The sequence below is a fragment of the Acinetobacter sp. ANC 4805 genome (assembly GCF_022549495.1).
Lineage (GTDB): Bacteria > Pseudomonadota > Gammaproteobacteria > Pseudomonadales > Moraxellaceae > Acinetobacter.
On sequence record NZ_JAKZGD010000001.1, the window covers coordinates 346,029 to 461,371 of the forward strand.

Below are 115,343 nucleotides of genomic sequence, written 5' to 3' on the forward strand. Positions count from 1 at the left end.
AAGCGTTCAGCAGCAATTGCACCAATCACGCCATAAAATGAAGTAATTAAACCAATAATCAGTAAGGTATTTTTTAAAATACTTTGTGCGAGCGCATCATCAAAGACCGTGCCATTGACCCGTAAAATGGCGTAGATTCCCATTTTGGTCATAATAGTAAAAATAGCTGCAACAGGGGTGCTTGCAACGGCATAAGTTTTGGGTAGCCAAAAGCCAACAGGTAACATCGCTGCTTTGATGCCAAATACCACAAAAAGTAATAATCCACCTGCAATTGCAAGTTTATGTTGATCGCTGTCTAAGGTTGGGATAAGGCGAGCTACATCAGCCATATTTAAACTACCGACGCTACCATAAATCATGCCCAAACCAATGAGGAACAGAGCTGATGCCACTAAGTTAATGGTGACGTAATGTACACCAAGTTGGAAGCGGGGGCGACCTTGACCATGTAATAGCAGTACATAAGATGCCATTAACAATATTTCGAAGAACACGAATAAGTTAAATAAATCGCCTGTGAGAAATGCACCTGTTAATCCCATCAGCAGAAAATGGAACATGGTATGGAAGTAGCGTCCGCGTGTATCCCAGTTATCACTGGCATACCAAATGACAGGTACGGCAAGTGCATACGTTAGCACCAACATGAATGCAGATAAACGATCGAGGACTAAGACAATTCCAAAAGGCGCAGACCATTCACCGAGTTGGTAAACGGTGACTTGACCTGTATTGGCGATCATCAAATAACTGACGGCTGTGATTAAGCCTAGAATTGCAGAACCTAGACTAATGCCACGTCGCCACGGTTGTCGCCAATCTTGTTTTAAAGAACCAGAACCTGGATTCCCCAACAAAACCAATAAAAAACTGGTAAATGCTGGAATGAGAATACTTAAAATAGGAGTATGAGCATGCCAAAAATTATTGAAATCAAACATTATGGCTCATCCTCGCGTGGGTCATAAGTCAAGGTCGGTTCTTCTTTTGAGTCAACATGATCTGTCCCAGACTCGTAACGACTACGCAGTGCAAGCTGTACGATAAAAGCCGTAGTTGCAAAACCGATAACAATCGCAGTCAGTACCAATGCCTGTGGTAATGGGTCAGTTACTTTGGTTGTTTCGGTAATGATTGCAGGTGCATTAATTTGAGTACGCCCCATTGCAAACAAAAATAAGTTTACGGCATAGCCAATCATGGCTAAACCAAGCACAACAGGAAATGTTCTAGCGCGTAGAATTAAATAGATGCCTGTTGCACTCAGTAGACCAATTCCTGAAGCGAGTAGAAATTCAATACTAACCATTTTATTTATCTCCACTTGGAACAGGTCCAGACATACTTGAGTGACGTGAATCACCTAAGACCGAAATTAACAGCATCGTCGCACCAACAACGGTCATGTAAACTCCGAGATCAAATGAGACAGCCGAAGCTAGATGCATTTTTCCGAATAAAGGTGGTTCTACATAGATATGTGCTGTTGTTAAGAATGGGCGTGCCCAAAACCAAGCAGCGATGCCTGTGAGACCTGCAATCGCTAAGCCTGAGCCGATCCATATTTCATAGAGGCGGCCAGATCTAGCTTTAATCAATTGTTCGGTTTTATCTTGACCTAAAACAATGTATTGAATAATCAGCGCCATTGCGGTGATTAAACCTGCAATAAAGCCACCACCAGGGTAATTATGACCACGCATGAAGATATAGATGCTCACGACTAAAGCGAGAGGAAGTACCCATGACGCAGAAATTCGTAACATCAATGGCGAAGGGTTAAAACGATAAGATAAGCCTTGTGTCATGGTCGTTCCATGCGCACGCATACCATCCATCAGACAAAGCGCACCAATTGCAGCGATACCGAGTACGGCAATTTCACCAAAGGTATCAAAACCACGGAAGTCAACGAGAATGACGTTGACAACATTTGAGCCACCACCTAATGGTATTGATTGTTGTAAGAAGAACCATGAAATGGAGTTATGTTCACGGGTTAAGATCAGCCATGTAATCCAACCAATTCCGATACCACCTGCAATCGCCAAGCTCGCATCTCGCCAACGGCGTGGGCGGCTCGATTCATAAGGGGTTAATTGTGGTAATAATGATAAGCTCATCAACAATAAGACGGTGGTGACGACATCAACGGTGATTTGAGTGAGCGCCAAGTCTGGTGCAGATAGCGTTACGAATACCATGGTGACGACCAGTCCGACTGCACCACTAATCAAAACGGCTTTGATCCGCTCATGGTGAAACCAGAGCATCATCCAGCATCCGCAGAATAGCGTCAGCCATAATACGATCGCCATCAACGGTGCATGGGTGAGTTCTCGTGTGCCTGTGGTCAGACCTTGGTTGAATAATGGTAGCCCGACCATGATGATGCTAAATAAAACAATCCAAAGTAGATAACTTTGTAGTGACCCTGTTTCTGTTGCTTTTTTAATTTTTCGGCTAGCCAGTAACAGATGTTTAAGGAACAACTCAAATAAGATTTTGCCTTGAAATTTTCCTAAATAAGGATCAAGGTCGATCTTACGTAGTCGTCCATTTTTAGCGAGTGTAAAGTAAAACAGTCCACCACCAATCAAGGCGATGAGGCTCATCATTAGAGGGGCATTAATGCCATGCCAAATTGCTAAATGAATACCTTCAAATTCGGGTTGTGCCAAACTTGCGCGCGTTACACTATTGACCATTGTTCCTGCCAGTAAGGCAGGGAAAATACCAACTAAAATACATAAGCTTGCCAAAATAATTGCTGGCAAGCGCATACCTAAAGCGGGTTCATGTGCTTCTTTGTTTGGAACCTGTTGACCAACGCCGCCATCAAAGAACACACCATGCACTAAACGGATGGAATAACTGACCGCGAAAATACCTGATAGAGTTGCGACAATTGCTGAAATCACCATTACTGGGCCAGACAAATTTGCCAGTAACTCAGTAAAGAACATTTCTTTGGAAAGAAAACCATTGGTGAGCGGCACGCCTGCCATCGAGGCAGCCGTAATCATGGTTAATGTCCCTGTAAAGGGGAGCAATTGCCAAATTCCACTGAGCTTACGTAAATCACGTGTACCTGTTTCATGATCAATAATTCCTGCAATCATGAACAAGGCTGCTTTAAATGTTGCATGGTTAATGATGTGGAAAATTGCGGCTGCAACAGCAAGTGGTGAACCAATACCAAGCAAACAAACAATTAAACCTAAATGACTGATGGTCGAATATGCCAACAGACCTTTGAGATCTTCTTTGAAAATGGCGAAACCTGCTGCCATACACAAGGTAAATAGACCAACAAAGGTCACAATGTTGTGATACAGCGCAGTGCCAATAAATAGAGGGGCTAAACGTGCTAATAAGAAAATGCCTGCTTTCACCATCGTTGCTGAATGTAGATAGGCTGAAACAGGGGTGGGAGCTGCCATTGCATTTGGCAACCAAAAGTGAAAAGGAAATTGCGCACTTTTGGTAAATGCACCTAATAAAATTAAAAGTAGCGTTGGAATAAATAACTGATGTTGTTGAATGGAGTCTTTCATTAACACCAATTGATCAATCTGATAAGTCCCTGTGATCTGCCCTAGGAGTACAAAGCCCCCTAACATTGCTAAACCACCCATTCCTGTGATGGTGAGTGCCATACGTGCGCCACGTTGAGCGGCATCATATTGACTCCAATAACCGACAAGCAGGAATGAGGAAATACTGGTGAGTTCCCAAAATACCAAGAGAATAATTAAATTATTTGAGAGAGAAATTCCAAGCATGGCTGCCATAAACAGCATGAGCAATTGGTAGAGTTTAGCAAGAGAGTTTTTAGGGCTGAGATAATAATAGGCATAAATATAAATCAGTGTGCCGATACCGCTGATCAGTAAACTAAACAATAAGCCTAAGGCATCTAGGCGAAAACTCAGATTAATGCCGAGTTGTGGAATCCAATTCCAGCTTTGTTGAATAGCATGACCTTGTAGCACAGTTTCTGCTTGGCTAAGCAGTAAAATAAAACAACTTAGGCTGATGCCAATTGCCCCAAGTGCCATCACGCCCCGTGAAATACGTTGCAATTGTGAGACAAGGGTCGTGCCAAGTATAAGTGGTAATAAAATAATAATCGGTAGCACACTGGTATCCATGTCAATGATTTAGGTCGAGAGAGACCTAAAGGTGGATTTTCTTTCAGGACTTAAGGCGTTCAAAGAGAATGCCAAGGTTTAAAGTCGCGAAACCCAATCAAGTTAACGAAAAGATTAAGTTGTATTGCACAACTCTAAATTAAAAAATGAAATTTATTTTACTATAAAATATTCATTAGAATTTCATGTTATTACATGAAACTAACAACATCTTTTGGCTGGAAATGCTGAAAAAGATTCTTTGATTAAAGTTGCTTATGTCACTTTTTACCCCGATTTCACTGCTCATCATTACTGATTGATTTCATACTGTTTTGTTATCTTTGGTGCGAAGGAGCGAATCGTATAGGGTTAATCAAGATAGAGCGTTGCCGTATGATTTGACCATCATATGGCTGTTTTATGTGGTTAAAAATAGAACTTTATGTTGAACATATGAATGTTCAACGATGCTGTAATAGCAAATGAATACGCGATAGACTTCATTGATTTTTAGGGGTTAATGTGGAAAACAATCTTGATCTAACTTTTTCATCCGATCAAATAAAAAATGGTTCACCTCTTCCAGTGAAGGTAAACGTTCCAAAAACAATTTATTTAATTGCATTTTTTCTATTCTTTATGATGGGCGGATATATAAGGGCTATTCAGCATCATCTTATTGCAGAGTTTGCTTCACAAGCATTTGCAGAAGCTGTGGTTTTATTCATCATTATGCTTTCTATTGTGCTGCCTATAGCGATTGCTTTTTTTAATCGTACAGCACTGATTATTGGTGCCATCATTATGGGGCTTATGTCGTTATTTTTGGTATCTGGGCTGGTTTACGCTATTTATATAGGGATAACCAACATGTCTATGATAATTGGTTCATTCATTATGATTGCTTTATTTAGCTATTGTGCTTGGTACTGTGGTCGTAAAAGAACACTCGATTTAGCAAACATGCATGCCGCATATAAGAAGCATCATGCAATGGTAAAGCAAGTTCAGAAAAGTCTTCATCAAAGGTGAGGGGAACTAGTTTCTCAGGTTGATGCCTCGACTGGAATTGAATGAACTCTACTTTTTCAAAATGATGTCTCTTGAGGCGTATCATCAATCTTCAGCAGATGAAGCAAATTACTTTTTTCCTGCTCATCTAAGTCTTGGATTTGATGAAAAAGCTGATCTACTTTACTGCTAAAAGTGTCTGATTCGAGTAAGTTTTGATTTTGCGAAGAACTGTCATCATCTGCTCGACTCAGTTCATTATAAAGTTGTGACAGTTGTTGTTGAGATTTTTCAATATTCATCTCGTGAATTTCTTTATCACTTAACTGTAAGCATTGATATTCTAAGGCATGCTCTAGCAATTCATCACGATTACCTGAAGCAATGATTTGTAGTCGTGGAAATGCTTGATGCAAACGCTCTAAAATTTCAGCACTCATATTTTGATCTAATTGGTGATCAATCTGATCAATCAATAATATGCCTTCACCTTCTAAACATGGATCGAAACAATGTGGGTTAAGCAAACATAAACGACGTGTAATATCTCCGACCAATGCAATCCATGTTTTAAGAGAGGCTGATAGCTGTTGAAAAGGAATGGTCTGATCGCGGTAGCGCACCATTAATTGAAGCTTAGGGATATATTGAATATAGATATCATTCAATTCTGGAAAAATCGTATGTAAGCTTTTTTTCAGCGCATATAAATTAGGTGCTGAAAATTGTTTTGGGTGATTGATCAGCTCTTGTTGTAGTTGCTGCAAAATCTCAGATTGGTTCTGTTGGCTAAAATCATTGCCCATTAACCGCCGAACGATATGAGCAGAGTGAGCATTTTCAACATCGCTGATTTCTCTGAGCCACTCAAAAAAACGGGCAAAGGTGGTGTATGGAAGTGCGGTGAGGTCATAGGCTGAAATGTCTTGTAATGTTCCTGGTGCATTCTTACTTTGTAAATTGACTTCTTGCACAAAACGTTCAGCAGGATAGTAGGCAATTAACGGTAAACCAAATAACGGGTCTTGAAGACTGGTTTTTTGATACAACGACACCATTTGATCCAGTTGTTGAGTTTCAACTTGGCTAATGCCCACGCCTTGACTGTTAAATGTTTTAAATAATTTCCAACTACAGCTTTGAGTATCGGTTTGCTGCGCAGAGCTACTTTCTGGCAGGCTACTATTCAGTTCGCTGCTTATGCGGACTTGAAGCTGTACTTTGGCTTGTAATCGCGTCAACATAATATCTTGATCCGCAATTACGACACCCGCAGTCCGAATATCTTTATAGCGGGCGGAAAACCAAGTCAGGGCTTGATAGATATTTCGTAAAACGGTGGTTTTGCCTGTGGCTTGCTCACCTAAAATAAGTGTGATGGGATGTTCTGCAGGTTGAAATTCAATGGTTAAATCTCGAAACATCCCAACATGTTTAAATAGCACCGATTCAAGTTGCATAAGCTCCCCCTGAACATAAGCGCTTAACCTACGGACTGACGAAGACTTGAGGGAGCGCCCCGTTTTAATTGTTGTATGAGATCGTAAAGATGATGGATATTTAAACTTACTTTAGCACGAGTACAGGCAACATAAAGTAATCTTAATTCCTCATCTGTAATTTTGTGCTCTAGTCCATTGATTTTAAATTGATAATCATCTTCGATATGCACACGATTCCATTCCAAGCCTTTGGCTTTATGTGCGGTGGAAATCACATAATCTGCTTGTTCAATGGGCGTGATTTTAGCAAGCGCTTTCTTGAGTGGCTCAGTACCGTGATCATCAACCAGTTTAACTAAGGGCTTAATATCACTGCCATCATTGGTTTCACAATATTCATGCACATCATGCCAAGAGTTGAACCAAGCCAATTCGGGTACATCGGTAATGCGTTTGCCTTGTTTGAGTAAACTGGCTGCATCTACAAAACGACTGAGTTTTTGGTGATCGGCTTGCAAACCGACTTTGTCACCATGTACTAAACCTGAGAGTAATAGTTCCATTGCTCTCGCATTGGTACGGCATAGAATTGCATCACGCATTTTGGTATGCGGTTTATTCACGACACTCGATTTAACATTCGGATTGCCAAGTAGCGGAACAGTTTCGTTTAATGCACCAAGCAGACTATTGGCAACATCAGCAATTGCATCGCCAAAACGGAAAGAGGTGGTTAAGCGACTTTCATGTAATGGCATTTGTTGCATGGCATTGACCGCACCACGCCACGCATAGATTTGTTGATGTGCATCACCGACATAAATCACTTGTGTGCTTTTTTGACGGAGTAAAATACCCAACATGAGTGGGTCAGCATCTTGTGCTTCATCAAATAGAACATAATCCGTCGGGATATTGGGTTCTGATAATGCCCAAAGTTTGAGGTAAATATCGTGACCAATGCCTGCTTGATGATTTTGATCAATCGACTCTAACCAACGGCGTTCAACTGCTGGATATAAGTGTTGTTGTAACGATTCAATATCATCTTGATGCAACCAGCTTGGCGCTTGAATATGGCGAGGGGCAGGATATTGTGAGCTGGTCGAGCAGAAATAGCTGACAGCATTAGCAACCAAACTCGCAAGACGACTTGGCATCAATACATATTTTTCGTAACGTCCACCCATTAAACGACGGAGCGTAATAGGCTCTAAACGATATTCTTTAGCAATAAAACTTGGGCTTAAACGCGGTAGTCGTAATTTATCAGTCACGCCACGTGGTACGCTACGAAAGGCAAGAGAGTGAAAGGTACGACAATTTACATTGCCATGAAATTTACTCTGTGCTTCAGATGCAATGGCTTTGTTAAAAGCCAAATACATACCACGCCGTTCGGGCATGGCATCACTGATCATTTGTAAAGTCGTGGTTTTACCTGTGCCAGCATACGCAATCACTTTAAAGGACTGACCTAAACGTGCATTGTCTATCGCAATCGCTTGCTCATAGGTGGCTTTGGGTTTCTCGATATTCGACACAGGCAGGGGTTACGCTTCTTGGCTACGGTTGGCTTTTTCAACCAAACCAGAAAGACCTTGGCGACGAGCAAGTTCATCAAGGACTTCTTGTGGATCAAGGTCGAAGTAGCCGAGCATGACAATAGTGTGGAACCATAAATCTGCAACTTCATAAATCAGATCATGCTTATTTTCTAAAGAGGCATGTGCTGCATAATCTTTGGCTGCAATAATGCTTTCGATGCTTTCTTCGCCAACTTTTTCTAAAATTTTATTAATGCCTTTTTTGTATAGGCTCGCAACATAAGAACTATCCGCTTCAGCTTTTTTACGCTCTTGCATCAAACGTCCTAAGTGACTAAGTACGTCAACTTGTTCAGCGTGACCATGATCGTGTGCTTCGACTTTCGCAGATGCACCGTAAATTGCAGTTGGATCTTTCAGTTGAGCATCAACAATTTCCCAACCTTGTGGCGTGAGTTTACGATAAAAACAAGACTCACGACCTGTATGACAAGCAATTCCGCCGTGCTGTTCAATTTGTAGAATAATGACATCGGCGTCGCAATCTAAACGAATTTCATGCACTGTTTGAAAGTGCCCTGATTCTTCACCTTTGTGCCACAGTTTTTGACGTGAACGTGAGTAATACACGGCTTGATTTTTCTCAGCAGTGAGTTGTAATGCTTCACGATTCATCCATGCAACCATTAACACACGACCAGTTTGATGATGTTGTGCAATGGCAGGAACAAGACCATTGGAATCAAATTTAACTTCATCTAACCAGTTTGACATGAGTGAAAAATCCATTGAGCGGAAAGCCGTTAGTGTAGCGGTTGTGACTAGGGTTGGCTATGCTTGTTGGGTAAAAAATGCTTTAGGTGCTGGGTTGGATATATGATCCCATTAATTCATTATTTTTTGTACGTAGGAATATTAGTGCACATATAATCATAGATGCGGATGAATTTGCATAGTCTGCGAGAAACCAATGGTTAACTAGATAATAGATACTTGATAAGCAAGCCCAAATGATCAACATTCTAATTAAATATCTTTGATGGATAAAGAATAGTAGAAAGAGTGGAATCAGGTTAAATAGGATCATCCACCAAAAACCTGAGCTTTCAATCATACGCCCAATAGTCGATTGGGGGTGGGGATGCCAAAAAGGAAATGCGTACTTCTTAGCAAAGAAGCTGATTATATTGAATAAGCTGGGTAGCAAAAACAGTGCAATATAAATAATCACATTAGATTTCTTCTGCCGATACAATGCCCATAGAAAACTATTTTTCATGTTCAACCTTGTTTTTATTGATGAGTTACATCAATCTCAACTTTTATAAAATAATATTTCCATATTTTCTTAAATCCCTCCTTGCACTGCTACAACCGCAGCTCACCCTTTGAAAAAGGGAGGAGTCCCACAAAATTAATAACTTAAATCATTTGGTGGAAAGTCCCCCTTTTAAAAGGGGGATTTAGGGGGATTATTTGAGTTTAGACCAATTTTAAGTTGAGATTGGCGTATGAGTTTTAATTTTTTAAGTATTTAGATAGTTCGATATTTCAATCAAGTTCTGATCTGGATCACGTAAATAGATTGATAAAATTTTTCCTATTGCTCCAGTTCTTTCGATAGGACCTTCAAGGATTTCAATGTTTAATGCGTGAAGATGTGCAATCACATCCTTTAAAGGCGTCTCGGCAATAAAACATAAATCCGCAGAACCTGATGTTGGACGAAGTGCTTTAGGTTCAAACTCTTTTCCGACTTGATGTAAATTGATTTTCTGCGAACCAAATTGCAGTGCCTTACGATTTTCACCAAAAGTAATCACCTCAAAATTTAGGGCAGACTGATAAAACTGACAACTGATTTCAATATCAGCGACTGTCAAAACCAAATGATCTAAATGACTAATTTTCATATTTAATTCAACTCTTGTTTTTGATCTTAGTCATATTCAGGCAATGATTGATTGTTTTGAATCAAGACATTTTGATTGTGTTGGTATTCAGCAATCTGTTGATAGCTCATATGTTGGAACATACCTGTTTTTAAACCTGAAATGGTAATCGCCATTTCTTTACGAAAATAGGGGGTTTGATACATCCAAGGAAAAGTAAGATCACGTATGCCACCCGCCCACCAATGATCAGATTGATAAAGTGGAGTCAGTAAACGACTAAGGAATTGATAGAACTGAGTCGAGGGGCGCCGCTGTTGATGATAATGTTGCCATAACATTGACCAGTCAATTTGCTGGTTTTTCTGAGCAGCGTGTAATGATTGGGAAAAAGCCCACGCATCTAAAAGTGCCATATTCGCACCTTGTCCGAGTTGTGGACTCATGGCATGTGCAGCATCACCAATCACACCAATTCGACCTTGTCCGTATCGAGACATCACCACATCACGATATTGAGCAGACAACCATTGCGGTTGATTGTGTTCATCCAATAAAAGTTGTTCTAGCCATTTAGCGACATCAGACCAACGATCTGACACTTGCTTTAACCAATCTTGTTTTGATTGTTCAGTTTTTAAGAATGATTGCAGTTGTGATGTTGGTAAACTCCAAAACACACTGGAAAGTCGTTGTTGCGGTGCGGAGGGTATTGCACCTGTAGGCAGAACACCCATCATGATTTTAGAACGATCATAGAATTGATGCAGAATTTCAGGATTTAAATTTAAGCATTCAGGCACGATGCTCCAAGCTGCACCCCACGGATAAGCTTGATCAACTTTGACCCATGCTTTAGGACGAAGTTGGCTGCGCGCGCCATTGGCAATCAGTACCGCATCGAAACAGTCATCAAAGTTGTGTTGTTGATCCGTACCAAATAATCGAATTTCATTCGGCTGTTCTTCAATGCGTTCAATATGATGATTCATTCGCCAAGTGACATGACTTGAATATTCAGCGAGTTTTTGAGTGAGGATATGGCACAACGTGGAACGATGGATGCCGAGACCATAAAGGTTGTTGCCTGCCTGATGATAGTGGCTATTCACCAATAGACGTTTATTTGCAAGTTGTCCTTCTAAACCTGTGACTTTTGCACCGAGTTTTAACGCCTGATCGAGCACACCGAGATGTTCAAAAACAGCCAAACCCGCAGGTTGTAGCAACAAGCCTGCGCCAACAGGCGATAGTTCTTCAACCTGTTCAAAAATCGTAACGTGATGACCTTCTCGTGCGAGCAAAATCGCAGTCGTCAGTCCCGCTGTACCTGCACCAATAATGGCGAAATTTAATTTTTTCATGGGTTTATGATCTAGTCGTCATCCTTGTTGCTTTGAATCCATTCATAACGTGTATCATTACCTGTATTTAGTTGTTGAATGGTACTTTCAAGTAACTGTTCCAAAGAATCAAAAAAGACAATACGAGACCAAGCTTCATTTTGTAATTCAACGATTTGTCCAATTTTTCCTGTTTCATTGGGATCAAGATCAATGACTAAATAATCTCCATTACGTCCTTCGGCAAATGGTATCCAAGAGGGATTGCTATAGCCAATCGCTTTGACTTTTACATCATAATCTTCTAAGCAAGAGCTGTATTCTTCTGAGTCAAATTCCTCATGAAGATCTATAATATTTTCCCATATCTCATAGAGTCTTGAGAATGGAAGTAGATCGTAGCCCCAACCATTGACGTGGAACTGAAAAACAGAAGTGACAGCATCCCAATAAACATTATGTACTTTATAAAAATTGATGAGACTTGTAGGTAATTTGCCTTCAAATAAGCTTTGTTGCCCATCTATGTCGTGTTGTTGAATACCATCAGTTAGGTTGTAAAATCGATTATAGCTTGGTACATAGGATTGAATCGCATAAAGCCAGTTTCCCCAAAGTGTTGAATAATATTCAAAGCCTGTATCAAGTTTTAAGGGGAGAGGGATTTCTGGTGCTTGGTAGGATTTAAAACAGATAAAAGAATAAGGATCTTTAAGATAAAGTGAAACAGAAATGTTTTGGGCAATTAAAGAATGCTTATCATCACCTACATATAATGCAACTCGTTGTTCAGGATGTGCTTTGTAATAATCAATCAAGGTGTGTTTATAAAAAGAAACTTGACCAGAAAATGCAGATTTGGGTTGATGGTCATATTTCTCAGGATTCAAAAGCAGGGTTATGTCTTCGATAAAATCATCATTTTTGCTATAAGCAACCACACCCTCATCATCCCACAGATAATTATGCTGATATGCTGTTTTAACTTTACGAAATGTTCCCAATGAAGAACAAAATGCTTGGATGGGAATTGGGAAATTCCAAATTTGACCATTGATTGAAAGACCTTGATCATTTAAGTCAATATTAAGCATATTTAAATCCTTATTTTATAAAGATGATTTTGATTTATTTTTAATTGCAAAAAATACAGTAAAAAAACTAAATATTATGAAAATGTTTATAGAGTTTAGGCTACATGATAGGTAAATGAATTACTTAATGGGAATCATTGAATCAACACTTAATTCCCATGTTCAAGCATTATTTTATAATTCGCCAAAGTGCGATCAACGCACTCAATCCAATCAAGACTACTGAGACAAACCAAGGGCTGATGATGGCAATGGTCAGTAAAATCAACATGGTACTGCCAAACATCCAACTACGGCGTTGTTGCTGTTGCATTTGCAAACGCATTTGCTGAATTTCGCGGAGTTGTTTGTCTTGCCATGCGGATTGGTTTTTTAAACCATTTAAACTGTCGATCAGTAGGGTAGGTAAGTCTTGAGCGCCTAATAACAAGTCTGGGATTTGTTGCCCGAGTTCTTTGATATTTTTAACTGGGTTCATATTGGCTTTGACCCATTCGGTCAAAATCGGTTTTGCCAGTTTCCAAATATCAAGTTGTGGGTAAAGATCTGTGCCTAAGCCTTCAACATGTACCAAGGTTTTGAGTAACAACATCAATTGCGGTGGAATTTCTAAATGGAAACGACGCGCAATATCCATGACTTGAATTAAAATTCCTGCGAAATCGAGTTGATCCATTGGTTTTGAAACCATCGGCCCAACTGTGCGACGCATTTCACGCGACAAGGCATCTTGGTCAGTCCCCGGCGGAATCCAACCTGCTTGATGTACAATCTGAATCAATTGCATAAAGTTGCTGTTCATCACCGCAAGCAACATCCGTGCAATCGTCATTTGGTCATGCTTAGACAACTCACCCATGATGGCACAGTCCAACGCAATAAAGCGTGGGTTGCTTGGGTTAATGGTTTCAACAAACACATTCCCCGGATGCATGTCGGCATGGAAAAAATTGTCACGAAACACTTGGGTAAAGAAGATGGTTAAACCTTTTTCAGCCAAATCCGCACGATCCATACCCAAACGATCAAAGGTTGCGATATCTGAAATAGGCACACCTGTGATGCGTTCGGCTACCATGACATCTTTACTGTCCATATAGACTTCGGGCACATACATCATGCTTGAGCCCGTAAAGTAATGACGCATACGGCGGGTATTATCCGCTTCTAGACTCAGATCAAGCTCATTCAAGATAATTTGACGATAGTCTTGAATGATTTCAGATAAATGCAGCGCACGTGCTGCTTCTAAACGATTTTCAAGCCAGTCACCGAGCCATGCCAAGATTTCAAAGTCTTGCAGAATTTGATTGCGAATATCAGGGCGAGTGACTTTAACCACCACTTCACGACCATCGTGTAAGGCAGCAGTATGAACTTGTGCAATTGATGCCGCAGCAAGGGGTTGCTCATCAAAGCGAGAGAATAATGTGGATACATCTGCTTTGAGCGATTCTTGGATACGTTGTTTTGCCAATTGGGTGTCATAGGGTTTGACATGGTCTTGTAACAACACCAATTGTGATAATACTTCTGGTGGAATCAAATCACGACGAGTAGAAAGTAATTGCCCCAGTTTAATCGCTAAGGGGCCCATATCCTCTAAAGCTTCTTTGAGCTTGAGCGGATTCTTTTTCTCACGGCTTGACCATGCCGCAGGATGGGTCTTGATAATGTTTAGGGCATGGCGTGCTTTAACTGGTAATTCTTCCGCAGGGAACAAGGTGTCAAGGCGGTAGTGTGCAGCAATACGCCAGAGTTCGAGTAACCGTGTAACATGCGGAATCATATAAAACCTTACCTAGTCTTGTGAGGGTTGTTTTTGTGGATTGAGTGAAGCGTGTAACTGCTGAAATTTCGCTTCTAAACGATCTAATTCTTGATTGAGTTGACGTGTCTCACGATTGAGATCGTCCATTTGCCAACGTGGAGCAAATAAACCACTATCTTCTTTTAAAGTATCTTCAACAAAGAATAAATGGCTTTGTAATGAGCGTTTGAGTTGAGTTGGTGCAAATTGAATCTTACCCAATTCATGTGCCAGTTGTGGGCCAATCCAAGGGGAAAGATGTGCAGCAAGATCAGGCTCAGCCTGTTGCATAATTCTTTGAATATCTTGTAATAGATGATAATCGCCCTGTAAGGGAATATTACCAATCTTATCTAGATCACTCAGCAATAACTTAACCAACTCAACAACATTTTCAACCTGTAATGTTGCAGTTGCATCAGTCAACTTAGATTGAGAATCAAACGGACGTTGTTCAAAAATAGAAGGCGTTTGACTTTGTCCTGTTACGGTGGGTTCAAGGCGAACTTTATTTTCATCAAAGAAAACATCAACTGAGAGTTGTGGGCTATTGATCACAACACGCAATAATTGACCTTGCAATTGATTGAGCTGAATGCGTGTAATCGCATCCAAGTCAATCACATGATGAATGATACGTTCGACTGCACCGAGTGCTAAAATCGACCACATATCTTAAACCTTAAAGTTTGAATCCACGGTGAACTGCAACAATACCACCCGTGAGGTTGTGATAGTCACAGCTTTGGAAGCCAGCATGTTCCATCATGCTTTTTAACGTACGTTGGTCTGGATGCATACGAATCGATTCAGCAAGATATTTATAGCTTTCAGAATCGTTTGCGACCAACTTACCCATGATCGGCAGTGCTGTAAATGAGTAAAAATCGTAGAGTTTTGAAAATGGTTCAAAGACTGGTTTTGAAAATTCGAGTACCAGTAAGCGACCACCTGGCTTGAGTACACGATACATGGCTTGTAATGCTGCATCTTTATCGGTCACGTTACGTAAACCAAAACTGATGGTGAGTAAATCAAAACTGTTGTCTGCAAATGGTTCTAAGGTTTCAGCATTGGCAAGTACGAAATCAACATTGGTACAGCCTGCATCAAGCAGACGATCACGACCTACATTTAACATAGATTCGTTAATATCTGACAGTACCACATGACCTTGTGGCCCGACTTCGCGACTAAATACTTTAGCCAAGTCGCCTGTACCCCCAGCGATGTCAAGGACATGTTGTCCACGGCGAACGCCTGACATATTGATTGCAAATCGTTTCCAAAGGCGGTGAATACCAAATGACATTAGGTCATTCATAATGTCGTATTTACTTGCAACTGAATGGAAAACTTCGGCAACTTTTTGGGCTTTATCATCACTATTTACAGTTTGATAACCAAAGTGTGTGGTTTGACCGACATTGCCTGTGTTTGCCCCACGCGGTAAATTATATTTCGGCACTGAACCAGTAGGTGTCGATGCCAAGCCTTGTTGTAAAGATTGTTGCTGACCTTGAGGCGCTCCTTGAGGGAGTGGCGAGCTTAGGAAGGGACTGACTTTGTCTGAACTTGGGTTTTGCTCAACTTCTGGGGTGGGCTGTTGGTTTTCGTTAGACATTGTTTTCTCCTAAACTTTCGCTCTAGCGGCACGAATCAGCATGCATCATGACAGATTTTGTATTTTTTTACAGGGTTTAGCATATCATTGTTATGAATAATATACAGAAAGTCACTTGCTCAAAAGTATTTTAATTTTTGTTATGGGCTTAAAAAATCCCCCTTTAATCAAAGAGGGATGGTCGATCAAACTTAGCCACGAAAGGGGTTAGGATGACCTGCATGAACTTTCTCAATGATTTCACGTTCTTTCTCGGTAAACGTTTTGATAAAAGCTGCTGCAGATTTCATCGGTTTCATTGCTGCAAAACCTTCTTGAATGAATTCATACATTTGTTCAAATTGATATTTGCTGGCAATGCCTTTACACATTTTAAATGCAGCGTACATCATGGTTGAACGCATGTATTTATCTAATGCGAGACCAAGTTCATCAAGGAGTTGTAATTGTTCATAACGTGCATCACCTTGATCGAGTTTGACTAAGGTCTGGCGCATGATTTCATCAGTTAAAGGTGTTTCTAAAGGATAATCTTCGAGCAGTTGTTCTGCGACTTGTTCATCGAGTCGTGTTGCAAGTACGGCGAGACTGACCGATTTAGTTCCTGTTTTTATCGCATTTTCAGGTAGTAATTTTTCTGCTTTATGGGCGTACTTTAAGAGGCGTTCGATTTGTTGTGCAATTGCATCAAAGTCTGGGCCACCATATAAACGATTGAGAAAATATTGTGCCATCAGTTGATTTTCAGGCAGGGCAAAAAATTCTTGGTGTGTTCCTGCAATTCGTGTTTTCATCCACGCTTGTACTTCATGCAGACGTTGCTTAAGTGCTGGATTTTGGTGGTAATTCAAAGTTTGGTATTGTAATAAAAGATGATCAAATGCTGCGAGTTTTGACATGTTCGAACTCAAAGAAAATAAAACCAGAAAATCATAGGCTGCATCATAACGAAGAACCATGACAGCTTAAACCCTAAATGTCTAACAATCGGTCAGTATGTTTATACACTGATTCTACTCTACAGAAACTGTACAAGGGTTTTGCATGCAGTGAAATAGATTTAACTATACTTATTCTTAATAATGAGCCATTTAGAGCCGAATATGAGTGTACAACAACCAAAATTTGAATTGCGTGATGAAGATGCGTTGTCTTTAGATTTGATTGAAGCTCAATATGCCTTAAAAGATAGTCAAGATAAGAAAAATGCAAAAAGTGTTCTGATTTTGGTGAGTGGGATTGAACTGGCAGGTAAAGGGGAAGCGGTTAAACAATTACGAGAATGGTTAGACCCACGCTATTTAAGAGTTAAAGCCGATGCACCACGGTTATTAACGACCTATCAAACCTTTTGGCAGTCTTATACGCGCTTTATTCCTGCCGAAGGTCAGATCGTGGTGATGTTTGGGAACTGGTACAGTGATTTGCTTTCAACTGCCATGCATGTGTCAAAACCATTAGGTGAAACATTGTTTGATGCTTATATCGAACAGATGCGTTCTTTTGAACATGATTTACAACATAATAATGTGCATGTGGTCAAAGTTTGGTTTGATTTATCGTGGAAGTCTTTACAAAAACGCTTAGACCAAATTGATGCTTCGGAACAGCATTGGCATAAATTGCATGGCTTAGATTGGCGCAATAAAAAACAGTACGATACGTTACAAGGTTTAAGCCAAAGATTTACCGATGATTGGTTTGTGATTGACGGTGAAGACGAAGCCTTACGTGATCAATGCTTTGCCCAGTATGTATTGCAAACCTTACAAGAGTTGCCTGACCATCAAACTAAAGTCACTGAAAAATGGCAGCAAGCACAGATTCCAACTGCATTGTTAGAACCCCCAAAGCAAAGCCTAGACAAAGATGACTATAAAGAGGAATTGAATAAATTAACCAAAAAAGTGGCGGATGCTCTACGTTACGACGAACGGAAAGTGATTGTTGCTTTTGAAGGGATGGATGCAGCAGGTAAAGGTGGGGCAATAAAAAGAATTGTCAAAAAATTAGATCCACGTGAGTATGAAATTCATAGTATTGCTGCGCCTGAGCGTTATGAATTACGTCGTCCTTATCTATGGCGTTTCTGGAATAAACTCAATGACGGCGGGAAAATTACCATTTTTGATCGTACATGGTACGGACGTGTTCTGGTTGAACGTATAGAGGGATTTGCCTCAGTTGTTGAATGGCAACGTGCTTATAACGAAATCAACCGTTTCGAGGAAAACTTGGTAGATAGCCAAACTGTGATTGTGAAAATTTGGCTTGCAATCAGTAAAGATGAACAAGAAATTCGATTTAAAGATCGTGAACAAACCCCGCATAAGCGTTTCAAGATTACTGAAGAAGATTGGCGTAATCGTGATAAATGGGATGACTATTTAAATGCTGCGGCGGATATGTTTGAACGAACCCATACTGATTATGCGCCGTGGTATGTGATTTCTACTGATGATAAAAACACAGCACGAATTGAAGTTCTAAAAGCGATTTTAAAGCAACTTAAGGCGGGTTAACCCGCCTTATCATGACAAGAGTTGCTGATTAAGCCACGATAGTGCTTCGGCTCTTTTGTTGAATACGCTTGGCAAGATTATAACAGTCTTGAATATGTGCTTCAGTGATCTTACGCATCATAAAATAACCGAGGCTTGCAGCAACAAGTTGTCCGCCTAAAGGAATAAACTTGGTCACTTGCTTGGTTGCGATTTTAGTAAAAAAACCATTAAAGGATTTTTTCATTGCAGTTCGAGCGACGACGAAACCTGAAAATTCGAAACCACGTTTGCGTAGTTCATCCCAATGTACTTTTTTAGTTTCAGGGTCGTAAACACTGATATGTTCAGGTGCTAAACCAAAGCGAGCATTAATATAGGGAATAATTTGTGTCAGCATGCCCAAATCAACCACCACATCAAAAAATGGGATGGGTACAATCGCTGCACCTGCTGACCAATATGCGCGATTTTTTGTGAGTGCTAAGCATTCTTCACGAATTTGTTCCAAGTTTAAGCTTGGGTCAATGGCATCAGGAATTTTTTCAATTTTCATAAAGTTATACCTAGAGTCTATCCCTTGATCGTACATTTAATCGTATGGAATGGTAGATTTCAAAACAATTTTTTATTTCCTTGTGTGTTTAACGTGACATAGTTATATGAAGTTGTATAGTGATAAATATGTACGTTTTCGTGCAATAAAATAATCGTTTTTTGATGAGGTTATAGTCATACATGGGTATTCATGTTATTCAAAGTCAACGTCTCGATGTGTTATTACAAGGCGTGATGGCATCAATTACCCAACCGAGTAATTCCGTATTTCAGGTGTTTAAAACCCAGCATTTTATTGTCCCTAGCCCCGCACAAGAACAATGGTTGACCCAGAAAATTGCTGAACAACAGGGTATGACTGCCAATTATCAATTTCATCAAAAAATTCGCGGTTTTCAATGGTATGCCTATCAACAAGTACTTGAAAACAAAGAACAGGTTCGTAAAGCCAATATTCCACGATTAATTTTAAAATGGCGTATCCATCAAGCCTTACAACCTTCGATTCAGCCTGAACAAAATACCCTTGCACAAGATCATCCTTTATATTCGATTGTGCAACGGATTTATGACAGTGCAGATCAGTTGAAACACAGCACAGAAAAACAGCTTAAAAAGCAAAGTATGTTGTATTGGGTCGCAGAACAAGTCTCACAATTATTTAACAACTACATGATTTATCGTGGTTATTGTCAACGTCGATGCCAAGGTCAGTGTACTTGTTCAGGTAACTGGCTATCGGCTTGGGGGCAAAATAAAGCCCTGAATATTGAACATTTAATGTCGCAAACGGATCAACAAACTTCCGCCTTTACATTACAACAAACTGAACAGCTAGAAGCTTGGCAGCGTTGGTTATGGCAAAACTATTTCCATGCCGATTTTGTTGAAATGCAAGGTATTGATGCTGACTTTTGGGAAATTTTAGATAACCAACAGACTCGATCACAGGCATTATCACAGTTACCGCATCAGGTGATTGTATTTACAATCTTGGATTTGCCACCGAGCCAGCTACAGTTTTTACGCCGTTTGGGGCAATATCTGAATGTGGTGATTTTGCACTATAACCCATCGCAAGAATATTGGGCAGACAGTGTCGATCCGTTATGGAAACAGCGATACGATTTGGGTGTTAAAGAGCGTTTTATTGCTAAAAACCCTAAGGCAACTGATGCAGAAATCTCGGCATTTTTTGAAAGCTTTAGTTTAGGTTTTAATGCGTTAAACCGTGAATCTCGTCATCCCTTGCTGACACGGTTAGGTAAACAGGCACGAGATAACTTCTCCTTATTGTCTCAACTTTCAGCAGGGGAAGAAGGCAATTGGGTTGATGCCTTTGTTGACCATTTTCCTGAGAACTTACTTGGTAAAATTCAGTCAGATATTTTCTATTTGGCTGAACCGATCGCAGCGCAATATGAATTAGCTGCGGATGATGAATCAGTTCAGATTCATGTGTGCCATTCCAGTATCAGACAACTGGAAGTGTTAAAAGAGCAGTTGGTGCATTGGTTGTCGCAAGCCGATGTAATACCTCGCCGTCCAAGTGATGTATTGATTTTGACCCCAAATCTCACTGAACTTGAGCCACTCATTCGGAGTATTTTCCCTTCGGCACCCAATGATCATGAAGTCTTTTTACCTGTTAAAATTGCAGGTGTAGCACAGTTAGATGCCTTAAATGCATGGCGAGCCGTACTCGGACGTTTACAATTGACGCAAGGGCGTTTAACGCAAGATGACTTTGCGGATTGGTTGAATTTATCAGCAACTCAGCAACGATATGGCTTCGATTATAGCCAAGCCCAACGCATCTTGGCGTTGCTCAATGATGCTGGTTTCAAACGTGGTTTGGACGAGCAACATCTCAAACAAAGTTTAAGCGCAGATGATCAAGACTATCGTTATAGCCTTAAATTTGCGTTGGATCGCTTAGCTTTAGGAATTGCAGTGCCTGCGCATGTGATGGTGAAACAAACGCTCAGTTATGCATTGGTACAGCCAAGTGACTTTGAATTGATTGGGATTTTGATTCAGATTTATCATGATTTATCAGCGCGTAGAAATTGGTTGGTGGCACATGAACAAGGGCAACGTTTGCCTGTAGAAACATGGTTAAACCATATCAAAGCAGATGTCCAAGAGTTTGAACAAGCGGATATCGTGGCATTAAAAGCCGTTCGTGAGATTATCCAAAAGCAAGAACGTATGTTGACCTTGGCAAGTTATTATGACGATGCGGAAAACCAGTTACGGCAAATCTCTCTGCCATTGCCTTATATTATCGAAGAAATCCAACGCAGCTTAGAAAGTCAGTCGGCACAAGTTGAACCGACGGGGCAAATTACTTTTAGCCAAATTGGACAAATTCGCCCGATTCCTTATCGTTTGATTGTGTTATTGAATTTGGATACAGGTAAGTTTCCAAATCGGGACAGCCATGTTCCTTTTGATTTAATGGATGCATTACGTCAACAATTGGGTGATCGTTCTCGCTTAGAAGATGACCAAGGGGCTTTCTTGGATGCGGTATTGTTGGCGCAAGAGCAAATTTGGTTATTTTATAATGGCTTTGATTTTGGCGATGGTGAAGTGCGAGAGCCGTCCAGTGTGCTGCAAGGTTTCCGAGATCATTTGGCTTTGATCGTGAAGCCTTCGCTCTCTAAGTCTTTACCTGTGGGAGAGACTTCCCACACCTTTTCTGAAAGAGGGGTTAAGGGGGATTCTTTGGGGGAAGACTATGAAGCTTTACAAATCCCTTCACAGCTCTATCCACTTTACCATCTGCATCGCTTACAGCCTTTTGATCCACTGGGCTTTATTGCTGATCGTCCTGTGCGTTATCAAGACCACTGGTTTAAAGTGGCATCGCAAATTCAGCAAGTCAAAGGTGAACGACAAGCTTGGGTCAATACAGCTTATCCAATTGAACAGAATGAAATGCTTATTTTGAATAGTCAGCAATGGATTCAGGATGTGTGTTTCCCTGCACGATTGTATTTAAAAACCTTGGGTGTGGAAAATTTAAGTAGTGCGGAAGTGCTGGATCAAAGTGAGCCTTTATTGTTAGATGGTTTAGGCAAATATGCGATTCGCCATTTTTTACAGCAGCGTGATGAAACGCTTTCATTGGACATGTTGCAAGATCAATTACCTGTTGGCAAGGTTCAGCAAAGTGCTTGGCAGCAAAGTTGTTTAGAGCAACAACGCTTATTAGAGCGTTTACAACAATATGCGGCTGTACCAACGGAAACGACACAGCGTGTTTGGCGGATATCGAAACAATTACAAATGAGTTGTCTGACCCCTAAACAATTGACACAAGACTGGGTGAGTTTGGATGCTTCTAGCGCACGTGCCAAACGGCTGACCAAAGTCTGGTTGGAATATTTGTTGTGGCTCACGTTCTTAAATAGCGATTCAGTAACTAAGAAACGCCGTATTGTGGTGTTTAGCGATCAAACCGTGATTTGTGAAGGGCTCGATACTGAGCAAGCACAGTCTTATTTAAATGATTGGTTGCGATTATGGCAGGATGCACAGCAACAACCTGTGGTTTTACCCGCAGCATTATTGTTAAAACCGTTGGAAAAAGGCAAACAGCATGAATGGATTGAGCTAGAGTCAAAGCAAATTTTAGCTGAAGATAGTCAAAAACAAGTGTTGAAAGACTGGAATGATACAGGGGATTTCTCTGGTTTGGATATGACCCAAAACGAAGCCTGTAAATTGCATCGTGACTGGAAATTTATTTTACAGGAACAGGATGCAACCGCGTTATTACACGATGCCTGTGATCATTATGCTTATGCACTGTACCAACCAATTTTTGAATTTCTACGTGTGGAGTAAGACATGAGTTCACAATATCCAGTGTCTTATCAACCCATTCGTGATATTCAATTTGAAGGTTTACATCTGATTGAAGCCTCCGCTGGTACAGGTAAAACCTATACCTTATCGAGTTTGATGGTACGGATTTTTCTAGAAAAATATTTACCTAATCAGGTGATTGCTACGACTTTTACGCGTGCTGCTGCTGCCGAGCTAAAAAGCCGTATTCGTTTACGTTTGGTCGAGATCCAAGAATATTTAGAGCCATTACGTAGCGTATTAGAAACGGATATTCATAAACTTGTAGAACATGAGTCAGACCCACTGAAGCAACACCTTTTGCAAAGCTTTGCACCTCGTATGGCATATGCTTGTGAACGGCTAAAATTGGTGATTGATCAATTAGATGAGTTGTTTGTTGGAACACTAGATAGCTTCAGTCAAAAGCTATTGCGAGAATTTGCCTTTGAAAGTGGCAAAATTGAACGCGCTCAGATCACCGAAGATGCAAAAGCATATACGCGTCAACTGATTCATGATGTATTAAGAGAATGGATTCAATTACAGCCACAGCAAGTGATTGATACACTTTATACGGTGGGTGGGCTCAAAAGTGTTGATCATTTTGTGGGGATGGTCGAAAGCTCGCTGAATTTTAGTTCAGCCCAATTTAAATTACCCGAAATGCCTGAAATTGAGCTAGCTCAACGACAACAATGGCAACAGCAAGCACAGCAGATTGAATTGAGTGGCTTAGCTGAATATTACAATTTGGATGGGGCTTATTATAGCTATATTAATGGCACATCTTTCCGTAACAATGCATTCAATAAATTGTTTAGTGAATCATTGCCACTTTTATTAAAAGCCTTAGATACACCAGAGAATGTACAGGTTTTTGATGCCTATTTTGCCGATGCTCGAGATGCGGTATTTAAGTTTTTAGACAAACTCGAGCATCAAAAGATTTTCAAAAAATGTCCAGCGGATGTTGCGGAAGGTTTTTATCAGCACCCAACGATTTTACAACTTCAAAAGCTCTGCCACGCATTACAAAGAACACAGCAGCAATTTGAACAACTACAGGTATATTTAAAAGCGTATTTATGTATTGAAGTCAAAAAACGATTGCCTCAAGTGTTGCAACAAAAAGGTGAAACCACTTTTGCTCAGCAAATTAAAACACTTTCAGAAGCTTTAAAAGGTGAGCAAGGGCAACGTTTTGCGGTGTTTGTACAAGCACGATATCCGTTGATTTTAGTGGATGAGTTTCAGGATACCAACCAAGATCAGGATGATATGTTAGCCAGTATTTGGCGGCATCCGCAACGTTATCAAAAGGGCTGCATGATTATGGTGGGAGACCGTAAGCAAGCGATTTATGGTTTCCGTGGTGGAGATATGCTGACTTTCCTGAATGCGTATCAGGATATTATGGCGAAGCAAGGGCATGAATATAAATTGATTCATAACCATCGCTCCGTCAAGCAGTTGGTAGAAGTGGTAGATGCACTATTTCAGCGACAGATGGATTTTGGTGAACAGGTTGTGTATGACCCGATTCAAGCAGGTTCACGTCCACATCCTGCTTTAATTGAACATGCACAGATTAATCCTGCACCTTTGCGTTGGTTACAGTTGCAAGAGGGGAGTGAACAAGCGACTCAAGTGGCTTGGAAAATTCAAACCTTATTGAATCAGGCATATGCCAAGCAATTATATTTAGACGCTGAAACACAGCAAGCGATCGGTGAGGATGATATTGCTGTGCTTTCCCGTAGCCATCGCCAACTCGATGAAGTGCAATATGTGCTAGAGCGCATTGGGATTCGGGTAAATCGACCATCGAAACGTAGTGTGTTTGATTCAGCGATTGCGCAAGATGTAGGTGCATTATTCACCGCATTACTTCATCCTTATGATGAAGCCAAGTTAAAACGTGCGTTACTGAGTCGTTTATTTGGTTTTGATTTAACTCGGTTATTGGCATTGGAACAAAGTGCCGAGGGGTTAAGCCATTATATCCAGCAATTCGATGATATTCGTGAGATGTGGCTCAATCAAGGTTTCTTGGCAGCATGGCAGTGTTGTCTAAACCAGTTTGGTATTTGGCAGCAATTGGTTGCCACCCAAAGCAAAGACAATGAGCGAGCTGTGGTGAATTTGCGTCACCTGACCGATATCTTGAGTCGGCGTAGCGAGCATGTGCAAGGTATACAAAACCTGTATCACTGGTATTTAAAACAATTGCACTCACCTAGTGATCGGGAGTGGGAACTCGAACACAAGCTGTCGAATGAGGCAGGTGTGCAGTTGATGACCATCCATCAATCCAAAGGTCTAGAATATAAAATCGTATTTCTGTTAGGTGCGAATAAAGCTTTTTCAGAAGTACAAAAAACTTTAAATTTCTCGACAACGGACATTCAAGTGCCTGAAACAGGACAAACTAGAACCCAACGTGTTGTCGCCATTGCAGATAAAAACTTCTTACAACAAACAGAACTGGATCAACATCAACAACGTGCTTTAGCTGAACAAAATCGGTTGTGGTATGTGGCACTGACACGTGCCAGTCATCGTGTCTATGCGGTGTTTGAGCCTGAAAAGGGTGATAAAAATAAACACGCTGGATTGGCATTTTGGAAGAATCAAGGAGCAAGCTTCCAGCATCCGTATAGCTTGGATGAGGCTTTGATTTTAGAGCGACCAAAGGCTTTACAGACACAGCACTCACAACAGAACATTATTATTTCAGCAAAATTGTTACCTACGCAGCGTTTTTATGCACGTGCTAAGACCAGTTTTAGTTACCTCGCACAGCATTTAAAACACAAAGCGAATCGTGTTGATCGTTTAGCCAATATTGATGCCGATTTTGAGCAAGCAGAAGATGAGTTGAATTTGGCTGAACTGGAAAATAGAGCAACGGCTCAACCGATTGCTTGGATTAAACAATATTTCCCGAAAGGGACGTTAGCAGGGAATTTTCTGCACGAAATTTTTGAGCAGATTGATTTCCAACGACCTCAGACATGGCGTGAAGAAATCCGCCGTCGTTTTAAAAATACCTATCAAGGTTTATGGTCAGCACTGTTGGAACAGTACCAACAACATTTTCCAAAACAGGAAAATGCAGAGCAGCAATTATATGAATGGATTGTGGCGTGGTTAGCTGAAGTATTACAGACACCTCTCAATCATAGCTTTCAACTACAACAATTAGTCACAGGGCAATATTTATCAGAGTGTCCGTTTTATTTGGCATTGTCAGACCGTGTCCTTGCTATGCAACGGGTGCAGCAACTCTTTGAGGAATATGGCATCGACATGCCTGAGTTACTTGAGGCTAAATCTGCTCGCTATCTGAATGGTTCAATCGACTTGGTTTATTTTGATGGCCAGCGCTACCATATTGCCGATTATAAAAGTAATTATTTGGGTGCAGAACAGGCGGATTATCAGCAAGCACAGATTGCTGAAAGCATGTCGTTGTCGAGCTATTGGTTACAAGCCGCTTTATATTTAGTGGCATTGCATCGTTATCTCAGTGTGAAATTGCAGGATTACGATATGCAACAGCATTTGGGTGGTGCGTCTTATTTGTATTTGCGTGGGATGAATGGGCAAGCACAGCAAGGTTATTTTTACTGGAAACCTGAGGACGAGTTTATTTTACGCTTAGATGCGATTCTCGGATATTTCACTGAGGATAAAGCAGGAAAAATAGTGTAGATAAAATAGATGATTTTAGATTAAACAAAAACTTATCATGTGGATAAGAGTGTTTATAACCTTGTGGACAAGCGTGTGGGTAAGTTTGAGGATAACTCTGTGGACAAGCTAATCAGTGGTCAGTCAGAACAAATGACTTGGTTGAATATGTGGAGTAACTACCTCACACAAGCACCATTTTCTCAGTCTGCTCAAGCAGTTAACGCTGCGCATATTTTACAGCAATTGGTTGAAGCCAGCTTGCAAGGTGACAGTTGTATCGAAGTCGATACGACACAGCTTGAAGCACTGGGTGATTTAGCTGTTTCGAGCGAAATCGCAACAACTCAGGTTGCCCCATGTGTCTACGATCAGCAGGGCTTGGCATTATACCGATATTGGCAACTAGAGCAACGCCTCGCTCATCAGATTTGTCGATTAAAGCGACAAACGACTCAGACTATAGACCTTTCAAGCTATCAAAATTTATTGAGTGATGAATATCAACAAGCTGCATTGAAAATGGTATTGCAACAATGGCTCAGTATCATTACGGGCGGACCTGGAACAGGTAAAACCTATACCTTGGCACGTATTATTGCTGCCTTGAACCAGATGATTCCTGATATTCGTATTGCGATGGCAGCACCGACAGGGAAAGCAGCACAACGAATGCAAGAGGCATTGCAAAATTCCTTTAATGATCCAAAACTATTGGAATCAGGTCTCATTACCGATGAATTGCGTAACCAAACGACGCAAACCTTACATCGGTTATTGGGCATGGGTAATCGACAAACGCCTCGTTTTGATCAGAAACAACCCTTACCTTATGATGTGATCGTGGTGGATGAAGCCTCAATGCTGGATTTAAATCTAGCAACTGCATTATTTGAAGCGGTTCCTGATCATTGTCGTATTATTTTATTGGGCGATGCCAATCAATTGGCTTCGGTTGACGTCGGCTCAGTTTTGGCGGATTTACAGCAAGTTGATGCTTTGGCAGAGAATCGTGTGCAGCTTAAAAATAGCCGTCGCTTTTCAGATGAAGCCAAAATTGGGCAATTTGCACGATTTATTCAAGCTCAGCAACATGCAACAGCACATCATTCCGTTTTGTCGAAGTTAGAGACAGAAATTGTCAAAGCAGAGGGATTGCAACCGATTACATTCTCCAAAGAGATGCTTGATCTGATCCAATTGGAATATTTGCCAGAGCAGTATGATATTGAGCCTTATCAACAGAAACTGATGTATGGATTTCAAAACTATCTAGCAGCTTTAAATGACTATATATACCGAGGTGATGCAGCAGATGACATTCAACAGGTGATTCGGGCATTTGATGACTATCGGATACTTGCAGCAGTCAAGCATGGCGCTTTAGGTATAGAGCAGTTAAATCGCTATGCAGAACGATGGTTGAATCAGCAACTTAAACAAATTGCGGTGGGAGATTGGTATATCGGTCGACCTGTTATGATGACCTATAATGACTATCAACTCGGACTTTCCAATGGTGATATCGGCATCTGTTTTAAGCATCGAAGTCAGCCACAGCAATTTGAAGTATTTTTTCCAAGCTTAAATAAGTGGATAGCAGCCCATCGTTTGCCTCGAAATATGCAAACGGCTTTTGTTTTAACAATTCACAAATCTCAAGGCTCTGAATTTACGCATACGGCAATTGTTTTAGATGCAAAGGCAGAAAAATTATTGAGTCAGGAACTCATTTATACTGCCGTAACCCGTGCTAAAAAAGTGGTGAGTATCTTGGCTGATCCGAATGCGTTGCAACAAGCGCTTACAATTCGGACTGTACGACGGAGTGGTTTAGTGCAAAAGATCAATTTAGGGTGATTGTGAACTTATTCTTTAAAATTCACTGTTTTGTAAGTAAAAGCTTACACGAATTCGAGATATTGTCGCTAGAGTGAAATAACTGTTTTTGAGATTATGTATACACAAAGAGCCTAGCAAGGAAAGTTAGGTAAATCGCACAAATATAATAATAAAGTCAATTAGACAGCGAACTTACAGTGAGGTAAGTGATAAAAGAGGAAACTTACAGCCGCTAAGCCTTGTAGTTTTGGGAGAGACTACAAGGCTTTTTTATTTTTACACAAATATAGTGTTAATGTGATGATCATCATCGGATTTATTCTAATCATGTGCATTTTAATCGAGGATATCAGGTTTAAGCTTCTTTTATTAGATAGTTAGTTTTTCTATATAAGGTTTGAACCAGAAGTTTAAATTAAAAACATGATTGTTTGACAATTTTTGTGTATTATTAAGTTAAATGTTATACAGACCTGTACGTTTTAGCTTACACTGAGATGAGAAAAATGCTATTTTTCTCCACAATTGCTTCTGACAGAATAGTCAGTACAAAGGGACTAAATACACAAATGAAAAGAGCATAAAAATGATGTAGAAAATACGTTCAGAGGGTCTGACGGTAGTTCAATAAAAGCATAAGCAAATAATAATAGTAAAATGAAAATAACTGAAAATAACTGAAAATAACTGAAAATAACTGTAAATAACGCGCAAAAGCCCAAGTCTGACTTGGGCTCTTTTTTTTTATATTTTCTGGCTAGACGATATCCGCTTCATGGCGATCTGTTGCAAATAATGAACGACGTTGATTCTTTGGTATTTTTGGACAGTTCGTTGAGATTTGATAAAGCGTTTTTGCGAGCGCAGGTAAATGCGTTCCAACCACAGATTTTCCTGTGGATAACAGCGATACGCTAATATCACGTTCTGGATCAGCCCAACATAAAATATTTGAGAAACCGATATGTCCAAAAGCCTGTCCAGTCATCGGCCCAAATAAACCTAAAGGATTACTGCCAAGCATCGGGCCAAGTGCATAGCGCATTGGCGCAAGTAGGGTACGATCTAAGCTTGTTCCAGAGGTTGGAAGCGTTGAGCGAAATACGGTTTTTGCGCTCATAATTTCTTTACCTTGGTACTCGCCACCGCTCAAGAGCATTTCAAAGAAACGACCGACCTGTTCAGCACTGGTATAAATATTTCCAGCAGGGCAAATCGTATCCATAAAACGAGGATCATTGGTGACATCAACTGCCAATTGTAAACCACCGCCAAGCACATGATTTAAATAGTGATCTGTGCCTAAGCTTGGATGAATACCCGTTGCATAGTTAAGTGCCATATCAGAGCGATATTCAGGTTTTAGACCATAATTGAAATAGTCTAATCCCATTGGTTTCTCTATATTTTCAGCTAGAAACTCACGAACACTTTGTCCTGTAACACGCTGAACAATTTCACCTAAAATATAACCTGCAGTCACTGCATGATAAGCAAGATGAGTACCTGATGGTGAAACTGGTTTGGCTGCACAAAGACGTTTTAAAATTTCTTCTTGATTGAATAGAAGTTCAGGTGTGACTTCACTGTCAATACGAGGGATGCCACCACGGTGAGAGAGTAAATGAAAAATCGTGGCGCGACGTTTGCCATTTACACCATATTCAGGAATATAGTAACTAATAGGATCAAGTAGATTCAGATCACCACGCTCGTCTAACATATGAATCAGCATCGCAGTGACCATTTTCGATGCAGAAAATAAGCAGATAGGCGTATCTGGTGTGCCAATTTTAGCATCAGCGGCTAAGCCATCTGGCGAATTGCCTTGTGCATAACCAATACTACGGTTTAAAAGAATTTTCCCCTGACGACGTAAACATAAAGTAATTAATGGGTAGTTTCCTGTTTTATAAAGACATTCAACACTACTCCAAATTTTTTGAATCTGTTTTTCAGTCATTCCACCCAATTCAGCCGCAACTTCATCTTTTGAGCGAATGACTTGATTGAGGTCATTTGATACATAACAGGTATTGGTTGATAAAATTTTCACGATTCCCTCGCAATATTTTCGTTTTCTTTCATCTCTGTCATAAATTGAAAACAGATACATGATAGTGTGCCTATTTTGTTCAAGGCTGTCAGCTGCCGAAATGCCAAAGAAGTTAAAACATTTTTGCAATATAACGATAGATCACTTAAAATAGGCGACTTGCTGTAGTGATGCACGGCAGTCAGTTGGGTTCAACTGATTATTATCATTTTATTTTTTAAGCATCTCGGAGAAATCGAATGGCTTTAACTAACGCAGATCGCGCAGAGATCATCGCTAAATTTGCTCGCGCAGAAAACGACACTGGTTCACCTGAAGTACAAGTTGCTTTATTGACTGCTCAAATCAATGATTTGCAAAGTCACTTTAAAGAACATAAACACGACCACCATAGCCGTCGCGGTTTGATCCGTATGGTTAACCAACGTCGTAAATTACTTGACTACTTAAACGGTAAAGATCACGGTCGTTATGTTGCTTTGATTGGCGCATTAGGTTTACGTCGTTAATTCGATTTTACTTTGTTTTCGCTATTTCGCATGTCGCAATGCTTTATCGCTGAAAAGAGAGTTTCATCTAATTTACGTTAGGTGATTTTAGAAGGGGCGCTTGTTCGCTCCTTCTTTGTGTTTAAATTTATTTAAAATCTATGCTCTAGTGCGATGGCTTCTAAGCTTTGTCATTTATCTGCACAGCAGTTGTGGTCTGAATGCCAAACCTTAGGGGTCTCACTAGAATAGCTCCGTAAAATAGAACTAGGAAAATACAATACATGTCAATGTTTAATATCGTTCGTAAAGAATTCCAATTTGGTCAACACCAAGTTGTTTTAGAAACGGGTCGTGTTGCACGTCAAGCAAATACAGTTTTAGTCACTATGGGTGGCGTGACTGTTCTCGTTGCTGTTGTGGCTCAGCCTAAAGCAAAAGCGGGTCAAGACTTTTTCCCGTTAACTGTTAACTATCAAGAAAAACAATATGCAGCGGGTCGTATCCCAGGTGGTTATGGCAAGCGTGAAGGCCGTGCTTCTGAAGCTGAAACCTTAATTTCACGTCTGATTGACCGTCCAATTCGTCCGTTGTTCCCAGAAGGTTACTTCAACGAAATTCAAGTAACAGCAACCGTTGTTTCTTCTGATAAGACCATGGATGCTGATATTGCTGCAATGTTGGGTACTTCAGCTGCATTGTCTATTGCAGGAACACCTTTCCGTGGTCCAATTGGTGGTGCGCGTGTTGGTCTAATCAACGGCGAATATGTTCTTAACCCGAACTTTGAACAACTTGCTCAGTCTGATCTTGATCTTGTAGTTGCGGGTACAGAATCAGCTGTGCTTATGGTTGAATCTGAAGCAAAAGAACTCTCAGAAGACCAAATGCTTGGCGCGGTTCTCTTTGGTCATGATGAAATGCAAATTGCAATTCAAGCGATCAAAGAATTTGCTGCTGCAGCGGGTGCGGTTGAATCGACTTGGGTTGCTCCAAGCAAAAATGAAGCACTTCTTGAGCAATTAAAAGCAGCTTTCGAAGCGAAAATCTCAGAAGCATACACGATTGCTGTGAAACAAGACCGTTATGCGGCACTTGATGCACTTTATGCAGAAGCAGTTGCTCAATTCGTTCCTGAAAATGATGAAACAGGTATTGCTGACGAAGTAAACGAATTATTTGAAGACCTTAAATACCGTACTGTGCGTGACAACATCTTGTCAGGTAAGCCACGTATTGATGGTCGTGATACTAAAACTGTTCGTGGTATCGACGTTCAAGTGGGTGTATTAGATCGCGCACATGGTTCGGCATTATTCACACGTGGTGAAACTCAGGCGTTGGTAACAACAACTTTGGGTAATACGCGTGATGCATTAATGGTTGATACGCTTTCTGGTACGAAAACTGACAACTTCATGTTGCATTACAATTTCCCTGCATACTCTGTAGGTGAAACAGGTCGTGAATCTGGTCCTAAGCGTCGTGAAATCGGTCACGGTCGTTTAGCACGTCGTGGTGTACAAGCAGTTCTTCCTGCGGCTGATCGCTTCCCGTACGTGATTCGTATCGTATCTGACATCACTGAATCAAATGGTTCATCTTCTATGGCTTCTGTATGTGGTGCTTCATTATCACTTATGGATGCTGGTGTTCCATTGAAAGCGCCAGTTGCAGGTATTGCAATGGGCTTAGTGAAAGAAGGTGAGCGTTTTGCAGTACTTTCTGACATCTTAGGTGACGAAGATCACCTTGGTGATATGGACTTTAAAGTAGCAGGTTCTGCCAACGGTATTACTGCACTTCAAATGGACATTAAGATTGAAGGGATTACTGAAGAAATTATGGAAGTTGCGTTAAACCAAGCATTTGCTGGTCGTATGCACATCCTCAATGAAATGAATAAAGTTATTTCACGTGCGCGTGCAGAAATCAGTGTAAATGCACCAACATTTGAAGTGATCAATATCAATCCAGACAAGATCCGTGACGTGATTGGTAAGGGTGGTGCAACGATTCGTGCCATTACTGAAGAAACTAAAGCGGCGATTGATATCGAAGACAATGGTACAGTTCGCGTATTTGGTGAAACGAAAGCTGCTGCTAAAGCTGCGATTGCAAAAATCCAAGCACTGACTGCTGAAGTTGAGCCAGGTACAATCTATGCCGGTAAAGTCATCCGTATCGTTGAATTTGGTGCATTTGTAAATATCATGCCAGGTACTGATGGTTTACTTCATATTTCGCAAATCTCAAATGAGCGTATTGCGAATGTGACTGATGTATTAAAAGAAGGTCAAGATATCAAAGTACAAGTTGCTGATGTCGATAACCGTGGTCGTATTAAGTTGACAATGAAAGATATTGATCAAGCTTAATAACACCAATATATAGCCCCAAAAAAGCGCATTGTTTTTGATAATGCGCTTTTTTATTAACCATATGATTATTATGGATATAAATAATAGAAATGATGAGCATAAATTACATTTATATTAGACATTAGTCTATGGCTTTAATTCTGCATCCTTCAATTACCGTAGAATTCTCCAACTTTCCGCGCCTACCTGTGTTTGTATGGTTCTAGATAGACAGTCGGAAGTCTATTTGTTTATCCCAATGAAGGAATATCGCAGATGCATGTCGATCATGTGACCACAGGTCAAGATGACCAGTCTCCTAAAAAGCCACAAAAATTTTATCAAATTCTTTATGTACAAGTGATCTTCGCAATTGTTGCGGGGATACTATTAGGTCATTTTTTTCCTGATTTTGGTGAAAGCTTAAAACCGCTTGGTGACGCTTTTATTAAAATGGTTAAAATGATTATCGCGCCTGTGATCTTTTTGACTGTCGTGACAGGTATTGCTGGGATGAAAAATCTTGGTAGTGTGGGTCGTGTGACAGCAAAGGCAATGATTTACTTTTTGACCTTTTCAACCTTAGCTTTGGTGATTGGTCTTATCGTTGGTAATGTGATTCAGCCGGGTGATGGATTAAATATTGATCCAAGTACTTTGCACAGCGCTAAAGTAGATGAATATGCTGCAAAAGCACATGACTCGACCATTACTGGCTTTTTGATGAATATTATCCCTGATACTTTGATTAGCCCATTTGTATCAGGACAGATTCTTCAGGTTTTATTTGTTGCTGTATTATTTGGTTTGGCATTGGCTAAATCAGGTGATTTAGGGCGCCCAGTCACTGACTTTCTTCAACAGTTGACCAATCCTGTATTTACTTTGGTTGGTATGTTAATGAAGTTTGCACCGATTGGTGCATTTGGTGCCATGGCATTTACCATTGGTGCATATGGTATTAGCTCAATTGGTAATTTGATGCTTCTCATCGCGACCTTTTATATCACAGCTCTGTTATTCGTCATTCTGGTATTAGGTGCGGTGGCGAGATACAACGGCTTCTCGATTATTGATTTAGTTCGTTATATCAAAGATGAATTATGGTTAGTACTTGGGACAAGTTCATCGGAAGCGGCATTACCATCTTTGATGGCAAAAATGGAAAAAGCAGGTTGTGAAAAGTCTGTGGTTGGTTTAGTGATTCCGACAGGTTACTCATTTAACCTAGATGGTACTAATATTTATATGACATTGGCAGCGTTGTTTATTGCGCAAGCATGTAATGTTGAATTGACCCTGACTCAACAAATTACGATCCTTTTGGTTGCAATGCTCAGTTCTAAAGGTGCAGCAGGGATTACGGGTGCAGGTTTCATTACTTTGGCTGCGACACTTTCAGTTGTACCTGCCGTTCCTGTAGCAGGTATGGCATTGATCTTGGGTATTGACCGTTTTATGTCAGAGTGCCGAGCGTTAACCAATTTAGTGGGGAATGCTTGTGCAACGATTGTCGTGGCGAAATGGGATAATGCTTTGGATAAAGAACAACTTGATCACATGTTAAAGCATCGTCCAACAGAAAAAGAAGTGTAATACCTTCTATATTTTAAAAGCCCCGATGTCCCGCATACGGGGCTTTTTCGTTGATGCTGTACTTGCAATGTAATAACCGTAGCTTTTTATCGAGCTTCATGGCAGCATTTCTATCGATATTCAGACTCATTTGCCCCTATGCAGCTTTATTATTTTTATCGTCATCACAGTGAAAATACGATTTTTATTAGTGTGCAACAACAAACAGAACATACGCTTGAGTTTTTATGGGTTGATAGTTTGAGACAGGATTTGGTCAATCATACCGAGTCTTGGCAGAAAAACATTTATGAGCACACAGGGCTGGTATTGAATGAATTTCATATGCGAGATTTGCTTAATATCGAGCATCCTTGTGCTTTCGATACCGTTGAAGAGTACGATCTCTTAGTATTTCGGAAGTTGATTAGTCCTGATGACCAAATTTATGAAAGTGAGAATGCCTTAGAATCACATGAAAGTGTCTTTGGTTTAGCCACCACACCGATGAGCTTTATTCTAACACCGAGTGTTTTAGTGAGTGTGCGAGAGCAGGGCAATAAGGCAGTAGAAAGTTATATTCAACGCCTTCAAGTGATTATGGAGCGGGCTATTGCTGAACAAAATAAACCACGTAAATTACCGAGTACACCTGCTGATCTATCTTTAAGATTACTGAATAGCATGATTGATGGCTATTTGAATTTGCGTACACCACTGACACGTCGTGTTGAATATTGGCAACAGCAACTTTTGCAGGGCAACCGCCGTTTTAAACAGTGGCATCAACTCTTTCATGAAGATATGGCATTCCAACAAATCGAAAATTTATGTGAGGAACAAATAGAGACCTTACAGGAGTTTCGAGATGAGTTAGTTGATAATTATCATCATGTTGTTGGTGAACATAAGCATAAGAATCAAGACATTCTCTTGGTTCGTCTTAATGATTTAATGAGTCATGTGGAACGGGTACAAAAGCATACTTTGCGTTTAAGGAATGCGATCCAATCGGCGATTGATTTACATTTCTCTGCGATTGCCAATCAAACCAATGAAAATATGCGTATTTTGGCAATTATTACTGCAATCTTTGCGCCATTAACCTTATTGACTGGGGTATATGGAATGAACTTTGAGTTTATTCCTGGGCTGAAATCACCTGTTGGATTTTGGATTATGCTCGCGGTGATGATGATGAGCACGGTGGTATTACTGTACTACTTTTATCAGCAACATTTGGTTGGACGTGGTGAGCGTAGTGTGATTGATTTACTGGCGCAACAGCATAAACAGCGCAATGTTAATTTGTTATGGTTCTTGGATTATGAGCCGATTAAGCAAACGCTGAAAGAAGTCGAGAAAATGACTAAACTGAAATAATGAGTTTAGTCATTTATGTGGGTATGATGGCTTAATGAAAATGTTTTAACTGTTTGCGTAGTTGTTGCACCTCATCAATTAAGTCAAGCATGATTGCAACGGCAGATAAGCTTGCATCGAAGTCGCGTTGTAAACGATAGGCTCGACGCGCCCGAGCGACATCTTCACCAATAAATTGATAACTTTGCGGATCGACTTTGATCTGTAAAATATCGTAATCAATCAGTTTTAAGACCCAATCAGTACTTTGACCACATGCCTCTGCAAAATGCTCAAGATCAAGTGCCAATTGTTCATCAATGATTTCAACTTGGTAGTGACCGTTATATTGAATTTCTTTGTATTGAATGGTTGTCATGAGCTTACTCCTTATGAGGCACGAGGTCGGAATGAAGGGAAGGCATCGGCAAATTGTTGATAAGCCTGTTGCTCTTGTTCACTGTGCACTGGCGGTAAAACAATATTAATAATCAGGTATAAATGCCCTGCGGTTTTGTTTGGTATCCCTTTATCTTTGAGACGTAGTTGTTGTCCATTTTTGGCATTTTTCGGTAAATTGACTTTGAGCTGCCCAGCAGGAGTATTGACTTCGATGCTTTGCCCTAAGCCTGCTTCCCAAGGGCTCACATCAATGGTTTGATAAACATCAGCCCCTTCAACTCGGATTCGGTCGGTATCTTTATATTGGATTTCAATATACAGATCGCCATTTTCACCGCCATTGATACCACTTTGTCCTTGACCATTTAAGCGGATTTGTTGACCCTCTTTCATTCCTTTTGGAATTTTGACCTCTAGGGTTTTACGCTGTACTTCTGGTTCACCATACACATTATAGGTTGGGATTTGTAGTGTGATTTGTTGAGTTGAACCGTGGTAGGCAATCTCTAAATCAATTTGAATACTGGCATGTTGATCTTCTCCTCGATGGCTACGTTGCTGGCGTTGCGAACGTTGTTGCCCGCCACCAAAGCCTGAACCAAAGCGACCAAATAAGTCTTCAAAACCACTAAAGTCTGCACCATCGCCTGAACTTTGACGATAGAACTGTGAGCCATCAAAGCCACTTTGATTGCCTTGTCCGAAATTGGAAAAGCCTTGTGGATGATCTAGCATCTGATCGTATTCAGCTTTTTTTGTGGCATCACTCAAGGTGTCATAGGCGACGTTAATCGCCTGCATTTTAGCTTCAGCATCAGTTTCTTTACTAATGTCTGGATGATATTTACGCGCCAGTTTTCGATAGGCTTTTTTGATTTCATCTGCTGAGGCATCTCTGGAAACACCTAGCTCTTCATAATAATTTTTGGTCATAATATTGAATATAATAATGGGATGTTTCTTTCATTATGAAACGAATCCAAGAGATTTCAATGGATTCGATTGTATAAGAGTTGTTCTATTTAATCAGAAGAATAGATTGTGAATGACTTAAGTCAATATTTGATCTATTCCCCTAGAGAAAGATCTCGACTAGACCATAGAGTGCAATCAATATCAATAAGACACCACACAAACCGAGAGCTTTGGGATAAATATTGCTTTGAGATAGGCTGCGGAAAAATAGGTAAACTAAAGACAGAGTAAGGAAATCTAAAATAATCCATGTCACTGTCAGCAGGCTTAAACTGAAATTGATATTTTGGGAGATATTAATAAACTGCGGGAAAAAGGCTGAAAAGAAGATAATATCCTTAGGATTTGAAATCCCTACCAGAAAGCCTTTTTTAAATCCGCCATTTTGTGCGGACACGGTTTGAATCGCTGTGGGATGGGGTGCCTGAAGCACTTCTTTAATAATGCTATAACCGAGATAGGCAATGTAGAGGCAACCTAATACCCGAATAGCTTTCAGGTAGTTTTCATCAATGCTAAGAAAACCTTTGAGCATGAGCACTGAAATAAAAATTAGGATGAGCGAGGCAAAGTTGGTTCCAAAAATGGTTTGTAATGCTTTTTTATAGCCGCCTTTGAGACCCGCACTTGCAACTAAAATCATCACAGGGCCAGGGGTCGCAATCAAGACAATAACACTGATAACAAACAGGAAATATTCGAAGTAATTCATAAGTCAAAATTAAGGTCTATATTATTGGGACATTTAAAAATTGTTCTATCGGCTAGACCTTAATACAAAATAAAAAAAGACGGAAGCCCGTCTTTTTTTATTTTACTTTTCAATTAACTTAAATGCTCACCAAACAAACCTAAAGCTTCTTCTGCTGAAAACTCATAACGGGTATTACAGAATTGGCAATCCATTTGAATTGGGTTTTGTGCTTCTAAAGTTTCATGTACTGCATCAACGCCAATCTGAATCAAGGCATTGGCACAGCGTTCTTTTGAGCAGGTACAACCAAACTTTAACTGTTCGACTTCAGGTAAACGCACTTCTTCTTCGTTGTAAAGGCGATATAGAATTTCATTGGCTGAAAGATCCGTCAATTCCTCTGGTTTCAGGGTTTCAGTCAACATAGTTAAACGTGGCCATAAGTCTTCATCGACTAACTTTTGCTCTTCTTCGTCGTTGCGTGGAAGCAACTGAATCAATAAGCCACCTGAACGTTTACTATTGGTTGCTAATACGATATGCGTCGGAATCTGTGCAGAGAGATCATAATATTGGGTTAAACAACCTGCTAAAGTCGGTTGATCAAGCGGTACGATGCCTTGATAACGTTCACCGTGTTCAGGTTCAATATTAATAAACAATACTGGATTGATTAAGGCAGCAAGCACAGTACGACTGTCCGTGCCTTCGACAAAACGTGGATCTTCCTCATAATCAGCCAAGGCACGAACTTCACCTAAATGGTTGCATTCCGCCATAGCCCATTTGAATGTGCCACTTGCTTGAATTTGTAAGCTAATACAACCACGGATTTTCAACGTACTTGCAAGTAGGGCAATTGCACTTAACATTTCACCCAATAGGCTTTGTACCGCAGGCATATATTCACGTTGCGCCAAAATGGTTTGTAGTGCTTCTTCTAAATGGACGACTTCACCACGAATAGGGCAATCTTCGATAAAAAAGCGTTGGCGTAAATCAGACATATTTTTCTCCAGTATCCCCTCAGGGAAAAACAAAGCAACGCTTTGCCTTGTAAAGCACTCTGGGCTTTATAAAAAGGGCATGGTTATGCATCAATAATGGTGTCTGTTTGTCAAAACTCAAGATGTTCCATTGAGTGAATTTGAATCACTTTGTATGTTTTGATCACTGCTCGTGCGATTTGACACGAAAGCTTTTGTGTTTTCAAACAAATACTCGAGCTCTGCCATCGCATTTGGATAGTTTTCAATACGCTCTTTTTCTAGGTGAATCCAATGTTGCTGTTCAAGTAATCGTTCATCTTCTTGTTTAAATAACGCGATTTGAGCTTGAGCTTCTTCAACTGAAAGCCCAGTTTTGATCAGTGCCTGCTGTGCCAGTGCTAATGATGAAGCATAGGTTTCACGCCAAATATGCAGTACATCTAAATCATGGAGTAAATGGGTGTGGTGTCGATCACGTGCGCGGACAAATAAAGTTAAATCTGGATAATTTAAACGAAGGTGGCGTGTCAAATTCATACTGTCTTCAACATCATCAATTGCCAGAATCAATAATTTGCAATATTCGATACCTGCGGAGCGTAGATTTTCGACTTGAGTGACATCAGCATCAAAGAAACGATGTCCATATTGCTCAATAAAATGGGCATCAGGTTGATTACTATCAATCACACTAAATCGTTTGCCTTGTGCATGTAAGGTACGTGCAACTACTTGCCCAAAACGACCGAAACCGATAATTAAAATAGGGTGCTGTGGAATATCTTCAATTTGTACAGCAACTTTTTTATTTAGTCTTGGTGAAATTTTTGTATCAAATAGCCAATACAGGAGTGGGGTCAGCAACATAGAACCAAAGATGATCAGTAAGCTAGATGTCACTAAATCATTGGTGATTAAATTTTCACTTTCTGCCAGTTTAAGCAAAATAAAAGCAAGTTCACCGCTTTGCGCAAGTGTGAGTGCAAAAAGCGTACTAAGTTTGGCATGGCGTTGCTGGTAATAACTCATTGCGGTAATAACAGCAACTTTGATCAAGACCAAACCGAAAATCGAACCTAAAATGAATAATGGGGATTGCCTTAAAGGCTCAAGTGAAAGTCCTAAGCCAATCGTAAGGAAAAATAGCCCAACCATCGGCTCTTTAAAAGGCTGAATAATCCGTTCAACTTCAGCTTTAAACTCGGTCTCAGTTAAGAGTAATCCTGCTAAAAATGCACCAATCAAAACATGAATATTGAGAACCTCCATAATTAAAATAACAGAGAGGACAATCAATAAACTCAAAACGGGGATTAATTGAATACTGCCTTTACCTGCTAAAAATCGGAAAGCTGGTCGAACTACATAACGACTTGCTAAAAATAAACCTGAAATGGTCGCCATAATCGCAGCAAAATAAGCAATACCGTGTCGTGTGGAAGCAGTATCTTCAAGTAAAGGAAAGAGTGAAATGAAGATCACAGCAATAAAAGCCTGAAATTGCAAGGTGGCTAAGCTTGCTTGTCCAAGTTTGCTATCGAGTTGCTGTTTTTGTTGAAGTAATTGTTGAGTGAATACAACTGAGGAAAAGGCTAAGGCAAGTCCAAGAATGATACTGGTGAGCAAGTCATGCAAGTATAAATAGCAGGTACTGATGAGCAGGATCGCGATGAGCGCAAGTTGTGTACCACTATTTTTCAGGATCGCATGGCGTTCTAGCCAAAGTTGCTGTGGTCGAAAGCTAAAACCGATCCAAAACATCACCATCATCATGCCCAAGTGCAAGAGTTGGTTGATGAATTGCACATCTTCAATAAGCCCTAAAATACTTGAGCCAAGTAAAAGTCCTGCCATGAGATAACCCAAAACAGGAGTGCCGATGTAGCGTTTTGCTAGAGGAACAAAAATTAAAGTTGCAGCCAGTAAAAAAATGATCGGTAGCAGTAAAGACATTGAATGCCTCAAATTTTTCTATTAGGTTCAGACTAACTCAAATGAGTCGCATGTAAAAATAGTATCTGAAATATGATAGTTGGAAACATCATTTTTAACTCAGTGGGAGAATACGTTACATCGTTGATCTCAAATGTATGTTGGATAAGCAATATGTTTGTTTGATGTTTTAATATGCCATGAAATAACAAAGACTTTTATGCAAAGTGATAGTTGAATTGAAGATATGTTTTGCTACCGCAATTCAATATGCAATATTCATCTCGCTCGCCTCAATCACGAAGGATGGGTGATCAAGAGAAATGCAGTATCAAACTTCGTTGAAAAAGCACTTGATGGCTTTTCATATGAGAATATTCAATTAACTAAATTCTTGTGGATCAACGTCAATCGAGAGTCTCAGCAAATGCTGACGCGGTAAATGTACTACTTGCTGCCACCACTGACGTAAATAAAAATGCAGTTTTGCACGATCGGCAGACAAAATCACCATATGCGCCCGATAGCGCCCTGCTTTACGTTCCATCGGCGCAGGAATGGGGCCCCAAATATCCACGGTATCGCCAGCCATTGTCCGTAATTGTTGCGCAATGTCCGCTAAAAATTGTTGGCTATAGTCTCGATCCTTAGATTCAACCCGAACCAATACTGCATAACGATACGGGGGTTGCATGGCAATCTTACGATCAGCCAGCATTTGTTTGGCGACAGTACGGTAGTCATGCTCAATTAAGGTCGTCAACATCGGGTGATCGGGACGCAAGCTTTGTAAATAGACACTACCTTTATGTTCACCACGACCAGCGCGCCCTGCTACTTGTACAATCAGTTGTGCAGTTCGTTCAGGCGCACGAGGGTCGACGCTGAGTAAGCCTGCATCAATATCTAAAATGGCAACTAAAGTGACATGAGGGAAGTGATGACCTTTGGCGAGCATTTGCGTGCCCAATAAAATACTGGGTTCATTTTGTTGAATACGGTCATAAATCTTCTGCCAACTGCCGACTCGACTGGTGCTGTCTCGATCGACTCGAATTACTTCATTGTGGGGAAACAATTCTTGTAAGTGTTCTTCAAGTTTTGCTGTTCCTGCACCTATGGTTTTTAAGCTTTGTTTTTGACATGCAGGACAATGCTCAGGAAGGCGATTGATGGTACCGCAATGGTGGCAATGCAAATAATGATAGGGCTGAGAGTGTAGAGTAAAGTGCGCATCACAATGTGGGCAATTGGCTTGCCAACCACAGCTTTCGCACATCAAAATAGGAGCATAACCACGTCGATTTAAAAAGATCAGCACTTGTTCTTTACGCTCTAGGGTATGTTTGATTTGCTCAAGTAAGCTTTGACTGATGCCATGCTTCTTTTTGGCAATTTTTAAATCAATGACATGCATCTTCGGTAAAACCGCAACGCCCGCACGTTGATTTAGTTCAAGCAAGTGCAACTTACCTGATTCCACCAAATGATAGCTATCAATACTCGGGGTGGCAGAACCCAGAATGACTGCACAGCCTTGTAGATGCCCACGATACAATGCCACATCACGGGTATGGTAGCGGAAACCTTCTTGCTGCTTATACGAAAGATCATGTTCCTCATCAAGGATGATCAAACCTAATCGAGGAAGTGGCGTATAGATCGCAGAGCGAGTGCCAATAATAATCGAGGCTTTACCTGTTTGAGCCTGTTGCCAAGCCTGTAAACGTTTTGAGTCATTTAAACCTGAGTGCAATAACGCTACATCACAATGAAAGCGTGATTTAAAACGAGCAACGGTTTGAGGTGTGAGACCAATTTCAGGGACTAACACCAGCACTTGTTTGCCTTGTTTTAACACGTCATACATGACTTGCAAATAAACTTCAGTCTTACCACTGCCTGTCAAGCCATCAAGTAAAAATGCTTGATAATGATGGAGTGCTTTTAGGATTTGCTGAATGGATTTTTTCTGATCTTCATTCGGTGTTAAGGGAACTTGAGCCAATTGCACAGGCGTTGGGGTGAAATCATGTGGTTCAAGACAACATTCAACCAGACCTTTTTTCTCTAGCGCTTTGAGTGTAGCTGTTTCGATACCACTGAGATTTAAAATATTTTCGGTTGTACCATGTAGATGTAGTTTGAGAATTTGGTAAGCATCATATTGTTTTTGAGAACGTTTTAATAAAGCATCAGGATTGTCATTTGGGATAATTTTCCATTGATGAAATAGAATATCTAAGGCACGTCCTTGCCTTAATAGCGAAGGTAAGGCGCTTTGCATGACCTCACCAATTGGAAATTGGTAATATTGTGCTGACCATGTCAACAAAGTTAAAACTTGTTGATCTAGAATTGATTCCTGATCGAGTAATTCCGTGATGGCTTTAAGTTTGAATTGCCCTGTGAATAGCTCATTGGGATCAACTTTTTCAGTAATGATTCCAATCAGATTTTGCCGACCAAATGAAATCGCAACACGTGCGCCAACCTGTGCTTGATCATATTGCTCAGCACTGACCGTATAGTCAAACGTGTCATACACATAAACGGGTATTGCAACTCGAATACGGTACAGAATAGCGTTAGAATTTGGGGTAGGCATAAAGGCTTCAATCACGTGTAAAATGGCATGACTGCATGTCATGGAATTATGCTAAAGTGCAGTGCGTTATGTTGATAAACATAAATGAATATGAATGATTCCACGACACGGATGCAACAGTAACGACAACTATTTTGGGACAATTAGAACAGAACCATGCCTGCTTATCAATTTACTGCTCTTGATGCTTCTGGAAAGCAACATAAAGGTGTGCTTGAAGGGGATTCTGCACGCCAAATTCGTCAACAGTTGCGAGATAAAGCATGGACACCAATTGCGGTCGATGCCGTTGAGCAAAAAGATAAACAACAACAGCGTTCTTGGTTTGCAAAAAGCTTTAGTGCTTATGACCTCGCATTGATGACACGCCAACTTTCAGTTTTGGTTGCTGCGGGGATTCCATTGGAAGAAGCATTACGTGCGGTCAGTAAACAAAGTGAAAAGACTCATGTACAAAACTTATTGATTGCTGTGCGTTCCAAAGTTTTGGAAGGGCATTCATTAGCACAAAGTATGCAACAAGCAGGTCGTTTCCCTGAGCTTTATATTGCAACGGTTGCGGCAGGTGAACGCTCTGGACACCTTGATCTGATTTTAGATCAGCTCTCAGACTACACTGAAAACCGTTTTGCGATGCAAAAGAAAATTCAGGGTGCGATGATTTATCCAATAGTCCTCATGTTAATGTCATTCGGGATCGTGATGGGCTTGATGACCTATGTTGTACCTGAGATCGTCAAAACTTTTGAGCAAAGTAAAGAAGCCTTGCCTTGGATTACAGTAGCGCTCATGAAAGCGAGCGCCTTTATTCGACATACATGGATCGGGATATTGATTCTCGCTTTTATTGCGATCATTCTATTTACCCGCTTTCTAAGAACAACCGCAGGGCATTATGCCTTTGACCGATTAACACTCAGGTTGCCACTTTTTGGTAAACTTTCACGTGGTATAAATGCAGCACGTTTTGCCAGTACCTTGTCTATTTTGACTCGTTCAGGGGTGCCTTTGGTGGAAGCTCTACGCATTGGCGCTGAAGTCAGTAATAACTGGGTGATTCGTGATGCGATTGAAGTGGCGATGGAGCGTGTAACAGAAGGTGGTAATTTGGCAACACAATTGGAGCGTTGCGGTTATTTTCCCCCAATGATGGTACAAATGATTCGAAGTGGTGAAGCTTCTGGTGAATTAGATCGAATGTTAGATCGAGCTTCAACCATGCAAGATCGTGAGGTAACGACGTTTATCTCAACTTTATTGGCTTTACTCGAGCCCTTGATGCTGATTTTTATGGCAGCAATTGTATTGGTGATTGTGATTGCGGTCATGTTGCCAATTATTAATATGAACAATATGATCTGATGAGTGACACGAAAGAGATGGATATGAATAAGCAAAAAATGCAGCGTAAGATGATGAACAAACAGTCTGGATTTACACTCATTGAAGTGATGGTTGTTATTGTAATTTTAGGTGTTTTGGCTGCATTAATCGTTCCGAACGTGATGGGACGTGGTGAAAAAGCCAAAGTTGATACGACGAGTATTACGCTAAAAGGCGTTGCTGGCGCTTTGGATCAGTATAAATTGGATAATGGCCGTTACCCATCAATGCAAGATGGTGGTTTAGATGCATTAGTCAATAAACCTGCTGCTGCTAAAAACTGGTTGCCAGGTGGTTATGTCAAAGGTGGTTATCCGAAAGACAGTTGGGAAAATGACTTGCAATATGTCATTCCAGGTCGTGAAGGACGTTCATTTGATTTATATTCATTTGGAGCAGATGGTAAAGAAGGTGGTGAGGGGAATGATGCAGATATTTATTATCAGCCATAATTTTTAAATCAGGCAATATCACTTCATTTTTAAATAAAATAAATAGGGAATGAAGTGATAATGTTTGTTAATTTAGTCTTTGATGCAAGTATTTGAAAAATATAAAATTAATAATATGGTGCATATTGAGAGTTATAATAAGAATTATTCCCATGTTTAATGGTTACAAGAAAAATAAATTATGCAGAAAAATAGACTTTTTATTAAGATCAAAGCTTTGCATAATAAATTCAGACCATTTAAATTAGGTATGGAGAGAACAGATGAAAGCATTTCTTGTGTTAGATGAACTCAATCAGTTTCATTGGGCAATGTTGAAATCTGTGTTGTTCATTTTAAGCCTATTACCGATGAGTGAGGGTGCTTTGTCTTTATGGCAAACGACTGAAGGTAGTAGCCAAATAATGATTGGTTTTTTTGCGTTGAGTATGTTGAGTGCATGGTTTGTTCTTTGTTTTTTAAGTGCTTTAAAAACCAGTGTTTGGAATAATCATGAGCTGATTTCTAAATATGAACAATTGTTGTTTAATGCCTATCGTTATATCCCAATGTTATTTTTATCGAGTTTAGTGGCTTATTTATCGGTGCAAGTATCTATGGTACTTTGAGGTAAATAATTTTAGTTAGGGTATATGATGTTTATCCGTTTTATTATTCATGCAAAGGATGAGGGTTCAAATAAGAGGCAGGGCTTGTTTCAAGCAATGTCAGATTTAGAAGAGTCTGGTGAATTGTATGATTATGAACAAACTTATTATGATGAAATATATGATTGGTTTAGAAAAAATCTAAAGAAACCAGATAGCTTTGCTCGATCATCTAAACCCCATGCGAAGAATGTTGCTCTTAGTTGGTTTAAAGACACAGCTGATGAACATATATCAAAAATGTATGAAGTTACTTATCTTCTTCGAGCGCATGGGATTAATGTAGAAATCTTGAGTACAGAACGACCAGGGTATGTTGTATATGAAGATCAGTTTCAAATCGTGGCTGAACCATTTAAGGAGACCTGTACTTAGAAAAAGTCTTTTCTTTAGATTGATTCTGTAAAAATATTAATAAAATAAGCACTTAAATCTATTATTCATCCAAATGCTTATCTTAATTTATTAAACAATTACCGCCGTGATTTAAACGAAATATCGACTTTGCGTGGACGATAAATCCAACCCAAAATGAGTAAGAAAACTGAAAAAATCAGAATTGGATAATCACTCAAACGGTTATATAACGTTTGCCCTTGCATAGCAGGTAAATCACCACGTAATACAAATTCCTGATCTAAAGGAGCTTGTTTCACAATATGTCCATTGTGATTAATAAACGCTGTCACACCCGTATTGGTCGCGCGAATAAACCAACGCCCATTTTCTTTGGCACGCATTTGTACCATTTGTAAATGTTGCCAAGGGCCTGCTGTATCCGTGAACCAAGCATCATTCGATACGGTGATTAAAAAATCACTATTTGTTGCATTACGACGGGTGAGGTTTGGATAAGCCACTTCATAACAAATGGCAGCAGCAAGTGCATGTCCTTTGATGGTGAGCGGCTTTTGGTTAGCTTCCCCACGTGAAAAACCACTCATACTGATATCATTTTGCATCGCAGGTAAAACCCATTTCAGCATACCTGATAATGGAATATATTCACCAAAGGGCACAAGACGTTGCTTCTTATATAAACCATGTGAATCACTGCCTGATGCCATAATACTGTTGTAATACAGAGGCTCACCGACTTGCTGAGACTTAGGTATATCCCAATAAGGAATCCCTGTTACCCAAGCGCTATCCGCTTTTTTTGCTTGGGTATCCATTGCTTTTAAAAACTCTGGAATATCGGTTTGAAATAATGGAATAGATGATTCAGGCCAAACAATGAGATCACGTCCCCATTCAGCACGGGTGAGGGTGGCATAGATCTCTAGGGTCTTAATTTGGTATTCAGTCAACCATTTGAGGTCTTGAGGAATATTACCTTGAATCAATGACACACTTAGCGGTTTGGCTGTTTTGGGTTGAACAAATTGAATGAATCCAGAGCCCCATGCTCCTAACACTAGCAGCGCAGAAGGAATCGCCCAAAACCAACGGCGATTTAAAATTTCAACAAGGGCACAGGCAAGTACAATCACAACGAAAGAAACGGCATAGACACCAAATAAAGGTGCATAACCATCTAATAATCGCTCAGTAAATGCATAGCCTGCAAACAGCCATGGAAAGCCTGTGAAGACCCAAGTCTTTGCCCATTCGAATAATACCCAAATAGGTGCAAAGGTTAAGGGTGTTTCAGGGAAAAAGCGGCGGTACAACCAAGTTTGAAAAGCACTAAATAAGCCCATTGCAGTTGCCATAAAGGCAATCATTAAAATGCTTAAAAATGCGTTGGTATCACCATAGGTATGGATCGAGGTATAGAGCCAAAATGCACCTACAAACCATAAACCAAAACCATAAGCCCAACCTAAAGCAAAAGCTTGTCTCGGGCTACGTTGATGTAGAACCGCATAAAGTAATGCGGGTGATAAGATCGCTAACCACCAGAAATAATACGGTGCTAATGCCAAACTAAAGATTGCACCTGAAATCAGCGCAATCAGAAGTGGAAAAACAAAAGGAACTTGTTTTTGTGGTTGAGATAAATTTAATAGCTTTTCAAAATAGCTTCTCATTGACGGACAGCTCGAATCAGATGAATAGTGCGCGCATCTGCTTCAATAATGGTAAATTGCCAATCGCCAAGCTCAATGGTTTGACCTTGTAAATCACTGACTAAACCAATCTCTTGCAGCAGTAAACCGCCCATAGTTTCAACTTCATCGTCAGAAAAATCTGCATCTAAAATAGTATTGAAGTGTTCAATTGGTGTAAGTGCTTGCACGATCCACGTATTTGCTGTGGTTGGGTCATTATCTGGAACAATATAGAGCGCTTCTTCATCGGCAATATCATGTTCATCTTCAATCTCGCCCACAATTTCTTCAAGAATATCTTCAAGTGTGACTAAGCCTGATGTTGAACCATATTCATCAATCACAATCGCGATATGTGTTTGTGTATTTTTTAACATACGCAAGACTTGATCTGAACGAGCACTTTCAGGCACGAAGACAGGTTGGCGCATCAGTGAATGAATATCAACTTTGACATTACGCTCGGTTAGGAAAGGTAAAAGGTCTTTCGCTAATAAAATACCGACCACATTATCGCTTTGATCTGCTGAAAATACAGGGAAGCGTGAATGTGCAGAATCAATCAGTACATCCAAAATATCTAACAGTTGATCATCTTCTTGTAAGCTGATAATCGCTGTGCGTGGCGTCATCACTTCTCGAATCTTTGTTGCTGGGAGATCAAGTACACCCTCAAGCATAGCAACGGTATCTGGCTCTAAAAAGCGGCGTGAGTCTTGAACTAACTTGAGTAATTCATCGCGGGTTTCAGGTGCAGTACCTAACCATTTTCTTAAGCCACGCATACCCCACGACGGACTGGATTCCTCGACCATGATCTTTCCTAAAGACTCTCTATATCAATTAGATGATTTTCATCATACCGAAGAAAAAGCGGATATGCATCAATAAAACTATGTAATAAACGTACAGTTTTCCAAAAGATTGCTGAGGATTTTTATCTGATGACTTTATGGTAAAATATGAACATTAAAATAGATGAGTATGATGATGTCTGAACAACCTCAACTTCCTACGGTTCAACTGAATACTAGAGGCTTGCGTTGCCCTGAGCCAGTCATGATGTTGCATCAAGCGATTCGTAAAGCAAAATCAGGTGATATTGTTGAGGTTTTTGCAACAGACCCTTCTACGTCATGGGATATTCCAAAGTTTTGTATGCATCTTGGGCATGAGTTGCTGCTTAAAGAAGAAAGCCTCGATGCAAATAGTCATACCGAATATCGTTACTTAGTGCAAAAAGGCTAAGTTTTGGTTTCCACATATATTTCAGGTTTGTTGTTAGGTTTCTCTTTAATTCTAGCGATTGGCGCACAAAATGCTTTTGTATTGAAACAAGGGTTGTTAAAGCAACATGTGTTTTGGGTTTGCCTTGTTTGTGCATTATCTGATGCAGTTTTGATTTGCTTTGGTGTATTCGGGTTTGCATCGATTTTGAGTCAGCAGGTAGGGCTGATTCAAGTCATGAAATATTTTGGTGCTGCCTTCCTATTTATTTACGGCTTACGTAGTTTTTATAACGCCTATAAAGCCAATAGCGGTCTCGTTGCTTCAGCACAACCAACTACAACTTTGGCACAAACTTTGATGTTATGTTTGAGTTTTTCTTGGTTAAATCCACATGTCTATTTAGATACAGTGGTGTTGCTCGGCTCAATTTCAGCACAATATACTGATAAAGTAGCGTTTGCAGTAGGAGCGGTTTCTGCGTCTTTCTTATTCTTTTTTAGTCTAGGTTTTGGTGCTCGTCTACTACGTCCTGTTTTTGCCAATCCTAAAGCATGGAAAGTATTAGATATATTGATTGGGGTCATCATGTGGTTGATCGCACTTTCATTATTAAGATAGATACCTATCAGCTTATCTTTTTGATTTACTTAGTTTTCGACTGAGCCAGTAATCACAACTTACATATCTTCCACCACCAAGAACCAGTAGTGCACCCAACATAACCAGATAGGTTACTGCAAACTCAACACCATTATTCAATATGACAAATGAACCACTTGATGTAAGCCAATCGTAATTTCCATAAGTACTCAGAATCTCTCTCGCTTTTTCTAGTTTTTCCGCTGACTCAATCACTTGCATATTTGCAAAAGGGGCATGTGGATCAGCAATTGCTTGCCATCCATTTTGAATGTGTACAGTAAAGATCGCGACCAGCATGGTGATCATCAATGGAATACAAATCAGTCGCGTTGCGAGACCTAAGGCAAGTAAGACAGCACCACCTAATTCAGCCGAAATTGCTAGGCTAGCCATCAGGAATGGGATGGGTAAGCCCAAGCCCCATTCGCTATTACCAAACCATTCAACCGTATCATTGAAGTGTTGTAGTTTATTGTGTCCAGCCATCCAAAAAATAGGAGTTAAGTATAGGCGAAGTGCTAAAGAGGCGATTCCATCAAAATAATTTAAGTTGGAACCCAAATTTTGATAGTGTTTATGCAAAGAATAAATTAGATTTTTCATGAGAAATTCACAACGAATAAGCTTTATTGATTATTAGTCGTTTGAATTTTTGATTTCTTACACAAAAAAATCTAAATTTGTCTGTAATAATTTGATTGTTCGCACGTCTAATTTTATGTACCTAGTACAAAAGCAATATTTACTTAAAAGGAACTTCACAATGAATAAATTAAACTCAATGACTTCGGTTGCCGCTTTAGTTGCATTATCTATGGTTGGCGCAGTAACCCAAGTTTCGGCAGCATCGACGACGGCTGAAACACATGTGACTAAAACTGCAGATGCAAAATGTGGTGAGGCGAAATGTGGTGCAGATAAAGCGAAAAAACAACACAAAACTACCGATGCAAAATGCGGTGCAGATAAAAAAGCTGCGGATGCTAAATGCGGTGCAGACAAAAAAATGGCAGATGCAAAATGTGGTGCAGACAAAAAAGTGGCTGATGGGAAGTGTGGCGCTCACTAAGCCTTATGCAGACGGTTGATGACAGCATTTAAAAAGATGACTGTCATTCACCTAAGGGATTCTTTATGGATGCAATCACAAGTGTTGGTCTTGGTTTAAGACGAGACTTTATAGAGGCATTTTTAGGTGCAACTCACCATCCTGACTTTATTGAAGTTGCCCCAGAAAATTGGATGAGTTTTGGCGGACGGCATGCCAAACTTCTAGCTCGGTGTGTAGAAAAATCTCCATTAATTTGTCACGGACTCTCTTTGTCAATTGGTGGTCCTCATCCCTTAAATATTGATTTTATTCATCAAATCAAAAAATTCTTAGATTCTTATCAAGTCGAGATTTATTCCGAGCATCTGAGTTATACCAATGATGGTGGCTATCTATATGATCTTCTGCCTATCCCAATGACTGAAGCTGCTGTGAAGTATGTAGTGGAACGGATCTCTCAAGTTCAAGATATTTTAGGACGAAGATTAGTGTTGGAAAATGTTTCTACTTATCTTATGCCGAATGCTGAAATGTCCGAGTCAGACTTTGTTCGTGAAGTAATCACACAAGCAGATTGCGAATTGTTGTTGGACGTGAATAACGTTTATGTAAATAGTCTCAACCACCAAGCAGATGCTTATGCCTTTATTGATGCTATGTCGAAACAACGTATTCGTTATCTACATATTGCAGGGCATGAACAGGTGAGTACAGATTTACTGATTGATACTCATGGTGCGGAAGTATGTGATCCTGTGTGGGCATTGTTGGAATACACTTATCAGGTTTGTGGTGTGAAACCAACGTTATTAGAGCGCGATTTTAATATCCCAACATGGCAGAAACTTCAGAATGAATTGAATAAGATTCAGCTGTTACAGCATAAATATTCAAATCAACGCATGTTAATCCCAATGAGCCCGAATTTGGTCGATGGGGTAAATGTATGAGTATGAATGAGCATGCTTTTCAGCAGACCCAACATGATTTTTGTGACTGGCTGCGTGATCCAAATTCAGCAGAATCAGTGCCTTTTGATTTGGATCGTATGCAAGTTTATCGAGAACTGTTGTTCAACAATGTTTGCTCATTTATCAATTTGGTTTATCCAGTGGCTCAATCTTTATTGTCCGAGCAGCAATGGCAACAGTTACTGACGGATTTTTTTCGAGAATCTCAGAATCAATCACCATTTTATAATGATATCTCGTTGCAATTCAGAGAATTTCTCGCAGAACATCAGCATCCTATTTTAGTTGAATATCCGTGGCTTGCTGAGCTGTTGCAATACGAATGGCTTGAACTGTACTTAGATACACTTGAAATTGAAGATGTCACTTTGAATGCCGAATTAAATTGGCAGCTGACTACACAAGTTTGGGTGTTGGTGTATCAATATCCTGTTTACCAATGGTCGAAAAATCAAATTAACAAAGATCCCGCTCCAAGTGCCATCATGGTTTGGCGAAACAAACATGATCGGGTTTGTGTTGAAATACTGACTCCATTATTCGCTTATCTAATTGAGCAATTAGCACAACAACCGTTGTCTCGAATAGCACTCGCTGAGTTTATCCAACAAATAATTCCAGATCTATCAGTCAGTGAAGTGAACACTCAACTAGATGAGTTTGCAGAAGATTTGATCCGCTTAGAATTGTTATACAAACTTGACTAGCACAGTGAGAAACTCGATGCCTGAAATGACAACATCGAATGCTAATGCATCGCAGCAACTGTATAACGATGATTTTTTGTTGGAATTACGACAACAAATGATGAAGTTTGCAGTATTGCAACTTTCTTCATTTCATCAAGCTGAGGATGTTGTGCAAGAAGCTTTAGTGAGTGCTTTACAACATTCAGGCTCTTTTTCTGGCCGATCAGCATTTAAAACATGGGTATTCGCTATTTTAAAAAATAAAATTGTTGATCTGATTCGTCAGAAGCAACGTTTAGTCAGTATGTCTGAATTGTTTGATACGGAAGAAAACGAGCGAAGCGTTGATGAGTTGTTTGATGCTTCAGGGCATTGGCAAAAATCAGAAAGACCAAAAGCATGGTTGAATCCTGAGGAAATGATGGAGCAGCAAGATTTTTGGATGATTTTCGATGCGTGTTTGAATCATTTACCAGCGAAGTGTGCACAAGTGTTTATGTTGCGGGAAATGATTGAACTGAGTTCAGATGAAATCTGTGAAAAATTAGACTTAAGCATCTCAAACTTGAACGTTTTAATGTATCGCAGTCGAGCGAGACTGCGTGAATGCTTAGAAAATAAATGGTTACTTCAGGAGGATTGTTCATGTTGACGTGCCGAGAAGCGACCCAATTGCTTTCAGAAAAACAAGACCGAATACTGAATTTCAAAGAACTGAGTGCTTTACAGTTTCATGTGATGATGTGTAGTCCGTGTCGACGTTTTGGTAAGCAGATGAAGAGCTTAAGTTTATTATCGAAACAATATAAAAAGTTTGATGAAGGGCAGAAAGATTAAAATTAAAAAGCCTCAACGAATTGAGGCTTTTTAATTTTCAGATTTACATATTTGGGTAGTTAGGACCACCGCCACCCTCAGGGGTTACCCAAGTAATGTTTTGTGATGGATCTTTGATGTCACAAGTCTTACAGTGTACGCAGTTTGCTGCGTTGATTTGGAAGCGCTTAGAACCATCATCATTTTCCATGATTTCATAAACACCAGCAGGACAGTAGCGTTGAGCAGGCTCATCCCATTTTGGTAAGTTTACATTCACTGGCACTGATGGATCAGTTAGCTTCAAGTGAGCAGGTTGGTTTTCTTCATGTACTGTATTTGATACGAAGACTGAAGATAAACGGTCAAAGGTTAACTTGCCATCTGGTTTTGGATAGTTTGGTTTGAACGTTGATGCATCTACAGTTTTAAGCGCAGCAAAGTCTTGTTTTAAATCGTGCAACGTAAATGGGACTTTAAGGATATTTTGATCGATAAAGTTAAATGCGCCACCAATCCAAGTACCAAACTTGTGCATTGCTGGACCAAAGTTACGTGCTTGATATAACTCTTCTTTTAACCAAGAATTATTGTACTTATCTGTATAAGCAGTTAACTCTTTAGCAAAATGGTCGTCACCTTCAAGAACGCGAGCAATCGCAAGATCACCACCTTTTTCTACGCCTGCAGCAATCGCTTCGAATACTGCTTCACCACACAGCATACCTGACTTCATTGCTGTATGTGAGCCCTTGATTTTTGAGAAATTCAAGAAACCAGCATCATCACCAATTAAGCAACCGCCTGGGAATGTGAGTTTAGGTAAAGAGTTAAAGCCACCTTTTACAACCGCACGTGCGCCATAAGAAATGCGTTTACCACCTTCAAGGAATTGCTTAATGGTTGGGTGAGTTTTCCAACGTTGCATTTCCATGAATGGATACATATTTGGATTTTCATAAGATAAATCCACAATCATACCCAAAGTTACTTGGTTGTTTTCAGCGTGGTATAACCACCAACCACCAGCAGAACCTGTTTCAGATAAAGGCCAACCCGCACCATGCATCACTAGACCTGGTTTGTGTTTCGCTGGGTCGATTTCCCAAAGTTCTTTGATACCAATACCGTAGTGTTGTGGATCAGCATCTTTATCAAGATTGTATTTTGCAATCAAACGCTTACCAAGGTGACCACGGCAACCTTCAGCAAACAAGGTATATTTTGCATGCAGTTCATAACCAGGCGTGAAGTTATGTGTTGGCTCACCATTTTTGCCAATCCCCATATCACCTGTTTGAATCCCTTTTACCGTACCATCTTCATGGTAAAGTACTTCAGAAGCAGCAAAACCTGGGAAGATCGAAACTTCTAATTCTTCAGCTTTTTGACCTAACCAACGAACAACGTTACCAAGAGAAATGACATAGTTCCCTTCATTGTGCATTGATTTTGGTACCATCCAATACGGCATTTTTTGTGCTTTGGTATCAGAGAGTAAGAAATAGGTTTCATCGTCCGTTACAGGTACATTGAGTGGTGCACCTTCTTCTTTCCAGTTCGGGAACAATTCATTCATGGCACGTGGTTCAAGTACAGCACCAGAAAGGATATGCGCACCTACTTCAGAGCCTTTTTCAACAACACATACAGAAAGATCAGGTAGGTTGTTTTCAATCGCTAATTGACGAATTTTAATCGCAGCAGATAAACCCGCAGGGCCTGCGCCTACGATCACTACGTCAAACTCCATCGCTTCACGTTCGATGTGTTCCATGTAGGACTCCTCATATTTTTAAGGGTGGCAACCGTAATATTGCGATTCGGCGCTGCCATGAGTGTTCTGAATTGCCAAACACAAATGTTATTATTGTGCTTGCAAACGTTTGGGATAGTATAGTTTTAAACCTTGATCTCGCCAATTGGCTGAGCGGTCATATTTTCTCGTCAGCAAGGCATAAACTATGATAAATGAAAATGATTCTCCACAGAATATAGGAAAAATCGTGTTTCCTGATGATAGAAACTTAATGAACATTTCACAATACTTAAAAGATGTACAGCAAAGTCACAAAAGGTCAATTCCGCCTTTAGACCAATGGCATCCAAAGCATTGTGGCAAGATGAATTTACAGGTAAAAGCCAATGGAGAATGGTGGCATGAAGGTCAATTGATCAAGCGACAAGCTCTATTGGATTTATTTAGTACAGTGCTATGGAAAGAGGACAGCAAATTTTATCTCAAGACACCCGTTGAGCAAATTGAAATTGAGGTTGAGGATGAGCCTTTATTGATCAATCAAGTGGATCAAATTGAGATTGAAGATAGATTTTATTTGCAACTGACAACAATCAATCAGGATGTGATCATTGTGGATGAAAAGCATCCTATTTTTATGCGCGAATATGCAGGAGAGTTACGTCCTTATGTCCATGTTCGTTTTGGGATCAATGCGTTGATTCAACGCCAAAGTTTTTATCATCTCGTGAACTACGGTTCTTTGTCTGAAAATGCACAAGGCGAAACAGTTTTAACATTAAAAAGTGGTGATTTGGTCTTGCATTTGAGCACCTGAGGTTTAAGCTTAAAAGATTAGATAGACAAGTGCTCATGTGTGTATGACAGCAATTCAACCTATACCTTTCTTATTAAATCCTATGCCACATGCATCTTCAGATGCACCGATTGGGGTTTTTGATTCTGGAGTAGGGGGATTGTCGATTGCACAAGAAATTGCTCAACATTTGCCAAATGAACGCATTCTCTATTATGCAGATACCGCTCATGTTCCGTATGGTGCTCGTTCAGATCAAGAAATTCGTCAATTAACAGCGCAAGCAATTGAATGGCTTTATCGTCAAGGTTGTAAAATTGCGGTGGTTGCTTGTAATACGGCTTCGGCATTTAGTTTGGATTATTTACGTGAACATTATGGCGAACATTTCCCGATTGTTGGATTAGTCCCTGCATTAAAGCCTGCGGTCATTCAGACACAGTCCAAAGTGGTCGCAGTGCTTGCAACACCAGCAACATTTCGTGGTCAGTTGATCAAAGATGTCGTTACGAAGTTTGCTCAGCCTGCAGGAGTAAAAGTTTTAGCTGTAACAAGCCTAGAATTGGTACCTTTTGTTGAATCTGGGCAGCAAATGAGTCAGGTTTGCTTAGATGTTTTACGGACGGTTTTACAACCAGTGGTCACTGAGGGAGCAGACTTTTTGGTGTTAGGTTGTACCCATTATCCCTTCCTAAAAGATGCAATTCGTCAGGTTTTTGGTGGAAAATTAAGATTAATTGATTCTGGACAGGCAGTCGCACGACAAACAGCATATATTCTGATAAAAAATGGGTTATTATGTGACAAAATAAGTCATAATATTACACGTATTGAGTGTTATGTCAGCGGTAATAATGCGATTGAGTTAACATTAGTACTCAAACATCTACTACCAGAACAACTAACATGGACGATCCGGAATTTAGATGATATTACTGTTTAAATGATTAAAATATAACCATATTTTGGGTTTTATCTAGGTTATCTATTAATAAATTTTAAGCAAAATAGCTTAAAATTGTTGATAAGTGAATTGGGGCTTGGCCTATGCAAGATACTCGTTATCAAGTGTTTATTTCTACGTCTGGCAATGAAATGCAACCAGAACGAGCGGTTTTGACTCAGACTTTGGTTGGGATGGGATTCTTTTCATGGGGCTTAGAACAGCGCACGCCATTAAGTACCTCGATTGCTCGTCGTCAGATTGATGATTGTGATTACGTGGTGATCTTGTTAGGTAGTCAGTATGGTGAACAATCTGTTTCGGGTGTCGGTTATATGCATCTGGAATATATTTATGCGATGACCAAACAGAAGCCCGTTATTGTATTTATGCACGAAGATCCAGAATCTCGTGAGTCTAATTTGCATGACAATAAACCTGAATTAAAAGAAAAATTTAAAGAATTTAGAAAGCAGCTCCAACATGAAGTTGACCAAGTCTTTAGTTACCGTACTTTACGTGATTTAGAACTTGCGGTGCGTTCAAACATGCCACAAATGTTAGAGCGTTATCCTGTAGTGGGGTGGGTACGTCCGCAAAATACACAGGTTTTACAAGACGAAATAGATAATCTGCGCGCGAAGGTTAAACAGCTCGAAACTGAGATTGGTGGTCGTGAAGCTGATCCTATTGCGACAGTTCCTAAAGTGTCCATGCATGAACTTTATTCGTTTGAATATCGTATGCATGCTTATCAAGACGGTAATTTCAAAGAAGTTAAACCATTCCGTAAAATGACATGGGCGCAATTACTCAATGTATTGGGTTCGTCTTTTGTGATCCCAACACCTGAAGAATATTTTTCTAAACGTATGAATGAATATTTGAATGAAACAGGTTTGGAAGATGCGCGTGTAGAAATGCCAAGAGCACATGCAGTTTCTCGTGCGCAAATTAATATTCGTGCATTGCATGAGATTAAGATGCAGATGCGTCAGAATGAATGGATTATGCCAACAGGACGTGATGATCGCCAACGGATGTTATGGCAATTAACTCAGAAAGGTCAGAAACTCTTGGAAAGTAATATTTTAGATAGTAATCGAGTTTTTCAAATGAAGACCATGCATTAATTCCATTTAAAAAATAATGATAAAACTGCTAAAGTAATTGAAGAAATTCAGTTATAGCGGAAGCGATCTATGTCAGCTACACCAAAACCAAAAGTGACTGTGATTTTAGCAAATTTAGGTACACCAGACGAAGCCACTGTGCCCGCAGTACGTCGATTCTTAAAACAATTTTTATCAGATACACGAGTCATTGAAATCCCCAAACCGATTTGGTGGATTATTTTACATTTATTTGTCCTGACATTCCGCCCCAAACGAGTTGCGGAAGCTTATGCTTCTGTTTGGTCAAATGATTCTCCGATGCGTGAAATCGTACTTGAGCAAACACAATTGATTAAACAACGCTTAACAGATGAGAATCATCAATTTGACCTCACAGTTGTAGCCGCAATGACCTATGGGCAACCGAGTATTTATACTGTTTTTGAGCAACTTGAAAAAGATCCGCAAGAGCATGTCATTCTTTTACCCTTGTTTCCGCAATATTCAGCTACATCAACAGCCCCTCTTTATGATGCTGTTGCGAAATGGATTCCCAAGCAACGCCATTTACCTGGGTTCACGTTCATTAAAGATTATTATCAACATCCAATGTTTATTCAGGCATTGACGGATAGTGTTTTAAATTATCAAACCAAGTATGGTAAAGCTGAAAAATTATTGATGTCTTTTCATGGGATTCCACAACCTTATGCGGATAAAGGCGATCCCTATGCTGATCGTTGTCGCATGACAGCGAAATTGGTGGCTGAAGCCTTACATTTACATGAGCATGAGTGGGCAATCAGCTTCCAGTCCCGTTTTGGTAAGCAGGAATGGGTGAAGCCTTATACGGATGTTGTATTACAGCAATGGGGCGAGCAAAAAGTTAAATCAGTGCAACTCTTGAGTCCTGCATTTTCGGCAGATTGTTTAGAAACATTGGAAGAGTTAGCGATCCAGAATAAAGAACTGTTTCAACATGCGGGTGGTGGGGAATATGCTTATATTCCGGCTTTGAACAGTGATCAAGCGCATATTGATTTGCTTGCTAGTCTGGTTCAGGCTAATCTTGACGCTCTCACTCATACCTTAGCCCATCATTAAATTGACGTTTTATTTCGCCAGAGGTTTTTTATGTTGCAAGTCAAAATTGTACCCGTTACTGCATTTGCCCAAAATTGTTCTATTCTTTGGGATAGTGAAAGTAAAGATGCTGTTTTGATTGACGCAGGTGGCGATGCTGCTGTACTCAAACAACAAGTAGAAGCACTCGGTTTAAATGTTAAAGCACTTTGGCTCACGCATGGGCATCTTGATCATGCAGGTGCAGTGGGTGAACTTGCTGAGACATGGAATATTCCAGTGATTGGGCCGCATAAAGAAGATCAATTTTGGCTTGATATGATCCAAGAAGTCTCAGCACGCTATGGCTTCCCGATCCCACAACCTGTCAAAGTTGATCAGTGGTTAGAAGGTGGAGAAACCTTGAAACTGGGTGAAGATGAGTTTGAAGTCCGTTTTGCGCCAGGTCATACCCCAGGTCATGTGATGTTCTATAATGCCAAACATGGTTTGCTCTGGACAGGTGATGTATTGTTCAAAGGTTCGATTGGGCGTACTGATTTTCCAAAAGGCAATCATCAGCAATTACTCGATTCAATTCAACGAGAATGCTTTAGTTTGCCTGATGAAACTCAATTTATTTCAGGTCATGGACCTATGAGTACCATTGGCTATGAAAAGCAATTTAACCCATTCGTTGCAAGTAAAGCAGGTTAGTCCTCGTAATCATCTTCTTGGCGTTGTAAACCTGCTTGAGGAGCATCTTGAGTCGGTAATTTATATTCATCGCTTGCCCAAGCACCTAGGTCGATCAATTTACAACGCTCTGAGCAAAAAGGACGAAATTCATTAGCTTCCCAAGTGCTAGCTTCGCCACAACGGGGGCAGGGAAATGTACGTGGCATAGAAAATTCCTAAAACATAAAATAAATAGATTAGGCAAAAGTAAGGTGAGTTGTTAGACTTATGCCGATTTTTAGATAGTTTGATGAGATTATGTCGATTCGTCAATTTCAAGCACAACGTATGCAAGCGCCTCGTGATTTTACTGCCATTCCCAATATACCGATTTGTGTCGAAATTGGTGCTGGAAAAGGCAAACATGCCTTATTGTTTACTGGGCAACATCCGCACACAGCGTTGTATGCAATTGAACGAACTAAAGAAAAGTTTGTAGCGATGCAAAAGCAGCATCAACTAGAGCCACGTGAATATTTACATCCAGTACATGCCGATGCCTTGCCGTGGGTGGTACATGCTTTGTTTCCAGCGCAAGTGGAACAATTTTTTATTCTTTACCCAAACCCAGAGCCGCATAATCCTGCACAGCGTTGGCTCAATATGCCATTCTTTGAATTCTTACTGTCTCGCCTTCAGCCCAATGGTACGATTACGCTCGCAAGCAATATTCCTTCATATATTGATGAAGCAGAACAGCAGTTGCTTGAGCTGTGGAAATTACCGTATGAAAAACAAAAAATTGCAGCAGATTCTGCACGTACTCATTTTGAAATTAAGTACTTAGAACGTGGTGAGTTGTGCCAACAACTGATCATTCGTAAACCAGAAGGCTATACAACCCGTTTTGATGATTTTGCACCTTTGCAAAGGCAGAATACTCAAGAGAACCTTGATGTCTAAACGCATTGCGATTATTGGTGCAGGTCCAGCAGGTTTGATGGCTGCTGAAGTGTTGAGCCAATATGATTATGAAATCGACGTCTTTGAACAAAAACCTTCGGCTGCCCGTAAGTTTCTTATGGCGGGCAAAACAGGCTTAAATATCTCACATGCTGAACCTATAGAGACTTTTGTACAGCGCTATGATCGTGCGGATTGGTTGAGTCCTTGGCTGAAACAATGGGATGCTCAATGGATTCAAAACTGGATGCGAGGTCTGGGTATTGATGCCTATGTGGGAAGTTCGGGGCGTGTGTTTCCTGTGGAAATGAAGGCAGCGCCGTTACTTCGTGCTTGGTTAAAACGCTTGATTCAGAACGGTGTGAAATTTCATTATCGCCATCGTTGTATCAATTTATCTAACAATCAACTCACGATTGAAAATCAAACGCAGCAGTTCACAGCAAGTTATGACGCGATTATTTTGGCATGTGGTGCGGTGTCATGGTCACAATTAGGTAGTGATGGGGCTTGGCAGCAATGGCTTTCCATCGATGAAATTGAGCCATTTCAAGCCAGCAATGCAGGTGTACTGAAACAATGGTCGCCGTTTATGCAGGAATGTTTTGGTCAGCCACTCAAACGAGTTGATGCGTGGGTCGCATCTGAGCGAAAGACACATGGCGATATCATCATTACTCATTATGGTTTTGAGAGTGGGGTAATTTATAAACTGGGACGTGATTTAAGAATACAGTTGAGCCAAAAGCAAAACCTACAGTTGCATCTGGATTTGCTACCAGATGTCAGCGTTGAACAATTAGAAAAGAAATTACAGGGCAATAAGAAGCAGTCGCTTACTAACCTTTGGCGTAAAGCAGGCTTGGATCAGGTCAAAATTAATCTGCTTCGGGAAATCGTCGATAAAAGCTTATGGTCAGATGCCAAGCAAATGGTGCAGCAGATCAAGCATCTCAGTATTTCTTTAGATGGCTTCCGTCCAATTGAAGAGGCAATTAGCTGTGCAGGAGGCGTGAAGCAAGTCGCAATGTCTCCGCAACTTCAATTGCAATCCAATCCTTATGTATTTTGCTGTGGTGAAATGCTGGACTGGGATGCTCCAACAGGGGGATATTTACTGACGGCTTGTTTTGCCACGGGTCGAGCAGCAGGGGAAGGTGCGTTTCACTTTATTCAGTCAGGTCGGTGATGCTGACGATCTCGTAAAATGATTTGATGATTGAAATATTGAGTGCCAAATATGATTTTTGAAACTTCAAATTTAGATGCAAATGAAATCTATCGACTGTTAGTCGGTGGCATTACACCTCGACCGATTGCGTGGATTAGTACTCTGTCTGTGGATGGGGTTGCCAATATTGCACCTTATTCATTTTTTAATGTGGCGAGTTGTAATCCCCCGATCCTCTGGTATTCGCAAGTCAACCCAAAACATGGGCAAGATAAAGATACCTTGAGAAATTTAATCGAGACTAAACAATGTGCGGTTCATATTGTCAATTCACAATTGCTTGAGAAAATGAATCTATCCTGTGCCTTACTCGCAGCAGAACAAAGTGAGTTTGAGTTTGCGCAGATTGAGTCTGAATCCAGTCATACTGTTGCTGCCTTGGCGGTAAAACATGCGCCTATCCGCTATGAATGCCATTTAAGAGAAGTGATTCAACTCAGTTCACTGCCATCAGGCGGAACAGTGGTGTTGTTGGATGTGAAATCGATTTATGTGGATGATCATCTGTGGGATGGTCAGATGATTGATCAGCAGCGGCTCGACAGTGTTGGAAAAATGGGTGGCGATTTTTATAGTTTAAGCACGGATTTACATAAATTATCGAGACCTTAAAAATAAGAATTCAGAAAAATAGTGGTGTCATTACTTGTATTTTTATTCTTTCTATTCTGGTTTTACTCCCAGCGTTTAAATCATCTTACGCATTTCAATAAACTTGCGGATCGTGCCTGATAATTCAGAGGGACTGATTTGCGTGACATGGATGGACTGACACTGGTTAAAATGCACAAAACGATGTAGCGTGTTGAGAAATGGTGTCAGCCACAATGCCATATCTATTTGTCTATTTTCGACATGTAAATGAATTAATTCAAATTGACCACTTTTACGATGCGCTTTGCAATCAACTCGACCAATAAATACATCCCCAAATAAAATAGGCAGACAAAAGTAGCCGTATTTTCTTTTATGCTGAGGGGTATAACATTCAAGGCGAAAATCAAAATCAAAACAGGTTTTGACTCGTTCACGATGAATAATTGAGTTGTCAAAAGGTGAGAGCAAGGAAAGTTTTGGGTGATGTGTAGCATCGGTCTTTTCAAATAGATCTGTGAGTACATAGATGGTTTGCATCTCAGGCGTCACAAGCTTTTGAATGATGTTGTCCTCAAGCATTTGATTGAGGATTGTTTCAATATTTTTGCGTAATACTGAACCAGTTTGCAAATGTGTCATTTGTTTCATGGTTGTAAAACTATATGCTCTAAGATATTTTTTAACTAGATATTCAGCATATTCTAATGCTGTGGGTGGTGTTGTATTGACGGTGCTAGGAAGCACTCTTTCACGAATATCATATACTTTTTCCATTCCATTTCGGGCGCTGATCATTAAATCCCCTTGCATGAAAAGCTGCTCAAGCGCGATTTTGGTCGGCTTCCAATTCCACCAACTACCGTTGTTTTTACTTAAACTTTCAAACGCTCTGGATTTCTGTGGGCCGTCGATACGGATTTTGTCATATACATTACGCATGACTTGAGTATCTGCCTGATAATAACGAGACTCGCCATTTTTTATGCTGAACATTTTGGGGAGGGCAAAGCGAAAGTCTTGCATTGGCAAATATGATGCAGCATGAAACCAATATTCAAATATGTGGCGTTCAGTGACCAACTGATCGAGCCATTGTGGTTGATAATCTGGAATGCGTGTCCAAAGCGTATGATGATGTGCCCGTGTGACAACGGAGAGGGTGTCGATTTGTATATAACCTAACTGTTCTAATGCCGAAAGGGCGGCAGCTTTTCCTGAGCCAAATGCTTGTTCTTGAATAAGTCCTTGCGCTTCTAATGTAATTTGTCTGAGTTTTTTGGATAGGTCAGTTTGTTTAATCGACATGATTTCCCTTCGTTATTTTTATTTAAACCCTGGTTGTTGGCGATTCATAGTTCAGCCCAAAAGTTGATAGTATCCCAACCACTGAACTAAAGGAGGGATGTTTGACGACAGTGAGGTAGTAAATGAAAATGTGTATCATTTTATTAAGTGATCAAAGAACCTTCTTTTTCAAGACCGTATTGGCTATTATTAGAACATAAAATATTTTAAAACAAGTTATTAAGAGTATGTATGAATACTGAATTATCTTTAGGTAAACAGGAACAAAAAGAAATTTTACCATTTGCACCTCAAAATTTATGGTTGCTGTTCTTTCAACCCAAAAAGTTTTTTTCTTTAGCAGCTGTCTATCATCATCGCAGTATCATGATTGCTGCCTACTTGATCGGCGTGTTTGCTGTAATGGATCGAGTTGATCAAAATTTGCTTAAAGCAGAAGTTGGAAATCGTACATCAATGATGCTTGATGTTACGGATACGTGGTGGAGTTATTGGTTACTCGTTTTGGGGATGGGAGCAATCACTGCGGTATTTGCTTGGCTTATCCATGGTTGGTGGTATCAAAAGCGTTTACAATTTTCAGGTGTAAAAGACGCAGATCCACAACTGGCTCGCCATGTTTGGGCTTTGCAAGGATTGGTTGCGACCTTACCTGTTATTATCGTCACGATGCTACAGACATTGATGTATAGCAATTATCTTGATGCCTATCAAAACTCATCAATTCTGAATTTTGTGGCATTACCTTTTATGCTTTGGTCATGTTGGGTGAGTTATCGAGCAGCAACATCGGTATTTAAGACCAATGCTTGGGCAAAATTTTGGTTCTTGGGATTACCAATTCTGTTTTATTTGCTGGGAATAGGATTCCTAGCAGCTTTGATGGTAAATGTATGATTGTGGTAGCAGGTAAGGTAAGCAGGAAGGTAAAATAGCCTTCCTGTCTTTTCTAAGATCAGCGTGCAGTTAAAGCATCACCTTCAAATTGAATACCATCCCAACCATTTTGCATGAATTGACGAATATTTTGATGGTCGGTTGCTTCAGGTGTTGCAAGAACTGAAGCATAGTGTTCAGCAAACAGACTTAAAGTATCTTCAGTATTTAAACCTTCGATCTTGGCAAAAGAAAACACTTTGGCACTGCCTTGGTTTTCAGTGGCGGCATTTAATTGTGCACCATTCTGAAAAGCCGTCGGTGTATGTTGATAACGTGCTTCAATAAATGCCAATACATCTGCAAATTTTGCAGAACCATCTTTGAGTTGTGCCAATAAGCTTTGCGCCATTTCAAAATTCCGTGTTGGTTAAATCAATGGCTGCATCATAACATTGAAAGTGCAGAATAAAAGTCTGTCGGCTCTAGAACTAGACGTAAAGGGATTCGCAGTCTATGCTCAGAATAGTGATTAATATATTGAATAATAATGAATAGACATCGTTTAAAGTTAGCTGCATCAAAACAATGGTTGCGATTTTTAACTCAGGTTTTAAGTTGTCGCTTGTTATTGCAACTTCGTCGTTTGATGATGCGTATATTGCCCTTTATGCGTTTGCAAAGTCAGGTCAGCCATATTGTTTATTTATCTTGGTTAGTCGATGTTGATCAGGTTCGTCAACGTTATCCGCAACATGTTCCTTTATGGGAAAAACAAGGTAAAACCATCTTTACCATTCTCACTTATCAGCATCATCATTTTGGATTTAGTTTTTTGGCTAAACTGCGCAAGTTGATGCCATCACCACAACAAAGCAATTGGCGTTTTTACTTGGATGGCACTTATCCTAAAACCGTTATTTTTGAGCAAGTTATTGTTGACCAAGCACTGTATGTGATTGGTGGGCGTGTTGCCAGTGATGTGATGCCTGCACAATATGCTTCAAAATTTCATCATCAAGAAAATGAACAAGATAAAAGTATTCATACTGAGATCGTCGTCGATGCAGATTATTCCTTGATGAGTGATGTACACATCACGGCAGCAAAGCAATTGCCATTTGCATGGCAACCACTATTTTCTTCATGGGATGACGCCGTTCGGTTCTTGGTTGATCAAGACCATGCATGGGCGGAGTGGGTGGATCAACCAACACGGATGTCTCAGGGTGATATTGAAATGCCTGTACAGTTTCAACAGATTCAAGCTGCTAAAATTAGCGCATTACAAGCGCCACAGCTATTACAACAATTTGGTTTAGATTGTGAGGCAGAGGTCTTTGCTTTTGTAGTTCCTAAACTGGATTTTTATGTAGTTGGAGAAAAAGTATTGCCAGAATCTCAATAAATTGTGGATAACTTTGTGTTTATACACAGCAGTTGAGTTGTCTAAAAATTATGTTATTTTAGAGCAAAGGAGATGGCATTCCTCCTATCACAAACCGCCATTGTGGCTAATGATGCCTACGTTACCCTGAACAGGGGCGTAGGTTTGTGCGTGCTCTGTTCCCATTTTTGGAGTTCGCAGATGACAAATTTTCAGAAAAATATTTATCAATCTATGTTTGATGTCTGTTTATCTCCAACCTCAGGTTTGGAGTAAGTGATGTATTATCCATTACTTTCGATTGCTTTAGGTTCGGTACTCGGTGCATGGTTACGTTGGTTTTTGGGTTTAAAACTCAATCCGATTTTTCCAAATATTCCATTGGGTACTGTTACGGTCAATTTTGTCGGTGGCTTTATTATTGGTTTTGCAATTTCATATTTTTCTCAAAGTTCACTCAGTCCGAATTACAAGCTGTTTGTGATCACGGGGTTCTGTGGCGCACTAACCACCTTTTCAACTTTTTCTGCTGAGATTATTGCCTTATTACAAAGTGGTAAGCTAGGTTATGCCTGTGCAGCAATTTTAATTCATGTACTTGGCTCGCTCATCTTTACGATTTTGGGAATGAGTTTGCATCAATGGCTTAGTGCTGCATAGCTTGGGAGTGATGATATGAATGGATTCTTAATAACCTTTTACACGGCACAAAATCGAACTTATCAGGGACAAGCGATGAGTGAGTGGTTGTTGGCTGTAGCAAAGCAAATGAATTTACGCGGCGCAACAGTATTGGCTGGAATACAAGGTGTGGATCATCAAGGTTTATTCCATTCTGCGGGTTTTTTTGAGTTGGCAGATCGACCGATACAAATTCAGTTTGCAGTAACCCCTGAACAGGCAACGGAATTATTGGATCATCTGAATAATAAAGAGATTTCGTTATTCTATGTCAAAACACCGATTGAATTTGGTGTCGTGGGGCACTCCACAGATGTGTAGCAGACATTATCTAGGCATAAAAAAAGAAGTCTAAGCGGAGGAGATATAGCCTTAGACTTCGAATATTTATAGCCTAATCTGTAAATCTTAAAATAAGATTAACCTGAACGGCTAAAGCGAGCAAAGCGTTTGTTGAAGCTTGCAACACGACCTTCATTGCTTGCCTGACGTACTTCACCTGTATAAAATGGATGTGATGCACTTGAAATATCAAGGGTGACATAAGGATAAATTTGACCTTGATATTCTTTGGTCTGTTTAGTTTGTAGTGTACTGCCAATTAAAAAATAAGCATCTGCATTGGTATCGTGGAACAGTACTTGCTGATATGCAGGGTGAATATCTTTACGCATTTTGAATGACTCCTGTTATTTATGGAAATGTTATAACATAACAATATATGACGTCAATCTTATCTATTTCAAGTTTTTTATTTCAATTGGAGCGAATAGGTGATTTCCCCCATTCACAATGAGGCTACAAAAAGGTAATGCCAGTCAGTTAAGCATTTTTAATCGTCCCCTTGCAAAGGGATGCTGCTCACCTTTTTCGAAGAAGAGAGTGTTTCAAAATTCAGTGGTGTTCCCCCTCTTTTCAAAGAGGGGTTCGGAGAGATTTATCAATCAGGAATAATGAAATTACGCTCAACTGATCAGCATTACTGCAAAGGGGGGATTAGTTTGGAACGAGCTCTTCAAATAAATCATTGAGGTTATCATGCACTTTCAGGTGAATGAGGTTCCAGTAATGTCCTGAAATCGTACGGTTAACCATGAGCGTATCAGGGGAGGGTTTAAACACATCCCAATATTTCAATGATTTTTTAACCAGTCGCATCCCATCATGGTGGGATGAATTTTCAGCAAAGTCATAATGCGTGCTTAATGGGCGCAATAGGATTTCAATCCATTGCAGATAGAGTTCACTTGGAAACTTTTGCTTCTCAGCAATCGAGTGTAGTTCTACCAGTAAGTCTTCGACTTGCGTAATATTCTCTTGGCGAGCTGCATTGACCAGTGCTTTAAAATGCTGAATGATTTCAGGTGAGAGTGTTTTGACACTGCCATAGTCATAAATAATCACACTGCCATCTTCTCGGAAAGCAAAATTGCCTGGATGTGGATCACAATGGAAGCGTTTTAAGAAAAACATTTCCTGCCCCAAGGCACGAATCAGACGACGACCGATTTGATTGCGGGTTTCAATTGACCATGTACTGGCGGTTTCAATCGAATCACCTTGTTCAAGACTGAGCGTCAGCACGCGACGAGATGAGTAGTCTTTATAAACAGTTGGGATGATGACTTGAGCATCTAATTTCTCATGAAAGATTTTAAAGACTTCAAGGTTTTGTGCTTCAATTTCATAGTTCAATTCAGCAGAAAGACTGTCTTGAATCTCTTGAAATAATTGATCTTGCAGCTTCTTATCAATCTTTATTACACCCATTAAGCGCAATGCGAGGCGGACTTGTTTTAAGTCACTTTCACAGGCTTGGTCGACCCCTGGATATTGCACTTTCACTACAACCGCTTGCCCATTCGGCAGTACGGCACGATGTACCTGACCAATCGAAGCTGCTGCAAAAGGTTCGGTTTCAAAAGAGCTAAAGATTTGGTTTAAAGGTTTCCCCAGTTCTTTTTCAACTTGTTGTTGAATAGCAGCGAATGGCATAGCAGGGGCTTGGCGTTGTAGTTTGGCAATTGCTTTGGCGACTTCAGGTGGAAAGATATCTTTATACTGTGAGGCAATTTGCCCGACTTTCATTACCGCACCTTTCATTTCACCCAGCGTATCGGCAATTTGTAGACCGATGTCTTGGAACAATTGGCTACGTGCTGCATTTTTCTGTTCTTCATCTGCGGTAAGGTTGCGTATCGAATTGGCAACGCTTTTACTGGCAATACTTGCGGTCATGCCAGCCAGTTTTAAAAAACGTCTACTGGGAGAGCTTGCATGTTTTGCCATAGTTGCTTGACCTCATTTGATTCAGTTTCAAAGTGACACTCTGATCATAGGCGACAAAACTTAAATTGCCTATAACAAAATGTTAAGTCGTGTAATAAGATATTTAGATGCTCTATAAATATAAGTTTTGATATATAAATGCCAAAATCGATCTGGAAATTACATGTCAATGCGACATCAGAACGTTCTGCTCAAAAGAGCATACAGCAATGTATAGATGTATTTGAAAGAGTACCAATAAGCTTAAAGATTGAAAAATATAATAAAGGCGGTTGTATGGCAACTTTAGAACTTGCACATAGCGAAAACTATTCTTGGTCAGAACTTGTTTTAGAAATCATCGCATTAGGTCAAAATTTGGGTAATGGGTGGAGTATGTATGGAAATGTTTATGATGACCCAAGTGCAGTTTTAAGCAGAAGTGTTGGTCATCATATCCGAGTGAGTGGAGTTGAATGGGCAGAGTGGTTATTACTCAAAGATCAATTTTAAATGCGATCAATCATCTAAAGAATGTCGTTTCGTTAGTCTATTCATTAGGATGGTAATAAGGGTGAACGATGTTCCCCCTCGTAAATTTTCTTGATTCTCTTATAACTTAGCACTGATCATTTGCGCTAATCGTTTATTGTTTAAATATAAACGGCCTATCAATAACACACAGGCGATGCTTAAACCGATAATCAATCCGAGCCAAACGCCTGCAACACCCCAAACTGTGTAACGTGCAAGATATAAACCAATTGGGAAAGCAATCACCCAATATGCCATTAAGGTAATCCACATCGGTGCTTGCGTGTCTTGCATGCCACGTAGGCAGCCTGCGGCACTGACTTGCCATGCATCCATCAATTGATATGCCATCGCAAACCAAAGCAAGTACATGGCGACTGGAATAACGTGAATATCAGTCGTATAGATCGCTACGATATAGGGGCGCGCTACAGCAATCAGTGTCATGGTCAAAGCAGCAAAAACGGTTGCACTAATCAACCCCACTTTTTGAACTTGGCGCATCGCATACCAATTTTTCTCTCCATAATAAGTACCCACACGAATTGTGAGTGCAATCGCAAGAGATAATGGGATCATAAATAATTGTGAAGTCACAGAAATTGCAATCTGATGCGCCGCAATCGCATTTTCACCGAGTGGACTCAGGACAATCGCGCCTGTGCTGAAAATACTCACCTCAAAAAACACAGCTAGACCAATCGGCAGACCTAGCTTTAAGATACGTTTCACCCATTCAGGGTCAATTTTTTCCCATTTTGTGAAAATGGGTGCTTGTTGATAAGCCTTAGCTTTTGAAATATAAATCGCCAGTGTAATAAACATCAGCCACTGTAATATTGCCGTTGCAAAGCCACAACCTGCACTCCCTAAAGCAGGAATAGGTCCAAAACCGTACATAAAAATAAAGTTCAGTGGGATCAAGACCAATAAGGCAATCAAGCTAATCACAGTCACAGGACGTGGATGCCCTAAGGCTTCTGAATAACTGCGCAAAGCTGCATACATCATCACCGCAGGCATACCAAAGCCAATTGCATGTAAGAACAGGCTTGCTTTCGGTAATAAGCTTTCAGGAACGCCAAATAACGGTAAAAACATCGGCATAAATTGTAAAATCAACATCGATACGATACCGAGGATGACCGCAACCCATAAGGATTGACGTGCAATAGTCGGAATTTTCTCTGGTGTTCTTGCACCGCGTGCTTCAGCGACTAAAGGGGTTGTCGCGATCATGATTCCTGCAAATAACAACATAATTGGAATCCATAGACCAACACCGACAGCAATCGCTGCCAAATCAGCAGCAGAAAGATGACCTGCCATGATGGTATCAATAAGACCAAGCCCAGCCTGAGCAAATTGGGTGATCAAGATCGGAAACATTAAATGAAATAATTGCTTAAGTTCAAACCGCTTGGTTGTCGCATGAGACACAAAAAATACTCTTATTGAATTGAGGGAGAATTAGCGTTGTAGAGTGAATATTACACCAATAAAAATGACAATACTGCCGACAAGACGTTGCCAATTGATAGGTGTTTTTTCTGTACCTAACCAGCCGAAATGGTCAAGTAACATTGAAATGGCCAATTGGCCGAAAATAACTAAGCCTGAAAAAGTTAAAAAACCTAGTTTTGGTGCAGTATAAATGCTCATGCTGATGGCATAAACCCCAAGACATCCACCGACCCACAGAAACCATGGGATTTGGGACAGTTCTCCAAGACTGGGTTTTGCTGTGCTTTGAAAATAAACCATACATGCAAGCACAATTGTCCCTACCAAAAAAGATAATAAGGCAGCTTGAAGAGGTGAGTGTAAATGTTCTCTAAGTTGTGAATTAATTGCAGTTTGAAATGCCATTGCAATACCCACACCTAATGCAAGAGGAAGAATAAATAGCAATTGGCTGGTGATTTTGATCATTTTATCAATCTAATTGTTCTTCGTTGTTTCAGTCTAACCGAATAGTGAAGTGATGATAATAAGCGGATTGATAGAGTCATGTTAAAATAAAAGGGTTCTGTTGTTGAGCTTCCATTTTGAGTCATTTAAATCCAGCAAATATTCCACTTTCACTTTATATCCATATGCCTTGGTGTGTGCGTAAGTGCCCTTATTGTGACTTCAATTCACATGCTGTTCCTGATGGGGAATTGTCTGTGGATTTAGAGCAACAATATCTTGAGGCACTGGTGGCTGATTTTGAGACTCAAATTGAAATGGCGCAAGGTCGGTCAATTCATAGCGTATTTATTGGTGGTGGAACGCCGTCTTTAATTTCAGCACAAGGCTATCAGTGGTTATTTAGTCAATTAAAGGCGCGATTAGACTTTGAAGTAGATTGTGAAATCACATTGGAAGCCAATCCTGGAACGGTTGAACATGATCCATTTGCGGATTATCTTGCTGTTGGCATCAATCGTTTATCATTGGGTGTACAAAGTTTTGATCCTGAACATTTACAACGTTTAGGTCGAATCCATTCAGCCAATAATGCTTTAGATGCGATTCAACAAGCACGCCAAGCAGGTTTTGAACGTGTCAATGTTGATCTCATGCATGGTCTACCGCAACAAACGGAAGAACAGGCATTAACAGATCTTAAACTTGCAGTAGAGCAGGGTGCAACGCATATCAGTTGGTATCAACTTACGATTGAACCCAATACAGTTTTTTTTAGAACTCAGCCTGTACTGCCACAAGATGAAACCTTAGAGCATATTCAAGAACTGGGTGAGGCTTATTTAAAAGCTAATGGCTATATCAATTATGAGGTTTCTGCATGGCGTAAGGAAAAGCCATCCGCACATAATTTGAATTATTGGCAATTTGGTGATTATTTGGCGATTGGAGCAGGTGCGCATGGCAAGGTAACACGCCCTGATGGCATTTATCGTTTTCAGAAAACCCGTTTGCCGAAAGATTATTTAGCCAAAGTGCCTGCTGATCATGTACAAATGAAACATATTGACGCAGATGAATTGCCATTTGAATTTATGATGAATGCTTTGCGTTTAAATGATGGGGTTGCTGCTGAATTTTATACTCAGCGTACAGGATTAGATTTAAGCGATTTAAATAAAAGCCTGAAAGAATTACGTGATAAAAAACTATTGGTCGCGGATGTGAATCGAATTGCTTGCACAGAGCAGGGACATATCTTTTTAAATTCGGTGTTGGAAAGTTTTTTGTAATATTGAAAAATAAGGAGTCTCTTTAATACCAACAATCAAGACGGTCTATGGTGGTTTGTGACGCCTACCATTGATTGGGGCTGGAACAGGAGGGTTCAATGAGCAGCAAGTTCAAAGACTCATTAAGCAGACGATTTCTGAATCACAGTATGATATAGATGTATTTATTGTGATCTTTAAGAAATGATACCTGAAGGTATTACCCCATCCTGAAAGAAGTCTCTTTAGATTATAAACTTACTTTTAGGGTGGGGTATCTAGCATTACGCTGCTTGTTGCAAAGCGCGTTTCGCTGCTGGAGAATTATTTAAATAATTCACAGCATCTTGGGTATTGCCTTCTTTCACTGGATCATACCATGGCATAAGGTAATCTAGTTGTTGTGCAACCAACCAAATCGGGCTTGGTAGAATTTGATTGTCTTGACGACCGATTTTATACCATTCCATCCACACCCAAGGTCTGAATAAGCTCGGTTTTTTATCTGCAAAACGTGGGTCTTGGCTCATGATGTGGGCTGCGCCATCGACCCATAAACCGAGTACCCCAATAATCACCGCAACACTGAGATAGTAACGAGCAAGATAGCCCCCACCCAAATGGCGATATAGATCAAAAGCAACAGTACGGTGTTCAATTTCTTCAGAACCATGCCATTTGATTAAATCGATCATTTCAGGGTCAGCCCCTAATTCTTCCCAACGCTTGTTGTAAAGTGCATATTTACCTAATACACAGGTCATGTGCTCAACGGTTGCAATAACGCCTAAGCGAAACAAGTCCCATTGATGATCAAGCACTTTTGGAACTTCTTTACCAAAAGGTTTGTCAGCTAATGCTTTGGTGAATAAGAAGTCCATGATTTCAAGATTACGCTGAATATCAATATTGCGTTGGCTGAGATATTCTTTATTGGCAGATGTATGTGCAATTGCGTGCATTGCTTCTTGACGAATAAATGCTTGGACATCATGTTTTAATTTTTCATCAGTGACTTGAGGCAATACTTTGTTGTACAAGCGACAGAACCAAAATTCACCTGCGGGTAAAATATTATTAATTTCATTAATAAAATAACTGGCGTAAGGCTGGTTTGGAATCCAATCCACTGGTGTTTTTTCCCAGTCAAATTTAACTTTGCGTGGGAGAATTTTATAGTCAATTGAAGAACCAAGAACTTTGTTCTTCATCAATGATAGTAATTTCATCGTTTAGTCCTAATCGATAGTGCAATGAACCAACACTAAGCAGTATATGAAAACTACCTAGTGTTTGTGTTTAGCAATTCGGGACAATTAGAAATCATTTAATGCATCAAGTTGCATGAATTGCAATTTTCACGATTCTTCGTCAAGTTCAGAGGCTTCAGGGATCTGACTGAGGTCAAATTCACTTGGTTGATCGAGGGTGAAATTCAAACGACCGCCCATCACACTTGCCAATTCTTCTAGACCAATTCGGTTCAGCGATGAGAACAATTGAATCGAGAAATCGAGTTTGATCTTTTTCAGTTGTTGTTTGACTTCTAATAAAACTTTATTGGAAGGGCCACGATTTAATTTATCTGCTTTGGTTAGCAGAATATGCACAAACAAATGACGTGAATGTGCCCATTCCAACATCATCAAGTCAAAGTGTTGTAAGGGGTGGCGGATGTCCATTAAGAGCACCAAACCTTGTAGACTTTTACGGTGAATTAAATAATTTTCCAGCTCTTTCTGCCATACGATTTTCATGGCTTCAGGTACAGCCGCATAACCATAACCAGGTAAATCGACTAAACGTTGGTCAGGGTTGCCTAAACTAAAAAAGTTGATCATCTGTGTACGACCAGGTCTTTTTGATGCACGTGCCAACTGTTTTTGGTTGGTTAATGCATTGATTGCACTTGATTTACCTGCATTAGAGCGACCTGCGAATGCAATTTCATAGCCTGTATCTTCTACGCATAAATCCAGTTTAGGCGCACTCATGAGAAACTCAGCTTGGCGTAACCAAGTTAAAGACTGTACTGCATAGGCGGTTAATGCAGGATCGGTCTTTTTTTCATAACTGATTTTTTCTTTGGGTGCGAGTCTGGCTTTGGTGTCTTTCGATTTTTCACTGCGACGCATAGAAGCTTACTTTTGAATTGAAATAGCAAGAGCCATTATAAAGGATGTGAGGCATTCGTGCGAATTTTGATGTTTAGGCTTTTTGAACGAGTTGTAAAAAGTCAATATTGGAACGTGTAGAAGAGGGAAGAATCCCATGTTGTAGCACTTCTCCAAGCGTGTATTGGTCAAGGCTTTGATAAAAACATTCCAAGGCTTGGTCTAAGATGCCTTTAAGACCACAATGGGAGCGTAAAACACAGGGAGGGGTGTTACATTCGACGATCTGATGGCTGCCTTGTAGGATACGAACAATTTCACCTAGTTTTAGACTTTTGGCTTCTGGATTTAAACGAAGTCCACCACCTTTACCACGAATCGTCACAATCCAGTGTTGTTTTCCCATGAAGTGAACGATTTTCACTAAATGGTTTTGGGATACATGCAAGTCTCGTGCAATATCTGCAATCGTATACGGTACATCACTTGGACGAGCGACATACATTAAAATTCTGAGCGCATAATCAGTAAACTTATTGAGTTGCATGGGATTTCACTCAATCTATTGCTGTAAATAGAAAGGGCTAGTCTAACATAGACTAGCCCTATGCAAAACGCAGTGCCGATTAGCTGAGTTTTACACCACCTGTACCAAATGCTTCGCTATGGATATTTTCAGCAGGGATACCACGAGCAACTAAAGCTTTATGTTGCTCTGCCATAAATGGCATTGGACCACATAAGTAATAATCCGCATTTGCAGGTAGTAAGCCCGCATCCATTGAGCCTACATCTAAACGACCAGCGACCTCATAATCTTCACCGAGTACATCACCTTCATGTGGGAATTCATAAGCTGTAAATGTACTTAGACGTGGATACTTCGCTTTCAATTCATGAATATGTTTTTTCATGGCATGTACTTGGCTGTTACGACAAGCATGGATAAAGCTCACAGGTTGAGGCATATCTAAAGTGACCAATTGATTGAGCATTGCAATCATTGGCGTTAAGCCCACACCACCACTAATGAATACATTACGTTTGCGGCTGTCAATCAGATAGAAATTACCTGTTGGCGCAGAGACTTCAATTTCTGAACCTTCAGCTAAGCCATGTAACGTGCTAGACACCCAACCTCCTGCTAACTCACCTTTTTCATCTTCACGTTTGACTGAGATACGTAAGTAATCTGCTTGAGGGCTCGTTGATAGTGTGTATTGACGTGGCTGTCTTAAATTGAGTTCAGGCACAAACACGCGAACTGAAATATATTGACCTGCTTCGTATTTTGGTAATTCCCCACCATCCACAGGAGCTAAATAGAATGAAGTGATCTCATCACTTTCAACAACTTTTTTGGCGATTTTAAAATTACGCCAGCCTAACCAACTGCCTTTGGTTTGTTGATGTTGATCATAAATGGCTTTTTCAGTGCTAATAAATAGGTCTGCTAATTGACCATAGGCAGCAGCCCATGCCCCAATCAATGGATCTTCCATTGAGATATTCAGCACTTCACTGATTGAATGGAGCAGGTTCTCACCCACAATACCGTAATCAGGTGATTGAATATTTAAGCTGACATGTTTATGTGCAATTAATTCAACTACAGGTAAAAGCACAGAAGGATCTTCGATATTTTCTGCATACGCCAAAACTGCGCCCGCAAGTGCTTGTGCTTGTGCGCCGCTACGTTGATGACCCATGTTAAAGGTTTCTTTTAATTCTGGGTTGTTGCCTAACATACGATTGTAAAAGTAACCCGTGAGCGCTACACCATTTTCACGGAGTACAGGAACAGTTGCTTTTACGAGGTCAATTTGCTGCGGAGTCATGGGTGATCTCTCTTGGCTATCATTTATAAGATATATTTAAAATATACCTTATAAAAATTATTTGCAATATTTGTTTTGATTAAAACCATAAAAAAAATAGGGGATAAATGATTATCCCCTGATTTTTAAAATAATAAAGATCTTTATTTACCAAATAATGAACCAAGCAAACCTCTGACAATTTTTTGTCCTGTACTGCCGCCTAAACTACGTGCCGCACTTTTGGCAAAAGTACCTACAATATCCTGAGTGAGTTTTTCACGATCACGTTGTGCTTTTTCCACTGCTTTTTGTTGCTCTTTCGCAAAACGTTCCTGCTCTTTGGCTTGTTGCTTCGCTAAAGCATCCTGTTCTTTACTTTGTTGTTTTTCCAGTTCTTCTATTTCTTTTTGCTGAGATTGTTGTAGCACTTTCTTTTGCAGCATTTCATAAGCACTATCACGATCCACCGCTTGATCATAAACACCCGCAACAATACTTTGCGAAATAATAATTTGTCGTTCTTCTGGCGTGATTGGCGTAAAAGAAGAATAAGGTGGCATTACCCAACCACGTTCTACAATTTGAGGTGTGCCTTGTTCGTCTAGGCAGCTAATCAATGCTTCACCGACTGCAAGCTCAGTAATGGCTTGATCCACTTTAAATTCGGGATTAGCTCGAAAGGTATCCGCTGCCGTTTTCACGGCTTTTTGATCTTTGGGAGTAAATGCCCGTAAGGCATGTTGTACTCGGTTACCCAATTGCCCTAATACGCTTTCAGGGAGATCGAGTGGGTTTTGGGTAATAAAATAAATCCCCACACCTTTGGAACGGATCAAGCGAACTACTTGCTCAATTTTTTGTTGTAAGGCAGGGCTGGCATTATTAAATAATAAATGCGCTTCATCGAAGAAGAACACCAATTTGGGTTTATCCATATCACCGACTTCCGGAAGTTGTTCAAATAATTCAGACAACATCCAAAGTAAAAAAGTGGCATAGAGTTTAGGTGTATTCATGAGCTTGTCAGCGGCTAAGATATTGATATAGCCATGACCATTGGTATCGGTTTGAATAAAGTCGAGAATATTCAGACTTGGCTCACCAAAAAACTGCTCGCCGCCTTGATCCGCCAAAGCTAATAGATTACGTTGAATTGCCCCGATGCTTGCTGGGGAAAGATTGCCGTACTCTGCTTTTAATTCAGCCGCATTTTCACTGACATAGGTCAGCATTGCTTTAAGGTCTTTGAAATCAATTAATAAAAGCCCTTGATCATCTGCAACACGAAATACAGCCGAAAGCACGCCTTCTTGTGTGTCGTTGAGATTGAGCATTTGTGCTAATAATAAGGGGCCAATTTCCGAAATCGTGGTACGGATTGGATGTCCTTGTTGCCCAAATAAATCCCAAAACATAACGGGGGAAGCAGCAAATGGAATGGGGGTAAGTTGCAGGTTTTTCAGGCGCTCATCAAATTTAGGATTGCTACTGCCTGCTTTAGCCAAACTGGAGACATCGCCTTTGGCATCCGCCAGAAATACGGGCACACCCAGACGTGAAAAGCTCTCAGCAAGTACTTTAAGTGTAACCGTTTTACCTGTACCTGTTGCACCGGCAATTAAACCATGTCGGTTTGCAAATTGAGAATGTAAAACAATATCTTGTGTTGTGTCCGTGGTTTTTTTGGCAATAATAATGGGTGTGCTCATTCTTCACCTATTCTTTATTTCATTCGAGTTGTTTTAGTGCATTTTGAATATCTTGGATTAAATCTTCTGGATGTTCTAGTCCTATGCAGAAGCGAACCAACAAACCTTGTTGTAAATGTGTATTTTTAAGTTCTCGCATCTGTTTTAAGTCATAGAGCATGACGAGACTGACTGGGCCGCCCCAACTAAACCCAAGCTTAAATAAAGTTAGGCTGTCACAGAATTTACGAATTGCTGTGAGATCATACTCAGGCTTGAAAATCACACTGACTAAGCCCGCACTTTTGGCTGTAGTACAGGTCTCTGCCCAAAATTGATGACCTGCTGCATCAGGATTGCTTGGATGCAGTACTTGGCTAAATTGAGGTTGTTGCTTTAACCAATCGAGTACGGTGATTGCACTTTTAGATTGTTGTTCATAACGGAGTGACATATGTGCCAAGCTGCGCTGAATTTGTGCAGTATCGTCGCCTGAAACAGAGATACCTTGAATGGCATGCATGCGATACAGTTTATGATGTAACAGTTGGTCTCGTGTGACCACCGACCCCATTAAAATATCACCACCACCGCTTGGGTATTTGGTCAGTGCGTGTACTGTTATATCAACACTAAGATGTTCATCTGAGAAATCAAAGGCATTAAAAGCAAGCCCTGCACCCCATGTATTATCCAGTGCTGTTAATACATGGGCTTGTTGGGCTTTTTTGACTAGATTTTTTAAGTCTGGAAATTCTAAAGTCACTGAACCTGCTGCTTCTAACCAAATAAGCTTAGTTTTCTCTGTAGGTTGAAAGCTTGCAGCATCAATCGGATTATAAATTTTAACGCGAATATCATATCGATCTTGCAGATTTTTTAAATGCTCAAGGTTGGGGCCATAAATATTATCAGCCACCCATACTTCATCACCTGAACTTAAAAAAGCACTATTCACTAAATTGATTGCTGATAAACCACTTGGTGCAAGCAAGCAAAAATCTCCGCCTTCGATTTGGGCAATATTGTCAGCCAATGTGAAGGTTGTGGGTGTGCCATGTGTACCATAACTATAGTCATAGGCATCTGTCCAATGGCGATCAAAAAGGTGCGTTGTGGTCTTAAAAATTATTGTAGATGCACGAAATAGGGGAGGTTGTATCGTTTCTATGTATTGAGGGGCTTGGCGTGGTGCATGAATCAGTGCGGTTTGTGGATAATTATGTTTAGTCATGGGGCAAAATTAAATCAATAGAATGATTTAGGTTAAGAGAAAATATGAAATCCTGCTAGTAATTTGCATATTTTGTACAGAATCGTTACAGATCAAAGCTTTCCTCTAAAACTGGCTTTATTTTTGCTAAGACTTATTATCATTCTAACGATAATAGGTTTACGCGAATGAAGTCGCATTTAAGAGTGCATTATTTTCAGCACATTGCTGGTGAAGGATTTGGAAGTTGTCATGGCTTTTTAAAATCACATAAAGCAAAAATTACTGCTACAGAATTTTTTGCTTTGCCTGTTGATTTGTCACTTGAGTTGGAAGCACTTCCACATGTTGATGAGGTTGATTTACTCATTATTATGGGAGGGACGATGAGCGTGAATGATGAAGCAAATTATCCGTGGTTAAAATTAGAAAAAAGATGGTTGAGACGTTATTTGGCTGCGGGTAAACCTGCGATTGGTTTGTGTCTGGGTGGACAGTTGATTGCCAATGCATTAGGGGCGGCTGTCAGTCGAAATCAACATCAAGAATTGGGGTGGATGGATGTGGGTAGAGTTTCACACGTCCCTGAAAATTATTTTCAAATCCCTGATAAGCTTAATATTATGCAATGGCACAGCGAGACCTTTGAGATTCCCCGTGGCGGCGTTCGTTTAGCAGAAAATAAGGTCTGCCAAAACCAAATGTATCAAATTGGGCGTAATGTGCTTGGCTTTCAGTTTCACCCTGAGATGACCCCGCATGCTTTGCAATTGTTGATTGAAAATGAAGAAGATAGTGCAGTATTCAATGGAAAATATGTTCAGCCTATGTCGGAGTTAAAAAAATCCATTAAAAGTAGGTTTGAACAAGGTAATCAATTGCTGAATCGAGCGATAGAATATGTCGTGAATGCTTAACGCCACTAAAACTTAAAAAAATAAAAGAAGAATTGCATAAGACTTAAACAATCGTTATAATGGGCGACCCTCAAATGGAGGGCGTTTGCTACGAAGAAAGTAGTAAATGCATGACAGTCGTGGCATCGATCATGACCTTAGTGATTTTCACTGCCCTTGACACTTGCCAATAAGGTGAGGTGCGTCATGGGTGATTCTTTATATATTTGGCTTGGAGTTTACTGGTATGTCTAACCAGAGAATTCGTATCCGTTTGAAGTCTTTTGATCATCGTCTGATTGATCAATCTGCTCAAGAGATCGTAGAAACCGCTAAGCGTACTGGCGCACAAGTGTGTGGTCCAATTCCGATGCCTACTCGCATCGAACGCTTCAACGTTCTTACTTCACCACACGTCAACAAAGACGCTCGTGATCAGTATGAAATCCGCACTTATAAACGTTTGATCGATATCGTTCAACCTACAGATAAAACTGTTGATGCATTGATGAAATTAGATCTTGCTGCTGGTGTTGATGTTCAGATCGCTTTGGGTTAAGGCTTTCGGTTAATTAACGTTCAGTTAATTAGGCCGCTTTTTTAGAGGTTTATGCACATGGCTATTGGTTTAGTCGGTCGCAAATGTGGTATGACTCGCGTCTTTACAGATGCTGGTGTATCTGTACCTGTTACAGTTATCGAAGTCGATCCAAACCGCATTACGCAAATCAAAACACTTGAAACTGATGGTTATCAAGCAATTCAAGTAACTACTGGTGAACGTCGCGAATCGCGCGTAACTAACGCTCAGAAAGGTCACTTCGCTAAAGCGGGTGTTGCTGCTGGTCGTTTAGTTAAAGAGTTCCGTGTTACTGAAGCTGAGCTTGAAGGCCGTGAAGTTGGTGCTTCTATCGGTGTTGATTTGTTCACAGTTGGTCAAATTGTTGACGTAACTGGTCAATCAAAAGGTAAAGGCTTCCAAGGTGGTGTTAAGCGTTGGAATTTCCGTACGCAAGATGCTACTCATGGTAACTCTGTATCTCACCGTGTATTAGGTTCTACAGGTCAAAACCAGACTCCTGGTCGCGTGTTCAAAGGCAAGAAAATGGCTGGTCACTTAGGTGACGAACGCGTAACAGTTCAAGGTCTTGAAATTGTATCTATTGACGCTGAACGTTCTGTTTTAGTTGTTAAAGGTGCTGTTCCTGGTGCAACGAATGGTGACGTTATTGTACGTCCTACCATCAAGGCCTGAGGGGAAATACTGTGAATTTAAAAACTGTTTCCGGCTCTGCTGTTGAATTGTCTGAAGTTGCTTTCGGACGTGAGTTTAACGAAGCGCTTGTACACCAAGTTGTTACAGCTTACTTAGCTGGTGGTCGTCAAGGTTCGAAAGCTCAAAAATCACGTGCAGACGTTTCTGGCGGTGGTAAAAAACCATTCCGTCAAAAAGGTACTGGTCGCGCTCGTGCGGGTTCTATTCGTAGCCCTATCTGGGTTGGTGGTGGTAAAACTTTTGCTGCTCGCCCACAAGATTGGTCTCAAAAAGTAAACCGTAAGATGTATCGCGGTGCAATGCAATGTATCTTAGCTGAACTTGTTCGCCAAGATCGTCTTGTATTAGTTGAAGAGTTTGCTGTTGCAGCTCCAAAAACTAAAGAATTGCTTGCAAAACTTACAGACTTGAATGCAACTCGTGCATTGATCATTACAGATGCTGTAGATGAGAACTTGTATCTTGCAGCTCGCAACCTTCCACACGTTGATGTGGTAGATGCAACTGCGATTGATCCAGTTAGCTTGATTGCATTTGATAAAGTTGTAATGTCTGTAGCTGCTGCTAAGAAAATTGAGGTAGAACTCGGATGAACAACGAACGTATCTATCAAGTCCTATTAGGACCAGTATTCTCAGAAAAAGCACAAGTTTTAGGTGATACTGCTGGTGTTCAAGTGTTCAAAGTTGCATTAAATGCAAACAAACTTGAAATCAAAAAAGCAGTTGAGCAGCTCTTTGGTGTTGAAGTTGTTAAAATTAATACAACAATCACTAAAGGTAAAACAAAACGCTTTGGTAAATCATTAGGACGCCGTTCTGATGTGAAAAAAGCATACGTCACCCTGAAAGCTGGCCAAGATGTAGAAATGGCTGACTTGGGCGATACCGCTGAAAATGCAGCGGAATAAGGACGAAAATTATGCCAATTCAAAAATGTAAGCCAACGTCTCCAGGACGTCGCTTTGTAGAGAAAGTGGTTCATGACCATCTTCACAAAGGCGCTCCATATGCTCCGTTGGTAGAAGCTAAAAAACGTACTGGTGGTCGTAATAACAACGGTCACATTACTACGCGTCACGTAGGTGGTGGTCATAAACAAAACTACCGTCTTGTTGACTTTAAACGTAATAAAGATGGTATTCCTGCGACTGTAGAGCGTATTGAATACGATCCTAACCGTACAGCACACATTGCTTTAGTTTTGTATGCTGATGGTGAGCGTCGTTATATTATTGCGCCTAAAGGTTTACGTGCTGGTGATAAAGTTCAATCTGGTAACGATGCTCCAATTCGTCCAGGTAACTGTTTGCCACTTCGTAATATGCCAATCGGTTCTACCTTACATAATGTTGAACTTAAAATCGGTAAAGGTGCTCAAATTGCACGTTCTGCTGGTACTTCAGTTCAGTTGTTGGGTCGTGATGGTTCTTACGCTATCGTTCGTTTACGTTCTGGTGAAATGCGTAAAATCCATGTTGAATGTCGTGCTGTTATTGGTGAAGTTTCTAACCAAGAAAGCAACCTTCGTTCATTGGGTAAAGCTGGTGCAGCGCGCTGGCGTGGTGTTCGTCCTACCGTTCGTGGTATGGCGATGAACCCAGTTGACCATCCACACGGTGGTGGTGAAGGACGTAGTAAAGGTATTCAACCTGTAAGTCCATGGGGTCAAAAAGCTAAAGGGTACAAGACACGTACCAATAAGCGTACGACTAAGATGATTATTCGCGACCGTCGCGTCAAGTAAAGGAATCTGAATAATGCCTCGTTCATTAAAAAAAGGTCCATTCGTCGACGCGCACTTGTTTGCTAAGGTTGAAGCAGCTGTTGCAGCGAATAACCGTAAGCCAATCAAGACTTGGTCACGTCGTTCAATGATCCTACCAGACTTTGTTGGTTTAACAATTTCTGTTCACAATGGTCGTAACCATGTTCCAGTAATTATTACTGAGCATATGGTTGGTCATAAACTAGGTGAATTCGCGCCAACTCGTACCTATCGTGGTCACGGTGTTGATAAGAAGTCTAAACGTTAATAGGTGCTATGATGGAAGTAACTGCAAAATTACGCGGTGCCGCTATCTCGGCACAGAAAGCACGTTTAGTTGCTGATTTGATCCGTGGTAAATCGATTGCACGCGCGCTTGATATTTTGAACTTCAGCAACAAGAAAGCAGCTGTGCTTGTTAAAAAAGCACTTGAATCTGCAATCGCAAATGCTGAACACAACAACAGCTTAGATGTTGATGACCTTAAAGTAACTACGATTTACGTTGATGAAGGCATGAGCCTTAAACGTATTATGCCACGTGCTAAAGGCCGTGCAGATCGTATTACTAAGCGTACTTGTCACATCACCGTTAAGGTAGGGGTTTGATATGGGTCAGAAGGTTCATCCAATCGGTATCCGCCTAGGTGTTGTGAAACGTCATAACGCTAACTGGTATGCGAGTCCGAAACAATACGCTGAATATTTGCTTAAAGATCTTCAAGTTCGTGAGTTTTTGTTGAAAAAACTTAAGAATGCGATGGTAAGCAATATTCTTATCGAACGTCCTACAGGTGCTGCTAAAGTAACAATTAGCACTGCTCGTCCAGGTATCGTAATCGGTAAAAAAGGCGAAGATATTGAAAAATTACAGCGCGAACTCACCAATATTATGGGTGTTCCAGCGCAAGTTAGCATTAATGAAATTGATCGCCCTGACTTAGATGCGCGTTTAGTTGCTGAAGCAATTGCTTCTCAATTAGAAAAGCGTGTTATGTTCCGTCGTGCTATGAAGCGTGCGGTTCAAAACACGATGCGTGCTGGTGCTAAAGGTATCAAAGTTGAGGTTTCTGGTCGTTTAGGCGGTGCAGAGATTGCTCGTACTGAATGGTATCGTGAAGGTCGTGTACCTTTGCATACACTTCGTGCAGACATCGACTATGCAACTATGCGTGCAGAAACAACATACGGTACGATCGGTGTTAAAGTTTGGATTTTCCGTGGCGAGATCTTAGGTGGCATGAAACAAGTCATGAACCCTGCTCCTGCTGAAGAGCGTCCAGCTAAACGTGGTCGTGGTCGTGGTGAAGGTCAAGAGCGTCGTGGTCGTCGCGGTGACCGTGCTGCTGACAAGGGAGAATAATCCATGTTGCAACCTAAACGTACCAAATTCCGTAAAGTGCACAAAGGCCGTAACACTGGTCTAGCGCATCGTGGTAGTACAGTATCATTTGGTTCGATTGCAATTAAAGCAACTGAACGTGGTCGTATGACTGCGCGTCAGATTGAAGCTGCACGTCGTACCATTAGCCGTCGTATTAAACGTGGTGGTAAAATCTTCATCCGCGTATTCCCAGATAAACCAATTACTGAAAAACCATTAGAAGTTCGTATGGGTAAAGGTAAGGGTAGTGTGGAATACTGGGTTTGTCAGATTCAACCAGGTAAGATCCTGTACGAAATTGAAGGTGTTAGCGATGAGTTAGCGCGTGAAGCTTTTGCTTTAGCTGCTGCTAAACTCCCGTTTAAAACCACTATCGTGACTCGGACGGTGATGTAATGAAAATTAAAGATCTACGTGAAAAGTCGGTAGAAGAGTTGAAAGCTTTGCTTGATGAGCAGCAGCTTAACCAATTCCGTCTTCGTATGGCGAAAGCAACTGGTCAATTAGGCAAATCGCATGAAGTGCAAATTGCTCGTAAGACAATTGCTCGTATCAAGACACTCCTTACCGAAAAACAGGGGAACGGACAATGAGTGAAAAAACAGTCCGCACGTTAACCGGCAAAGTAGTAAGTGACAAAATGGACAAGTCTATTGTTGTACTTATCGAACGCCGCGTTCAACACCCGTTGTACGGCAAATCAATCCGCCGTTCAACTAAATTACACGCTCATGATGAGAACAATGTTGCTAAAACTGGCGACTTGGTAACCATCAAAGAAAGCCGCCCAATTTCTAAAACTAAAGCTTGGACTTTAGTGGAAGTCGTTGAAGCAGCTGCTGAGTAATTAGACGTTCTTGTTGCATCATCGGACAATTTCGAGTACTCTTTGAGCCTTTCGAAATTGTGACCGGTGATGCTCGGTTTTGGAGTAGGGCAATGATTCAAACCGAAAGTATGCTCGACGTAGCAGACAACAGTGGTGCACGCCGCGTACAATGTATTAAAGTACTTGGTGGTTCACACCGTCGTTATGCTTCAGTTGGCGATATTATTAAAGTTACTGTAAAAGAAGCAATTCCACGCGCACGTGTTAAAAAAGGTGACGTAATGAATGCTGTAGTTGTACGTACAAAATTCGGCATCCGTCGTCCAGATGGTTCAGTTATTCGTTTCGACGATAACGCAGCTGTTATTTTGAACAACAACAAAGCTCCGATTGCTACTCGTATCTTCGGACCAGTGACTCGTGAACTTCGTACTGAACAGTTCATGAAAATCATTTCATTGGCTCCTGAAGTTCTATAAGAGGCAATCATGGCTAAGATTAAAAAAGGCGATCAAGTAATTGTGATCGCAGGTAAAGAAAAAGGCAAACAAGGTGTTGTTTTGTCTGTTTCTGAAGATCGAGTTAAGGTCGAAGGTCTTAACTTAGTGAAGAAGCACCAAAAGCCAAACCGTGTAACTGGCGCTGAAGGCGGTATTGTTACTCAAGAGGCGACGCTTCATATTTCAAACGTGGCAATTTTTAATGCTACAACCCAAAAGGCTGACCGTATTGGTTACCAAGTGATTGATGGCGCGAAAACTCGTGTTTATAAATCAAATGGTGAATCAGTGGCGGTAGCGAAGTAATAGGTTGAAAAGGCGATGGCCAGACTTAAAGCACGTTACAACGAAGAACTTAAAGCGAAGTTACAAGAACAACTTGGCGTTAAGAATGTGATGGATATTCCTCGCATTACTAAAATTACCCTTAACATGGGTGTAGGCGCAGCTGCAACTGATAAGAAATTATTAGATGGTGCTGTTGCTGATATGCAACTCATTGCTGGTCAAAAACCAGTTGTGACACTTGCTCGTAAATCAATCGCTGGTTTTAAAATCCGTGATGGTTGGCCAATTGGTTGTAAAGTTACTTTACGTGGCGACCAAATGTACGAATTCTTGGATCGTTTGATCTCGATCGCTATCCCTCGTATCCGTGACTTCCGTGGTTTCTCTTCGAAATCATTTGATGGTCGTGGTAACTACTCGATGGGTTTAAAAGAGCAGATCGTTTTCCCTGAAATCGATTTTGACAAAATTGATCGTATCCGTGGTTTAGACATCACGATTACGACTACTGCTCGTAGCGATGACGAAGGCCGTGCGCTTATGCGTGCATTCGGCTTCCCGTTCAAATAAGAGGTCGATATGGCTAAGAAAGGTATGATTAATCGCGAGTTGAAACGCGAAAAGACAGTTGCTAAATACGCTGCAAAACGTGCTGAATTAAAAGCAACGATTGCTAATGTAAATGCAACTGACGAAGAACGTTTCGCAGCGACGCTAAAATTACAAGCATTACCACGTAATGCATCTCCAGTACGTCTTCGTAACCGCTGTGGTTTAACTGGTCGTCCTCATGGTTACTTCCGTAAGTTCGGTTTAAGCCGTAACAAATTACGTGACACAGTAATGCAGGGTGATGTACCAGGCGTTGTTAAAGCAAGCTGGTAAGGAGCGACTATAATGAGTATGCAAGATACCGTTGCCGACATGTTAACGCGTGTTCGTAACGCACAAATGGCAAAGAAACAAACTGTTTCTATGCCGTCTTCTAAGTTGAAAGTTGCGATTGCAAATGTACTTCAACAAGAAGGTTATATTTCAGATGTAGCAGTTGCTCAAGAAGATGCAAAAGCTACTTTGACTATTACGTTAAAATATTTCGAAGGCAAGCCAGTCATCGAAACTGTGAAGCGCGTAAGCCGTCCAGGTCTTCGTCAATATCGCGGTAAAGATGCACTTCCTAGCGTTAAGCAAGGTTTAGGTGTTGCAATTGTTTCTACAAGCAAAGGCATCATGACTGATCGCGCTGCACGTGCTGCAGGCGTTGGTGGTGAAGTTATTGCTTTTGTTTCTTAATAGGTGATTCCTCATGTCTCGTGTGGCTAAAGCCCCAGTAACTGTACCTAATGGTGTAACAGTTACTCAGAACGGCCGGCAGGTCGAAGTGAAAGGCAGCAAAGGTACATTGTCTTTCAACCTGCATGCGCTGGTCGAGCTAAAACAGGAAGAAGGTAAACTTCAACTTGCTCCAGTTAAAGAGTCGAAAGATGCTTGGATGCAAGCTGGTACTGCTCGCGCTGTATTGAATAACCTTGTAAAAGGGGTTAGTGAAGGCTTCGAACGTAAGTTACAGCTCGTTGGTGTTGGTTATAAAGCAGCGGTTAAAGGTAGTATCGTTAATCTTGCTTTAGGTTATTCACACCCAATTGACTACGCTTTACCTGAAGGTGTAACAGCGGAAACTCCAACTGCTACTGAAATCATTTTGAAATCAGCAAACAAGCAGTTGTTAGGTCAAGTAGCAGCGGAAATCCGTGCATACCGTTCTCCTGAACCATATAAAGGTAAAGGTGTTCGTTATTCGGATGAAGTTATTCTTCGTAAAGAAGCTAAGAAGAAATAAGGCGCGAGGTTCTTATGAACGAAAAGAAACAAACCCGTTTGCGTCGTGCGAAAAGCACACGCTTGCACATTCGTGCATTGGGTGCGACTCGTTTGTGTGTAAACCGCACTCCGCGTCACATCTATGCTCAAGTTATTTCAGCAGATGGTGGCAAAGTTTTAGCGCAAGCTTCAACTTTAGATGCATCTTTGCGTAGTGGTGCGACTGGTAATATCGATGCAGCAACTAAGGTTGGTGCTTTAATCGCAGAACGTGCTAAAGCAGCTGGCGTTACTAAAGTTGCATTTGACCGTTCTGGTTTTAAATATCATGGTCGTATCAAAGCCTTGGCTGATGCTGCTCGTGAAGGCGGCTTGGAGTTCTAATCATGGCGAAAGTTGAACAAAACGAAGGTCTCGTTGAAAAGCTGGTTGCCGTTGATCGTGTAGCCAAAGTTGTTAAGGGTGGTCGTATCTTCTCTTTCACAGCATTAACTGTTGTGGGTGATGGTAATGGTCGTGTAGGTTTTGGTCGTGGTAAAGCGCGTGAAGTTCCAGCTGCTATTTCTAAAGCACTTGAAGCTGCACGTCGCAACATGATTACTGTAGACCTTGCGGGGACTACTTTACAACACCCTGTGAATGCTCGTCATGGTGCAAGCCGTGTATACATGCAACCTGCTTCAGAAGGTACTGGCGTAATTGCTGGTGGCGCGATGCGTGCTGTTCTCGAAGCTGCAGGTGTACATAACGTACTTGCTAAATGTTATGGTTCTACAAATGCTGCTAACGTAGTAAACGCAACTTTTAAAGGTTTGCGTGATATGACTTCTCCTGAGAAAGTCGCTGCGAAACGTGGTCTTTCAGTAGAACAAATTCAAGGGTAATCAATCATGAAAACGATTAAAGTTACCCAGACTAAATCTTCTTCGCATCGTTTAAAAAATCATAAACTTTGCCTAAAAGGTCTAGGTCTGCGTCGTATTGGTCATACTGTAGAAGTGCAAGATACGCCTTCTAACCGTGGTATGGTCAACAAAGTTTACTATATGGTTAGTGTAGAGGAATAAGCCATGACTCTGCGTTTAAATGAACTTGCACCTGCAGAAGGTGCTAAGCGTGAAAATCGTCGTTTAGGCCGTGGTATCGGTTCTGGCGTTGGTAAGACTGGTGGTCGTGGTATCAAGGGTCAAAACTCACGTAAAAGTGGTGGTACTCGTCCAGGCTTTGAAGGCGGTCAAACAGCGTTATATCGTCGTTTACCAAAATTCGGTTTCACTAGCCAAATCGCATTGAAAACTGCTGAAGTACGTTTGTCTGAATTGAATAAAGTTGAAGGTGATGTAATTAGCCTTGAGACTTTAAAAGCTGCGAACGTTGTTCGTCGTGATCAAATTCGTGCTCGCATCGTTCTTTCTGGTGAAATCACTCGCGCATTCACTGTTCAAGGTGTTGTGTTGACTAAAGGCGCTAAAGCTGCTGTTGAAGCTGCTGGCGGTAAAGTCGAGGAGTAATCTCGAGTGTCTATGACTCCTAGTTCTTCAGGTCATGTAAACATGATGAAAGGCCAACCATTTCATGTGAAATATCGTGAAATTATTCGTCGATTAATGTTTTTGATTGGCGCGTTATTGGTCTTTCGACTAGGAGCGCATATTCCGTTGCCGGGGATTGATAATGTAGCGCTAGCTCAGTTTTTTAAAGCTAATGAAGGTACCTTCTTAGGTTTATTTAACATGTTCTCTGGCGGTGCGTTAGAACGCATGTCGATTTTAGCACTAGGAATTATGCCGTATATTTCTGCATCGATCATCGTGCAGCTGATGTCAACGGTAGTTCCTTCGCTAGAAGCTTTGAAAAAAGAAGGCGAGCAAGGTAAACGTAAGATCAATCAATATACACGTTATGGCACCTTATTTCTTGCACTTGTGCAAGGTGTAGGGATGTGTGCTGGTCTGATTAGTCAGGGTATTACGCTGTCTGCGGGCTTGGCATTTTATGTTCCAGCAGTGACTTCTTTAGTTGCTGGGACAATGTTTTTGATGTGGTTGGGAGAGCAAATTACCGAACGTGGTGTTGGTAACGGTATCTCAATGATCATTTTTGCAGGTATTGTGGCAGGGTTACCAAATTTGGTGATTCAGTCATTTAGCTCTGTTGAAAATGGCCAAGGTAGTTTAATTGGTTTAGCTGTATTCGGTTTACTCTCATTAGCCGTTTTAGCTGCGATCGTGTTTATTGAAAAAGCACAACGTCGTATTCCAGTGAACTATGCACAGAAGCAGCAAGGTCGTCGTGTATTTACTGCACAGCAAACACATTTGCCATTAAAAATTAATATGGCAGGTGTAATTCCAGCAATTTTTGCAAGCTCATTGTTATTATTTCCAGCGAGCTTGGGACAGTGGTTGGGGAGTGCTGATCCAAATGCAGGGATTGTCAAACGTAGCCTACAAGATCTGGCATTGGTGTTATCGCCTGGACAGCCGTTGTATTTAATGCTCTTTGGTGCGTTAATTATTTTCTTCTGTTATTTCTACACGGCACTCGTATTTAGTCCGAAAGAAGTATCAGAGAATTTAAAACGCAGTGGAGCATATGTGCCTGGTATCCGCCCAGGTGAGCAAACGGCTCGTTATTTAGATCATATTCTTAACCGTTTGACCTTTATTGGTGCAATCTACATTACCGTAGTGTGTTTAATGCCTATGGTTCTACAAAGTTCGTTTGGTATTCCATTCCATTTGGGTGGAACATCTTTACTGATTGTAGTGGTAGTCGTGATGGACTTTATGGCGCAACTTCAAGCGCACCTTACGTCGCATCAATATGATAATCAAACGTTAATGAGAAAAACGACTGCTCATCCTAAGGGATAAGCGCACTTAGAGGTTTCATCATGAAAGTACAAGCTTCTGTAAAGAAAATTTGTGGTAGCTGTAAAGTTATCCGTCGTAATGGGGTTATTCGCGTGATTTGTAGCGCAGAACCTCGTCATAAGCAGCGTCAAGGTTAATTTAATTAAGACCTGTTGATTTCAGTAGGCTAATTAGGTTATTATCCGCCCCTCAAGATTTTTGTGGGGCGGTTGATTATCTTGACTGCCTTTTTGGAGAAAATTGAATGGCTCGTATTGCCGGTGTAAACATTCCGGATAACAAGCATGCTGTTATCTCTCTCACGTATATTTTTGGTATCGGTCGCCATACTGCTAAGAATATCTTAGCTGCTGTAGGTATCACTGAAACTACAAAAATTCGTGAATTAGATGATGCTCAGCTTGATGCGATTCGTGCAGAAGTTGCTAAGGTTCCGACCGAAGGTGATTTACGTCGCGAAATTTCCATGAACATCAAACGTTTAATGGATTTAGGCTGCTACCGCGGTCTTCGTCATCGTCGCAGCTTGCCTGTTCGCGGACAACGCACCAAAACTAACGCACGTACCCGTAAAGGTCCGCGCAAACCGATTAAAAAGTAAGATTTCTGGAAGCTAAAAGATGGCTAAAGATACTCGCACACGCAAGAAGGTCACTCGTACCGTCTCTGAAGGTGTTGCACACATTCACGCGTCTTTTAATAACACCATTGTAACGATTACCGATCGTCAAGGTAATGCATTGGCTTGGGCTACCTCAGGTGGACAAGGCTTCCGTGGTTCACGTAAATCAACTCCGTTCGCTGCTCAGGTAGCTGCTGAAGTTGCTGGTAAAGCAGCTTTGGATTACGGTTTGAAAAACCTAGACGTCCTTGTAAAAGGTCCTGGTCCAGGTCGTGAGTCTGCGGTTCGTGCATTAGGCGCAGTGGGTTATAAGATTAACAGCATTACCGATGTGACACCAATTCCTCACAACGGTTGCCGTCCACCTAAAAAACGTCGCGTGTAAGGAGAAACATTCATGGCTCGTTATATTGGTCCAAAATGCAAACTCTCTCGCCGCGAAGGGACAGACCTGCAACTTAAATCAGGCGTTAAACCGTTTGATGTAAAAACCAAAAAACACAATAAAGCACCTGGTCAACATGGTCAGGCTCGTGGTGGTAAGCAATCTGAGTATTCACTACAATTACGTGAAAAACAAAAAGTACGTCGTATGTACGGTGTGTTAGAGCGTCAATTTAGTAACTACTATAAAGAAGCAGCTCGTGTGAAAGGCGCAACAGGTGAAAACTTGTTGAAATTGCTTGAAAGCCGTCTTGATAACGTAGTTTATCGCATGGGTTTTGGTTCTACACGTTCAGAAGCTCGTCAATTAGTATCTCACCGTTCTATTACTTTAAATGGTCGTCGTGTAAACATTGCGTCTATTCAAGTAAAAGCGGGTGATGTAATTGCAGTGCATGAAGGTGCTAAACAACAATTGCGTATTAAAAACGCTATTGAATTAGCTGCTCAACGTGGTATTCCTGCTTGGATGGAAGTTGATCATTCTAAGTTGGAAGGTACGTTTAAAGCTGCACCAGATCGCTCTGATTTACCTGCTGAAATCAACGAAAGCTTGATTGTAGAATTGTATTCTAAATAATCCTTGAGGTAGCAATAAATGACGCGTACTGCAAACGAGTTTCTAACTCCGCAAGCGATCAAGGTCGAAGCGGTGAGCGGGACCTCGGCAAAAGTGATTCTTGAACCTTTAGAGCGTGGCTTTGGTCATACTCTAGGTAATGCTTTACGTCGCATTCTATTGTCTTCTTTACCTGGCGCTGCTGTGGTTGAAGTTGAGATAGAAGGCGTCGAGCACGAGTACAGTACTTTAGAAGGCTTGCAGCAGGACATCGTCGAGCTCTTGCTGAACCTAAAAGGATTGTCTATTAAGCTGTTCGATCAAAATGAAGCATATTTAACATTAGAGAAACAAGGTGCAGGTGATGTAACAGCAGCTGACCTTCGTTTACCTCATAATGTTGAAGTGGTTAACCCAGATCATTTGATCGGTACTTTGAGTTCTTCTGGTTCATTAAAAATGCGCCTTAAAGTAGCTCAAGGTCGTGGTTATGAGACATCTGACTCACGTTTCCCTGAAGGTGAAACACGTCCTGTAGGTCGTTTACAGTTAGATGCTTCTTATAGCCCAATCAAGCGCGTGTCTTACACAGTTGAAAATGCTCGTGTAGAACAGCGTACCGATCTTGATAAGTTAGTGATTGATCTTGAAACTAACGGAACGGTTGATCCTGAAGAAGCAATCCGCAAAGCGGCAACAATTTTGCAACAACAAATTGCAATTTTTGTTGATCTTCAGAAAGACCAAACTCCTGTTGCTCAAGAGCCTCGCGAAGAAGTTGACCCAATCTTGCTTCGTCCAGTAGATGATCTCGAGCTTACTGTTCGTTCTGCTAACTGTTTGAAGGCAGAAAATATTTACTACATTGGTGATCTTGTTCAACGTACTGAAGTTGAGTTGTTAAAAACTCCTAACTTAGGTAAAAAATCGTTAACTGAGATCAAAGATGTTTTGGCATCGAAAGGTTTACAACTCGGCATGCGTTTAGAGAACTGGCCACCAGCTAGTCTCCGTATGGATGACCGTTTTGCCTATCGTAGCCGTTAATTAAGTAGGACTATCACCATGCGTCATCGTAATAGTGGTGTGAAATTAGGCCGTACAAGCAGCCACCGTAAGGCGTTGTTCCAAAACTTAACAAATGCTTTAGTTGAGCATGAGTTAATTAAAACAACTTTGCCTAAAGCGAAAGAACTTCGCCGCGTTGCTGAGCCTTTAATCACTTTGGCTAAAAACGATACTGTTGCAAACCGTCGCTTAGCGTTTGCTCGTACTCGTTCAGCAGCAACTGTTGGTAAATTATTTACCGTTCTTGGCCCTCGTTACAAAGAACGTAACGGCGGTTATCTTCGTGTTCTTAAAGCGGGCTTCCGTGCAGGTGATGCTGCACCGATGGCTTACGTTGAACTCGTTGACCGTGAAGTAAAATAATACTTCTACGTGTAGAACAGTCAGTTGTTCCAAAAAAGACCGGTGTAATAGCCGGTCTTTTTTATTGTTGAATATTTAAAGAAGACCGCTTTTCAGTGTCAAAAAGCTATTAATTTCTGTCTAAATCGTTATAAGTTGGTTAGATAGACTCATGATGTTCATATTTATAAAGTATTATTAAAACTCAAAGAACGAAAAACAAATTTAATTTAAAGGCAGAAAATGAAAATTTTCGGGTTCATATCTATTATTTTAGGAATAATTTTCTCTATGCATACATCAGCTAATCCAACCTTCTCAAATGAGCTATTAATTAAAGCAAAGAATGGTGATTCATCAACACAATTAGAATTAGCAGACGTTTATATACATGGTTATGGGATTGAGGAAGATGAAGTTCAAGCCGAATCTTGGGCGATGAAGTCTGCTGAAAATGGTAATGTAAATGCTATGTATTGGCTAGGTGACGGGTATGCAATGTATGCAGGTTTGGTTGAAGATACAGATCCTATAGATGCTGAAGATCATTATAAAAAAGCGTTTATTTGGTTTTCCAAGGGATCAGAACTCGATCATATTGATTCTATGGTTGGCTTAGCTAGGTTATATCGTAATGGTGAGGGGGTTACAAAGAATATTGAGCAAGCATTAGATTTGCTTAAGAAATCTGCTGCTAGAGGAAGTAAAGAGGCTATGAGAGAGATGGAGTTTATGTATCAATATGGAATAGGTGTAGAACAAAATTTAGATACTGCAAAATTTTGGGAAGATAAAGCTAATTAATCTATTTTAAATTGTTGATTTCATTTTAATATCTTTTAAGCCATTCAAGCATAATAACATTCTAGAATGGTTTCATTTTTATAAATATTTTAAATATCATTTTTCTAATGAACTCGAGCAGATAAAGTGCTAAACACTGCTATCTTTTCTTTTAACTAAGAACCTCTAATAAAAGAAATCCAAGCAAAAATCTCAAGATTTTTCCTCCTCAATTTTCTACAAAATGTCCCGAAGTGATATAAAAAAACCGATGAATGACTAAACTTGACATTGTGTATTGTCAGATTTGTGCTTTAATAAAGACATGATTTACACAGGGTATAAAAAAAATGGAAAAGCAAGTTGATGTATTAATTATTGGTGCAGGTATCTCTGGAATAGGGTTAGCTGTGCATCTCTCTAAGAACTGTCCACAACGTAAATTCGAAATCTTAGAACGTCGTGAAAGTTTCGGTGGAACTTGGGATTTATTCCGTTATCCTGGTATTCGTTCAGACTCTGATATGTCAACGTTTGGTTTTAACTTCAAGCCATGGGCAAAAGACAAAGTATTAGCTAGCGGTGCTGAGATTAAGGGTTATTTAAGTGATGTGATTAGTGAAAATCAGTTAAAAGATAAAATTCACTTTGGTCATCGTGTTCTTTCAGCAAACTATGATTCTACAAAGAAAAAATGGTTAGTGGAGATCGAAGATAACAACAAGAAAAAACAAACGTGGTCTGCAAACTTTGTAATGGGTTGTACTGGTTACTATAACTATGATCAGGGTTATGCACCTAAATTCCCGAAACAAGAAGATTTCAAAGGTCAGTTTATTCATCCACAGCATTGGCCAGAAAATTTAGATTACACTGGTAAGAAGGTTGTCATCATTGGTAGTGGTGCAACGGCAATTACGCTGGTACCTTCAATGGTGAAAGGTGGAGCAGGGCATGTCACGATGTTACAGCGTTCACCAACTTATATTGCAACGATTCCTTCAATTGACTTTATTTATGAGAAAACACGTAAATTTATGTCTGAGGAAACGGCGTATAAATTTACTCGTGCACGTAATATTGGTATGCAACGTGGTATTTATGCATTAGCGCAAAAATATCCGAAAACTGTACGTCGTTTATTGTTGAAAGGCATTGAATTGCAGCTTAAAGGTAAAGTGGATATGAAACACTTTACACCAAGCTATAATCCATGGGATCAACGTTTATGTGTTGTGCCAGACGGTGATTTATTCAAATCTTTACGTGAAGGCAAAGCAAGTGTTGAGACAGATCAAATTGAAAAATTCACTGCAAATGGTATCCAATTAAAATCTGGAAAACATTTAGAAGCGGATATTGTGATCTCAGCAACTGGTTTGGAGATTCAGATCTTAGGTGGAGTGCAAGGTTCAATTGATGGTAAGCCAATGAACACATCTCAACATATGCTGTATCAAGGCGTGATGGTGAGTGATGTCCCTAACATGGCGATGATCATTGGTTACATCAATGCTTCATGGACATTAAAAGTTGATATTGCGGCTGATTATATTTGTCGTCTGATCAATCACATGGATAAAAATGGTTTTGATGAAGTGATTGCACATGCTGATCCTTTACAGCGTGAAAATGACACGATCATGGGTAAAATGTCTTCTGGCTATATCGCACGTGCGGCTGATGTGATGCCTAAACAAGGTAAACAAGCACCGTGGAAGATCACAAATAACTATCTTGCCGATCGCAAAGAATTGAAAGATGCTAAGTTTAATGATGACGTTTTACAATTTCAGAAGCGTGGTGATCAAACTAATCGTAAGCCAAAATTAGTATCATAAGCTTTGTTGGAATGATTCTAAACCCTATGCATGCATAGGGTTTTTTATTTACAATAGTCATCTAAATCTTATAAATATCGCGTATATTGACCGCGATATAGAATTCAAAATCAGGGATAGCTTAATGAAGAAATTATTGATCTTGGGGACATTATTATTCAGTACTCATGTTTTTGCTGATGATGTAAAACAGAAAGAAGCGATTGCTCAGAAATTGGTATCTGTTGATGGGACAGAACAAGGTTTACAGAACACAGATAAAATGATTTTAGAGCAAATTCGGATGCGTTTGCCGAAAGATATGCCTGAAAATTTTTATGCAGATTTAACTAAAAATTTAAATAGTGAACAGCGTAAGCAATTTATTATTCAGCGTTATGTTGAAACATTTAGTCAAAAAGAATTACAGTCTGCTTTAACCTTTTATCAGTCGATTGAAGGTCAGGCATGGGCAAAGAAAGCCAGCGAAATTGGTAATGAGGTTGCTCATTTCACCACACAAAATGCACGTACGGCTTTAAATACAACAATGCAACAACATATTGATAATCCAACTGTCAAGCAATTGATGGCTCGAATGAATCCAGCTGCTGTACCAGCTCAGCCTATGGAAAAGACTGAACAAAAATAAAGAATAAGGGGATAGCAGAGTAATGCTATCCTCTTATGGATGATGAATATTATAGCGTACGAGAAATCAATTCTTTCATGATCTCGTTAGTGCCTGCATAGATACGATTGGCGCGGTTGTCGATATAGGCACGTGCAATCGGATATTCCAGCATGTAGCCATAGCCACCATGTAATTGTAAGCAATCATCTACAACTTTTGAGAACATATCTGAGATTTTGTATTTAGCAGCTGCAGCAGCGTCGACACCTAAGCTTTCTTCTAATTGTAGTTCCATACAACGATCTAAATAAGTGCGGCAAAAGTCGATTTCTGTACGTAACTCAGCAAGTTTAAAACGTGTATTTTGGAAAGTACTAATTGCTTTACCAAATGCTTTACGATCTTTGGTGTATTGAACAGTATGCGCAAATGCTGCTTCTGCACCTGCTTGGCAAATAATCGCAACCAACATACGTTCCCATGCTAATTCTTTCATCAACATGATGAAGCCCATACCTTCCATACCAAGTAGGTTTTCCTTAGGTACGCGCACATTGTCAAAGAACAATTCGCAAGTATCTTGTCCTTTCATTCCGATTTTATTTAAAGGTTTACCCTTACTAAAACCAGCACGATCAGCTTCAACGATGATTAATGATAAATTTGCTGAGCCTTTTTCATTGTTGCCTGTTTTACAGACGACAATTGCCATGTCACATAAATAACCATTGGTAATAAAGATTTTTGAACCATTAATCACATATTCATCACCATCAAGTACAGCTGTGGTGCGGACGGCTTGAAGGTCTGAACCTGTGCCCGGTTCAGTCATTGCAATTGCGGTCACGGTTTCACCTGTTGCCATTTTTGGCAACCAATGTTGCTTCTGTTCTTCATTACCAAAGTTATTGACATAATTGGCAACGATATCGGAATGTAATGAGAAACCTGTACTTGAGTCCATTGCATAAGCTTGTTCTTCAATGAGAATCATACTGTACAAACGGTCAACCCCAGAGCCACCATATTGTTCTGGCATTGTGGTACAGAGTAAGCCTAGTTCACCTGCTTTGTTCCATAAATCACGATCAACATGTTGTTGTTTCTCATATTTTTCAATATTTGGCACAACTTCTTTTTCATAGAATTTACGCACAGTTTCGCGAAATGCTTCATGATCAGAAGTAAATAGTTTACGTGGTAACATATTTGGAATTGGACGAATTGCACCTGATTGCATTTGTTATTTTTTCCCTAGTCATTGGATTTAAACGATCATCATCACGATACAAGAAATCGAAAATAGTGAACAATGTGATCAATGCTCAATTTGATTGATGTATTTGGTCACTTGAGAAAAAACGCTGCGAAGTTAATGGGGGATCGGGTACACTATGTGGGAAAATTGTTGCATAGTGGAACAAATAATGTCTGATGAAATAACGCTAGAAGAACGTAAGGTCATTTATCGCGCACGTCGCGGTTTAAAAGAAATTGATGTGTATTTTGATCCTTATGTTAAAAACCATTACCTCATCGCTAATGCTGCTGAAAAAGCGTTATTTGCTGAGTTGGTTGATCAAGAAGATCCAGACTTATTGGATTGGTTTATGGAAGTGGGTGAGCCACCTCGTGTTGAGATAAAAATTTTTATTTTAAAACTAAAACATTACGTCCATGGCTAATCGTGTTTTTGAGTTGCAATACAGTCGATTTTCGTTCGTATTGCAACTTTTTATTTTTCTAGTCATTTTAAGTTTAACTTACCAATTACTGTCTTTGGCATTTTGGCTGCTTAGTCTTTTTATTATGGGGCTTACTTGGTCTTACTTTTTAAAACAGCCTTATATAAAGCATTTTGAATATTTAGATCAGCAAGACTGGTCATTCAGGTTTTCTGATCCATCTTTAGAAACTCAGCGTAGAAAAATTAGCAAAATAATTGATCATCAAGTCTATATCACACTCTATTTTTCTGATGCTCAGTATCAACCTCTCACGATTTGGTGGGATCAATTGCCACTTCTACAGTGGAAAAACTTAAAATTACTGGTAAAACTAGTGTGATTGTTTGACAATTCTACAATTGTATATAATTAATAAATAATTAAATTTCAATTATTTATGTGCTTTAAAGGTTCATTGAGTTTAAATTGTTAGATTAAATACTCTAAAAATTCGTGAAAATCATGATTGTCAGACAATATGGCGGTCAAGCTACATTTATTTTCGTTAAAGTACAAACACCAACGTAAAGTGTGGTGGAGGTCCAAAGTAATGGAAATTCCAACATGGTCGTTTCTGGTGATTGCAATCATTTTTGCAATTGTTATAGGAAGAGCAGGAACTTTACTCAGGGAACTTCTTGAATCACATCAATCAAAAGTTGTTGTGAACAAGAGAAAGAGATTGAAAGTGTCATCAATATATCATACTCCCATGAATACTGATGGCGAACGCCAATCTAGTGTCTATCAAAAATAGACACGCAATGTTGTAGGAGGTCTCTATGGAGATTTCAATGTGGATGTTTCTAGTAATTGCGATTGTTATGGCAATCGTTGTAGGAAGAGCAGGAACATTACTCAAGGATTACTTTCAACATAATTAAAAGATAAAGAGTTTCACGTTTTACCAGTTAATAAGTAGCATGTGCTGAACCGTCGCAATGCTACTTTTTTTTGCCTAAAATTTTTGTATTTTCAACTCTCTGTCAATTCGTTTATCTGTGAATTGTGTCAAAATGCACATGTTAATTTAGAGCAATTACTCTTTAATTCAAGTATTGCATCTGATAAGGTACGTCTAAAAGGAAAAACAAATTAATTAGAGGACAGGAAGAATGTCTAAATTCCATAAAATGGGACAGGGTGTGGCGGTTGCGTTACTTACAACATCAATGTTATCAGGGTGTTCACAAGTCATTAAAACAGGGGCTAATATTGCATTAGGTTTTAGTGAAAATCATATTGTTCCACCGATTTTGGCAATGGATGATGCTGAAATGGTGTGTAACTCAGGGAATGCCTTAACTCCTGCTGTGATGTCAACCAAAGATATGGGTGCAGACCCGACACGTATGGCAGTACTACTATATACCTCTGCAGGTATCTGTGCTGAAAATAAAGCATTGGAAGCAGAATTACGCTATTTGCGTGCTTCTAAAGCAGGTCATGTATCTGAAGCTCAAGATGCGCGTGTTGAACAAAAGCGTTGGGCGGGTATCGCTGCTGAACGTCAATATGCAGGTTATCAACTTTTCGCTAACCGTTGGGAAGCAAAATATAAATATAAATTGGGCGACTCATGTCCAACGATGCGTAATGATTTAGACCAAACAGTTTATCTATTAGGGATGGTGAGTGGTTTACAAGCAATGACCAATGATATTAATTCTGGTGGTGCGGTGAACGTACCAAAAGATATTGCAGGTATTGTTGAGCGTGGTATGGCTTGCTTGGACAATGAAAAATTCTGGGGTGCGCCAATGGCGACTCGTGCTGTCATCTGGACTTTATTACCAGGTGCAGGGGATGGTAAGCCTGAGCCGTATGCAACGATGAAAGAATCGATGCAAATTGGCGAGAAAAAAGGTGTTCGTTTATCACATGCATTATATGCCGTAGCTGCTCAAGCAAGTGGAGATGATGCAAAACTTCGTGATGCATTCCGCTCTTATGCTGCTGCAACGGGTGAAGATAAACCAGCAAATCCTCAATTTAGATTGATTGATAAAATGGCTGGTTTGATGGTACGAGGTATTGCTGATCGTTATTGGACGGAGAATACTGGCGTTCGTGCTGGCGATGAAGGTTTCACTTCTTTCTGGGATGACAAGCAAGAAAGTTCATCTGAATTAGATGAATTATTTGACGGTGGAGCTTCTGCACCAGCAGAAAATAAATCTGCTGAATAATCTGAATGAAATGACCTTTTACCATCTTAGTGTTTAAATGTGTAAAAGGTCTTTTTTTCATGAGGTGTACTCAATGAATGATCAAATAAGGATGCGGAAAGTCATTTTGATCGCTGTATGTGTTTCAATGTCAGCGTGTTTACAAGTCTTTCCTGATCATTTTATTTATTGGAAACCTGCTTTACTCACAGAGTTTTGGCGATTATGGACAGCACATTGGGTTCATATGGGGTGGGTACATTTCTTCCTGAACATGTTGGCATTCGCATGTTTACCTTTCATTTTCCCTCATGTACGTAATTGGCATCTGTGTGCTCTACTTTTAATTCTTCCTCTGTTTATCAGTCTCACCTTTTATTTTTATTTATCTTATATTGACACTTATGCTGGGCTTTCTGGTGTTTTGCATGGATTGTATGTTGCTGTCGGTCTTGTGTACTTGAAATACCCTAAAGAAAAAAAATTTGCTGTATTGGTTCTATCTCTGATCATTGCAAAATTGATATGGGAAAATACCTTTGGTCAAACAAATACAGCTCAATTGATTGGTAGTCCAGTATTAACTGAAGCCCATTTAGTTGGTGCAATTGGTGGCTTATTATGCGGATTGGGCTATTTATTTTTTAGGCGCTTGCAAAGAGAACATATTAGTTGATAAAAAAAACCAACAAAAAAGTGATTGCAGTCATTCTTTTTTAGGAAAGATTGCTGCAAATTTAGGCGGTTAAAAGGGATTGGTTACGAAGAGGGTAAATTCACTTATCTATCAACCATGGACATCGCATGATTCAACATCTTTGGATGGGTGTTGATAACAATAAACTGGAATAGACATGCAAAATGATCAAGAGAAAAAGTCTGGATTAGCCCGACTGGGTTATATCTGGAATGATTGGATATCAACATTCATCATTCTTGCTTTGTTGCTAATGACTTTGCTTATTGGTACTGGCGAGATGATTCACGGTCAAATGCTCCGTATGGGGGAGCGTTTGTACGGTGATGAAAAAATAGGAATGCAGTATTCGTTTTTACGAGCTGAACCTGAAAAACCATCTTGTGATCGACATCCTAATATTGAAGCACAAGTTCAAGAGCAGATGAAAGCAAATGCTGCTGATGAGTTTGCAAGTATGTTTGGTACAGCATCTGAATCAGATGTACGCGCTTCTTTATTAGCTGCACAACAACAGTGTGAAGAAAAATATCAATTCTACGATAAAGCCATGAAACATTTGGATGCTCATCCAAGTATTCGTACTTATCGTCAAGTTGAAACCACTTTCTTTGGTATTTTTAAGTTAGGTTCTGAAAATCAGACTGTACTTTTACTGATCATGGTGTTGTTCACCTCTATCACAGCTTCTTTACGTTATCACCACATTGGTTTACGTGCACCTAAAACGAAGATGGACTATCGTGTCTATTCAGCATTTATGGTTGTAGGTAATGCCTTACTGAGTTTATCGACAATTAGTCAGTATAACTCGTTGCTGAATTCTGGCGTAGAATTGACTTCAAAAACATTAGCGATTTCATGGTTATGGATAGCGCTTTTTGTCTCTTTAACCTTAATCAGCTTAGTACAATTATTCTTGATTCCTAAAACAGCACAACCTAAAGGTAATTTTGGTTTGGCTGTGTTGAGCGTACCATTGTATGCACAGATGTCACTGATCACGGGGATAATCTTTACTTTCTTCATGGATTATCCAATGGGGCAAGGGATCTACTTGGGAATTATTGTTGAGTTCTCTGGTATTTTCTTAAACCTTGCATTGTTTATTTGGGCAGGTATGTTACTGACCCAAACGCGTGTGATGGATTTATTCTTAAATATCCTGCGTCCGTGGAATCTAGCACCTGAAACTTTAACTTGGTTAATCTTAATTGCAGCGGCAATTCCAACAGCATATACAGGCGCTTCTGGTATTTTCGTTATTGCAGCAGGTGCAATCATTTATAAAGAGGTTTGGAACTCTGGTGCACGCCGTCAATATGCATTAGCTGTATCGGCAATGTCGGGTTCTTTAGGTGTGGTGATTCGTCCATGCTTACTTGTAATTTTGATTTCGATGCTCGATAGTCGTCATGTAACTTCTACTGAGTTATTTGACCATGGTATTTATGTCTTCTGGTTAACCGCATTTATTTTCCTTGGCGTTTCATTGATTCTTGCTGAAGAGAAATTCCGTGTAAACTCTCCGAAAGTTGCTGTTCCAGGAATGTTGCGTGCATGTGTACCTGTGATTCCATATGTGATCATTGGTTTCGCTGTTGTGATGTTCTATAAATTTGCTTTAGATACATCGATCAATGAGTTTACAGCACCAATGATTTTACCGTTGGTGTTGATTGCAATGATTCTGTTTGACAAATTGTTTGCAGCAAGAGTTGCTCCAGCGGCTGTGGTCGATGTTAAACATGAAGCATTGGTTCGTGAACACGAGCAAAAATCAGATTTCTTAAAAACCCATGATCCTCATGGCAGTAAGAGTTTTGGTTTCGGTGGGGCTATACGTTTTGCAACCTCAGAAACAGTTGGTCATATCGGTGCATTGATTCTGCTTATGGCATTGTCTGCGAGTGTCGGTGGTCTGATTGAACGTGCTGAAGTGGTTGAGTTATTACCAACACACTTGGGCAATATCTATATTTCACTAGCCTTCATTGCATTGTTACTTGCCATTATTGGTATGACGACTGATCCGTTTGGTGCGGTGATTCTGGTTGCTGCGACAGTTGCACCTGTGGCCTACGAGAATGGTATTCATCCGATCCACTTCTGGATGATCGTATTGGTTGCATTTGAATTTGGTTATGTAACACCACCTGTTGCATTGAACCATTTGCTGACGCGACTCTCCGTTGGGGATGAGGAAGTCTCGGCTGCCGATAAGGAAGCGAAAGAGAAATATACAAGTTTCTACTATCGTTATGAGCGTTGGTTATTGCCAATTATTGTATTATTCTCATCATTGGTGTTGGTGACTTATGCACCATATATCTTCCAAATGTTTGGTTGGTATAAGCACTAAAAGTTGAAACAAGAAAAGCACCTTCGGGTGCTTTTTTAGTTTTAAGATGTAAAAATGCTTTGGACTTATCCATGTTGATAAGTCACTTTTAAAGATCAAATATTTTAGGGTTGAATCATTTTCTTTTGACGTTGAGTCAACGGACTACACAAAATAATAGCCAATAAAATAAAGCAAAAACCAATCACACTATAAAAATCAGGCACTTCATTCCAAAGTAAGAAGCCCCAAACTCCTGCAAAAATAATCGCCATGTAATTCACAGGTGCAATTTGTCCTGCTGGGGCAAGTCGATAGGCGTGAGACATAAAAATTTGGCTGATATTGGCAAGAATACCCGCACTAATCAAAAAGATGAGTTCTTGTAGGTAATATGGTCGCCAAACCCAAAACATTGGAATAATGGAGAGTAATGAGCCAATAAAACAGAAATAAAATACGATCCGCTCAGGTGGTTCGGTTTTCGTCAGTGCACGTACAGTTACAAAAGCCATTGAAGCGAGTAGGCTGGAGGCGATTCCAACCACTGAAATCCAATTGAGTAAGCCTTGATCGGGTTTTGCAACACAGAATACGCCAACAAACCCTAAAGCAGCCGCATAGAGCATTGATCTAGTTATTTTTTCTTTCAGAAATAACCATGCAATCAGTGGAATAAAAATAGGAGATGAGTAAGTAAACACCATAGCATTGGATAATTTTAAATGAGCAATTGCATAAAAAAATCCATACATTGCGGCAAGTCCCACAATACTGCGCCATGTATGCATCCAAAGTTTTTCTGTTTTTACAAATCCCATACCTTGTTTAAAAATAAAAGGTAAAAATAGGATCAGCCCAACTACATTACGGAAAAAAACGATGGTGTAGTTATCAACAGTATGTGATGCATAACGAATACAGATGCCCATGACTGAAAAAAGGAGGGCAGAAGTCGTAAGACAACCAATCGCTAAAAAAAGATTGCGATTAGTTTGATGATCGTTCATATCAGTTACAGGTCTGAGAGACTGAAGGTATTTTATGCTTGTCGGTGAATTAAGGGAATGTACTTTTCCATTGGGATCATCCTATTTATTTAAGAGAATTGATGTACTCCCATTAAAATTTCTCTGGTTAGAAAATTGTGTCATTCACTTTAGAATACTGAATTTAAAATCAGAGAGTTTTCTCTTAATGTTGATCAAAAGCTTTAAATAACATTAAAGCTTTTATGGTTCTAAGATTTATCCTGAGCAGCGATTTTTGCTTCCATTAATTTAATTTGGTCTTCTTTCAGTTTGAGTAATGTATCGATGTCGTTATGTTGCTGCTTAAGTTCATATCGTTGATCTTGAAGTTGTTGATGAATATCATCTAATTTCGCAATTTCTTCTTTTGCTAAACTATCATTTGTTGGTAGAGGTGTTTTAACAATCGATTCTTCGACTAATTGTACTGGTGCAACAGCCTCACTTGTGGCAGTCGTTGCTTCAGAGGTAACTGCCTCTGTTTGTGATGTAATGGCTTTTTCGGTAACAGGTTGCATAGCTGTGGTTGTTGATTGCTGATCTTTTTGTGATAAAAACCATTGGACAGCAATGAACAGAACCACAACAACACTAATTCCGCCAATTATCATCCATAATAATTTGGAATTTTCAGTTTGGTATGTGGACATTATTTTTAACCTTCTAGTCAAAATGACGAGGTTTGAATTGTATCACCCCAATTTCATCTGGCTCAGCGGGTTGCTGCTCTTCCACATGGGTTGGGCGTTTTTCGCTATAAGCACATTCGATACATTCAATCCATTCGTCATCCACAGTGATGATTTTAACAACACGATCTAACGCTCCACATTTGGGACATTTTGCACCCGCGATGAATTGTCTTTTCATGTTAGTTAATTACACCCTGTGAATAATAATGACGTAGTTTAAGCGGTTTTGTGACTGTTCGTCCAACCTTGATGGCGTAATAATGCATCTATTTTTGGTTCTCTTTTTCGGAAATTGCGAAACGCATCAAGCGCTGTATCTTTTCCGCCAACTGCTAGAATAAACTGTCTAAACTCTTTTCCTGTCTCGGTATTAAAAATTCCTTCGCTTTCGAAACGATCAAAAGCATCACTGGCTAAAACTTCTGCCCATTTGTACGAATAGTAACCTGCTGCATAACCACCCGCAAAAATATGACTAAAACTGTGTTGGAAACGATTATACGCAACGGTTGGCACAACGGTAAATTTGTTGCGAATATCATCTAAGGTCGCTTGGATCTGCTGACTGTTCAATGCAGGAGTTTGACGGTGGATGGTTAAGTCAAACAAGGCAAATTCAATCTGACGCAAAGTTTGCATACCTGATTGGAAAAACCGTGCATTGAGCAAAGCTGATAATAATTCTTGCGGAAGGGTTTGCTTGGTTTCAGTATGCTCACTCAATACGTCTAAACTTTCATTGTCCCACGCCCAGAATTCCATGAACTGACTTGGTAACTCGACTGCATCCCAAGCAACGCCATGTGTGCCTGCAACTGAGATATTATCCACCTCGGTAAGCATATGGTGTAAGCCATGACCAAATTCATGGAATAAGGTGATCACTTCATCGTGGGTGAGTAATGCAGGTTGATCGCCAATCGGTGGAGTGAAGTTACAGACCATATAGCAAATTGGTTTTTGTAACCCATTTGCAGTCTGTACACGCGAACGGAAACCGCTCATCCATGCACCACCACGTTTGCCATTCCGAGCATAAAGGTCAAAATAGAAGCCACCAACCACTTGACCTTGATCTTCAATTTCAAAATAACGCACATCATTTTGCCAAACAGGTGCTTGGCGTTCGATGATCTGAATACCGTAGAGACGTTGCACAATTTGGAATAAACCATGTACCACTTTATGTGCAGGGAAATAGGGTTTAAGCGCTTCTTGTGAAAGATTGAATTGCTGTTGTTTTAACTTTTCTGAGTAATAAGTTGTATCCCACGGTTTTAATTCATCAATGCCATCGTGTTGTGCGATAGTTTTAAGTTCTGCAATTTCAGCCAGTGCAGGGGTGCGGGCATGTTCTGCGAGATCAACCAAGAATTGATTCACTGTCTCAACATCAGGTGCCATCTTGCTGGCAAGTGAATATTCAGCAAAATTGTTGAAGCCGAGTAATTGTGCCATTTCTTGACGTAGGCTCAGAATTTCTTCCATTACGGGTGTATTATCAAACTCAGTTTTGTCTGATTGTTCTGATGCACGGGTAACGTAGGCTTTGTAAAGCTCTTCTCTTAATTCACGATCATCGGCATAGGTGAGAATAGCAAAATAAGCTGGGAAATCGAGTGTCGCAACGGCTTGTTCAAGTTCACGTTGTTGCCCGTATTGCTTTAATAATTCAACATTGCTTTGTGGTAAGCCTTTGAGTTGTGTTTCAGTTAATGGCTTGAAGTAAGCTTGGGTTGCATCTAAAACATGATTGGAGAAATCAGATGAAAGCTGAGATAAACGTGCTGAAATTTTCGCATAGCGTTGTTTTGCTTCACCTACAAGTGCAACACCTGAAAGTTTGAAATCACGCAAAGCGAGTTTAATCGCACTTTGTTGTGCTTCACTGAGGGTTTGAAAAACAGCAGCATCATGAAGCTGTTGGTAAGTTTGATACAAGGCTGTGTGTTGCCCCAGTTGTGTATAATATTCGCTCAAACTCGGTAATAGTGATTGGTAAACTTCACGAGTTTCTGCATTATTCATGACGGCATTGAGGTGTGACAGAATTCCCCATACTTCGCTCATGTTATTTTCAAGTTGATCCACTTCGGTCAGTGTTGCAAGTTGTGCTTCAGCGTCGTGTGGAACTTCATTCAGTTGATTTAAGAATGTTTGACCATTTTGGATACTTTGTTCAATTTGTTGTTTTAAGTCGGCAAGTTGAATTTGATCAAATTGAGGAACAGGAAGTGTTGCTTGTTGTAGTGTCATTGTATTTTTGCCATATCATCTTTAAACATAGTTATAGATGTAGGGCTTATAGGGGTGGAAATCAAGGTTGATTTGGTTGTTTGTATAATTTTCTAATGATAAAACTGTGAAAATTAGGGCAAGCTCAGCACTGAACTTGCCTTTGAGTCAATTACTCACTTTTAGCTTTCGCATTTGCCTTTTTCTTTTTTACTTTTTTCTTTGCCTTTTCTTTGGTTTCAGGCTTAGCAGATGCTTTCTTACTTGGCTTCTTCGTATAAGTGCTCGGTTTATTCTTGTCCTTCTTCTTCCGAACAGGCTTTTCACCATCTTCACTTAATTTTGCCTTGACTGGTGCTTTGCTAAACACCTCTTCGGTTGTTTGATCTTTAGTTGAGGAAGCACGCGGTGCTTTTTGACGGATCACACGACCGAGATGGGTCAACTGCTGAATGAGCTTAAAGTCAATTTTACGTTCTTCAAGATTGACACCAGCGACCTGAATTTTCACTTCATCGCCCAAGCTAAATGCTTGTCCACGATTCTGTCCAACTAAGCTCTGACTTGCTTGATCATATACAAAATAGTCTTCGCCCAATTGGCTGACATGGATCATGCCATCAACATATAAGTCTTTCAGCGTGACAAATAGACCAAATTCAGTGACAGCACTAATGATGCCAACAAACTCATCACCTAAATGCTGTTGCATATAGTGGCATTTCAACCAAGTTGTGACACTGCGAGAGGCTTCATCTGCACGACGTTCAGTTTGAGAGAAATGTTCACCTGCATCATCCAAAGCTGCACCCGAAAGTGGATAAACCTTCTTGTCTAAATAGGCTTTAATCGCACGATGCAACAATAGGTCAGGGTAGCGACGAATTGGCGAAGTAAAATGAGTATAAGCTTCATACGCTAAGCCGTAGTGTCCTGAATTTTTCGCGCCATAATAGGCTTGCATCATCGAACGTAATAACACTGCATGAATACTCGGTGCATCCAAACGATCTTTGGTCGCTTCAATAACACGTTGATAATCAGCTTGTGTTGGCTGTTCAGGGAATGGCAAACCGAGCAATTTCACAAAATCACGTACCTTCTGAATACGTGAAAACTCTGGTGCTTCATGTACACGATAAAGCATCGGAATATCATGTTCTAAAGCGTATTCTGCTGCTGCGACATTGGCGAGCAACATGCATTCTTCAATGAGTTTATGCGCGTCATTACGAGTACGTGGCAGAATTTCTTTAATACCGCCCAACTCATCAAAGGTCATGTAGGTCTCAATGGTTTCAAACTCCATTGCATGACGTTCAGCGCGTAAACCTTTGAGTGTTTGATAAAGTTGGAACAAGGTATTCAGTGATTTGTGAATGCTTTTATCTGAAGGAATCGCATCGGTTGCACCTTCAAAATATTGTCCGACTTGGGTATAAGTCAGGCGTGCTTTGGAATGCATAACAGATGGGTAGAATTCGTAACTCGTCACTTTACCTGCACGTGACAGCTTTAAATCACAAACCATACATAGACGGTCAACATGTGGATTTAAAGAACACAAACCATTTGATAATGCTTCAGGTAGCATCGGTAAAACAAAGTGTGGGAAATAAACGGATGTACCACGTTCTTCAGCTTCTTCATTTAATGGAGCGTCTAAACGGACATAATGACTGACATCTGCAATCGCAACTACAACGCGATAGCCACCACCCGCACGTTTTTCAGCATAAACAGCATCATCAAAGTCACGTGCATCTTCGCCGTCAATCGTCACTAATGGCAGATCACGTAAATCAACACGCCCTTTCAGATCTTTTTCTGAAGGTTCTTTGAAACTTTCAGCTTCTTTGATGACGGCTTCAGGAAACTCGTAAGGTAAACCAAACTCAAGAATGGTTTGCGGAATAATAATTTCAGTATCCGCTTTATCTGCCATAGATTGAACAATATGACCTGTTGCGAGTTCTTCACGGGTTGGATAGTCATCAATTGCAACACGGAGCATATCGCCAACTTTGGCATTGGCATGTTCAATCAGTTCTTTTTCTAGGGTAATTGGTTGGTGTTGGTTTGGGCTACTTGGTTGAATAAAGTATTCACCCTCATGCTCAGACACTTTACCAATAATCTGTTTGACGCGATGCTGTACGACCTCGGTGATAAAGCCCCAAGCTTTACCTTTACGGTCAACAGAGGTTTGACGAACCTTAACGCGATCGCCGTTAAAAACTAAACGTAATTCTCTTTCAGGTAAAAGCAAATCATCTTGACCTGCGATATTGGCAGTGCCTAGACCTTTACTATTGATATAGACCGTTGCTTCATGGCTCGGTAAGTCTGTTGCAGGCTGATATTTAAAACCATCCTTCATGAGTTGACCATCACGAACCATTGCACTTAAGCGATGACTTAAGGCATCAATACTTTTTTGGTCAGGAATATTAAAGTGATCCACAAGTTCTGCATGGGATTTTGCAGTTTTTAATTGTTCTAGAGTACTTAAAATAAGAGTTCGGCTAGGAATAGGGTTATCGTAACGTTCAGCTTCTGCTTTTGCTTCGGGATCAGCCCATTTTTTAATCATATCGTTTCGGTTCACATCTGGCAGATTGGTTTAGCATAAGCCATTCAACCTAGGACTGCACGTCAAAGATTGCAAGATTCTGCTTATGCGAATGATCTTAATAAAAGAAGATGGTGCTATTTTAACAAGCGTTGAAGTAAAAAAATGCCCAAAAACACCAAAATCGTTCAAAAAGTATTTGATTAGAATAAAAAAACATAAAAATTCACAATGATGACTTGTGTAAACCAGTTTTAGTTTGTATTATTGCGCTCGTGTTACGGTGAGATGGGTGAGTGGCTGAAACCACATCCCTGCTAAGGATGCGTACGGGTAACTGTACCGAGGGTTCGAATCCCTCTCTCACCGCCATTTTTACTTAATGCGCTCATAGCTCAGCTGGATAGAGCACTTGGCTACGAACTAAGGGGTCGGGAGTTCGAATCTCTCTGAGCGCACCAAGTAGATATTGTAAAGTAACACTTGCCTCAATTGGCACATAAGTAATGCGCTCATAGCTCAGCTGGATAGAGCACTTGGCTACGAACTAAGGGGTCGGGAGTTCGAATCTCTCTGAGCGCACCAACTTAATAAAATAAACCGCTTAATTGCGGTTTTTTTGTGTCTGTAAGTTGGAGTAGTTAAACTATAAAATATCTATTTGATGTTCAAATTAAGGCTCTTCATTTGTTTTATTAATAATAAAATCAGTTGTTTATGTTGTTTTTAAATATAATAGCTATTGTGCTGTAAATTCATAACGATCAATCTATCACCATTTGATTTCTATTTTATTAAAAAACACTTATCAATAGGGAAAAAATGCGTATAATGCCCTCCATCAAATATGCGCTCATAGCTCAGCTGGATAGAGCACTTGGCTACGAACTAAGGGGTCGGGAGTTCGAATCTCTCTGAGCGCACCAATTTGAATTTATCGAAAGATAAAATGAAAGAAACCGCTTAAATGCGGTTTTTTTGTGCCTTATATTTTGGTTTTAATTTTTTGTACAAATACAGTATTGCCACCAACAGCAGGCAGTACATCATGATAGGGCAGGCTTCGCATCGCTCTTAATAAAAAAGGTGCTTTTTCATCAATTTTTATTGAGCTAGTGATTTTAAATAAAGTACTTTGATTAAGTTCTGTGGCAATCATTTTTCCTTTAATAAATCGCAAATCACCACCATTGGCATAAAAGTTATTCTCAATGGTATTTGGATAGTTGAAATGCAGCTTAAATGCAAAAGGGATATTAATCACACCTAAGCCAACATTCACTTGAATATTCGCATCTTGACCCTGATTTTGGATTGGAGAGGTGATGATTTTCTTGACTTGTCTTGGAAATAATTCTTGGTAGGCTAAAGGACTCAACCATTTATGTAATAGTTGTGGTGGCTGTTGATAAAATTGATAGGTTGTCGTGAAGCGCATGGTTTCCCGCCCATGTGTATACAAAATGCTGGTTGGAACATGTAGATAGCTGACAGGTTGTTGAGCGTTTTGACTCAGTTGTGCAATTTTAGTGAGTTGAGTTTCATTTAATTGTGGACTTGGAATTTGTCCTGAATTTAGTGCAACAATATTTGGTTTAATAAAGCGTGTTCGAAGTGATTCTAGGATAAAGGCATTGGTTGAACTTGGAATACCTAATTTGGCTTCAGGAATTGCATTTAGAATCTTCTTAAAAATAAATCCTTTAGGTTGGTTTAAATCGCCCCATTGGGTGAGCGTAATTAAGGTTCGATGATCATCTAAGGCGAACCATTCAAACTTTCCTACACCGTATGGAATAGGAGAATCAATCACTAAACTGGCAATACTATTCGATTTAATCTGATGTTGTAGAGTGACATCTTCATTAAAGTTGAGAACTGGGATGGGCGTTGGGATTGAGACCTGATATTTCATTTTTATAATATTGCCTGATTGTTCCAGTGTCTTTGCAGATTTGAGTGTTGGAAACAAGCCGACATATTGATTAAAGTCGGTTAATGTCTTGGCAACTTGTTGTACATTGGCAGGTACGATGAGTGCAGCAGATGTAAAGTTTACACTCGGTTGTGAGTTGCTTTTGAGGGTAGGCACATTGGTCTTGGTATTGGGATGTGGGTAAATAAAAATATTATTCTGCGTATAACTTGCCAATAGTTGTGGATTATTTTGAAAAGGTTGTAAAGCACTTGGTATATTGTCATTCCATGTGATGATTTGTGCAAAACAACTTTGTGTTATGCTGAAAAAAATGGCTGTACATATAAATCCATTCAAATAAAACATCACATTCCTTTGATTTTTCTTAGTGATATAGTCAGTGGCGTCTATCAGTAACTGATAGAGCCTTGCTATTAATAAAAGTTTTTGTGTTTAAAAAACAGTCGTATTGTGTAAAACTTTCTTGAGCATCGAAACCTTAGACAAAGCGTTATCTATGCACGTAAATACTTATGGCGGTTAATGCTGATCAGTTAAGCGTAATTTCATTATTACTGAATTAGAAATTCCCTCTTTTTGTTAAAAAGCAACTTAGAGCAGCGCTACGCCGTATTTGAATTTTGTATAAAATCGCTATAAATCTGATTTACGCTCAAGTCATTTATGTTCTAATAGATCAGTTTTTTCAAATCTTAGAAATCTAAAATGTCTGAACAACGTCCAACTGTATCTGTGCGCTATTATCTTAATTTAGAAGAATCACAAGATGGTTTTGCTCTTGTCACTTTTGGTAAAAAGACTTTTAGTCGTTTTCTAACGCCTGTTATTAGTATTGCGATTATTGGTTGGGGAATCTATTTGGGTTTCTCAGGCGTAGGGCGTTATTACGTTGCATTGGGTGCTTTTTTTCTGATTATGCAGGGATTGATGCGCTATTGGTTGTTACCGATGTTGTTTAAACGTCAATTTGTTCGCTATCAATTTGGAAAAAGTGAGCAAGGTCTTGATCTATATCAGGATCATTTTGAACTCTATGCAACAGGCAAAAAACAAACAGCGCAGTATGCCGAGGTACAATCTTTTGCAATAGGTAAACTGACTTATATGTTAGAGCTGAAAAACCATACGGTCATTATTGTTCCAAAGCGTGCATTCACTGATCCAGCAGATCAAACCAAATTTGAAAACAGTTTTAAAAAATAACTTCATTCGCGATTTAAGGAACAAGGAGCTTTTATGAGCATACGTCCGTCAAAAATTGTTTGTGTAGGCAGAAATTATGCTGAACATGCGAAAGAACTAGGTAATACTATTCCTGATCGCCCAATTTTATTTATCAAGCCACCGAGTAGTCTAAGTAGCTTAGCTCAAGGTATCCATTGGAATCAGGCTTTGGGTGAATGCCATTTTGAATGTGAAATTTGTTTGCAGATTGCACATCCATTATCGCAGGAAACAGATGCTAGTAAAGCATTAGAAGCGATTGGTGCTGTGACTTTAGGATTGGATTTAACTTTACGTGATTTGCAAAATGACTTAAAAGCGAAAGGACAGCCTTGGGAACGAGCGAAAGCTTTTGACGGTGCATGCCTTTTGGCAGACTGGGTTGAAGCAGATGAAATTGGCGATTTACAAGAGTTAGAACTTGTTTTGGTGATTAATGGTGTTGAACGCCAACATGGTTTTAGCCAAGACATGATTTTTGATGTCGGTGCTTTATTGGTTGAGATTAGTCAGTCATTTAGTTTGGAAGCAGGTGATGTGATTATGACGGGTACACCTGCTGGTGTAGGCGCATTAACAGCAAATGATCAATTGACCATGAAGTTAATCACTCAATCGGGTGAATATGATTGGGATACCTTTGTACAAGCATAATGATTAAGAGCAAGTGCTGTTATAGTAAATAGCTTCTACCTAATTTCGTATGAGCGAGATAGCAAATAAAGAAAAGACCTCAATTGAGGTCTTTTCTTTTACTTCTGCTCAAAAATAGTCGATAGAGGAATGGAAAGTTTGGCGGCTAAATAGTCGTTACTTTCAATCAGAGATGGACCTAAGCGTTCCATCCACTCATCATCTTGATAGAT

The 115,343-nt window shown here is 40.2% G+C and carries 118 protein-coding genes, 4 tRNA genes, 2 pseudogenes and 1 riboswitch (2 of these 125 cut by a window edge); of the genes and pseudogenes, 78 read left to right on the plus strand and 46 right to left on the minus strand.

Annotation, left to right across the window (positions count from 1 at the left end; translation table 11 throughout):
• The 3 genes in view from MMP60_RS01630 to MMP60_RS01640 are tightly spaced (at most 1 nt apart) and all read right to left on the minus strand, a layout consistent with a single transcriptional unit that may run on beyond the window.
• A protein-coding gene (locus tag MMP60_RS01630; RefSeq protein WP_241334676.1) for a monovalent cation/H+ antiporter subunit D crosses the window boundary here: on the minus strand, positions 1-944 show its 5' portion. It extends 868 nt beyond the left edge of the window; only the first 944 of its 1,812 coding nucleotides appear in the window; its start codon is at positions 942-944; the stop codon falls past the left edge of the window.
• Entirely contained in the window at positions 944-1,312 is a 369-nt protein-coding gene (locus MMP60_RS01635; protein WP_018677442.1) for a Na+/H+ antiporter subunit C, read from the minus strand. The genes MMP60_RS01630 and MMP60_RS01635 overlap by 1 nt, the downstream gene beginning before the upstream one ends.
• A 1-nt stretch (position 1,313) precedes the next feature.
• Positions 1,314-4,157 (minus strand): monovalent cation/H+ antiporter subunit A, encoded by a 2,844-nt coding sequence (locus MMP60_RS01640; protein ID WP_241334677.1) that lies wholly within the window; start codon positions 4,155-4,157, stop codon positions 1,314-1,316.
• A 504-nt stretch (positions 4,158-4,661) separates the two neighbouring features.
• Between MMP60_RS01640 and MMP60_RS01645 the strand changes: the two genes are divergently transcribed.
• The gene (locus MMP60_RS01645) at positions 4,662-5,171 is read left to right on the plus strand and encodes a hypothetical protein (protein ID WP_241334678.1); all 510 of its coding nucleotides are present in this window, start codon (positions 4,662-4,664) and stop codon (positions 5,169-5,171) included.
• 56 nt (positions 5,172-5,227) lie between these two features.
• Here MMP60_RS01645 and MMP60_RS01650 read toward each other — a convergent pair whose 3' ends face one another.
• From MMP60_RS01650 to MMP60_RS01695, 10 genes are all read right to left on the minus strand, one after another.
• Positions 5,228-6,610 carry an AAA family ATPase gene (locus MMP60_RS01650; RefSeq protein ID WP_241334679.1) on the minus strand — a complete coding sequence of 461 codons (1,383 nt, stop codon included), beginning with the start codon at positions 6,608-6,610 and terminating at the stop codon, positions 5,228-5,230.
• Positions 6,611-6,633: 23 nt separating this feature from the next.
• Positions 6,634-8,136, minus strand: coding sequence for a UvrD-helicase domain-containing protein (locus MMP60_RS01655; RefSeq protein ID WP_241334680.1), 1,503 nt, complete (start codon positions 8,134-8,136; stop codon positions 6,634-6,636).
• Positions 8,137-8,145: 9 nt separating this feature from the next.
• Positions 8,146-8,913, minus strand: a complete 768-nt coding sequence (gene hisIE, locus MMP60_RS01660; protein WP_241334681.1) for a bifunctional phosphoribosyl-AMP cyclohydrolase/phosphoribosyl-ATP diphosphatase HisIE — start codon at positions 8,911-8,913, stop codon at positions 8,146-8,148.
• A gap of 752 nt (positions 8,914-9,665) precedes the next feature.
• The gene (locus MMP60_RS01665; protein ID WP_241334682.1) at positions 9,666-10,052 is read right to left on the minus strand and encodes a VOC family protein; all 387 of its coding nucleotides are present in this window, start codon (positions 10,050-10,052) and stop codon (positions 9,666-9,668) included.
• 26 nt (positions 10,053-10,078) lie between these two features.
• Entirely contained in the window at positions 10,079-11,395 is a 1,317-nt protein-coding gene (locus MMP60_RS01670; RefSeq protein WP_241334683.1) for an NAD(P)/FAD-dependent oxidoreductase, read from the minus strand.
• Positions 11,396-11,406: 11 nt separating this feature from the next.
• Positions 11,407-12,468 (minus strand): SMI1/KNR4 family protein, encoded by a 1,062-nt coding sequence (locus MMP60_RS01675; protein WP_241334684.1) that lies wholly within the window; start codon positions 12,466-12,468, stop codon positions 11,407-11,409.
• A gap of 169 nt (positions 12,469-12,637) precedes the next feature.
• Positions 12,638-14,257, minus strand: a complete 1,620-nt coding sequence (locus tag MMP60_RS01680) for an AarF/UbiB family protein (protein ID WP_241334685.1) — start codon at positions 14,255-14,257, stop codon at positions 12,638-12,640.
• A gap of 12 nt (positions 14,258-14,269) precedes the next feature.
• On the minus strand, positions 14,270-14,950 hold the full coding sequence (locus tag MMP60_RS01685; RefSeq protein WP_241334686.1) for a hypothetical protein: 681 nt from the start codon (positions 14,948-14,950) through the stop codon (positions 14,270-14,272).
• A 10-nt stretch (positions 14,951-14,960) separates the two neighbouring features.
• Complete coding sequence (gene ubiE / locus MMP60_RS01690; RefSeq protein ID WP_018677430.1) at positions 14,961-15,902, minus strand: bifunctional demethylmenaquinone methyltransferase/2-methoxy-6-polyprenyl-1,4-benzoquinol methylase UbiE; 942 nt, start codon at positions 15,900-15,902, stop codon at positions 14,961-14,963.
• A gap of 191 nt (positions 15,903-16,093) precedes the next feature.
• Positions 16,094-16,801, minus strand: a complete 708-nt coding sequence (locus MMP60_RS01695) for a hypothetical protein (RefSeq protein ID WP_241334687.1) — start codon at positions 16,799-16,801, stop codon at positions 16,094-16,096.
• 204 nt (positions 16,802-17,005) lie between these two features.
• Between MMP60_RS01695 and MMP60_RS01700 the strand changes: the two genes are divergently transcribed.
• On the plus strand, positions 17,006-18,424 hold the full coding sequence (locus MMP60_RS01700; protein ID WP_241334688.1) for a phosphate--AMP phosphotransferase: 1,419 nt from the start codon (positions 17,006-17,008) through the stop codon (positions 18,422-18,424).
• A gap of 28 nt (positions 18,425-18,452) precedes the next feature.
• Here MMP60_RS01700 and MMP60_RS01705 read toward each other — a convergent pair whose 3' ends face one another.
• A complete protein-coding gene (locus MMP60_RS01705; RefSeq protein ID WP_018677427.1) occupies positions 18,453-18,959 on the minus strand; it encodes a hypothetical protein in 507 nt (168 codons plus the stop codon).
• Between the two features lie 182 nt (positions 18,960-19,141).
• Here MMP60_RS01705 and MMP60_RS01710 point away from each other — a divergent pair, with 182 nt between their 5' ends.
• The 3 genes from MMP60_RS01710 to recD all read left to right on the plus strand — a co-directional run bounded on the left by MMP60_RS01710 (position 19,142) and on the right by recD (position 28,372).
• Positions 19,142-22,816 (plus strand): exodeoxyribonuclease V subunit gamma, encoded by a 3,675-nt coding sequence (locus MMP60_RS01710; RefSeq protein WP_241334689.1) that lies wholly within the window; start codon positions 19,142-19,144, stop codon positions 22,814-22,816.
• A 3-nt stretch (positions 22,817-22,819) separates the two neighbouring features.
• Positions 22,820-26,533, plus strand: coding sequence for a UvrD-helicase domain-containing protein (locus tag MMP60_RS01715; RefSeq protein ID WP_241334690.1), 3,714 nt, complete (start codon positions 22,820-22,822; stop codon positions 26,531-26,533).
• A 99-nt stretch (positions 26,534-26,632) separates the two neighbouring features.
• Positions 26,633-28,372, plus strand: a complete 1,740-nt coding sequence (recD, locus tag MMP60_RS01720; RefSeq protein ID WP_241334691.1) for an exodeoxyribonuclease V subunit alpha — start codon at positions 26,633-26,635, stop codon at positions 28,370-28,372.
• 739 nt (positions 28,373-29,111) lie between these two features.
• On the opposite strand, the gene MMP60_RS01725 is transcribed toward recD, so the two are convergent.
• Positions 29,112-30,410, minus strand: coding sequence for a beta-lactamase family protein (locus tag MMP60_RS01725; RefSeq protein WP_241334692.1), 1,299 nt, complete (start codon positions 30,408-30,410; stop codon positions 29,112-29,114).
• A gap of 239 nt (positions 30,411-30,649) precedes the next feature.
• Here MMP60_RS01725 and rpsO point away from each other — a divergent pair, with 239 nt between their 5' ends.
• From rpsO to MMP60_RS01745, 4 genes are all read left to right on the plus strand, one after another.
• A complete protein-coding gene (gene rpsO, locus MMP60_RS01730; RefSeq protein WP_241334693.1) occupies positions 30,650-30,919 on the plus strand; it encodes a 30S ribosomal protein S15 in 270 nt (89 codons plus the stop codon).
• A gap of 269 nt (positions 30,920-31,188) precedes the next feature.
• A complete protein-coding gene (gene pnp / locus MMP60_RS01735) occupies positions 31,189-33,276 on the plus strand; it encodes a polyribonucleotide nucleotidyltransferase (protein WP_241334830.1) in 2,088 nt (695 codons plus the stop codon).
• Between the two features lie 258 nt (positions 33,277-33,534).
• Positions 33,535-34,854: a dicarboxylate/amino acid:cation symporter gene (locus tag MMP60_RS01740; protein WP_241334694.1), complete on the plus strand. Its 1,320-nt coding sequence runs from the start codon at positions 33,535-33,537 to the stop codon at positions 34,852-34,854.
• Positions 34,855-34,992: 138 nt separating this feature from the next.
• A complete protein-coding gene (locus MMP60_RS01745; RefSeq protein ID WP_241334695.1) occupies positions 34,993-36,216 on the plus strand; it encodes a magnesium transporter CorA family protein in 1,224 nt (407 codons plus the stop codon).
• Between the two features lie 31 nt (positions 36,217-36,247).
• Here the strand turns inward: MMP60_RS01745 and MMP60_RS01750 are convergent, their stop codons facing one another.
• From MMP60_RS01750 to MMP60_RS01775, 6 genes are all read right to left on the minus strand, one after another.
• Complete coding sequence (locus MMP60_RS01750) at positions 36,248-36,574, minus strand: chaperone modulator CbpM (RefSeq protein WP_018677419.1); 327 nt, start codon at positions 36,572-36,574, stop codon at positions 36,248-36,250.
• Between the two features lie 11 nt (positions 36,575-36,585).
• On the minus strand, positions 36,586-37,530 hold the full coding sequence (locus MMP60_RS01755) for a DnaJ C-terminal domain-containing protein (protein WP_241334696.1): 945 nt from the start codon (positions 37,528-37,530) through the stop codon (positions 36,586-36,588).
• A 142-nt stretch (positions 37,531-37,672) separates the two neighbouring features.
• The gene (locus tag MMP60_RS01760) at positions 37,673-38,284 is read right to left on the minus strand and encodes a LysE family translocator (RefSeq protein WP_241334697.1); all 612 of its coding nucleotides are present in this window, start codon (positions 38,282-38,284) and stop codon (positions 37,673-37,675) included.
• Between the two features lie 113 nt (positions 38,285-38,397).
• Positions 38,398-39,273: an Hsp33 family molecular chaperone HslO gene (locus MMP60_RS01765; protein ID WP_241334698.1), complete on the minus strand. Its 876-nt coding sequence runs from the start codon at positions 39,271-39,273 to the stop codon at positions 38,398-38,400.
• Between the two features lie 117 nt (positions 39,274-39,390).
• Complete coding sequence (locus MMP60_RS01770; RefSeq protein ID WP_241334699.1) at positions 39,391-41,208, minus strand: cation:proton antiporter; 1,818 nt, start codon at positions 41,206-41,208, stop codon at positions 39,391-39,393.
• Positions 41,209-41,569: 361 nt separating this feature from the next.
• Complete coding sequence (locus MMP60_RS01775; RefSeq protein WP_241334831.1) at positions 41,570-43,795, minus strand: primosomal protein N'; 2,226 nt, start codon at positions 43,793-43,795, stop codon at positions 41,570-41,572.
• Between the two features lie 156 nt (positions 43,796-43,951).
• Between MMP60_RS01775 and gspF the strand changes: the two genes are divergently transcribed.
• The 4 genes from gspF to MMP60_RS01795 all read left to right on the plus strand — a co-directional run bounded on the left by gspF (position 43,952) and on the right by MMP60_RS01795 (position 46,652).
• The gene (gene gspF / locus MMP60_RS01780) at positions 43,952-45,157 is read left to right on the plus strand and encodes a type II secretion system inner membrane protein GspF (RefSeq protein WP_241334700.1); all 1,206 of its coding nucleotides are present in this window, start codon (positions 43,952-43,954) and stop codon (positions 45,155-45,157) included.
• A complete protein-coding gene (gene gspG / locus MMP60_RS01785) occupies positions 45,157-45,630 on the plus strand; it encodes a type II secretion system major pseudopilin GspG (protein WP_277603646.1) in 474 nt (157 codons plus the stop codon). Before gspF ends, gspG begins: the two co-directional genes overlap by 1 nt.
• 263 nt (positions 45,631-45,893) lie before the next feature.
• Positions 45,894-46,238 carry a hypothetical protein gene (locus tag MMP60_RS01790; RefSeq protein ID WP_241334702.1) on the plus strand — a complete coding sequence of 115 codons (345 nt, stop codon included), beginning with the start codon at positions 45,894-45,896 and terminating at the stop codon, positions 46,236-46,238.
• A 27-nt stretch (positions 46,239-46,265) separates the two neighbouring features.
• Positions 46,266-46,652 (plus strand): hypothetical protein, encoded by a 387-nt coding sequence (locus MMP60_RS01795; protein ID WP_241334703.1) that lies wholly within the window; start codon positions 46,266-46,268, stop codon positions 46,650-46,652.
• A gap of 98 nt (positions 46,653-46,750) precedes the next feature.
• On the opposite strand, the gene lnt is transcribed toward MMP60_RS01795, so the two are convergent.
• The gene (gene lnt / locus MMP60_RS01800; protein WP_241334704.1) at positions 46,751-48,310 is read right to left on the minus strand and encodes an apolipoprotein N-acyltransferase; all 1,560 of its coding nucleotides are present in this window, start codon (positions 48,308-48,310) and stop codon (positions 46,751-46,753) included.
• Positions 48,307-49,146: a CBS domain-containing protein gene (locus MMP60_RS01805; protein ID WP_241334705.1), complete on the minus strand. Its 840-nt coding sequence runs from the start codon at positions 49,144-49,146 to the stop codon at positions 48,307-48,309. Before MMP60_RS01805 ends, lnt begins: the two co-directional genes overlap by 4 nt.
• A gap of 175 nt (positions 49,147-49,321) precedes the next feature.
• Here MMP60_RS01805 and tusA point away from each other — a divergent pair, with 175 nt between their 5' ends.
• Positions 49,322-49,579: a sulfurtransferase TusA gene (gene tusA, locus MMP60_RS01810; protein ID WP_241334706.1), complete on the plus strand. Its 258-nt coding sequence runs from the start codon at positions 49,322-49,324 to the stop codon at positions 49,577-49,579.
• Positions 49,580-49,582: 3 nt separating this feature from the next.
• A complete protein-coding gene (locus MMP60_RS01815; RefSeq protein ID WP_241334707.1) occupies positions 49,583-50,179 on the plus strand; it encodes a LysE/ArgO family amino acid transporter in 597 nt (198 codons plus the stop codon).
• A gap of 12 nt (positions 50,180-50,191) precedes the next feature.
• Here the strand turns inward: MMP60_RS01815 and MMP60_RS01820 are convergent, their stop codons facing one another.
• The gene (locus MMP60_RS01820; RefSeq protein ID WP_241334708.1) at positions 50,192-50,806 is read right to left on the minus strand and encodes a DoxX family protein; all 615 of its coding nucleotides are present in this window, start codon (positions 50,804-50,806) and stop codon (positions 50,192-50,194) included.
• Between the two features lie 160 nt (positions 50,807-50,966).
• Between MMP60_RS01820 and MMP60_RS01825 the strand changes: the two genes are divergently transcribed.
• The 5 genes from MMP60_RS01825 (at position 50,967) to MMP60_RS01845 (ending at position 53,751) form a co-directional block, all read left to right on the plus strand.
• Positions 50,967-51,272 carry a hypothetical protein gene (locus tag MMP60_RS01825; RefSeq protein WP_241334709.1) on the plus strand — a complete coding sequence of 102 codons (306 nt, stop codon included), beginning with the start codon at positions 50,967-50,969 and terminating at the stop codon, positions 51,270-51,272.
• A gap of 65 nt (positions 51,273-51,337) precedes the next feature.
• Positions 51,338-52,204: a DUF692 domain-containing protein gene (locus MMP60_RS01830; protein ID WP_241334710.1), complete on the plus strand. Its 867-nt coding sequence runs from the start codon at positions 51,338-51,340 to the stop codon at positions 52,202-52,204.
• Positions 52,201-52,932: a putative DNA-binding domain-containing protein gene (locus tag MMP60_RS01835; RefSeq protein WP_241334711.1), complete on the plus strand. Its 732-nt coding sequence runs from the start codon at positions 52,201-52,203 to the stop codon at positions 52,930-52,932. Before MMP60_RS01830 ends, MMP60_RS01835 begins: the two co-directional genes overlap by 4 nt.
• A 16-nt stretch (positions 52,933-52,948) precedes the next feature.
• Positions 52,949-53,566, plus strand: a complete 618-nt coding sequence (locus tag MMP60_RS01840) for an RNA polymerase factor sigma-70 (RefSeq protein ID WP_241334712.1) — start codon at positions 52,949-52,951, stop codon at positions 53,564-53,566.
• Positions 53,560-53,751, plus strand: coding sequence for a zf-HC2 domain-containing protein (locus MMP60_RS01845; protein ID WP_241334713.1), 192 nt, complete (start codon positions 53,560-53,562; stop codon positions 53,749-53,751). Before MMP60_RS01840 ends, MMP60_RS01845 begins: the two co-directional genes overlap by 7 nt.
• A gap of 43 nt (positions 53,752-53,794) precedes the next feature.
• Here MMP60_RS01845 and MMP60_RS01850 read toward each other — a convergent pair whose 3' ends face one another.
• On the minus strand, positions 53,795-55,507 hold the full coding sequence (locus MMP60_RS01850) for an electron transfer flavoprotein-ubiquinone oxidoreductase (RefSeq protein WP_241334714.1): 1,713 nt from the start codon (positions 55,505-55,507) through the stop codon (positions 53,795-53,797).
• Positions 55,508-55,694: 187 nt separating this feature from the next.
• On the opposite strand from MMP60_RS01850, the gene MMP60_RS01855 reads away from it, so the two are divergent.
• The 5 genes from MMP60_RS01855 to MMP60_RS01875 all read left to right on the plus strand — a co-directional run bounded on the left by MMP60_RS01855 (position 55,695) and on the right by MMP60_RS01875 (position 60,122).
• The gene (locus tag MMP60_RS01855; protein ID WP_241334715.1) at positions 55,695-56,306 is read left to right on the plus strand and encodes a DUF1285 domain-containing protein; all 612 of its coding nucleotides are present in this window, start codon (positions 55,695-55,697) and stop codon (positions 56,304-56,306) included.
• A 43-nt stretch (positions 56,307-56,349) separates the two neighbouring features.
• On the plus strand, positions 56,350-57,228 hold the full coding sequence (murI, locus tag MMP60_RS01860) for a glutamate racemase (protein ID WP_241334716.1): 879 nt from the start codon (positions 56,350-56,352) through the stop codon (positions 57,226-57,228).
• Positions 57,229-57,332: 104 nt separating this feature from the next.
• Positions 57,333-58,361 carry a DUF4062 domain-containing protein gene (locus tag MMP60_RS01865; protein ID WP_241334717.1) on the plus strand — a complete coding sequence of 343 codons (1,029 nt, stop codon included), beginning with the start codon at positions 57,333-57,335 and terminating at the stop codon, positions 58,359-58,361.
• A 69-nt stretch (positions 58,362-58,430) separates the two neighbouring features.
• On the plus strand, positions 58,431-59,447 hold the full coding sequence (gene hemH, locus MMP60_RS01870) for a ferrochelatase (protein ID WP_241334718.1): 1,017 nt from the start codon (positions 58,431-58,433) through the stop codon (positions 59,445-59,447).
• A 30-nt stretch (positions 59,448-59,477) separates the two neighbouring features.
• Positions 59,478-60,122, plus strand: coding sequence for an MBL fold metallo-hydrolase (locus MMP60_RS01875; RefSeq protein ID WP_046738658.1), 645 nt, complete (start codon positions 59,478-59,480; stop codon positions 60,120-60,122).
• Here MMP60_RS01875 and MMP60_RS01880 read toward each other — a convergent pair.
• A complete protein-coding gene (locus tag MMP60_RS01880; protein ID WP_241334719.1) occupies positions 60,119-60,310 on the minus strand; it encodes a DNA gyrase inhibitor YacG in 192 nt (63 codons plus the stop codon). The two genes, MMP60_RS01875 and MMP60_RS01880, sit on opposite strands and share 4 nt — an antisense overlap.
• 91 nt (positions 60,311-60,401) lie before the next feature.
• Between MMP60_RS01880 and MMP60_RS01885 the strand changes: the two genes are divergently transcribed.
• The 3 genes from MMP60_RS01885 to MMP60_RS01895 are packed head-to-tail and all read left to right on the plus strand — an operon-like array spanning position 60,402 to position 62,889.
• On the plus strand, positions 60,402-61,046 hold the full coding sequence (locus MMP60_RS01885) for a tRNA (guanine-N(7)-)-methyltransferase (protein WP_241334720.1): 645 nt from the start codon (positions 60,402-60,404) through the stop codon (positions 61,044-61,046).
• Positions 61,039-62,235, plus strand: a complete 1,197-nt coding sequence (locus MMP60_RS01890) for a TIGR03862 family flavoprotein (protein WP_241334721.1) — start codon at positions 61,039-61,041, stop codon at positions 62,233-62,235. Before MMP60_RS01885 ends, MMP60_RS01890 begins: the two co-directional genes overlap by 8 nt.
• A 51-nt stretch (positions 62,236-62,286) precedes the next feature.
• Positions 62,287-62,889, plus strand: coding sequence for a flavin reductase family protein (locus MMP60_RS01895; protein WP_241334722.1), 603 nt, complete (start codon positions 62,287-62,289; stop codon positions 62,887-62,889).
• Between the two features lie 75 nt (positions 62,890-62,964).
• Here the strand turns inward: MMP60_RS01895 and MMP60_RS01900 are convergent, their stop codons facing one another.
• Complete coding sequence (locus MMP60_RS01900) at positions 62,965-64,179, minus strand: crosslink repair DNA glycosylase YcaQ family protein (protein WP_241334723.1); 1,215 nt, start codon at positions 64,177-64,179, stop codon at positions 62,965-62,967.
• 231 nt (positions 64,180-64,410) lie between these two features.
• Here MMP60_RS01900 and MMP60_RS01905 point away from each other — a divergent pair, with 231 nt between their 5' ends.
• Positions 64,411-65,076 carry a hypothetical protein gene (locus tag MMP60_RS01905; RefSeq protein ID WP_241334724.1) on the plus strand — a complete coding sequence of 222 codons (666 nt, stop codon included), beginning with the start codon at positions 64,411-64,413 and terminating at the stop codon, positions 65,074-65,076.
• A 58-nt stretch (positions 65,077-65,134) separates the two neighbouring features.
• On the opposite strand, the gene MMP60_RS01910 is transcribed toward MMP60_RS01905, so the two are convergent.
• The gene (locus MMP60_RS01910) at positions 65,135-65,467 is read right to left on the minus strand and encodes a HopJ type III effector protein (RefSeq protein WP_241334725.1); all 333 of its coding nucleotides are present in this window, start codon (positions 65,465-65,467) and stop codon (positions 65,135-65,137) included.
• Between the two features lie 138 nt (positions 65,468-65,605).
• Here MMP60_RS01910 and MMP60_RS01915 point away from each other — a divergent pair, with 138 nt between their 5' ends.
• The 3 genes from MMP60_RS01915 (at position 65,606) to MMP60_RS01925 (ending at position 67,444) form a co-directional block, all read left to right on the plus strand.
• Complete coding sequence (locus tag MMP60_RS01915) at positions 65,606-66,463, plus strand: DUF2071 domain-containing protein (RefSeq protein ID WP_241334726.1); 858 nt, start codon at positions 65,606-65,608, stop codon at positions 66,461-66,463.
• A gap of 59 nt (positions 66,464-66,522) precedes the next feature.
• Positions 66,523-66,589: riboswitch (Fluoride riboswitch) on the plus strand.
• Positions 66,590-66,721: 132 nt separating this feature from the next.
• A complete protein-coding gene (gene crcB, locus MMP60_RS01920; RefSeq protein WP_018677390.1) occupies positions 66,722-67,102 on the plus strand; it encodes a fluoride efflux transporter CrcB in 381 nt (126 codons plus the stop codon).
• A gap of 15 nt (positions 67,103-67,117) precedes the next feature.
• Positions 67,118-67,444: a DUF190 domain-containing protein gene (locus MMP60_RS01925; RefSeq protein WP_241334727.1), complete on the plus strand. Its 327-nt coding sequence runs from the start codon at positions 67,118-67,120 to the stop codon at positions 67,442-67,444.
• A gap of 98 nt (positions 67,445-67,542) precedes the next feature.
• On the opposite strand, the gene MMP60_RS01930 is transcribed toward MMP60_RS01925, so the two are convergent.
• Positions 67,543-67,797, minus strand: a complete 255-nt coding sequence (locus MMP60_RS01930) for a type B 50S ribosomal protein L31 (RefSeq protein WP_241334728.1) — start codon at positions 67,795-67,797, stop codon at positions 67,543-67,545.
• Positions 67,798-68,119: 322 nt separating this feature from the next.
• Complete coding sequence (locus MMP60_RS01935) at positions 68,120-69,412, minus strand: AarF/ABC1/UbiB kinase family protein (protein ID WP_241334729.1); 1,293 nt, start codon at positions 69,410-69,412, stop codon at positions 68,120-68,122.
• A 138-nt stretch (positions 69,413-69,550) separates the two neighbouring features.
• Between MMP60_RS01935 and MMP60_RS01940 the strand changes: the two genes are divergently transcribed.
• Positions 69,551-69,904, plus strand: coding sequence for a hypothetical protein (locus tag MMP60_RS01940; protein WP_241334730.1), 354 nt, complete (start codon positions 69,551-69,553; stop codon positions 69,902-69,904).
• A 99-nt stretch (positions 69,905-70,003) separates the two neighbouring features.
• Here MMP60_RS01940 and MMP60_RS01945 read toward each other — a convergent pair whose 3' ends face one another.
• Together MMP60_RS01945 and MMP60_RS01950 are read right to left on the minus strand one after the other, a co-directional pair.
• On the minus strand, positions 70,004-71,365 hold the full coding sequence (locus MMP60_RS01945; protein ID WP_241334731.1) for an MATE family efflux transporter: 1,362 nt from the start codon (positions 71,363-71,365) through the stop codon (positions 70,004-70,006).
• 30 nt (positions 71,366-71,395) lie between these two features.
• Complete coding sequence (locus MMP60_RS01950; RefSeq protein WP_241334732.1) at positions 71,396-71,857, minus strand: DMT family transporter; 462 nt, start codon at positions 71,855-71,857, stop codon at positions 71,396-71,398.
• A gap of 116 nt (positions 71,858-71,973) precedes the next feature.
• Between MMP60_RS01950 and hemW the strand changes: the two genes are divergently transcribed.
• On the plus strand, positions 71,974-73,128 hold the full coding sequence (hemW, locus tag MMP60_RS01955; RefSeq protein WP_241334733.1) for a radical SAM family heme chaperone HemW: 1,155 nt from the start codon (positions 71,974-71,976) through the stop codon (positions 73,126-73,128).
• Between the two features lie 263 nt (positions 73,129-73,391).
• Here hemW and MMP60_RS01960 read toward each other — a convergent pair whose 3' ends face one another.
• The 6 genes from MMP60_RS01960 to MMP60_RS01985 form a co-directional block, all read right to left on the minus strand.
• The gene (locus MMP60_RS01960; RefSeq protein WP_241334734.1) at positions 73,392-74,336 is read right to left on the minus strand and encodes a metal-dependent hydrolase; all 945 of its coding nucleotides are present in this window, start codon (positions 74,334-74,336) and stop codon (positions 73,392-73,394) included.
• Between the two features lie 129 nt (positions 74,337-74,465).
• Positions 74,466-75,242, minus strand: a complete 777-nt coding sequence (gene yihA, locus MMP60_RS01965; protein ID WP_241334735.1) for a ribosome biogenesis GTP-binding protein YihA/YsxC — start codon at positions 75,240-75,242, stop codon at positions 74,466-74,468.
• 73 nt (positions 75,243-75,315) lie between these two features.
• Positions 75,316-75,768 carry an Rrf2 family transcriptional regulator gene (locus MMP60_RS01970; RefSeq protein ID WP_241334736.1) on the minus strand — a complete coding sequence of 151 codons (453 nt, stop codon included), beginning with the start codon at positions 75,766-75,768 and terminating at the stop codon, positions 75,316-75,318.
• 79 nt (positions 75,769-75,847) lie between these two features.
• Positions 75,848-77,059, minus strand: coding sequence for an NO-inducible flavohemoprotein (gene hmpA / locus MMP60_RS01975; protein WP_241334737.1), 1,212 nt, complete (start codon positions 77,057-77,059; stop codon positions 75,848-75,850).
• A 143-nt stretch (positions 77,060-77,202) separates the two neighbouring features.
• Positions 77,203-78,750, minus strand: a complete 1,548-nt coding sequence (locus MMP60_RS01980; protein ID WP_241334738.1) for a helicase HerA-like domain-containing protein — start codon at positions 78,748-78,750, stop codon at positions 77,203-77,205.
• Positions 78,751-78,769: 19 nt separating this feature from the next.
• Positions 78,770-79,963 (minus strand): PLP-dependent transferase, encoded by a 1,194-nt coding sequence (locus tag MMP60_RS01985; protein WP_241334739.1) that lies wholly within the window; start codon positions 79,961-79,963, stop codon positions 78,770-78,772.
• 167 nt (positions 79,964-80,130) lie between these two features.
• On the opposite strand from MMP60_RS01985, the gene MMP60_RS01990 reads away from it, so the two are divergent.
• The 32 genes and pseudogenes from MMP60_RS01990 to MMP60_RS02145 all read left to right on the plus strand — a co-directional run bounded on the left by MMP60_RS01990 (position 80,131) and on the right by MMP60_RS02145 (position 97,869).
• Positions 80,131-80,859 carry a type 1 glutamine amidotransferase gene (locus MMP60_RS01990; protein WP_241334740.1) on the plus strand — a complete coding sequence of 243 codons (729 nt, stop codon included), beginning with the start codon at positions 80,131-80,133 and terminating at the stop codon, positions 80,857-80,859.
• 226 nt (positions 80,860-81,085) lie between these two features.
• Positions 81,086-81,397, plus strand: a complete 312-nt coding sequence (gene rpsJ, locus MMP60_RS01995; protein WP_000070912.1) for a 30S ribosomal protein S10 — start codon at positions 81,086-81,088, stop codon at positions 81,395-81,397.
• A 57-nt stretch (positions 81,398-81,454) separates the two neighbouring features.
• Positions 81,455-82,093, plus strand: coding sequence for a 50S ribosomal protein L3 (gene rplC, locus MMP60_RS02000; RefSeq protein WP_004660344.1), 639 nt, complete (start codon positions 81,455-81,457; stop codon positions 82,091-82,093).
• A gap of 11 nt (positions 82,094-82,104) precedes the next feature.
• Positions 82,105-82,707, plus strand: coding sequence for a 50S ribosomal protein L4 (rplD, locus tag MMP60_RS02005; protein WP_241334741.1), 603 nt, complete (start codon positions 82,105-82,107; stop codon positions 82,705-82,707).
• On the plus strand, positions 82,704-83,024 hold the full coding sequence (rplW, locus tag MMP60_RS02010; protein ID WP_018679498.1) for a 50S ribosomal protein L23: 321 nt from the start codon (positions 82,704-82,706) through the stop codon (positions 83,022-83,024). Before rplD ends, rplW begins: the two co-directional genes overlap by 4 nt.
• 11 nt (positions 83,025-83,035) lie before the next feature.
• Positions 83,036-83,860, plus strand: a complete 825-nt coding sequence (gene rplB, locus MMP60_RS02015; protein ID WP_241334742.1) for a 50S ribosomal protein L2 — start codon at positions 83,036-83,038, stop codon at positions 83,858-83,860.
• Between the two features lie 13 nt (positions 83,861-83,873).
• A complete protein-coding gene (gene rpsS / locus MMP60_RS02020) occupies positions 83,874-84,149 on the plus strand; it encodes a 30S ribosomal protein S19 (protein WP_004985338.1) in 276 nt (91 codons plus the stop codon).
• Positions 84,150-84,160: 11 nt separating this feature from the next.
• A complete protein-coding gene (rplV, locus tag MMP60_RS02025; RefSeq protein ID WP_241334743.1) occupies positions 84,161-84,490 on the plus strand; it encodes a 50S ribosomal protein L22 in 330 nt (109 codons plus the stop codon).
• 1 nt (position 84,491) lies between these two features.
• Positions 84,492-85,308, plus strand: a pseudogene (gene rpsC, locus MMP60_RS02030) (30S ribosomal protein S3).
• Complete coding sequence (gene rplP, locus MMP60_RS02035; RefSeq protein WP_004657678.1) at positions 85,248-85,661, plus strand: 50S ribosomal protein L16; 414 nt, start codon at positions 85,248-85,250, stop codon at positions 85,659-85,661. The pseudogene rpsC and the gene rplP overlap by 61 nt, the downstream one beginning before the upstream one ends.
• The gene (rpmC, locus tag MMP60_RS02040; protein ID WP_004660354.1) at positions 85,661-85,858 is read left to right on the plus strand and encodes a 50S ribosomal protein L29; all 198 of its coding nucleotides are present in this window, start codon (positions 85,661-85,663) and stop codon (positions 85,856-85,858) included. Before rplP ends, rpmC begins: the two co-directional genes overlap by 1 nt.
• Entirely contained in the window at positions 85,855-86,112 is a 258-nt protein-coding gene (rpsQ, locus tag MMP60_RS02045) for a 30S ribosomal protein S17 (RefSeq protein WP_004641057.1), read from the plus strand. Before rpmC ends, rpsQ begins: the two co-directional genes overlap by 4 nt.
• Before the next feature lie 92 nt (positions 86,113-86,204).
• On the plus strand, positions 86,205-86,573 hold the full coding sequence (gene rplN, locus MMP60_RS02050) for a 50S ribosomal protein L14 (RefSeq protein WP_004657680.1): 369 nt from the start codon (positions 86,205-86,207) through the stop codon (positions 86,571-86,573).
• Between the two features lie 9 nt (positions 86,574-86,582).
• Positions 86,583-86,900, plus strand: a complete 318-nt coding sequence (gene rplX / locus MMP60_RS02055; RefSeq protein WP_004641054.1) for a 50S ribosomal protein L24 — start codon at positions 86,583-86,585, stop codon at positions 86,898-86,900.
• Positions 86,901-86,915: 15 nt separating this feature from the next.
• The gene (gene rplE / locus MMP60_RS02060; RefSeq protein WP_241334744.1) at positions 86,916-87,452 is read left to right on the plus strand and encodes a 50S ribosomal protein L5; all 537 of its coding nucleotides are present in this window, start codon (positions 86,916-86,918) and stop codon (positions 87,450-87,452) included.
• Positions 87,453-87,461: 9 nt separating this feature from the next.
• Positions 87,462-87,767, plus strand: coding sequence for a 30S ribosomal protein S14 (gene rpsN, locus MMP60_RS02065; protein WP_005052026.1), 306 nt, complete (start codon positions 87,462-87,464; stop codon positions 87,765-87,767).
• A 12-nt stretch (positions 87,768-87,779) separates the two neighbouring features.
• A complete protein-coding gene (gene rpsH / locus MMP60_RS02070) occupies positions 87,780-88,175 on the plus strand; it encodes a 30S ribosomal protein S8 (protein WP_241334745.1) in 396 nt (131 codons plus the stop codon).
• 13 nt (positions 88,176-88,188) lie between these two features.
• Complete coding sequence (rplF, locus tag MMP60_RS02075) at positions 88,189-88,722, plus strand: 50S ribosomal protein L6 (RefSeq protein WP_241334746.1); 534 nt, start codon at positions 88,189-88,191, stop codon at positions 88,720-88,722.
• A 14-nt stretch (positions 88,723-88,736) separates the two neighbouring features.
• On the plus strand, positions 88,737-89,087 hold the full coding sequence (rplR, locus tag MMP60_RS02080) for a 50S ribosomal protein L18 (RefSeq protein ID WP_004660364.1): 351 nt from the start codon (positions 88,737-88,739) through the stop codon (positions 89,085-89,087).
• A 2-nt stretch (positions 89,088-89,089) separates the two neighbouring features.
• Entirely contained in the window at positions 89,090-89,587 is a 498-nt protein-coding gene (gene rpsE, locus MMP60_RS02085; protein ID WP_004657688.1) for a 30S ribosomal protein S5, read from the plus strand.
• 6 nt (positions 89,588-89,593) lie between these two features.
• Complete coding sequence (gene rpmD, locus MMP60_RS02090; protein ID WP_004804119.1) at positions 89,594-89,770, plus strand: 50S ribosomal protein L30; 177 nt, start codon at positions 89,594-89,596, stop codon at positions 89,768-89,770.
• 3 nt (positions 89,771-89,773) lie between these two features.
• Positions 89,774-90,214, plus strand: a complete 441-nt coding sequence (gene rplO, locus MMP60_RS02095) for a 50S ribosomal protein L15 (RefSeq protein ID WP_004660366.1) — start codon at positions 89,774-89,776, stop codon at positions 90,212-90,214.
• Positions 90,215-90,259: 45 nt separating this feature from the next.
• The gene (gene secY / locus MMP60_RS02100) at positions 90,260-91,579 is read left to right on the plus strand and encodes a preprotein translocase subunit SecY (RefSeq protein ID WP_241334832.1); all 1,320 of its coding nucleotides are present in this window, start codon (positions 90,260-90,262) and stop codon (positions 91,577-91,579) included.
• 20 nt (positions 91,580-91,599) lie between these two features.
• Positions 91,600-91,716, plus strand: coding sequence for a 50S ribosomal protein L36 (gene rpmJ / locus MMP60_RS02105; RefSeq protein ID WP_000867907.1), 117 nt, complete (start codon positions 91,600-91,602; stop codon positions 91,714-91,716).
• Positions 91,717-91,823: 107 nt separating this feature from the next.
• Complete coding sequence (gene rpsM / locus MMP60_RS02110; protein ID WP_000090815.1) at positions 91,824-92,180, plus strand: 30S ribosomal protein S13; 357 nt, start codon at positions 91,824-91,826, stop codon at positions 92,178-92,180.
• Between the two features lie 19 nt (positions 92,181-92,199).
• Positions 92,200-92,586: a 30S ribosomal protein S11 gene (gene rpsK / locus MMP60_RS02115; protein ID WP_001040166.1), complete on the plus strand. Its 387-nt coding sequence runs from the start codon at positions 92,200-92,202 to the stop codon at positions 92,584-92,586.
• 12 nt (positions 92,587-92,598) lie between these two features.
• Positions 92,599-93,225, plus strand: coding sequence for a 30S ribosomal protein S4 (rpsD, locus tag MMP60_RS02120; RefSeq protein WP_004641035.1), 627 nt, complete (start codon positions 92,599-92,601; stop codon positions 93,223-93,225).
• 18 nt (positions 93,226-93,243) lie between these two features.
• Complete coding sequence (gene rpoA / locus MMP60_RS02125; protein WP_004660372.1) at positions 93,244-94,251, plus strand: DNA-directed RNA polymerase subunit alpha; 1,008 nt, start codon at positions 93,244-93,246, stop codon at positions 94,249-94,251.
• An 18-nt stretch (positions 94,252-94,269) separates the two neighbouring features.
• Positions 94,270-94,635: a 50S ribosomal protein L17 gene (gene rplQ, locus MMP60_RS02130; protein ID WP_004641032.1), complete on the plus strand. Its 366-nt coding sequence runs from the start codon at positions 94,270-94,272 to the stop codon at positions 94,633-94,635.
• Positions 94,636-94,905: 270 nt separating this feature from the next.
• Positions 94,906-95,418 carry a sel1 repeat family protein gene (locus MMP60_RS02135; RefSeq protein ID WP_241334747.1) on the plus strand — a complete coding sequence of 171 codons (513 nt, stop codon included), beginning with the start codon at positions 94,906-94,908 and terminating at the stop codon, positions 95,416-95,418.
• A 329-nt stretch (positions 95,419-95,747) separates the two neighbouring features.
• On the plus strand, positions 95,748-97,238 hold the full coding sequence (locus tag MMP60_RS02140) for an NAD(P)/FAD-dependent oxidoreductase (protein WP_241334748.1): 1,491 nt from the start codon (positions 95,748-95,750) through the stop codon (positions 97,236-97,238).
• Positions 97,239-97,362: 124 nt separating this feature from the next.
• Positions 97,363-97,869 (plus strand): DUF2059 domain-containing protein, encoded by a 507-nt coding sequence (locus tag MMP60_RS02145; RefSeq protein WP_241334749.1) that lies wholly within the window; start codon positions 97,363-97,365, stop codon positions 97,867-97,869.
• A gap of 49 nt (positions 97,870-97,918) precedes the next feature.
• On the opposite strand, the gene MMP60_RS02150 is transcribed toward MMP60_RS02145, so the two are convergent.
• Positions 97,919-99,091, minus strand: a complete 1,173-nt coding sequence (locus MMP60_RS02150; RefSeq protein ID WP_004660381.1) for an acyl-CoA dehydrogenase family protein — start codon at positions 99,089-99,091, stop codon at positions 97,919-97,921.
• A 187-nt stretch (positions 99,092-99,278) separates the two neighbouring features.
• Here MMP60_RS02150 and MMP60_RS02155 point away from each other — a divergent pair, with 187 nt between their 5' ends.
• The 6 genes from MMP60_RS02155 to MMP60_RS02180 all read left to right on the plus strand — a co-directional run bounded on the left by MMP60_RS02155 (position 99,279) and on the right by MMP60_RS02180 (position 104,805).
• Positions 99,279-99,536: a succinate dehydrogenase assembly factor 2 gene (locus MMP60_RS02155; RefSeq protein WP_241334750.1), complete on the plus strand. Its 258-nt coding sequence runs from the start codon at positions 99,279-99,281 to the stop codon at positions 99,534-99,536.
• On the plus strand, positions 99,529-99,918 hold the full coding sequence (locus tag MMP60_RS02160; RefSeq protein ID WP_241334751.1) for a hypothetical protein: 390 nt from the start codon (positions 99,529-99,531) through the stop codon (positions 99,916-99,918). The genes MMP60_RS02155 and MMP60_RS02160 overlap by 8 nt, the downstream gene beginning before the upstream one ends.
• A 210-nt stretch (positions 99,919-100,128) precedes the next feature.
• Positions 100,129-100,335 (plus strand): hypothetical protein, encoded by a 207-nt coding sequence (locus MMP60_RS02165; protein ID WP_241334752.1) that lies wholly within the window; start codon positions 100,129-100,131, stop codon positions 100,333-100,335.
• Between the two features lie 358 nt (positions 100,336-100,693).
• The gene (locus tag MMP60_RS02170) at positions 100,694-101,767 is read left to right on the plus strand and encodes a hypothetical protein (RefSeq protein ID WP_241334753.1); all 1,074 of its coding nucleotides are present in this window, start codon (positions 100,694-100,696) and stop codon (positions 101,765-101,767) included.
• 73 nt (positions 101,768-101,840) lie between these two features.
• Complete coding sequence (gene rrtA / locus MMP60_RS02175) at positions 101,841-102,422, plus strand: rhombosortase (RefSeq protein ID WP_241334754.1); 582 nt, start codon at positions 101,841-101,843, stop codon at positions 102,420-102,422.
• A gap of 178 nt (positions 102,423-102,600) precedes the next feature.
• Positions 102,601-104,805 (plus strand): TRAP transporter large permease subunit, encoded by a 2,205-nt coding sequence (locus MMP60_RS02180; protein ID WP_241334755.1) that lies wholly within the window; start codon positions 102,601-102,603, stop codon positions 104,803-104,805.
• Between the two features lie 104 nt (positions 104,806-104,909).
• On the opposite strand, the gene MMP60_RS02185 is transcribed toward MMP60_RS02180, so the two are convergent.
• The 5 genes from MMP60_RS02185 to rnr all read right to left on the minus strand — a co-directional run bounded on the left by MMP60_RS02185 (position 104,910) and on the right by rnr (position 111,335).
• Positions 104,910-105,794 carry a DMT family transporter gene (locus tag MMP60_RS02185; RefSeq protein WP_241334756.1) on the minus strand — a complete coding sequence of 295 codons (885 nt, stop codon included), beginning with the start codon at positions 105,792-105,794 and terminating at the stop codon, positions 104,910-104,912.
• 230 nt (positions 105,795-106,024) lie between these two features.
• Positions 106,025-106,468 (minus strand): hypothetical protein, encoded by a 444-nt coding sequence (locus MMP60_RS02190; protein ID WP_241334833.1) that lies wholly within the window; start codon positions 106,466-106,468, stop codon positions 106,025-106,027.
• A gap of 10 nt (positions 106,469-106,478) precedes the next feature.
• A complete protein-coding gene (locus tag MMP60_RS02195) occupies positions 106,479-106,685 on the minus strand; it encodes a YheV family putative metal-binding protein (RefSeq protein WP_004660391.1) in 207 nt (68 codons plus the stop codon).
• Positions 106,686-106,723: 38 nt separating this feature from the next.
• Positions 106,724-108,763 carry a M3 family metallopeptidase gene (locus MMP60_RS02200; RefSeq protein ID WP_241334757.1) on the minus strand — a complete coding sequence of 680 codons (2,040 nt, stop codon included), beginning with the start codon at positions 108,761-108,763 and terminating at the stop codon, positions 106,724-106,726.
• Between the two features lie 151 nt (positions 108,764-108,914).
• Positions 108,915-111,335, minus strand: a complete 2,421-nt coding sequence (gene rnr / locus MMP60_RS02205; RefSeq protein ID WP_241334758.1) for a ribonuclease R — start codon at positions 111,333-111,335, stop codon at positions 108,915-108,917.
• Between the two features lie 261 nt (positions 111,336-111,596).
• On the opposite strand from rnr, the gene MMP60_RS02210 reads away from it, so the two are divergent.
• From MMP60_RS02210 to MMP60_RS02225, 4 genes are all read left to right on the plus strand, one after another.
• Positions 111,597-111,686 (plus strand) — tRNA-Ser (locus MMP60_RS02210).
• Between the two features lie 12 nt (positions 111,687-111,698).
• Positions 111,699-111,775, plus strand: a tRNA-Arg gene (locus MMP60_RS02215).
• 47 nt (positions 111,776-111,822) lie between these two features.
• Positions 111,823-111,899: transfer RNA gene (locus tag MMP60_RS02220), tRNA-Arg, on the plus strand.
• Between the two features lie 264 nt (positions 111,900-112,163).
• Positions 112,164-112,240, plus strand: a tRNA-Arg gene (locus MMP60_RS02225).
• 59 nt (positions 112,241-112,299) lie between these two features.
• Here the strand turns inward: MMP60_RS02225 and MMP60_RS02230 are convergent.
• A complete protein-coding gene (locus MMP60_RS02230; RefSeq protein ID WP_241334759.1) occupies positions 112,300-113,598 on the minus strand; it encodes an SRPBCC family protein in 1,299 nt (432 codons plus the stop codon).
• Positions 113,599-113,958: 360 nt separating this feature from the next.
• Between MMP60_RS02230 and MMP60_RS02235 the strand changes: the two genes are divergently transcribed.
• Together MMP60_RS02235 and MMP60_RS02240 are read left to right on the plus strand one after the other, a co-directional pair.
• On the plus strand, positions 113,959-114,456 hold the full coding sequence (locus MMP60_RS02235; protein ID WP_241334760.1) for a YcxB family protein: 498 nt from the start codon (positions 113,959-113,961) through the stop codon (positions 114,454-114,456).
• Positions 114,457-114,486: 30 nt separating this feature from the next.
• Positions 114,487-115,131: pseudogene (locus MMP60_RS02240) on the plus strand (fumarylacetoacetate hydrolase family protein); the annotation flags it as partial.
• A 98-nt stretch (positions 115,132-115,229) separates the two neighbouring features.
• On the opposite strand, the gene MMP60_RS02245 reads toward MMP60_RS02240, so the two are convergent.
• A protein-coding gene (locus MMP60_RS02245) for a YihY family inner membrane protein (RefSeq protein WP_241334762.1) crosses the window boundary here: on the minus strand, positions 115,230-115,343 show its 3' end. It continues 1,137 nt past the right edge of the window; 114 of the gene's 1,251 nt are visible here — the last part of the coding sequence; its start codon lies off the right edge, out of view — the gene reads right to left on this strand; the stop codon is at positions 115,230-115,232.

Excerpts from the sequence above, each read along its gene's own strand:
- MMP60_RS01635 (WP_018677442.1), bottom strand. The coding sequence starts at position 1,312 with ATGGTTAGTATTGAATTTCTACTCGCTTCAGGAATTGGTCTACTGAGT.
- MMP60_RS01640 (WP_241334677.1), bottom strand. The coding sequence starts at position 4,157 with ATGGATACCAGTGTGCTACCGATTATTATTTTATTACCACTTATACTT.
- MMP60_RS01650 (WP_241334679.1), bottom strand. The coding sequence starts at position 6,610 with ATGCAACTTGAATCGGTGCTATTTAAACATGTTGGGATGTTTCGAGAT.
- hisIE (WP_241334681.1), bottom strand. The coding sequence starts at position 8,913 with ATGTCAAACTGGTTAGATGAAGTTAAATTTGATTCCAATGGTCTTGTT.
- MMP60_RS01665 (WP_241334682.1), bottom strand. The coding sequence starts at position 10,052 with ATGAAAATTAGTCATTTAGATCATTTGGTTTTGACAGTCGCTGATATT.
- MMP60_RS01670 (WP_241334683.1), bottom strand. The coding sequence starts at position 11,395 with ATGAAAAAATTAAATTTCGCCATTATTGGTGCAGGTACAGCGGGACTG.
- MMP60_RS01675 (WP_241334684.1), bottom strand. The coding sequence starts at position 12,468 with ATGCTTAATATTGACTTAAATGATCAAGGTCTTTCAATCAATGGTCAA.
- MMP60_RS01680 (WP_241334685.1), bottom strand. The coding sequence starts at position 14,257 with ATGATTCCGCATGTTACACGGTTACTCGAACTCTGGCGTATTGCTGCA.
- MMP60_RS01685 (WP_241334686.1), bottom strand. The coding sequence starts at position 14,950 with ATGTGGTCGATTTTAGCACTCGGTGCAGTCGAACGTATCATTCATCAT.
- ubiE (WP_018677430.1), bottom strand. The coding sequence starts at position 15,902 with ATGTCTAACGAAAACCAACAGCCCACCCCAGAAGTTGAGCAAAACCCA.
- MMP60_RS01695 (WP_241334687.1), bottom strand. The coding sequence starts at position 16,801 with ATGTCAAAACTCGCAGCATTTGATCATCTTTTATTACAATACCAAACT.
- MMP60_RS01700 (WP_241334688.1), top strand. The coding sequence starts at position 17,006 with ATGAGTGTACAACAACCAAAATTTGAATTGCGTGATGAAGATGCGTTG.
- MMP60_RS01705 (WP_018677427.1), bottom strand. The coding sequence starts at position 18,959 with ATGAAAATTGAAAAAATTCCTGATGCCATTGACCCAAGCTTAAACTTG.
- MMP60_RS01710 (WP_241334689.1), top strand. The coding sequence starts at position 19,142 with ATGGGTATTCATGTTATTCAAAGTCAACGTCTCGATGTGTTATTACAA.
- MMP60_RS01715 (WP_241334690.1), top strand. The coding sequence starts at position 22,820 with ATGAGTTCACAATATCCAGTGTCTTATCAACCCATTCGTGATATTCAA.
- rpsO (WP_241334693.1), top strand. The coding sequence starts at position 30,650 with ATGGCTTTAACTAACGCAGATCGCGCAGAGATCATCGCTAAATTTGCT.
- pnp (WP_241334830.1), top strand. The coding sequence starts at position 31,189 with ATGTTTAATATCGTTCGTAAAGAATTCCAATTTGGTCAACACCAAGTT.
- MMP60_RS01740 (WP_241334694.1), top strand. The coding sequence starts at position 33,535 with ATGCATGTCGATCATGTGACCACAGGTCAAGATGACCAGTCTCCTAAA.
- MMP60_RS01745 (WP_241334695.1), top strand. The coding sequence starts at position 34,993 with ATGCAGCTTTATTATTTTTATCGTCATCACAGTGAAAATACGATTTTT.
- MMP60_RS01750 (WP_018677419.1), bottom strand. The coding sequence starts at position 36,574 with ATGACAACCATTCAATACAAAGAAATTCAATATAACGGTCACTACCAA.
- MMP60_RS01755 (WP_241334696.1), bottom strand. The coding sequence starts at position 37,530 with ATGACCAAAAATTATTATGAAGAGCTAGGTGTTTCCAGAGATGCCTCA.
- MMP60_RS01760 (WP_241334697.1), bottom strand. The coding sequence starts at position 38,284 with ATGAATTACTTCGAATATTTCCTGTTTGTTATCAGTGTTATTGTCTTG.
- MMP60_RS01765 (WP_241334698.1), bottom strand. The coding sequence starts at position 39,273 with ATGTCTGATTTACGCCAACGCTTTTTTATCGAAGATTGCCCTATTCGT.
- MMP60_RS01770 (WP_241334699.1), bottom strand. The coding sequence starts at position 41,208 with ATGTCTTTACTGCTACCGATCATTTTTTTACTGGCTGCAACTTTAATT.
- MMP60_RS01775 (WP_241334831.1), bottom strand. The coding sequence starts at position 43,795 with ATGCCTACCCCAAATTCTAACGCTATTCTGTACCGTATTCGAGTTGCA.
- gspF (WP_241334700.1), top strand. The coding sequence starts at position 43,952 with ATGCCTGCTTATCAATTTACTGCTCTTGATGCTTCTGGAAAGCAACAT.
- gspG (WP_277603646.1), top strand. The coding sequence starts at position 45,157 with ATGAGTGACACGAAAGAGATGGATATGAATAAGCAAAAAATGCAGCGT.
- MMP60_RS01790 (WP_241334702.1), top strand. The coding sequence starts at position 45,894 with ATGAAAGCATTTCTTGTGTTAGATGAACTCAATCAGTTTCATTGGGCA.
- MMP60_RS01795 (WP_241334703.1), top strand. The coding sequence starts at position 46,266 with ATGTTTATCCGTTTTATTATTCATGCAAAGGATGAGGGTTCAAATAAG.
- lnt (WP_241334704.1), bottom strand. The coding sequence starts at position 48,310 with ATGAGAAGCTATTTTGAAAAGCTATTAAATTTATCTCAACCACAAAAA.
- MMP60_RS01805 (WP_241334705.1), bottom strand. The coding sequence starts at position 49,146 with ATGGTCGAGGAATCCAGTCCGTCGTGGGGTATGCGTGGCTTAAGAAAA.
- tusA (WP_241334706.1), top strand. The coding sequence starts at position 49,322 with ATGTCTGAACAACCTCAACTTCCTACGGTTCAACTGAATACTAGAGGC.
- MMP60_RS01820 (WP_241334708.1), bottom strand. The coding sequence starts at position 50,806 with ATGAAAAATCTAATTTATTCTTTGCATAAACACTATCAAAATTTGGGT.
- MMP60_RS01825 (WP_241334709.1), top strand. The coding sequence starts at position 50,967 with ATGAATAAATTAAACTCAATGACTTCGGTTGCCGCTTTAGTTGCATTA.
- MMP60_RS01830 (WP_241334710.1), top strand. The coding sequence starts at position 51,338 with ATGGATGCAATCACAAGTGTTGGTCTTGGTTTAAGACGAGACTTTATA.
- MMP60_RS01835 (WP_241334711.1), top strand. The coding sequence starts at position 52,201 with ATGAGTATGAATGAGCATGCTTTTCAGCAGACCCAACATGATTTTTGT.
- MMP60_RS01840 (WP_241334712.1), top strand. The coding sequence starts at position 52,949 with ATGCCTGAAATGACAACATCGAATGCTAATGCATCGCAGCAACTGTAT.
- MMP60_RS01845 (WP_241334713.1), top strand. The coding sequence starts at position 53,560 with ATGTTGACGTGCCGAGAAGCGACCCAATTGCTTTCAGAAAAACAAGAC.
- MMP60_RS01850 (WP_241334714.1), bottom strand. The coding sequence starts at position 55,507 with ATGGAACACATCGAACGTGAAGCGATGGAGTTTGACGTAGTGATCGTA.
- MMP60_RS01855 (WP_241334715.1), top strand. The coding sequence starts at position 55,695 with ATGATAAATGAAAATGATTCTCCACAGAATATAGGAAAAATCGTGTTT.
- murI (WP_241334716.1), top strand. The coding sequence starts at position 56,350 with ATGACAGCAATTCAACCTATACCTTTCTTATTAAATCCTATGCCACAT.
- MMP60_RS01865 (WP_241334717.1), top strand. The coding sequence starts at position 57,333 with ATGCAAGATACTCGTTATCAAGTGTTTATTTCTACGTCTGGCAATGAA.
- hemH (WP_241334718.1), top strand. The coding sequence starts at position 58,431 with ATGTCAGCTACACCAAAACCAAAAGTGACTGTGATTTTAGCAAATTTA.
- MMP60_RS01875 (WP_046738658.1), top strand. The coding sequence starts at position 59,478 with ATGTTGCAAGTCAAAATTGTACCCGTTACTGCATTTGCCCAAAATTGT.
- MMP60_RS01880 (WP_241334719.1), bottom strand. The coding sequence starts at position 60,310 with ATGCCACGTACATTTCCCTGCCCCCGTTGTGGCGAAGCTAGCACTTGG.
- MMP60_RS01885 (WP_241334720.1), top strand. The coding sequence starts at position 60,402 with ATGTCGATTCGTCAATTTCAAGCACAACGTATGCAAGCGCCTCGTGAT.
- MMP60_RS01890 (WP_241334721.1), top strand. The coding sequence starts at position 61,039 with ATGTCTAAACGCATTGCGATTATTGGTGCAGGTCCAGCAGGTTTGATG.
- MMP60_RS01895 (WP_241334722.1), top strand. The coding sequence starts at position 62,287 with ATGATTTTTGAAACTTCAAATTTAGATGCAAATGAAATCTATCGACTG.
- MMP60_RS01900 (WP_241334723.1), bottom strand. The coding sequence starts at position 64,179 with ATGTCGATTAAACAAACTGACCTATCCAAAAAACTCAGACAAATTACA.
- MMP60_RS01905 (WP_241334724.1), top strand. The coding sequence starts at position 64,411 with ATGAATACTGAATTATCTTTAGGTAAACAGGAACAAAAAGAAATTTTA.
- MMP60_RS01910 (WP_241334725.1), bottom strand. The coding sequence starts at position 65,467 with ATGGCGCAAAGCTTATTGGCACAACTCAAAGATGGTTCTGCAAAATTT.
- MMP60_RS01915 (WP_241334726.1), top strand. The coding sequence starts at position 65,606 with ATGAATAGACATCGTTTAAAGTTAGCTGCATCAAAACAATGGTTGCGA.
- crcB (WP_018677390.1), top strand. The coding sequence starts at position 66,722 with ATGTATTATCCATTACTTTCGATTGCTTTAGGTTCGGTACTCGGTGCA.
- MMP60_RS01925 (WP_241334727.1), top strand. The coding sequence starts at position 67,118 with ATGAATGGATTCTTAATAACCTTTTACACGGCACAAAATCGAACTTAT.
- MMP60_RS01930 (WP_241334728.1), bottom strand. The coding sequence starts at position 67,797 with ATGCGTAAAGATATTCACCCTGCATATCAGCAAGTACTGTTCCACGAT.
- MMP60_RS01935 (WP_241334729.1), bottom strand. The coding sequence starts at position 69,412 with ATGGCAAAACATGCAAGCTCTCCCAGTAGACGTTTTTTAAAACTGGCT.
- MMP60_RS01940 (WP_241334730.1), top strand. The coding sequence starts at position 69,551 with ATGCCAAAATCGATCTGGAAATTACATGTCAATGCGACATCAGAACGT.
- MMP60_RS01950 (WP_241334732.1), bottom strand. The coding sequence starts at position 71,857 with ATGATCAAAATCACCAGCCAATTGCTATTTATTCTTCCTCTTGCATTA.
- MMP60_RS01960 (WP_241334734.1), bottom strand. The coding sequence starts at position 74,336 with ATGAAATTACTATCATTGATGAAGAACAAAGTTCTTGGTTCTTCAATT.
- yihA (WP_241334735.1), bottom strand. The coding sequence starts at position 75,242 with ATGCGTCGCAGTGAAAAATCGAAAGACACCAAAGCCAGACTCGCACCC.
- MMP60_RS01970 (WP_241334736.1), bottom strand. The coding sequence starts at position 75,768 with ATGCAACTCAATAAGTTTACTGATTATGCGCTCAGAATTTTAATGTAT.
- hmpA (WP_241334737.1), bottom strand. The coding sequence starts at position 77,059 with ATGACTCCGCAGCAAATTGACCTCGTAAAAGCAACTGTTCCTGTACTC.
- MMP60_RS01980 (WP_241334738.1), bottom strand. The coding sequence starts at position 78,750 with ATGAGCACACCCATTATTATTGCCAAAAAAACCACGGACACAACACAA.
- MMP60_RS01985 (WP_241334739.1), bottom strand. The coding sequence starts at position 79,963 with ATGACTAAACATAATTATCCACAAACCGCACTGATTCATGCACCACGC.
- MMP60_RS01990 (WP_241334740.1), top strand. The coding sequence starts at position 80,131 with ATGAAGTCGCATTTAAGAGTGCATTATTTTCAGCACATTGCTGGTGAA.
- rpsJ (WP_000070912.1), top strand. The coding sequence starts at position 81,086 with ATGTCTAACCAGAGAATTCGTATCCGTTTGAAGTCTTTTGATCATCGT.
- rplC (WP_004660344.1), top strand. The coding sequence starts at position 81,455 with ATGGCTATTGGTTTAGTCGGTCGCAAATGTGGTATGACTCGCGTCTTT.
- rplW (WP_018679498.1), top strand. The coding sequence starts at position 82,704 with ATGAACAACGAACGTATCTATCAAGTCCTATTAGGACCAGTATTCTCA.
- rplB (WP_241334742.1), top strand. The coding sequence starts at position 83,036 with ATGCCAATTCAAAAATGTAAGCCAACGTCTCCAGGACGTCGCTTTGTA.
- rpsS (WP_004985338.1), top strand. The coding sequence starts at position 83,874 with ATGCCTCGTTCATTAAAAAAAGGTCCATTCGTCGACGCGCACTTGTTT.
- rplV (WP_241334743.1), top strand. The coding sequence starts at position 84,161 with ATGGAAGTAACTGCAAAATTACGCGGTGCCGCTATCTCGGCACAGAAA.
- rplP (WP_004657678.1), top strand. The coding sequence starts at position 85,248 with ATGTTGCAACCTAAACGTACCAAATTCCGTAAAGTGCACAAAGGCCGT.
- rpmC (WP_004660354.1), top strand. The coding sequence starts at position 85,661 with ATGAAAATTAAAGATCTACGTGAAAAGTCGGTAGAAGAGTTGAAAGCT.
- rpsQ (WP_004641057.1), top strand. The coding sequence starts at position 85,855 with ATGAGTGAAAAAACAGTCCGCACGTTAACCGGCAAAGTAGTAAGTGAC.
- rplN (WP_004657680.1), top strand. The coding sequence starts at position 86,205 with ATGATTCAAACCGAAAGTATGCTCGACGTAGCAGACAACAGTGGTGCA.
- rplX (WP_004641054.1), top strand. The coding sequence starts at position 86,583 with ATGGCTAAGATTAAAAAAGGCGATCAAGTAATTGTGATCGCAGGTAAA.
- rplE (WP_241334744.1), top strand. The coding sequence starts at position 86,916 with ATGGCCAGACTTAAAGCACGTTACAACGAAGAACTTAAAGCGAAGTTA.
- rpsN (WP_005052026.1), top strand. The coding sequence starts at position 87,462 with ATGGCTAAGAAAGGTATGATTAATCGCGAGTTGAAACGCGAAAAGACA.
- rpsH (WP_241334745.1), top strand. The coding sequence starts at position 87,780 with ATGAGTATGCAAGATACCGTTGCCGACATGTTAACGCGTGTTCGTAAC.
- rplF (WP_241334746.1), top strand. The coding sequence starts at position 88,189 with ATGTCTCGTGTGGCTAAAGCCCCAGTAACTGTACCTAATGGTGTAACA.
- rplR (WP_004660364.1), top strand. The coding sequence starts at position 88,737 with ATGAACGAAAAGAAACAAACCCGTTTGCGTCGTGCGAAAAGCACACGC.
- rpsE (WP_004657688.1), top strand. The coding sequence starts at position 89,090 with ATGGCGAAAGTTGAACAAAACGAAGGTCTCGTTGAAAAGCTGGTTGCC.
- rpmD (WP_004804119.1), top strand. The coding sequence starts at position 89,594 with ATGAAAACGATTAAAGTTACCCAGACTAAATCTTCTTCGCATCGTTTA.
- rplO (WP_004660366.1), top strand. The coding sequence starts at position 89,774 with ATGACTCTGCGTTTAAATGAACTTGCACCTGCAGAAGGTGCTAAGCGT.
- secY (WP_241334832.1), top strand. The coding sequence starts at position 90,260 with ATGAAAGGCCAACCATTTCATGTGAAATATCGTGAAATTATTCGTCGA.
- rpmJ (WP_000867907.1), top strand. The coding sequence starts at position 91,600 with ATGAAAGTACAAGCTTCTGTAAAGAAAATTTGTGGTAGCTGTAAAGTT.
- rpsM (WP_000090815.1), top strand. The coding sequence starts at position 91,824 with ATGGCTCGTATTGCCGGTGTAAACATTCCGGATAACAAGCATGCTGTT.
- rpsK (WP_001040166.1), top strand. The coding sequence starts at position 92,200 with ATGGCTAAAGATACTCGCACACGCAAGAAGGTCACTCGTACCGTCTCT.
- rpsD (WP_004641035.1), top strand. The coding sequence starts at position 92,599 with ATGGCTCGTTATATTGGTCCAAAATGCAAACTCTCTCGCCGCGAAGGG.
- rpoA (WP_004660372.1), top strand. The coding sequence starts at position 93,244 with ATGACGCGTACTGCAAACGAGTTTCTAACTCCGCAAGCGATCAAGGTC.
- rplQ (WP_004641032.1), top strand. The coding sequence starts at position 94,270 with ATGCGTCATCGTAATAGTGGTGTGAAATTAGGCCGTACAAGCAGCCAC.
- MMP60_RS02135 (WP_241334747.1), top strand. The coding sequence starts at position 94,906 with ATGCATACATCAGCTAATCCAACCTTCTCAAATGAGCTATTAATTAAA.
- MMP60_RS02140 (WP_241334748.1), top strand. The coding sequence starts at position 95,748 with ATGGAAAAGCAAGTTGATGTATTAATTATTGGTGCAGGTATCTCTGGA.
- MMP60_RS02145 (WP_241334749.1), top strand. The coding sequence starts at position 97,363 with ATGAAGAAATTATTGATCTTGGGGACATTATTATTCAGTACTCATGTT.
- MMP60_RS02150 (WP_004660381.1), bottom strand. The coding sequence starts at position 99,091 with ATGCAATCAGGTGCAATTCGTCCAATTCCAAATATGTTACCACGTAAA.
- MMP60_RS02155 (WP_241334750.1), top strand. The coding sequence starts at position 99,279 with ATGTCTGATGAAATAACGCTAGAAGAACGTAAGGTCATTTATCGCGCA.
- MMP60_RS02160 (WP_241334751.1), top strand. The coding sequence starts at position 99,529 with ATGGCTAATCGTGTTTTTGAGTTGCAATACAGTCGATTTTCGTTCGTA.
- MMP60_RS02165 (WP_241334752.1), top strand. The coding sequence starts at position 100,129 with ATGGAAATTCCAACATGGTCGTTTCTGGTGATTGCAATCATTTTTGCA.
- MMP60_RS02170 (WP_241334753.1), top strand. The coding sequence starts at position 100,694 with ATGTCTAAATTCCATAAAATGGGACAGGGTGTGGCGGTTGCGTTACTT.
- rrtA (WP_241334754.1), top strand. The coding sequence starts at position 101,841 with ATGAATGATCAAATAAGGATGCGGAAAGTCATTTTGATCGCTGTATGT.
- MMP60_RS02180 (WP_241334755.1), top strand. The coding sequence starts at position 102,601 with ATGCAAAATGATCAAGAGAAAAAGTCTGGATTAGCCCGACTGGGTTAT.
- MMP60_RS02185 (WP_241334756.1), bottom strand. The coding sequence starts at position 105,794 with ATGAACGATCATCAAACTAATCGCAATCTTTTTTTAGCGATTGGTTGT.
- MMP60_RS02195 (WP_004660391.1), bottom strand. The coding sequence starts at position 106,685 with ATGAAAAGACAATTCATCGCGGGTGCAAAATGTCCCAAATGTGGAGCG.
- MMP60_RS02200 (WP_241334757.1), bottom strand. The coding sequence starts at position 108,763 with ATGACACTACAACAAGCAACACTTCCTGTTCCTCAATTTGATCAAATT.
- rnr (WP_241334758.1), bottom strand. The coding sequence starts at position 111,335 with ATGATTAAAAAATGGGCTGATCCCGAAGCAAAAGCAGAAGCTGAACGT.
- MMP60_RS02230 (WP_241334759.1), bottom strand. The coding sequence starts at position 113,598 with ATGTTTTATTTGAATGGATTTATATGTACAGCCATTTTTTTCAGCATA.
- MMP60_RS02235 (WP_241334760.1), top strand. The coding sequence starts at position 113,959 with ATGTCTGAACAACGTCCAACTGTATCTGTGCGCTATTATCTTAATTTA.